This is a genomic window from Anaerolineae bacterium, assembly GCA_013178015.1.
Taxonomy (GTDB): domain Bacteria; phylum Chloroflexota; class Anaerolineae; order DRVO01; family DRVO01; genus Ch71.
On the sequence record JABLXR010000006.1, the window covers coordinates 1 to 115,343 of the forward strand.

The following is a 115,343-nucleotide window of genomic DNA, read 5'->3' on the forward strand; positions in this document are numbered from 1 at the left end:
TCTTCCAGCAGCGATTGTGCCAGTTCGTGGAGAGGGCCGCTACAGAGGCACAGAGGCACGGAGAAGGGTCTAGGAAGTAGATTCTGCCTCCTTGGAGTCAGCTTGGCATACGTCCTGATTCCCTGTAACCTGTGGCCTGTTTCCTATCTCTGGGTCCCGTGCCTCTGTGGCGTCTTTGCTTGAGTAGGTGACGATGGAACTACGCGAATACTGGCGCATATTGCGGCGCTATGCTTGGCTCATCCTAATGATGGTGGGCGCCACGGCCGCCATCACTCTGGCACTCCGGGCTTTGCGCCCGCCGCAGACGGTCTACTCTGCCTCGGTGCGCCTCACGGTGGGCGTGGTCCCCGAGGACGGCAACGGCGAGTACTACACGTACGACCGCTACTACACCTGGCTTGCCTCCGAGTACCTGGTGGACGATCTTTCCGAGGTGGTACGCAGCGCTGATTTCGCCGCCGCCGTGTCCGAGCAGCTCGCTGCTAGGGGCATCGCTGTCGGCCCGGGCGAGATCTCCGGCGCCACCGTGCCCGTCAAGCAGCACCGCATTCTCACCTTGGGTGTGAGCGGTACAGACCCGGCGCGGGTGCAGGCGGTGGCCGAGGCGGCAGCGGAGGTCCTCCGCCAGCGCAATCGCGAGTTCCTGGCTCAGTTAGGCAGTGATAATGCAGCCGTCCACGTCATTGACCCGCCTTCAGTGGGACCCGTACCGCCCTCGCTGCGAGAGCGGCTGGACCTGCCCTTGCGCCTGGCCCTGGCTTTGGCGGCGGCGGTTGCCCTCGCCTTCGTCCTGGACTACGCCGACGACTCCGTGCGCGATGTCCGCGATTTCAGCGAACTTGGCGTCCCCCTGCTTGCCTCACTGCCCAAACGCCGGAGGTAGCGTTCCATGCTGGCCAAGGTGGCTTCCTGCGCTCTCGTCGGTCTCGAAGGCGAAGTCATCGAAGTGGAAATAGACGCTTCCCTGAGGGGTCTGCCCAGCCTCAACATCGTGGGCCTGCCCGACGCCGCCGTGCAGGAGGCGCGGGAGCGGGTCCGCTCCGCCCTCCTCAACAGCGGCCTGCGCATGCCCCGAGGGCGGGTGCTTCTCAACCTGGCCCCGGCGGACCTACGCAAGGAGGGCCCTTCGTACGATCTGCCCATCGCCGTGGCCCTGCTGCTGGGCTCTCAGCAACTGCTGGCCGATATCTCGGATGCTATGTTCATCGGCGAGTTGTCTCTGGACGGTAGCCTGCGGCACGTGAACGGCATTCTGCCCATGGCTACCGTCGCCCGCGCCCGGGGCTACAAGCGCCTGTTCGTGCCCGAGGTGGACGCGCCCGAGGCTGCCCTGGCGGACGGGCTCGAGGTCTACGGACTTCCCGACCTGATGAGCTTGCTCGGGCACCTACAGGGAGAGTTACGCCTAAAGCCTACTGTGGCCAGGCCGGACCTGGACGTAGAGCAGCCCGGCCTGACTGACATGGCCGAGATTGCCGGCCAGGAGCACGCCAAGCGTGCTCTAGAGGTAGCCGCCGCCGGAGGTCACAATGTGTTAATGAGCGGGCCTCCCGGAGCCGGCAAGACCTTGCTGGCCCGCTCCGTTCCCGGCATCCTGCCGCGATTGACGCTGGATGAGGCCCTGGACGTCACCCGCATCTACAGCGTGGCCGGCCTGCTCCCCGAGGGAGAGCCCCTGGTGCGGCAGCGCCCGTTCCGCTCCCCTCACCACACCATCAGCCACGCCGGGCTGGTGGGAGGTGGGAGCGTACCCCGGCCCGGGGAGATCAGCCTGGCTCATCGAGGTGTGCTCTTCCTGGACGAGCTGCCCGAGTACGACCACCGCAGCCTCGAGACCCTGCGTCAGCCCTTGGAAGATCACCACGTCACCATTTCCCGCGCCCGTGGGGCCATCACCTTCCCCTGCAACTTCATCCTCATCGGGGCCATGAACCCGTGCCCCTGTGGCTACCGGGGCGACCCCTATCACGAGTGCACCTGCTCCTCCGGCGCCATCGCCCGCTACCAGCAGCGTCTCTCCGGCCCTCTCCTGGACCGCTTCGACCTCCACGTGGAGGTCCCTCACGTCGAATACGACAAGCTCTCCGGCCACCAGAGAGGAGAGCCCTCCAGCGCCATCCGGGAGCGGGTGGAGGCGGCCCGAGCCCGACAGCGGGAGCGTTTCGCCGGCACCCCCCTCATCACCAACTCCGAGATGGGCCCGGCCGAGGTGCGCCAGTTCTGCCCCTTGGACCGGGAGTGCTCTTCGCTCATGCGGGCGGCCATGCAGCAATTGCGCCTGAGCGCCAGGGCGTACCATCGGGTGCTCAAGCTCGCCCGCACCATCGCCGACCTGGCCGGCAGCCAGGCGATCGCCACCGTCCACCTGGCCGAGGCGCTGCAGTACCGACAGAGAGGCGGAGCCTGAGAGCTGCAGCAGTATGCAAGCTGAAGACGGATGAGGCACCGTGGTTCACCCTCCGCCACTCCCCGGCTTCACGGGGCAGAGCCGGCATCATATCCATTGGAGCCCGCTTGGCGGTGCTCAACGCGGCGTCGCGCCACAGCTGCTCCGGGGGCCCGACACTGCTCTGCAGCAAGTGTGATTCGCCACACGCCTGCAGTCTACCAGGAGTCCAATCAGAGGCCGAGCGGTCTATGCAGCGCTCTGCGGGGTGCCCTCACAAGGAAGCAGGCCTAACCATTTGCGGCGGCCTTCATGAGTCTGTCCCCTCCAACGTGGGATCGCGCCACTCCTCTTGGTACTGCCCGATCTGCCAGACCAGCTCCATCGTGCCGACCACGCGCTGCAGACTGGAATCCGGCTGCTGTCCACTCTCTATGCAGCGAAGGAAATGCTCTGTCTCCGCCTGAAAGCCGTAGGTGACACGCGTGTCGGTGCCTCCAGTCAGGTCCCGATCGGTGTAGACCATCGGCTGTCGTGCGTCATCCAGCCAAATCTCGACCACCTCAGGTGCCCGCACGTAAGCTGAGATCCGGCGACCATGGAGCTCGAAACGCTCATAGCGGGCACCGGAGGAGCGGTTGGCGGTCAGGATGCCCACTCCTGCGTTCTCAAACTCGATGAGGGCGTGGAAGCTATTCTGCCATGTGGAGTCGAACGACCGAACCACGCTGGACACTCTACTGAAGCTGCCACCGGACCAGTGCAGCCAGTCCACAGAGTGAATCACGTCGGAGACGAGCGTGCTCATGCCATAGTGCGGCGTGCGAAGGTTCTTGTGAAACTCAGCCAGACAGACATTTGTAGGGCCGCGCTCCTCTACTAGATCCCTTGCCCTGACGAGCACTGGGCAGTGCCGCCGGTTGAAGCCCACCATTGAGAGGCAGCCCGCCCTTTCGGCCGCCGCTGCCAGCGCTCGGGTCTCGGCAAGATTGGCCCCAGGCGGCTTCTCCAGGAACACATGCTTCCCTGCAGCTAGACAGTCCAGCACTATCGAGGCTACCTCCAGAGGCGAGACAACCACGTATACGGCCTCGACCCCAGATCGCTCAAGAAGATCGTGGTAGTTCGTGTACATCTGCCGGATGCCAAAGCGGTCCGCTGCCGCCTGTGCTCGGGCTCGGTCCAGGTCACATACGGCTTCCAGCGACGCCCTGCCTGAAGCTACCAGGCTGGGACAGTGAACGTCGTTGGCCATCCGGCCGGAGCCTATGATCCCCACTTTGACCATGAGAAACCTCGCCAATGATCGTGATTGCCCACCTGGCCCAACTGCCGCGCGGTAGGACCTGGGCGTGGTGCGCCAACGTCACTGCTGGAGCCCCATGCCCGAGGGCAGGATCTAGCCAACCGGATCTTCCGAGAGAGGCTCTCAGCATGGGCCCCTCGGCGATGGCCGCCGCCCATCTTAGCAGGCTACGCCCGGAAGCACCGAACCACACATGGCAGCGAACACGGCCCTGGCAACCCACCACATAGCGCCGGCAAGCATCATGAACAGCCACGGACAGAGACGTCCCGTGTGCATCGACGGCATCTAGATGCGCAGCGCTGACCATTCCTGGATGTGGCTGACCGCCCCCGGGGGGCCAAGCCGTGCGTACAGATCCTCGGTCCACAGATACGACGTTGGCCTAGCGGTGTTGACCCTGTGGAATTCATAGGGCTCCAGGAAGACGATCCTCGTTGGCCACAGAAGGCCCGCCACGTAGGGCAGGTCCGTGTACCGCAACACGCTCAGCATCTCGGTGCAGTCACCAATACCATTGGGATGGCCAGGTGCGTCTTGGGTGGCGGGAGGATCGGCCAGAACCACGGCGCTAAGGGTTCCATCCAGCAATGCCGTGTAGAGGGCCACCACGGACATGTCCCCAGCCCCGGAGATCGCGATGCGATCCGCGCGGACGCTGTCAAGCGAACGCGCCATTTCCAGGGCCCTGAGCGCGTCATAGACACGCATCGACGCGACAGTGCGCCCAATGGCAGCGCTTGCGCGCCTCACGTGCCACGCCAGGCCATCGCCCCATGACGTCTCGTCCACCCCGCGGACCGCTACCGCGAGCCAACTCCAGTCAGCTCCGAGATCCGACAGGCCAGCCGGTACCAGATGGCGCAAGTAGGGCCGGGTATCCCTGGAGATCGAATCCCGAGATCCCACGAGATGCACTAGGAGCCTATGCTCCCCAGCAGCCCCCTCCTTCGGAGCAGCCAGTATCGCGGGCAGCCGCCAGCCCTCCTCCGGGGTGAAGCCTAACCTGGCGAAGCGGTGTGAAGCGGTTTCCCACTCGAAATCCGTCGTTACCTCAAGGTGGCAAGGCGGATCAGGGAAATGGCCAAACGTCCTGGGTCTGAGGTTTTGTAGAAGCGCTTCCCGATGCGCGACCAGATCGGAGGGTGACTCTATAGCAGGAGCTGACGCGCGAGGGACGAAGATGTCATGAGCCGTAGTCGTGCGTTCATTGGGCGGCAGTACCCTATCCGGGAAGACAAGCAGGTCCTCGTGCTTCTCGAGCAACAGCGGATCCTCCACGAGATCGGGCACCAGGTGAGGGTCTACGTCTTCTCCCCGCAAGTGCCTCATGAACCACGCGTAGGTGGCCTTACGCGATACCTCATGGTAGCCATGCGGTCCTGGTGTCTCGATGAGCGCCACCCGGTCTTCTCTGCCGAGCAACTCATACACCGCCCTGATCCGCTGGAAGCACTCCTTCATGGAGTCGGTCGAGTACAGGTAGTCTCCCTCAGCCACCGAGATGAGTAAGGCTCTAGGAGCAATCAGAGCACCGATGTCGGGCAGATCCCACCGATACGTGTTGATCCATAACATGCAGTCGCAGTGATCATCAACGGTGCGGTCGATAATCTGCGTGGAGAGTGTGGCCGTCCCGCAGTTGGGAGCGACGGCCCCAACTCGCTCATCTGCGGCCCCCAGGAACCAGGTGATAGCTCCCCCTCCTGAGTTCCCCATGGCACCGATGCGGTCGGGGTCCACTTCAGAGCGGCTCTGAAGGAGATCAACCCCCCGCACCGCATTCCACATCTCTACGCCAGCCGGCGTATAGCCGCGGCTAAGCCACTGGTACTGCCCATGGCTGTAGGGCCCGTGGTGGGTGCCAAACATCTCCCAGTACTCGATTGTATCGAGGACTAATGTGACGAAACCCAGCTTGGCTAGATGCTGGCAGTGGTATTGGCTGGCGGTCTTTTGCGTGTACGAGTGGCCGTTCAGGTAGATCACTGCCGGATAAGGACTCTTGCCCGAGACAGGGAGATAGAGATTCGCCGTCACGTACAGCCCGGGAATCGACTCAAAGCACAGAACCTCGATGCGGTAGCCGGCCGAAGAGCGGTCCAGAAGCCGGACAGTCCGCACATTAAGCGGAGGGCGCTCTTCCTTCGAGGGAACAGATGGCATTCCCATCATCTCCATGTACTGCTGCCAACGACGCGGACGCTGGGCGTACCATTCCTCGGCCGTTTCCGGCATTTCCCTAACCGAGGCGTCCGAAATGCGCCTTGCCTCTCGACACAGGCATTCGCGAATGTTGTTCACCACTGCCTCCTCAATTGCAGCGACGAGAGACCTGGCAGACGCTCGAGCCGGCACGAAACCACCCATCTAGCTTCAGTGACAGGTCGGGAGGACGCACAACGGTTAGCAGGGCTGGCCCTGGTTGGGGGGCCGCCGTCAGCAACACGCCATCAGCCCTTGAGTCCTGAGAGAGTGATGCCCTGGATGAAATAGCGCTGGGAGAAGAAGAACACGATGAGGCAAGGCAACATGACAATGACCGAGTACGCCATGAGATGCTGCCACTGTGTATAGTACTCATCGCGGAAGGCGACCAGACCCAGAGCCAGGGGCCACTTCTTCGCGGTCCGCAAGTAGATGAGCGGCTCCATGAAGGAGTTCCAGTTGCCGACAAAGGAGAACACAGCGACGGCGGCCAGAGCCGGCCCCGCCAGTGGCATTATGATCCGCCACCAGATCAGGGGCGGAGTCGCCCCATCCATTGTAGCCGCTTCGTCGAACTCCTTGGGGATTCCCATGAAGAACTGCCGTAGCAGGAAGACATAGAAGGCGCTTGCGAAGAACGAAGGTACAACCAGGGGCTTGAAGGTGTTGGTCCATCCCATCCTGTGGAACAGCACGAACAGCGGGATCATGGTCACCTGCCCGGGCAGCATCATGGTGGATAGCAGAACCGCGAACAGGACGTTTCTGCCCGGCCATTCGAGTCTGGCGAAAGCAAAGGCCACGATCGCCGAAGAGATAACCACGGCGCACATCGGCACAACGGTGATGATAAGCGTGTTCACGAAATACCTGGCAGTGGGCACCATCACGAGCGCGTCTACGTAGTTCCCAAACTCCACCGGGTTGGGTATCCAAATAGGCGGGTTGGTGAAGACCTGGGCGTCTGTCTTGAGTGATGTTGACAGCATCCACAGGAAAGGAAAGAGGAAAGTCACGCCTACAGCGACCATCAGGGCATACAGGATCAGCGCCCGACCCACCACCAACGTGCGCCTAATCACAACGCGCCGTCGCCAGACCGTCGAGCTCTGCACATGGACGGGCTGAATCTCGACCGTCATTTCCCTACCTCGGATGACCAGCAGCAGTGCCGCGATCGTTGCCCATCAGGCCCGACCCGTGAGAGGAGCGGGAGACTCGTAGTACACCCACCGGCCGGAAGACCGGAAGACCACAAACGTGAAGAAGAGCACGACCAGGAACAGAACCCAAGCCATGGCCGAGGCATAGCCCATCCGCAGGTATTGGAAAGCATTGTAGTAGAGGTAGAGCACGTAGAAGAGGGTCGAGTTTGCCGGTCCACCCCTAGTCATGATGTAAGCATTGGTGAAGACTTGAAAGCTGCCGATGATACCCATTACCAGGTTGAAGAAGATTGTCGGCGTGATCAACGGCAAGGTGACATGACGAATCTTCTGCAGCCAGGCTGCCCCATCCACCATTGATGCATCGTATAGCTCGGCGGGGACACCCTGGAGTGCCGCCAAGAATATGACCATCGCCCTCCCGATCCCCCAGAAGCTCATCAGGATGAGGGCCGGTTTGGACCAATTCGGGTGCTGAAGCCAGAGAGGGCCCCTGATCCCCACTCGTTCGAGGAAGAGGTTGACTAGACCCAGGCTGGGATCGAACAGCCAAAGCCACAGCATCGAAAGAGCTACGCCAGACACCACCGAAGGCAAGTAGTAGACAGTGCGGAAGAGATTCTCGCCCGGCATTCCCTGATTGAGCAGCACCGCCACCGCCAGCGCAAGGGCGAGGGAGAGAGGGACCTGAAAGACCGAATAATACACCGTATTATAGATCGCGATAGTGTGACGATAGTCGTCCGTGAACAGCTCCACGAAGTTCCGCAGCCCGACAAACGAGGGCGGTTTGAGCACATTATAGTCCGTGAAACTGAAGTAGATAGACGCAACCATGGGACCAAGCGTGAATGCAAGAAAGCCAATAACCCACGGGGAGACCATAAGGAATCCCCAGAGACGCTGTTGGCGCATGTCAAGTCCTTCTACAGGCGGTCAGCGGTCCGACAGTGGATCCTCAGAGGATCCCCTGTCGGACCAGAGTGGACCAGTTGGAGTGAGTCTGCTATGTCCCTTCGATGTCGAGCCCGGTATCAGGCCAATCGGGATAGGGTTCCATCGCTTTGTTGACCTCGGCCTCGGCATCGGCCAGCGCCTGCTCAGGCGACTTCACACCGAGGCTGACGGATTCAAGCATGGTGGCGATGGTATCTCCCATCTGTGAGTGTATGGGCCACTTACCCTGAGGGGCACCGTAGGTCGCGATGCCTTTGAAGGTCGCGGCGGTGCCACGGAGGCGCATGTAGTCACTTTGGTCCACGGCTGACTTGCGTGGTGGTAGCTGGCCCCTGCTCTCGGCATATGCCACCAGACTATCTAGGGAAAGGTGTAGCTTCAGGAAGTCCCAAGCCGCTTCGGGATACTTGGAGTTGGGGGCAAGGGCCACCTGGTTGATGTAGGCTGTAACCACACGCCGCTCCTTCAGCGGCGGTAGAGGCAGCACCCAGTACTCCTCTTTCTCCGGCGCGTACTTGACCAACTCGCGCCAGTAGTACGAGGACACGTACCAGGCAATCACCACTTGCCCGGTGGCAAAGTAGTTGATGGGCGACTCTGCCAGTGGTGCTGCGCCTGTGGGCGCGGCAGCCCAGTTACGCTCTTTGATAAAGTTGAGGGCCCAAAGCCCGGCCTCGCTGTTGAAGGCGGCCTTGCCCCCTTTGAGTAGCGCGCCCTTGGCGCTATAGAGCACAAGGTAGTACTCAAGAGCGTAGTTGTCTGCAGTAGATCCCATCCGAACTAGCTTGCCGTCCTCAACAATGGTGAGCTCCGGCACAGCAGCCAGATAGTCATCGAAAGTCCAGTCGTCCGGAATCGTGACACCCGCTTCTTCAGTCAGGTCCCGCCGATAGCAGTAGTCACGAGGGGCAAGCACGTTGGGCAGGCCCCACATCTCGCCCTGCCATTCGCAGTAGTAGGTGCAGAAATCGAAGAAGTCCTCCGCTTCCTCCCACTCCGCAAGTCTCTCGTTGAGGGGCAGGGAAAGCTGATTCTCAGCAGCGATTGGGCTCATCTGCGCCCACATAGTGAAGATGTCCGGAAGGGCGTTGGCTGCCTTCGAGGTCAGCAGCACCTCCTGAAGGCTTCCGGAAGGCAACGGGGTGATCTCTATGTTTCCGTTAGGATACTTCTCCTTCCAGGCCGGTATTAGCACCTCGTCAATGTACGGCTGATAGTCCGGGTTGACAGCGATCTGGCCCAGTAGGTCGAACTTCTCGTCCGACGGCGCCGGGGCCGCCACTTCCGTGGCGGCAACAGCCTCCGGCGCGACCGGAGCGGCTGAGGGCGTCGGCGCACATGCTGCCAGTACGCCACTTGAGGCGATGGCCACGCCAAGTAGCCCGGAGTCCTTTAGCAGAGCTCTACGAGTGATCCTGCCCATCTCTTCAGCCTCCTGTAGGCGAATGGAGAGCGATACCCGTCCACTAGCTTGTCAGCTTCCACCTCCAGGTCGCGTGTGGTACCATACTCGTACTGTGTACTGCACTCCGTAGCCCGCTTCAACCCTTCTCCGCCGATCGGCTGCCAGGCTCGCTGCCAAGACGCTGCCATGCGCTCGCTGGAGGCGTGGAACAACCTGAGAGATACTGGGCAGGGGCAACCTACCCATCGGAGGCTCGATGCTCAAGTCCGTCTCCACTGTACTGCTTGAGGGTTACGAGGGCGACGAACACGTCCAGGAGCTTCGCTGGCGATCCCTGCTGCTCGTGGCACTGGCCTGTGCTATCTTGGCCTACGTATGGCTGTTCCAGGCCGCCACTTTCCCGGCCGGATTGTCAGGGTCAGTCCTGCCGCCTCTGGGCATGGTGGCTCCACCTCTGGTGCTGACCGCTGCCACCGCTATGGTACTGGCTCTGAGGAGGTACCACGCCATTGCCCCGGCAGTGATGGCGAGCGGACTCGTGGCGTGTCTCTTCATCTGGCAAGACCCTATGCGCTACTACCTGGCTCCCGGGGCCGTCTGCGTCATCGGCCTTCTGGGCAGCCGCCGCCTGGGGGTGCTGGCCACCCTGGCTGTCTCGTCTCTGCCTGATGCTCCCGGTCCAATGCTCACGTCCGTCTGGCTGGTCCTCTTTGCAGTGTACCTGTCAAGCGACTCCTTCTATGCTCTCATTCATGATGCCCTGATCAGAGAAGAGGCTGCCGCTGACCTTTCTCGCGAGCTACTGGAGCGCCGTGGTGAGCTTCGGCGCCTCAACGACTCGCTTCGCAACGCTTACCTTCTCCTTGAGCGCACCAATCATGAGCTTGCTGAAGCCAGGGACGAGGCCGAAGAGGCTCGGCGGCTCAAAGCGCGGTTCGCTGCTGTGGTCAGCCATGAGTTGCGAACTCCGCTCAACCTGATTCTCGGGTTCACTGAGGCCATGCACAAGATGCCGGAGCTCTACCGAGGGGCCGTGTTCACGCCAGAGCTGCGCGGCGACATCCGCGAGGTCTACCGTAGCGCCAGATACCTGCTCTCGCTGGTAGATGACGTGCTGGACCTGTCCCGTGTAGAGCAGACCGATCTGGCTTTGATGCCGCAGGAGACTGATATCACGACCCTCATCCGCGAAGCTACCTCCGCTGTGGCAGGGCTCTTCCGCGGGCGGCCCGTCCGCCTGAGGGAGGAGTTCTCCGACCCCATCCCCCCCTGCATCGTGGACCCCACGCGCATTCGACAGGTGCTCACCAACCTGCTGACCAATGCTGCGCGGTTCACCGCCGAAGGTGAAGTGTGTGTCAGCGCATGGTTCGACGGGAACTACCAGGAGATAGTGGTGTGCGTAAGCGACACCGGTCCTGGCCTGCCCGCGGAAGACAGAACGCGCGTGTTTGACGCTTTCTTCCAGGTGACTGGCTCCCTGGGACGGGAGTATGGTGGCTCCGGGCTCGGTCTCGCCATCTGCAAGACATTTGTGCAGCTTCATGGCGGCCGCATCTGGGTGGAGAGCGAAGTCGGTCAGGGCAGCCGGTTCTACTTCAGCCTTCCGCTTCGCCCGTACTGGCGCAGCCTTGAGAAGTGGAAGCTCCAAGGTTCCGCAGATCCCTTCGGGGACAGCTTGTTGGTGCTCGGCGATGCGGGAGGTCTATCAGAGACTCTCCAGCGATCTCTATCCGACCTGAACATCCACCACGTTGCCGACCCGCTTGATCTGAAGGAGGCAATTGCCCAGTGGCACCCCCGATGCGTCGTCGCTTTCGGGCAACACAGTGGACGACCGGCAGCTGAGTCCCTCGAGGGCTTGGCAGCTTGGCCGGGGCTGCCGCTTCTGCTCTGCGAGTTGCCGGATGGCAAGCCCCTTTCATCCTACCCACAGATCAGGGGAGTCCTGCGCAAACCAATCGCACAACGGGCCTTGGTGCAAGCCGTGGACGAGCTGGGCCCGGTGCGCACCCTACTGGCGGTGGATGATGAAGAGGGCATGACGAGGCTCATACAGCGGATGCTCTCGCAGGCCCGGCCACATGTCTCAGTCCTAGCCGCTCACGATGGCGATGAAGCTCTCTCTGCTCTGCGCCAGTTCCGACCTGACGCTCTGGTTCTAGATCTGGCGATGCCGGGCAGGGATGGTCTATCACTATTGGAGGCTATGGCAAGCGAGAGCCTGGCCAACATACCCGTGGTTGTCCTCACTGGCCTGGGCGAACATGGAGACGAGATAGCAGTCAGGCGTGTCGCTATCCAGTCCTTGCCTGGCCTTCGCGAGACGGAATTCATAGGCATCCTGCAGAGCCTGGCGCAGACGGCTCGGCCTTCGTATTTGGGACAAGCCGCGGCAGCTGACTTCTGCGACCCCGAGCCAGCCCAGCGCTCGCTGGCGCTTGACCCTCGTGATGGGAGGTGAACTCTGCAGGAGCAGTCGAAGATTACTGAGGAAGATGTGCGGGAGCTCCTCGGCGGGCTCTACGACAACGCCTACTTGAGCCAGCACCGCCTGTTGCCCATGCTGGTCGAGTCGCCCTCGCCCGACCCTGGATTCAGAGCTCAGCAGCTGCGCAGTCTGGTCATCGACACCGTCAACTCCCTCTGGCCGGCGGGAAGGCCATCCACAGGCGATAGAAAGCAGCGGGCCTGCCGCGCACTGGCCTATCGCTACCTCGACGGCCTGGCAAACGCTGACATTCGAAAGCGACTGGCCATCTCCGAGAGGCAGCTGTTCCGAGACCTTAGCCTTGGAGTGCACCTTCTGGCTGTGGCTCTGTCCGCCCGCGCGGGCCGGCGGCCCGAGCCCAGTGAAGAGGCGCTAGCTGCCAGCTTGAGCAGAGTTGGCCTGAGACTGGAGCGGCTGTCCCTGCAAGAGGTGTGTTCCCAGGCGCTTCCGGTGGCGGAGAAGCTGGCGACCAAGCTGGACAAGAAGCTGGTCGTCGAGGATGGTAGCAGCGGCGATTCCTTAGCTGTTGCCGATATGGCCCTGTCCCGTCAGGCTCTTATCGTGGTGCTAGCCTACGCTCTCCGCGCCGCAAGGTCAGAAGTGCTGCTCGAGCAGACCACCGGTACACAGACTGAGATCATCACCGTCCGGTTCGAAACGGATCCACAGCGCCTTGAGGACAGTGATCCAGAGGCACTGCACCTGGCCCGGCAGTTGCTCGAGCAGCAGGGCGGTTCTCTGCAAGTCTCTACCGCTGGCGAGCAGGTCATATGTCTTCACTGGCCCAAGTTCCAGTCTCCCGCCATCCTCGTGGTGGAGGACGACCCCGGCATGCTGCGCCTCTTTGGCCGTTACCTTGGCGGGCACGGGTATCGGGTGATCGGGCTCTCAGACGGCTCGAGAGCCGTCGAACTCGCCCGCGAGAACCGGGTGCGTCTGGTGATACTGGACGTAATGATGCGCGGCATGGATGGGTGGGCAGTGCTGCAGCGGCTGAAGGCCAGCCCCGACACGCAGAGTGTCCCCGTTCTAGTCTGTTCAGTGATCAACGAGCCGCACCTAGCCAGCGTGTTGGGGGCAGAGATGCTCCTGAGGAAGCCGGTAACGGGAGAGCAGCTGCTGGAGGCTGTGGCCACCATCGTGGGCATATGAGCGGAACCGTAGACTCGCAGGCTGCACATCGGCAGTTGCAGCCCAAAGGGCCGACTCGTCTTTGGCAGTATCCTGGCCCATGGTTGGGTCTCCCGAATCGCTCGACTCGCGGTCGGAGACATGGCGCCTCCTCCTGGCGCCAGGGCGTACCATCGGGTGCTCAAGCTCGCCCGCACCATCGCCGACCTGGCCGGCAGCCAGGCGATCGCCACCGTCCACCTGGCCGAGGCGCTGCAGTACCGGCAACGGGCGGTGGGGTAGGTCTGTCGCGCTATCGCTCAGCGCCCGCCCGTGGGCCGAGGACAGTCACATATGGCCGCCCCCAACCGCATCGAGCGCGATTGCATCGGCGCCTGCCGTCCCGCCGCATGCTGCACTGGGCGTGATCCCTCTGCCACTCCCCTTCTCGAGAGAGACACATGCCATTCCGTTGCGTGCGATGTCCAGGTGCGGTCTCTGTACGCGTAGCTTGCTCCTGTGATATGCTTCCTTCGAGGTCGCGTCACCTACAGATTCGGCCTGAGGCAGCCGCATGAATGAGGCTGACCCACTTATCCGCACTAAGCTCCGCCTGCCCTTCACCCGCTCGGGGCTCGTCGCCCGACCGCGGCTCCAGCGACAGATCGCTCAAGGGCTGCAAGGCCCCGTCACTCTCATCACCGCCCCTGCCGGCTTCGGCAAGACTACCCTGGTGGCATCGTGTGTTGTCGGCTCCGGAATGCCTGTAGCCTGGCTGTCTCTCGACAAGGACGACAACCGGCCGGGGCGATTCCTCAGCTACCTGGTTGCTGCTCTGCAGGAGGCCGACAGCCGAATCGGGCGGCAGGCTGCGCCGCTCTTGGCATCACGACAAGCACCGCCTGAAGCGGTGCTCACCAGTCTCATCAATGACTTGGATGCCTGCGATGGGCAGATCGCTCTCGTACTGGACGATTACCAGGCGATCAGCAGCGAGGCCGTGCACGAGCAAGTAGCTTTCCTCCTCGAGCACTGCCCTACTGCCCTGCATCTGGTGATCGCTACCCGCTCGGACCCGTTGCTTCCGCTGGCGCGTTGGCGGGTGCGCGGCCACACCCTCGAACTTCGGGCGGCCGATCTACGCTTTACCCAGTCCGAGGCAACCCTCCACCTGAACGACGTCATGGGCCTCCGCCTGGACGCGGAATCGGTGGCAGTACTGGAAGAACGCACGGAAGGGTGGATCGCTGGCCTGCAGATGGCAGCACTGTCCATGCGCGATCGCGAGGACGTCTCTGGGTTCATTCAGGGCTTCTCAGGCACCAACCGCTACATCATGGACTACTTGCTGGAAGAGGTGCTGGCCAGCCAGCCGCCCGAGGTCCAGCGCTTTCTGCTACACACCTCGATTCTGGAGCAGCTGTCCGCGCCACTTTGTGCAGCAGTCCTAATAGCTGAAGAGCAGGACGATGCGGTCGCTGACGGGCTATCAGCATTCGCCGGGCTTCCCACCTCCTCGGCCTGCCAGCAGGTCCTCGAGTACGCGGAGCGGGCGCAGCTGTTCCTGGTACCCCTGGATGATGAACGGATCTGGTATCGCTACCATCATCTGTTCGCCGACCTGCTGCGTACACAACTGCAGAAGTCTCTCGGCGCCCAGGGCATCGCCCGGCTGCACGTCCGCGCCGCCGACTGGCACGGACAGCATGGCTCGGTACTGGAAGCGATCAGTCATGCCTCCAAGGCCTGGGACGACGAGAGGGTCGAGCGCTTCATAGCGCAGCACTACATGGAACTGGTAAGCCAGGGCGAGCAGTCCTGGTTGCGTACCTGGACGGGGAAGCTGGACCGGGAACTGGTGCACAGCCGCCCCCTGCTATGCATCTATGAAGCATACAGCCACTCCTGGTTCGGCGAACTGGACGAAGCTGATCTGCTGCTGGAAGAGGCTGAGAGGCGCATTCGCTCTGAGATCTCGGCACCCGACGCGCACTCGATGGAGGTGCTCCTCGCCTATGTAAGAAGCCGCGTCACCGCCATGCGCGGAGATATCCAACGAGCCATCCAGTATTGCCTTGCGGCCCGCGCCGGCGTCCCTGCTGGCCATCTGGCCCTGCAACTGGACACCGGCATCACACTCGGATACGAATACTTCTTGGCTGGTGACTACGATAACGCCGCCCCGGTGCTAAAGGACACGGTCCGATTGGGGGTTGCGGCCGGTGCCGTCATCAACACCGTGGCCGCGGCTTGCCTTCTGGCCAGGCTGCACGCCGTCCAGGGCAGGTTGCACGAGTCGCTTGGCACCTACCAGATGGCTGCGCAAGCAATCCCTGAGGCGGGGGGCCAGCATCTCGGCGCCAGGGCCCTGATCGAGGTCGGCCTGGCAGATGTGCTTTGCGAGTGGAATGACCTGGTGGCTGCTCTGGCTCACGTGAAGCAAGGCCTGGCCCTGCTTCCCTTCTGGGACAAGGCAGACGATTGGGTCCTGGCCTACATCACTCTGGCTCGGATCAGTCTGGCCCTGGCGCGCAGGGGCGACGCGATAGAAGCCGTAGAAAGAGCAGCCCAGCTCGCGCAGGCGAGGGGCATCTTCTCCGAAGCTCGAGGCGCGGTCGAGGCCGCCCAGGCCAGGCTGTGGCTGGCCCGAGGCGAGCTGCGGCAAGCCTACCGTTGGGCAGCATCGTGGGAGGAGCGCTCCGCCACGGAGGGTGCGTTTCGGTTCGAGCACGAGGTGGCCCACATTGCCCGGGCCAGGGTGCTCATGGCGCAGAGCAGGCCCAACGCAGCCATCGGTCTGCTGCTGGATCTTGAGGAGACGGCCCGGTCAGCAGGACGGATGGGCCGAGTCATCGAGATCCTTCTCCTCAAGACACGGGCGATGTGGCACATGGGCGATTCCGAGTCTGCCCTTCAGGAATTGACCGGTTGTCTCGCTCTGGCCGAGCCCGCCGGTTACGTACGGGTCTTCCTGGACGAGGACCGACCCATGCGGACGCTGCTGTCTCAGTGGCTAGCCCGTGCCAGCCCCGGCTCGCTTCGAGACTACGCTGTCCGTCTGCTTTGCCAGTTCGACGCCGAACCACAGGCAGTGACGGCAACGCCGGCGAAGGACGCCCCAGTCGGCGACCTGGCCGAGCCACTGAGCCAGCGCGAGCTGGAGGTTCTCCGCCTGCTAGCCCTGGGCAGAACCAACAAGGAGATCGCCCGCCAGCTCGTCGTGGCGCCCGGCACAGTAAAAGCCCACACGGCCAGCATCTACCGCAAGCTGGACGTTGCCAACCGGTCCCAGGCGGTGGCCCGCGCCAGAGAGCTCGACATCCTCCCCTGAGATCCCCACACACGCCGCAGTGGCCAGACGCCACGCGCCAGCGCCCTAAACCCTCCGGGTAAACCACAGATATCCCCTTTGGCAGATGCGGGCTTCCTCGCTGCGCGCGAGACTAGGGCCGTACATCGGCAAGGAGGGCCACGGTGCCGCAATGGTATGAGATCACAGTCAGGGGCCATCTCGATCCGCGCTGGTCGGTGAGGTTCGCCGACCTGCAAGTGACGCACCTGGAGGGGAATGCAACCCGGCTGTCCGGCCTACTCCCGGATCAGGCGGCGCTCCACGGGCTACTGGAGCGCATACGCGACCTCAACCTGACCCTGATCTCCGTTACCTGCGGCGGTCCTTCTACCGAGTGGCGCGAATGATAGGCATGGAGGGAGACATGACTAGTCTAGCCGCCGGTTCCCGCACTATGGCCGTGATGATCTGCCTTATCCTACTGCTTGCCGCCACAATTGGCCTGGCCTCTTGCGCAAGCGCAACCGGAGACGTTCTCACCTACGATCTGGTGGAGCCTCTCAATGGCGTGACGTCTGCCAGGTTCAACATCGACGCAGGCAACGGCAACCTCACCATTGACTGGCTCACCGGAGGCGAGCCGCTGCTGGCAGGGGGCACCCTGCAGTACCTGGAAAGGCAAGGGCAGCCCATGCGGACTCTGGTCTCGTTTCTCGGCGAGGCTACGCTAACACTGGAGGGAGGGGATCAGGGACAGTCCTGGTTCCGCCTGCCTTGGGCAGCCTGCAACGGGGCCACCGAGTGGAACATCCACCTCAATCCCACAGTCTCGTCCGATATCACCGCCCACAGCAACGGCGGCAACGTCAGGCTGAACCTGGCCAGCATGGCTGTCACCAGAGTCACGGCCGATACCGGCGGAGGCAACATGGAAGTGATCCTGCCCGACAACGCCACCAACCTCACCGTCTCTGCCAAGACGGGCGCGGGAAACGTACTGGTCAGCCTCCCAAGCGGCCTCGCAGCACGCATCCACGCTACCACCGGACTGGGTAAGGTGATCGTGGACCCGAGCTTCAGCCAGACCGACAAACACACCTACCAATCATCCGACTACGATACCGCCGCCAACAGGGTCGAGCTCACCCTCAGCAGCGGCGCGGGCAACGTGAACGTCACCACCAACTAAGGCCTGGATCCCGATCGGTCCGGCATGACAAGGAGATGCCACCATGGCGAAAAACGTTCTCACCTACGATCTGGTGGAGCCTCTCAATGGCGCCACGTCTGCCAGGTTCAACATCGACGCAGGCGACGGCAACCTCACCATTGACTGGCTCACCGGAGGCGAGCCGCTGCTGGCAGGGGGCACCCTGCAGTACCTGGAAAGGCAAGGGCAGCCCATGCGGACTCTGGTCTCGTTTCTCGGCGAGGCTACGCTAACACTGGAGGGAGGGGATCAGGGACAGTCCTGGTTCCGCCTGCCTTGGGCAGCCTGCAACGGGGCCACCGAGTGGAACATCCACCTCAATCCCACAGTCTCGTCCGATATCACCGCCCACAGCAACGGCGGCAACGTCAGGCTGAACCTGGCCAGCATGGCTGTCACCAGAGTCACGGCCGATACCGGCGGAGGCAACATGGAAGTGATCCTGCCCGACAACGCCACCAACCTCACCGTCTCTGCCAAGACGGGCGCGGGAAACGTACTGGTCAGCCTCCCAAGCGGCCTCGCAGCACGCATCCACGCTACCACCGGACTGGGTAAGGTGATCGTGGACCCGAGCTTCAGCCAGACCGACAAACACACCTACCAATCATCCGACTACGATACCGCCGCCAACAGGGTCGAGCTCACCCTCAGCAGCGGCGCGGGCAACGTGAACGTCACCACCAGGTAGAGCGCGACCCCGCCCTGGCCGCTCGGCTGTCTGGGCCGGCCGGTGCGGGGTAGTACGCTCCTGGCCGCGGGTTGGTGCAGCCAGCCCTCGCGGGATGCCGTGCGCCGGGGCGGCGAGGTGACACTGCAGAAAGTCACATGCAGTCCGGTGGCGAGAACTCTCTCGGCAAACCCACTAGCAAGGAGATAGGTCATGGTGAATCTACTCAGAAGCCGGAACGGGATGAACATCGTCGGGCAGGGCGGCAAGATCATCCTCTTTGTTCTGCCGTCGTTGGCTATGGCCATGCTGGCTCACAGGTACCTGCCCCACATCGCGGCACTGCCCGAGAGCATCTCCTTCACCAGACCCCTCGGGTACGTGCTGCTTGTTCCTGGGCTGCTCCTCTGGGGGGCCGCAGTGGGCCAGTTGCTGGTGGGCTTCTCCGGAGGCAGGCTGGTGACCACCGGGGCTTACGGGATCGTTCGCAACCCCATCTACTCCAGCGCCACCTTCTTCATCCTCCCGGCCGTGGCGCTGTTGACGTCCACGTGGGTGTACTTCGTCGTCTCAATCTTCCTGTACGTCGGTGTCACCGTTTTCATCGGCGCCGAGGAGAAGAAACTGGAGAAGGCCTTCGGCAACGAGTACCGGCAGTACACTGCCAGGGTCGGCCGGCTGGTCCCGTTCAGGCGACCTTGACGGCGCCTATGCGCTGCCGCCTCCCCGCACAGAACACTGACAGCGAGGCCTCACACTACGCCCGGCGGCGCTACCTCGGCCTACGTCACCGTGGCGCCTACCACCCAGAGCACCTCGAGGTCGCCAGAAGGCAGGGCACCTCGCCCCGATCTGCCTGACTGAACCGGAGCGGGCGATGGCAGTCCGATCGCGTCGCCTTGGGCCGCGCGGCCCTCACGGCTCTAGGGGAAGGCCACCTACCGTGCGTAGGGGTCCGCCGCGTCCCGCAAGCCGTCACCCAGGATGTTCATGCTCAACACGGTTATGATCACCGCCAGGCCCGGGATCAGCAGCCATGGCGCCAGCACGATGGACTGGAGGTTCTGGGCCTCCTGCAGGAGGACTCCCCAACTGATGGCTGGGGGCCGCAGGCCTAGTCCCAAGAAGCTCAGAAAAGTCTCGTTGATGATCATCACTGGCACGGCTAGGGTGCTGGCCGCGATGATGTGGCTGGCGATGGCGGGCATGATGTGGCGCATGATGATGCGCGCCGAGCTGCACCCCGAAAGCCGCGCCGCCATGACGAAGTCCTCTTCTCGCAGAGCGAGGAACCGCCCCCGCACCTCGCGCCCTAACGTGGTCCACCCGATCAGACTGAGGATGATGGTGATGGCAAAGTACACCTGCTCTACCGACCACGTGCGCGGCATGGCGGCAGTCAGAGCCATCCAGATGGGAACCGGCGGCAGCGACTGCAGCATCTCGATCACGCGCTGCACAATCAGGTCGGTCAGGCCTCCAAAGTACCCGGAGACGCCACCCAAGACCATGCCCAACACGATGCTCAGGAAGACAGAGACCAATCCAATGGAGAGCGAAACCTGAGTAGCGTACATCAGGCGGGACCACTGATCCCGTCCTAGCCGATCCGTCCCCAAGAAGTGGATGCGCACGTCCGCGTGATCGCTCGCGGGGCCCACGAGATGCACATCCCAAGCGAACAGGCCCAGCACCTCGTAGGGATGACCGCGCACGAGGAAGGCGAGGGGTATCCTACGCTCTCTGTCGATCTGCCATTCCATCCGCAGCGTCTTGGGGTTGCGCTGGCCCTGCACCCCGTAGACAAAGGGACGCAGGCGACCCTGCTCGAAGAAGTGGATCGTCTGAACGGGGATGAAGAGCTCGGTAGTGATGGCCTGGTTGGGGTCCTGGGTAGCGAAAAACCCCGGCGCAGCAGCCACGACCACCACTGCCAGCAGGACCAGACCACTGAGGAGCGCCAGGCGGTGGCGCCTGAAGCGCCACCAGATTAGCTTCCAACTGGGCGCTACATAGAAGGCTTCCGCCTCTTCCGCCAGGGCCGGGGGCGCTATGACACCTGCCTCCTCCGCCCCCGCTTCGTCCGAACGGGGTACTGCCTCTCCGCGCCCCGTTCCCGTGTCCACTATCTCTCCACCCGGATACGCGGATCCGCCCAAGCCAGCAGGAGGTCGGAGATCAGAGTGCCGAGGATGGCCAGGAGACAGTAGATGAGGACTATGGCCCCTGCCAGGAACATATCCTGGTTGATGAGCGAGCGGAGCATGAGCGGCCCAATAGTGGGCAGATTCAGGACGGTGGCCACGATCAGGCTGCCGGAGAAGATCTGGGGCAGGTACCAGCCGATGCTGCTGATCAGAGGGTTGATGGCCAGCCGAACCGGATAGCGCAGCACCACCTTCCACTCGGGCAGGCCCTTGGCCCGTGCCATGGCCACGTAGGGCTTATGCAGCTCATCCAGCAGGTTGGCACGCATGATCCGCGCCAGTCGGGCCGTACCGCTGAGGCCGAGGATGATCACTGGCACCCAGATGTGCCGAAGCAGGTCTATCACCCTCTCAAGGCTCCACGGCGCGTTCACGTACTCGGGCGAGAAAAGCCCGGTCACACTGATGCCAAGATACCTGAAGGCCAGCCACATCAGTACCAGAGCGACCAGAAAGGAGGGCGTGGCCACTCCGACGTAGTTGAGGACCGCGAACAGGTAGTCACCCCAAGAGTACTGATGCGTAGCGGAGTAAATGCCGACCGGAACCGCCACTGCCCAGGTGAGCAGCAGGGTCAGCAGGGCGATGACCACCGTCAGCACCAGGCGCTCCTGAATGAGCTGCAGGTTGGAGCGCTGCCAGTCCAGGGAGACCCCCAGATCCCCGTGCATCACCCTGGTAACCCACTTCAGGTACTGCACCGCAACGGGCTGGTCCAGGCCGTAGAGTTGGCGCAAGGCGTCGATCTGCGCCCGGTCCATCGAGGTCCCAGAGGCCGCCAGCTGAGCGATGTAGCTGGTCAGGAAGTCCCCTGGCGGTGCCTGGATCACGAAGAAGGCGAACACAGAGAACAGGAAGAGCAACAACGGCAAGAGCAGCAACCGCTTGATGACATATGCAATCATACGGGCATGACTCCGAAGGGCCGGTCCACTGAGGTGGTGGCTGGGGGGCTTGCAGCCGAGCATCCGCCTGCGCGGATGCAGCAGCCCGTCGGCCTGTGCCGACGGCCGGCGCGCATGCGCCCCCCAGCCCCGCCTTCAGAGGGCCCCGCTGGGCGAAGACACGCCCTCACGCGTGCCTTCGCCCGGGCACTAAGGTCACCGCTTGAAGAAGTACTGCTCGGGACGGGTGTTGCCCGGCGTGCGGAGCGGCCAGTCGTTGCCTGCCGTCTCAGGGACGTTACGCATGTCCTTGTTGACGACCACCACCCCCTGAACCATCGGCGTTAGGCCCACCGTCCCCAGTTCCCACACGTTGTCGGCCCAGATACGGAAGAGCTCCTGAGCCAGCTCGATCTGGCGTTCGCGGCTCGACACCTTGGCCTCGTCTATGATCTCCACCAGCCGCTTGATCTCGGGCGGCGGCTCCATGCCCTCCGCACCGCCGGTCTCGTACCACTTGCGGAACAGCGGCCCGAAGGTCAAGGCGATGGTGCTGCGGGGATCCTGCTTGGGCTGCCCGGTGAAGGGGAAGCCAGTGGTGTCATCGTTCCAGATCTCGATCATTAGGTCGTTGGTGTCTCGCATCTGGAAGCCGAGGGCACGCTCGCGGATCTCCACGTGGGCGCGCACCCCCACGTCGGCCCAGTTCTGCACCACGATCTGGCCCACATCCGGCCAGTTGGCGAACGCCGGTATGACCTGGATCTCCAGGTCCAGACGCTCCCCGTTCGGCAGGAGCCGGAAGCCATCGCCATCGCGCTGGTCCAGGCCGATGCTGTCCAGGAGCTCGTTGGCTTTGTCGAGGTCTCGCTCGATGTACTTGTAGGCCCATTCATCACCCGGGTAGTAGGGGTGCCACGGTGCCGGCACGGGCTGCCGCGGCTCGCCCAGCCCCAGGAACGCCGTCTCTCTGATCTGCTCCCGGTCCATAGCGTGTGAGAGGGCGATGCGGAAGTCCTTTACCCGCAGCAACTCCCCGATGGCCGGGTTGTTGACGAAGGTCTGGTTGCACATCAGCACCGCGTCGCAGCCACCGAAGGTCGGCCAGGTGAGTACGCGGTAGCCACCCTTCTCGGCGTTCTCCACCAAGACCGGGTAGTTGGTCATGTTGATGTGCCGGCCCTGCATGTCAATCTCGCCGGCCACAGCAGCCAGGTTCAGGCCCTCTACATCGGCGAAGAAGGTGAACCGGAGATGGTCAATGTAGGGCAGCTGGTTGCCCTCCGGGTCGACCGCGAAGTAGTAGGGGTTGCGCTTCAGGGCGAAGATCTGATCCGAAACGGTGGAACCGTCCGGGACCCACGCAGCGGTGCTGGGGCGCTTGCCCCCTACGTGCGGCATGGCCTCTACCGCAAACAGCTCCACCCAGGTCTCGAAGCCGGCCGCCTTGACCTTAGCGTCCAGCTCTTCCTTTTCCACGAAATCCGGATGGAACTGCTTCAGGTAGTGGGCCGGCACGAAGGATAGGTTCATGATGGCCTTGTCGGCCCCATCCTTGTTGGCCAGTTCCAGGAGGAAGACGGTGTTGGGCCCCTGATAGACCCACTGCACCGTGTAATCGTCCAGCTTCTCCACCTTGGCCACCGAGCCATCCGCGTTTCGCATCCAGCCGGGCACGCTCGGGCTCAGCTCCTCGTTGAGTACGATGTGCTCGTACCAGAACATGATGTCGTCGGCGGTGAAGGGCTCGCCGTCGGACCATTTCATCCCCGGCCGCAGGTGCAGCTTCCAGGTGGTGAAGTCCTCGCTGGACTCCCACCCCTTGATGATGTGAGGCACGACGTCACCGCCGTCAGGGGTGAACCGCACCAGAGCATCGTAGGCCACGCGGGTATAGTTGTTGTGATCGGACGGACCCAGGAAACCACGCCTCCAGGTGCCACCGTACTGGCCGATCTCCTCCACCACTGGTTGCACTAGGGGCTCCTCTGGCAGGCGCTCGTCAACGGGAGGAAGAGCGCCCTGGTCCACCAACTCCTTGAGCATGGGAGCTTCCCGGTACCGGGCAGGCACGGCAGTGGCTGCCGTCACCGGTGCGACAGTAGGCCCCTCGGTCGCAGCCGGCGTGGCAGTTGGCGCCTCAGGTGGAGGCGCGGCCGGAGTACCCGTGGGTGCCGCGGTGGCAGCGGGACGACAGGCGGAAGCCACTGTAGCGGATGCGACCAAGCCAGCGTACCCCATGAACTGACGTCTGGTAAGCTTCCTCTCGCTCATCCTATCCCTCCGCTGTAACCCCTGGCGAGAGACCTCGCCGCAGTGTGGACGCGATGCTGGTTCCTCGAAGGTCGGCCAACGCCGCTAGATTGGTTCGTTTCCCTGTCTCACCTCCTTACCGTGCTCAGTGAAAGGGCGGCTGAAGCAACTCACCTGTCTCAGTCATATTGTACTTTGTGCGCGGGCAGTGTTCAATGGGTTTGTATTGGTGTGATGCGCCCAAATGCGAGCGCCAGGGACTGCAGGGGAGTGTGACGCCTGCCAGAGGGGATGCAGACCATGAGCCCATCGGTTCGCATTGCCCCGTCCACAAAGGAGCCAAACGTGAGGAACGCACACACTGCGCGTTTGACGGCCGCACAGCCAACGACGAGCTCGTAAGGAACGCGCCGGACAGTGGGGACCTGGCCGGCGATGACTATGGCCTCTCCCCCGACGAGCAGGGGAACCGCCTCCAGGTTTCGCCACAGCTTCCGAACCGCTGCCCGGCGGGCGAACCTACACGAGTGGATCAGAGCAGGCCCGGAACCGGTGGAATGGCCGCTCGACCCCTAACGGTGTAACCGCGACAGACTCAGTGCCGTGGCTGCGCGGCTCAGTGCACGCGGCGAGGCTGGACCGATGGACCCAGTTAGAGTCGCGTGACGTGGCGGAAGAGTGGGTTGACGAAAGGGCCACCGTGTGCTTCTTGAGCTTGTCCGGTAAGACAGCAGCAAGGAGGACACAGTGGCCGAGGAAAGGATGGGGGCAGTTGAGCGGTTGTGCAAAGGGCAGGGAGGGGAACTGGAGAGGTGAGCATGGACACACAACCACGTCTAGCTCAGTCAGCGGGCGAATCCATGAGGCTCAATCAGGAGGAGATCTCCCTCTACGTGGTGAGACGCATCGCCGCGCTCGGAATCGGTGCGGCCCTCCTTGCCTGGTGGACTCTGCTGCCCTCGGCTGCACCTGAATCGGCTGTGTTCGTCTGGGTGCCCCTGATCGCTGTCATCTGGCTCTGTGCCTACCTGGCCTCCACTCAGCGGCCACGGCTCTCGGCTCACCTTACCGTCTTGGGCGCTGTGGCCGCGGTCATCATACCGGCTGTTGTCTATGGCATTGGTGAGGCCACGTGTGGCTTCGTCATTGCCGTCCTGGTGGCCGGCTCCCTCTACGGACCGTGGGTCGGCGTCGGGGTGGCCCTGGCACTCGCAGCCATCACTCCCTCACTTAGCGCTGCCCATCCCTGGCGTCTGCCGGTCATCCTCATCCTGAGCACCGGTGCCTGCCAGTGGGTGATCCTGAGGCCCCTTGCTTCGCTTCTAGAGCGGTCGTGGCAGCGAAGCGCGAGAGCCACTGAGCTGGCAGAAGCACTAAGGGACCACCAAGGCGAGCTGAACCGCGCCCTCACCGCGCTTGACCTCACTAACCGCCTGCTTCAGCGTACCAACCACGAACTAGCAGCTGCCCGGCGGGAGGCGGAGGAGGCCCGACAACAGAGAGAGGATTTCGCCGTCAACATCAGCCACGAACTGCGCACACCCCTCAACATCATCCTCGGCTTCACCGAGATCATGCATCAGTCCCCCGAGGTGTATGGCCAGGTACACTGGCCGCCCACCCTGCGCCGGGACCTGACCGAGATCTATCGTAGCGCCCGCTACCTCTCCGACATGGTTGACGACGTGCTCGAGCTAGCCCGGATGGAGGCATCCCTGCTGCCTATCCGGCGGGAACCAACCGACCTGGCCACCCTCATCCGCGAAGCCGCCGACATCGCGGCCGCCCTATGGCGCGGACGGCCCATCGAGTTCATCGCCGACCTCGCCCCCGACTTGCCTTCTCTTTTCCTGGACCGCACACGAATCCGCCAGGTGCTCCTCAACCTCCTCGCCAACGCCAGCCGCTACACCGAGCAGGGGGCCATCAAGGTCTCTGCACACGTCCAGGACACTGACGTTCTGGTGTCGGTGGCCGACACGGGGGTGGGCATCCCGGCAGATCAGTTGGACGTCATCTTCAACGAGTTTCGCCAGGTGGACGCCTGGCGTCAGGGGGAGGCACAGGGAAAGGGCCTGGGGCTGGCGATAGCCAAGCGCTTCGTGCAGCTACACGGCGGCAGCATCTGGGCCGAGAGCGAGGTGGGCCGAGGAAGCACCTTCCACTTTACCCTGCCCCTGGAGCGCAAGGACTTCTCCCGCCTGCGTGCAGCGAACAAGGCCCCCTTGCCCACCAATCCATTCGCTAGGACGGTCATAGTCCTCGATGAGGACGAGCTATCCACGTGGCATCTGCAGCGCCACCTGGAGGGCTATCGAGTGGTGCACGCCGCCAACCCGGAGCAGCTGCCCGCCATGTGCCAGGAGATTCACCCTGACGCGGTGGTGGTCAACTCCAGGAACGCCGACAGCCGCTTGCTGGATGGCTGCAGTGCCGCGGTAGTGCGCATCGAGTGCGCCCTGCCTACCGCCGCTACCCTCCTGCAGCGGGGGCGCTTCCGCACCATTCTCAACAAGCCGGTCAGTCAGGCCGAGTTGGTCGCAGCCCTGCAGCAGGTAGTCCCGACGGGGGATGTGCTGATCGTCGACGACGATCGGGCTTTCGTACAGCTGGTGGTCCGCATCCTGGCCGCCAGCGGCGCCTCCTACCACGCTTCCTGGGCGTACTCGGCGGACGAAGGGTTGGCCAAAGCGCGCCGATCGTCCCCAGACGTTATCCTGGTAGACTTGGTCATGCCGGGCAAGAGCGGCATGGCCATGGCCGAAGCCCTGGCCGCGGACGCCGAGCTTAGCCGCATACCCCTCATCGGCGTCACAGGGGCGGCCATGATGTTGGCCGGGAAACCCGGAGACAGCAACCGCTTCGTCCTCGAGCGCCCCCGCGGCCTGCGGGATCAGGCGGTGATCGGCTTGATCAAGCAGTCGCTGGAGCTGGTGAGATCGGACTACTCGGCTGAGCTTGACAGCGCTCCAGGGCCGTCAGCAACTCCATCCGCGACACCGGCTTCTTGAGGCAAGCTGCCGCCCCCAGAGCCTGAGCCAAGCCGGGGTCGTGAAACACCGAGCAGACCACCACCGGCATGTCCCTCGTCTCCGGCTGAGTGTGCAGTGTCTGCAGGATGGTCCAGCCGTCCTGCTGCGGCATCATCAGGTCGAGAACGATCACCGCCGGCTTCATCCGCCGCGCCATCTCCACCGTCAGCCTGGGATCGGGGACGTTGACCATCCGCCAGCCCGGGCTATCCGCCAGGTAGCGCCGGTAGAGCTCAGCCGCCGCCTGGTTGTCCTCCACCACGAGCACCAGCCGCGGCTCCTCCACCTTCACCCGCAACCCCAAGGTAATGTCCTCGCCAGCTGTCTCCAGGTGCCAACCCAGGTGCTGAGACTCGGCCAGGCCGTGCAGAGGGCGAAGCAGATCATCCGGCAGGGAGGCAGCGGAACGGAATCGTACCTGGATGCAGACCTCGCCCCCATCCTCTCCGGCGCGAAGTTCCACCCCGGCACAGTCGCACACCTGCAAGGCCATGCTCAGGGCCTGTACCAGCACCTGCCGCAGTAGACCCTCGTCGGCGCTGATGGCCGGAAGGGCGGCCAGCTTCGTCCTCAGTGAAACACTGCGCCGCCTGGCCAGGATGGTGACGGCCTGCAGCACTTGGCGCAGGACCGCGCCCAGGTCCAGCCGGCGCGGGTGAGAGACAACCTGCCGCAGTTCGGCCTCCCAGGCTTCTTCTTCGCTGCGCTCGGGAGCTCGGCCGGAGCTGTAGGTGGTCAGCACCTTGGCCAGCTCCGCCTCGGCCCGGCGGAGCTCGCGATACGCCTGGCGCTCCCCAACTCCGAGCTCATCGGCCACCTGCTTGACGGTCATCTCCTCGAGGTACCGGAGCGAAAGAACGTGGTAGCTACGGGCACTGTGGTCCGTAAACGACGTGGACCTGACGGGGCGCAGGCGTTCGATGGCGCTCAGCAGGGTGCGGCGTAGGAGCTGGGCGCGCAACTCCAGGTCGGTCTGAACGGCGATGTCGGGCAGCGCGCCGGCCAGGGCCCCCTGGGCGAGAACGACGTTTTCGTAGAGGTGCTCGAGCGCATCGCGCACCTCCTGCGGTCGCACTGCCGATGGGCTTGATTCCACCGACTACCTCTGCCGGGAGCTCACCTGCACCGCTCAGTATGTCAAAACATGTCAGACTGAGGCCAACACGGCCAACGACGGCCGATGTAGAATGCAGTATAAGGTTCCCAGCCCAGTAGCAGCAACCGGCCTGCTCGAGGTGCCATCCTCATACCTGCCCGCAACGGGCGACGACGCGGCCGGTGAGAAAGGAGGGGTGCGCAACAGCCAGCATGATCCATACGGTACAGGGGTGCTTTGGTCAGATTGGGGACAGGCAGGTCCCAGACCGAGGAGGCGAACCGTGAGGGAGAACAGGCTTACGAGACGGTCGTTGTTGGCAATGTCGCTGAAGGTGGGCGCCGGCCTGGGCGCCATGGCCGCACTTGCCGCTTGCGGGGCTGCCACGCCACCTGCCCCGTCAGAGGGCGCCACCTCGGCCCCGGCGGCTGAAGCCGCCACCCAGCCGCCAGCCGCGCCCGCGGAAAGGATTGTCCTGCGCTACACTTACGATGAGACCCCCGGAGAGACAACCTGGAACGCCAAGATCAAGGCGGACTACGAGGCGGCCAACCCCGGCATCGAGGTCCGTCCGGAGCCCTCAGTCGAAGGCTGGGTGGAGAAGACCATAGCCGCTATGGTCGCCGGTACCGCTCCAGACATTCTCATCGCTTGGGGTTCCATATTCGCGAGCTTCGCCTCGCGCGGCGGCTACGAGGATATCACCGACACGGTGAAAGCGTGGCCCGACTACGATGACTTCTGGCCCAACGCCATCAACGAGCTGGGCGTCATGGACGGGAAGATCTACGCCGTCCCTTACTGCTTCGACCCCGTGACCATCTTCTACTATCACGAGAAGCTGCTGGACGAGGCCGGAGTGCCTTACCCCAACGACACCTGGACGTACGATGACTTCATGCAAAGCTGCATCGCGCTGACCAAGAAGGATGAATCGGGGAAGGTCGTGCAGTGGGGGTTCAACGGCTCCGAGACCACCTCCAGCGGAGGCCTGGGCCGCGCAATGGCAGCCGTCTGGGCCTACGGCGGCGACAAGTACAACGAGGACATGACCCGCTGCTTGCTGGCGGAGCCCGAGGCCCTGGAGGCGATCAACCTCTTTTGGAGGCTGAAATCGGAGTACCAGGCGTCGCCAACGCCCGAACAGATGGGTGGGATGTCCTACTACCAGATGTTCGCCAGCGGCCAATGCGCCATGCAGACCACCGGCCCCTGGGCGATCACCACGTACCTCGAGATGATCCAGGATCCGGAGCTCGCCAATCAGTGGGAGGTGGGACCGCCCCCGAGCGGCCCGAAGGGCAGGTTCGCTGTCGGTTCTGGCAACCTCTGGGGTCTGTGGAGTGGCGGCCAGCATAAGCCCGAGGCCCTGGCGCTGCTGCGGTTCATGACCGACCCCGACCGGGCAAAGGAAGTGGGTAGCATCGCCAACCGAGTGCCTGCACGCAAGTCGGCGGCAGACTCGTTCGGCGATCCCGACAAGAGGCCCGAGAATGAGTCCGTGTTCCCGGCTGCCTTGGAGTATGCCCTCCCCATCAAGTACCATCCCACGAAGGATGCTGAAGTGAGCGACATCATCGCCACGGCCTGGGAGGAGTTCATGATCCTAGAGAAGCGCACGCCTGAGGAAGCTTTGACCGAGGCATGCGCCAAGGTGGACAAGCTGCTTCAGGAGGGTTAGCCCCGTAGGGTAACAGCCATGCACTCCACTGCCGGTCGTGGAGTGCATGGCCGTCGTTCAGCAGAAGCACAAGACCACACGAGGAGCGGCAATGGCGACTGGAGTGCCACAGGCCCGCGCCCGCCTGGGAGTCCGGCGGCTGAAGCAGGCGCAGCAGGAGAACGCCGCTGGCTATCTGTTCATCTCCCCCTGGCTGGTCGGGTTCTTCGTGTTCACGGCCGGGCCCATGGCCATATCGCTGGGTCTCAGCCTGCTGAAGACAGACCTGCTGCGACCGTCCACTTTCGTCGGGCTCGACAACTTCGTGGCGTTGGTGGACGACGAGCTCTTCTGGAAGAGTCTGCGGAACACTGCCTACTACTCGCTCTTCAGCGTGGCCCTGGGGATGCTAGCCTCTCTGGCCCTGGCTTTCGTCATGAACGTGCGCCTCAGCGGTATCCGCCTCTTTCGGACCATCTACTACTTGCCCGCCGTGCTCCCCAGCGCTCCCGTCGCCATCCTCTGGCGCCAGATATTCAACCCGGAACGGGGGCTGGCCAACTACCTGCTCGACCTGCTGAACCTTCCGCCGCAAAAGTGGATATACAGCGAGCGGCTGGCCCTGCCCTGCCTTATCGCCATGAGCCTGTGGGGGATCGGCTCCAGCCTGATGATCTACCTGGCCGGCCTGCAGGGCATTCCCACCGACCTCTACGAGGCAGCCCAGATAGACGGCGCAGGCTGGTGGCCCAAGCTCCGACGGGTCACCCTCCCCATGCTCTCGCCCACAATCTTCTTCAACTTGATCATGAGCATCATCGGCTCCTTCATGGTCTTCACCGCCTCTTACGTCATGACTCAGGGTGGCCCGAACAACGCGACTCTCACCTACGTGCTCTACCTCTACAACAGCGCTTTCCGCTACTTCAAGTTCGGCTATGCATCGGCGCTGGCCTGGGTGCTCTTCTTTGTCGTCCTGGGCCTGACGGCACTGGTCTTCCGGTCTTCTCCCATGTGGGTCTACTACGAGAGCGAGCTGCGCTAAGGGCGGTACCGACATCGAGATGAACAGAGCGACGGAAGCAACGGTGCAGGCACCAGCATCAGTCAGACGGGCCCCGCTCATCGCTGCCTGGGGCAGCCGCCGGGTCCGCCGGGCTGCGGGCCGACTAGCGCTCTACTTGGTGCTGGCGGCCGGATCGGTAGTGTTCCTCCTGCCCTTCTACTACATGCTCAACATGGCCGTATCTACTCCCGCTAGCATTGGCAAGTACCCGCCCGACTGGATCCCGAGACCAATCATGCTATCCAACTTTCCCGAAGGTTGGGTGGCTTACTACAATTTCACCAAGTACCTCCGCAACACCCTTCTCATTACCAGCGCGACACTGGTGGGCCAATTGGTGTCCTGCACGCTGGTAGGCTACGGCTTCGCCCGCCTGCGTTTCTATGGAAGAGGGGTGTGGTTCGTCATTCTCCTCAGCACCATGATGCTACCCAGCCAGGTCACCCTCGTCCCCCAGTACGTCATCTTCGCCAAGCTGAAGTGGGTCAACACCTACAAGCCGCTCATCGTCCCGGCCTACTTCGGCAGTGCTTTCTACATCTTCCTCCTGCGGCAGTTCTTCATGACTCTGCCACGCGACCTCGATGACGCCGCTCGGATAGATGGGTGCGGCTACTTGAGCATCCTGCTCCGAGTGCTGCTGCCCCTATGCAAACCCCCGCTCATCGCTGTGGGCGTCTTCTCCTTCGTCAGCCACTGGAGCGACTTCTTCGGCCCCCTCATCTACCTCAACGACCCGGAGAAATGGACCCTCGTCCTGGGCACCACGGCTCTGGTAACCTCCTGGGGCCACACCTTCATCCACATGGGCTACGTGATGGCGGTGACCACTCTCGTGGTTGTCCCCGTCCTGGTCATATACTTCTGGGCCCAGCGGTATTTTATCGAGGGGATCACGCTTACAGGTGTGCGCGGCTAGCGCGCCACGACCAACGCTACCCACGCTTCGATCCGTGCGCCGGGTAGGAGTTCATGGATCACCAGTGCGCGCTCATCAACACTTTCTAGGAGGCAAGCGTTATGGGGGCTAGGACGGTGAAGATCGTGCTCATCGGCGCCGGCAGCGCCAGCTTCGGCCTGGGCACCCTGCGCGATATCGTGCAGAGCCCCGAGCTCACCGGGTCGCAGGTGGCCCTCGTTGATCTGAACCAGCAGGCGGTGCAGGACATCGCCCGGCTGGCCCAGATGATGAGCGACGCCGTCGGGGCCGAGCTGAGCATCATGGCGACCACCGAGCGACAGGAGGCGCTGCCCGGCGCCGATTTTGTGATTGTCTCCATCGAGCGCGACCGAGAGCGGCTCTGGCAGCTGGACTTCCAGGTGCCTGTGAGACACGGCATCAAGCAGGTATTGGGCGAGAACGGCGGCCCTGGCGGGCTCTTCCACTCGCTGCGGAACATCCCGCCGCTGCTCGCGATCGCCCGCGACATGGAACGCCTGTGCCCCCAAGCCCTGATGGTCAACTTCAGCAATCCGATGAGCCGCCTGTGCCTAGCGCTGGCACGCTACACTCACGTTTCCTTCGTTGGCCTGTGCCATGGCGTGCATAACCACCGCACCCGTCTGGGCCAGATCATGGACTACGATGCTGCCGACATGGTGCCGCTCGCCGCCGGTATCAACCACTTCACCTGGATCCTGGAGCTACACAGCGGGAGCACGGGCGAGGATCTCTACCCGCTGCTCCGTGAGCGCAGTGCTACTTACGATCCCAGCTTCCTTCCCCTCAGCCGCTACCTCTTCGAGAAGGTGGGACTGTTCCCCTCGCCCGGGTGTGACCACGCCGGGGAGTACCTGGGCTGGGCCTGGCAGTTTGTCGGCCTCAAGGGGCCAGACCTGGAAGGGAGCGAGCGCTACCGCAACCAGCTCTGGGAGCGGATCGGGCGCCTCCTCGGGGGCAAGGAAGAACTGGGCGACCTGGTGACCAGGCGTTCCGGTGAGCGAGCGGTCGACATCATCAGCGCCATGGCCTCAGGGAAGGGGGGCTATGAGTGGGCCGTCAACCTCCCCAATCGTGGCCACATCGAGAACCTCCCCGACGGCGTCATCGTGGAGGTGCCGGCCACGGTCAGCGCTGGCGGCATCCACGGAGTGCACGTGGGCGCGCTTCCAGAAGGGGCCGCGGTGCCCCTGCGCCAGCAGGCGGCAGTCCAGGATCTCGTGGTCGAGGCCGGTGTGACCGGTAGCCGGCAGGTAGCACTGCAGGCGCTGCTAGCGGACCCGGTGGTGCAGGATGCGCGCGCGGCCGAGGTTGTGCTCGACGAGCTCCTCGCCGCCCAGGCGGACTACCTGCCTCAGTTCGCCTAGGCTCCGCCGCCGGGCCTACCGATCAGCCGAGGACTGGTCCTCACCATGACCACAGGGATGATGCGCACGCCTGTGACGCCCTGGCCGCCTCAACTGCGTTGGAGGATCCGATGGTATCGCTGACCGGCTCACTGCCGAAAGTACTGACCGACCACCAAATCGCCAGCATGCACCAGGCCGCACTGGACGTGATCGAGCACGTCGGCCTGGCAGTATCCCATCCCCACTTGTTGGCCGCGCTTGCCGGCCAGAGTGGCGTAGACATCCGCGAAGGCCGCGTGTACGTGTGCGCCCCATTGGTGGACGACATCGTCACCGAGACATGCCGGCGAGCCCGGGCGAATGCCCCGTCGGACGGGCAGGGCGTTCGCATCTTCACCACCGGCCACGCCAGCCACATCTTGGATCCATACAGCAGGACGATGCGAGAGATCACCACCGCCGATCTGGAAGAGGCCGCCCGGTTGGCAGAAGCGCTCTGCGGCAGAGGAGTGCTGGGCGGGGCCCCCGGGTTCCCCTCCGACACCCCACCTCATCTCAGGCAGATTAAGCAGTTCAAGATCACCCTGGAGAACTGCCGCTCCCGCGGCCATCCCGGGCCGGACCTGATCCCCGAGGCAGAGCTTATCCGCGAGATGTGCCGCGTCGTCGGTGCCGACTTCCACACCGGCGTTCACGTCATCAGCCCCCTGAGGCTCGAGGGCAACGAACTCGACATCGCCATGCACTTCGCGGCCGACGGCCTCTCCGTGCCGGTCGGCACCATGCCCACTGCGGGCGTCACTGCGCCGATACGGCTGCCAGCGCTGTTCGTGCAGGCCATGGCAGAAGCCATTGGCGGCTGCGCCATCCTCCGGCTCGCGGGCCTGGAGCACGCCAGCTTCTGGGTGAACGCCTACCCGGCCGACATGCGCTCCCTCAATCTGGTCTACGGCAGCCCCGAGCACATCCTCTGCGACCTGATGCAGTTAGCCATCAATGGCTGGTACGGGCTCGCCACAGCCGCCAAGGGCCTGATAACCATGGCAAAGGAGCCCGACATGCAGGCCGCCACCGACGGAGCCATGCATACTGCAGCCCTCATGCTCGCCGGGGCCACCACCATCTCGGGCGCTGGCGCCCTGTCTCACGACGAGGCCTACAGCCCAGAGAAGCTGATGATTGACTGCGAGATCGTCGAGTACGTCCAGCGACTGCTGCGAGGGTTCCCGTTCGAGCTCAGCCCCGCCCTGGAGGAGGAGATCGCTCAGGGCATTGCAGCGGGCGGCTTCGCCGGACTAGAATCCACCGTCAGGTCTTACAGGGATGTCTACTGGCTGCCCAGGCTCTTCACTCACGATCTGCTTGGGCAGTGGCAGCGCGAGGGCGCCCCATCCCTCCGGGATCGGGCGCGCGCCGCCATGGAAGAGGCCGTCAGGGGGTATGACTACGCCCTGCCGGCCGAGCAACAGAGCGAGTTGGACCGCATCTACACCTGGGCCGAGGCCCATCTCATGTCTCGAGTGCAGCAGTAGCATCACAGGAGCGCGATAGTGCCAGCGAAGAAGATCGTGTGCTTAGGAGCAGGAAGCCGCTACTTCCTCGGGGCTCTGCCCGACATCCTGGTGTGCGAGCCCCTGGCGGAGAGCGAGATCACCCTCTATGACATTGATCAGGACAAGGTGCGGCTGCTACAGGCCCAAGCTACCTTGTGGGCCGATGCTGCCGGCACCGGCATGCAAGTGCGCGCCTGTGACGACCTGGCCGATGCCGTAGACGGAGCCGACTTCGCCGTCTCTTCCATCGGCGGCTCCGGCGTCTCCGGTAGGGGCATCGCCAGCACGAGCTTCCACATGCATGATATCGTCATTCCGGCTCAGTATGGCATCTACCAAATCGTGGGCGACACCGCCGGCCCGGCCGGCATGATGATGGCGCTGCGGAGCATACCGGCGTACATCACCATCTGCCGGGAGATGGAGCGTCGCTGCCCCGAAGTCATCTTCCTCCAGCACTCGAACCCGATGGCCGCCGTCTGCCGGGCCGTGAGCAAGTACACCTCCATCACTATCGTCGGCATCTGCCACGGGGTGCAGAACGGGATCAGGAGCCTGGCGCAGCTTCTGGCCACCGAGCCTGAGGAGCTTGAGGTGGTGTGGATCGGGACCAACCACTACCACTGGTTCACCAGCATCCGACACCAGGGGCGTGATGTCTACGACGCGGTGCGCCGACTCCTGGCCGAGCGAGGCGCTCCTTCCGGTGGCATCATGACTCAGAAGCTCTCTGACATCTACGGGTACCAGATCGTGTATCCCCACGATGATCACATCATCGAGTTCTACCCCTTCCTGGCCCAGGTGCGTTCCGAGGCCGAGATGCCCTACGGTCTCAGCCTGCGGCTCGGGGGTTTCACGCTGGAGGAGGCGAGGCGGGCTTTATCAGTTCAGATGAGTGATGAAGAGCATCGGTCGCAGCGCCAGGCCGATCTGGGCGACTATGCCCATGACCTGGCCGGGGTCACCCTGCCACCGGCCCCCACTAGTCCCTTACGGGGCGAGGGGCTAGGGCAGCTCATAAGCAGCATCGCCGCCGGCTCTCGCAATGTCTTCATCGTGAACGTGCCCAATCAGGGCGCAGTGATCAACCTCCCGGCCTACGCCATTCTCGAGCTCGAGGGCGTCACCGACTCCACCGGCGTGCGCCCCATCGTCGTGGGAGAGGCGCCCATGCCCCTGATGGGCCTACTGCAGAAGCGCATCGCGTGGCAGGAGATGGTGGTGGATGCGGCGGTGAAGGGGGATCGAGGCCTCGCTCTGCAGGCGCTGCTGCTCGACGAGATGGCCATTCCGCCGGAGAAGGCCGAGGCTATGCTGGACCAGTTGCTCCAGGCCTCCAGACCCATGTTGCCCGCCTTCTTCGCCTGACCGCTGGGCAGTAACACGGAGCAGAAGACGAGGTCAACAGCACCAACATGCAGACGGGCTACTACGTCCATGGATACGCCCCGGCCGAAGGCGAAAGGCTCCACGACCAGGCCGCGACCCTGGCCCAACTCCTCCACCACGACACCCTGTTCCGGCCTCCGGGGCTGGTGCTGGAGGCCGGCTGCGGCACCGGCGAGCAGACCGTGATAGTGGCGCCGCAGAACCCGGAGTGCTCCTTTGTGTCCATTGACATCAGCGGAGACTCGCTGGCGGCGGCCGAGAGGAGCGCCCGCCGGCATGGCCTCTCCAACGTGCGCTTCCAGCGCGCCGATGTGTTCCACCTCCCCTTCACCCCTGACTCATTCGACCACGTCTTCGTCTGCTTCCTCCTAGAGCACCTCGCCGACCCCACCGCGGCCCTCTACTCACTGAAGCGCGTCCTCAAGCCGGCCGGGACAATGACCGTCATCGAGGGGGATCACGGCTCCGCCTACTACTACCCCCGCAGCTCGGCAGCCCAGGCGACCATACAGTGCCTCGTTGACGTTCAGGCATCGCTGGGCGGCAATGCGCTCATCGGTCGGGAGCTATACCCTCTGCTCACGTCGGTCGGCTTTCGGGACTGCCGGGTCACTCCCAGAGTGGTGTACGCCGACGGGAGCCGACCGGAGATGGCCGAGGGGTTCACCAAGAGGACATTCACGGCGATGGTGGAAGGGATCAGGGATCAGGCCCTCAGCCGCGGCCTTATCGGCGAGGCCGAATGGGACACGGGCATCGCCGACCTCTACCGGACTGCCGAGCCGGACGGCACCTTCAGCTATACCTTCTTCAAGGCAGTGGCGCGCAAACCGTAACGCCCGCCCGGGGCCTCGTCCGGGGCATTGCCACCACGTCTGTGGCCCCGAACTCTTCGACATGGCTTGGCACCAGCAGGAAGGTGACCGCCGCTTCTTCACCCGAAGAGGTACCGCGGGACCCGCTCCAGATACTCCTCGTACCTGGCGCCGTAGGCCAACCGGCACACTTCTTCCTCCAGAAGGATCTGGTAGTGATAGGAGCCCACCAGCAGCGCCACCAGGACCAGCGGTGGCACCGCGGCCGTGGCGAGCGCCCTGCCTGTGAAGACGCCCACCAGCCCCAGCCACTGCGGATTCCTGGAACAACGGTAGAGACCCTCGGTGGCGATGCCGTCCGTGCGGGCGCGCCTGAAGTTGGCCAGCGCCAGCACCACCACGCCGTAGCCGACCACGTAGAGGGCCGCGCCCAGGTAGAAGAGGGCCGTACCCGGGCGAAGCGGCATCACCAGAGATAGCAGCACGAAGGCGATCGTCGCCGCCATGAAGCGGGCGAAAGGCCTCGCAGTCGTGTCTAGCACCGGTGTCATGCGTTGCTTGACGCCGCTCGACTGCCACTGCATCATGCCGGCATCGTGCCCACACGCAGAGCTCCCTGCCTGCGCTGCGGATGGCTGTTGGAGTCAAGTTGGACACAGGGATGACAAGAGGTACCATGAAGTGTTCGTTTGGACGGGGCCGCGCGCTGTCGCTTCTGCTGGCGTTCCTGGTCGGCGCGTTGCTCCTGCCAGCATGCAGCCCGTCAGTAGCGGCCTCGATCCAGGGGGCTCCGTGGCTCGATCCTCATCGAGGGGCGCAAGGGTTCGAGAAGCACGGCTGTGATCTCTGTCATACCGTCGTCGAGGATGACTCCACTGCCGCCATCTCGCTTGCCGACCTGCCCGAACGGCGGTTTCTCGCCGTCGGCGCGCCCAACACCCCGGAGAACGTGATCCGCTTCATCCAGGATCCCAAGAGCGTCCATCCCTCGGCCACCATGCCTAAGCTCAACGTTCCCGAGGCAGAGGCCTTGGACATCGCCGTCTACCTGTACAACCTGTCTCGCGCGGAGATCGCCCCGGCCGCGCCCACCGTCACCATCTCTCCCCAGAGCGGCCCCCCGGGCACGCAGGTATCGGTCCAGGCCACTGGCCTTCCACCCGAGACGGCCACCAGAGTGGGCGTGGCCAGGGCTGGCGGCAGCTTTGAGGCCAGCGTCATGGCGCTGACGGACGCCCGAGGTATGGCCATCGCCTCGGTAGCCGTTCCGGTGGGCGCCTTGGCAGGCGAGAAGTGGGTGGTGCAGGTGCGGAGCATGGCGGACGAGGCAGTGGAAGTCCAGTCCGCTGTATTCAGGGTCACTAGCGACCTGCCAGCCCGGCCTGTCGTTCGCCTCTCGCCCGGCTTTGGACCTCCCGGCACGGAGGTACGGGTAGAGGGCAAGGGCCTCCCGCCCGATGCCACAGTCGAGGTGGGATTCGGCAACCTCGACTCGCCGCCCACCATCGTCCGCTCGGTGCGGTCTGATGCCGAAGGTGGTTTCTCTCTCACCCTCCAGGTGCCCCAATCGGCTCGACCGGGGCAGGCGTGGGTGGCCATCGTCACCGCCACCGGCGACGTGGAGGCCGCTTCGCCCGACTTCCTGGTCACCCAGCCAGCGGGCGACACCACCATATACGTGGTCCAGGCAGGCGATACCCTGGGCAGCATTGCCCGTCGCTTCGGCATCACCGTGGCCAACATCCTGGAGGCTAACCCCGAGATCGGCGATCCCGACCGGATCAGCGTCGGACAGGCTCTGCGCCTGCCCCGAGCAGAAGCGGCCGGCGACGAACTGCTCCTGCCCGACCTGCAGCCCCTGCCGGCCGGCGAGCTGACCGTCGCGTCGGACCCCCAGAGCGGTACTCGCCAGATTCGCTACAGCACCACCATCGTCAATATCGGCCACGGCCCGCTGGCCCTCTTGGGCCAGTACAACCCCGCTGTGGGCCAGACGCAAGTGAGCCAGATCATCGAAACCGCAGACGGAGCTGCCGTCAGCAGGACGGCGGGGTACTTCGTCCATCATCCCGAGCATGGCCACTGGCACTACGAAGACTTCAACGTGGTGGAGCTCTGGTCCTACCGGGCCGACGGGTCGCTGCAGGATCTGGTGACCACGACGGGCAAGACCACCTTCTGCATATCCGACATGACTCGCATGGCGTCTCCGCCACCCGGCGCCTCGGCGGAGCCTCAGTTCACCGAATGCGGCCAGAGCCTGCAGGGAATCTCCGTCGGCTGGGAGGACACGTACGGGCCCGAGTTGCCCGGGCAGCACCTGGATATCACCGGCGTCCCTGACGGCCGATACGCCATCCGCATCGTCGTCAATCCCGACGGCCTTATCAGCGAGACCAATACAGCCAACAATGTCTCCGTCCGCCACATCGAAATCCAGGGGGACAGCATACGGCCAATCCCTGCCCCCTGAGCCCTTGCCGCGCGGGCTGCTTCGGGGCATATTTCCTCACGCCGCACCGCTCCCGGGGGCAGTGCCTCCTCCAGCGACAGTGCCGAGGGTGCCCAGCTGCGACCTTCAGCCGCCGGCCCTGGGGACGTCTCCCGGGCGATGGAGGCTGCGGCCCCTCCCGAGCGGCACAGCGGAGCGCGGCCCTGGGGCCAGCCGAACCGCGACACTGAGGCCAGTGCGCATGCAAATCTGCCAAGGGGGAGAGCATGAAGGCGTACATAATGACGGACATGGAAGGGGTGGCAGGGGTGATCAGCAGCCCGGAGTATGGCAGCCCTGAAGGGCGCTACTACCAGATCGGTCGGGAGTTGACCACTCTCGAGGTGAACGCCGCCATCGAGGGCTGTCTGGAGGCGGGCGCGACTGACATCCTGGTAGTGGACGGCCACGGGCCCGGTGCCATAGACATCCGGCTGCTTCATCCGGCCGCCCGCCTCCTCGCGGGAAGGCCTGTAGGGTACCCCTTTGGCTGCTCCGAGGAGTTCGACGTCGCCCTCAACATAGGCCAGCATGCTAAGTCCAACACCGACGGCGGCCACTTGAGCCATACCGGCTCCTTCGCGGTGGAGGAGCTGACCATCAACGGGGTGAGCCTGGGCGAGCTAGGCAAGAACATGCTCTTCGCCGCTTACTTCGGTGTGCCCACCGTCACAGTGACCGGCGACCGGGCAGTGTGTGAAGAGGCCCGAGCTCTGGTGCCCGGCATCGAAACAGCCGCGGTGAAGGAGGGGTTGAAGCGCGGTCCGGCCGCCGGCCTTACGGCGGAGGAGAACCAGCTTCACAACGGGGCCGCCATCCACCTGAGCCTGGAGGCTGCCCGCTCCAGGGTGAAGGAGGCAGCCCGACGGGGCCTGGAGCGACGGGGGGAGATAGGCCGGTTCTGGCTGGAGCCCCCTTACGAAATGGTGACCACTACCCGGCCGGCCAACGGGCGGTCGGGGCGGACCGTCGTGGTGCGTGCGAACGACCTGCTGGAGCTGCTGACCAAACCTAGTTGACCGCTCCGGCGGGCCAGGGCTTGACAGGGACGCAGGGAGAGCGAGGCCCGATCCCGGGTGCCGGCGGCGGCGTTGCCCATGGCCACAGTGCGCGTAGGTGCGGCGTTGCCCGCGACCTGCAGGAAATGCCCAATGCCGGCGATCCACCGCCGCCGCCGCAGCAGATCGGGCTTCGGATTGCGGAGTTGGTCCGGAAGGACTTCGGCCGCCTTAGCACCCCGAGCGCGCGGCCACGTGCACTGACCGTGGCCGCGCGCAGCCTGCCATTGACGCTCCTGTCGCCTCGCAGCAGAATCTCCCCATCCCCATCACCAAGGGAGAGCAGCCATGTCCAACCTGCATGCCGGCTTCGGCCGGGCTGACATTACCCCGCGACTGGGCTGTCGCCTCATGGGCTACAGCAACCGCCAGGGCGTTGCCACCGGGGTGCACGACCCTCTCCTCGCTCGTGCCCTGGTCCTGGAGCACGATGGCCAGCGCCATGCCCTCATCGCGTGTGAGCTACTCTACACCAGCGAGCCCACTACCCAGGCCGTGCGCCAGGCCGTCGAGCGCCGTCTGGGCATCCCCCCCGACAACGTCTTCATCGCCGCCATCCACACCCACTCCGGCCCCGACGACCGCGAGGCTGATAACTGGGAGCGTCCCCTGGCCGAGATCATCACCGATGCCGTGGAGGAGGCCGCTGGTCGCCTGCAGCCAGCCCGCGTAGGCGGTGGTTTCGGGGTGCTCTACAGCTACTCCATCAACCGCCGTTGGATCGACCGCCCCGTGGACCCGGCAGTCGGCGTCATCCGGGTGGACGATGCCGAGGGCCGGCCTCTCGGCTTGGTCTGCAATTTCGCTTGCCACGGCGTGGTACTGGGCTCGGACAACCTGCTCATCAGCGCCGACTGGCCAGGCCAGGCTTGCCGCTACCTCCAGGTGGGGGGCTTCGGCGAGGTCATGTACTTCCAGAGCGGCTGCGGTGAGGTGAACCCGCTGGTGGCAGGCGTCCGTGCCCGCCTGGAGAGCGGCCATCCCGTGGTCGCCATCGGCAACATCGCCTCCTGGTATGGTAACCGAGATGACCCGGAGGCCTGGAACATTGGCGACCGCAGGGGCGGGACCTTCGGGGAGGTGGACGAGCTGGCCGCCGCCTTCGCCCGCGAGGCCGCCCACGTGGCGCGTACCATCCAGACCCATGACGTGGAGAGGGTGTGGTCGCGGCGCCTCATCGTGGACGCGGCCCGCTCGCCCGATGAGCCGGTGATGCCGGTGGAGACGACCAGGCAGATGCCCTCTCTGCTGGACGACCAAGGACGCATCCTCTCCGAGGTCATGCTCTTCCGGATGGACGGCACCCTGCTGGTGGGCCAGCCGGGAGAGGTATTCTCCGAGACGGCGGCGCGGCTGCGCACTCGACTGCGCCTGATGGGCTACCATACGCCTCTGCTGGTGAGCTACGCCAATGGCTCCATCGGCTACCTACCCGAGCCGGAGGCCTTCGACGAGGGCGGTTACGAGCCCACCTCGCCTACCCTGCGGGGCGTGAGTCGCTACTACCAGCAACGCGTCTGGGAGGCAGTCCGGGCAGCGTTGTGAAGATAGGCCACGGAGGCACGGAGAGGGAGCGGGATTCGACGCCCATTGGCGTCGTCGCCCATTCCCGTAACCCTGCTGCAGTGCTCGGCGTCCTCTGCGGTTGTACCTCTCAGCCTTTGAGGCCGGTCAGGGTGATGCCCTGGACGATGTACTTCTGGCCTAGGAGGAAGATGAGGAACGTGGGCAGGAAGCCGGTGACGGCGCCGGCCATGTCCAGCCCCGCGTCTCCGCCCGAGCGGGCCACCGTGCCCAGGCCCACAGTGAGGGTCCGCATGTCGGCCTTGGAAGTGACCAGCAGCGGATACAGGAAGTCGTTCCAGTTGCCCATGAAGCGCAACACCGCCAGAGTAGCCATAGCCGGCTTGAGCTGGGGCAGCAGCACCTTGTAGTACGTCTGCCAGAGGCCAGCCCCGTCCACCGTGGCCGCATCGTCGTAGTCCCTGGGGATGCTGAGGTACTGCTGGCGCATCAGGAAGGTACCGAAGATGGAGGCGAACCAGGGCCCGATCAGGGCGGTGTAGGTGTTTACCAGCTTCAGACGGGAGAGCACCACGAACTGGGGAACGATCAGGGCGGTAGACGGCATCATCAGGATGCCAAGGAACAAGGTGAAGAGGACAGTCTTGCCCAAGAAGGTGCCTCGGGCGAAGGCGTAGCCCGCCATGGTGGAAGTGATGACTCCGCCCAGGGTGGACACCGTGGCCACGAACATACTGTTCCCCAGCCAGCGGAGGGCCATGGTCTTGCTGTACAGCGTCTGGAAGTTCTCTAGCGTAATTGGGTCCGGTATGAGGTCTATGGGGAAGGTAATGAAGCGGATGTTCTGGGTGAGCGATACGGAGAGCATGACCACGAACGGGCCCACCGTAGTAACCGCCACCAGTATCATGAAGACGTACGTGACCAGCACCGATGGTAGCCCTCGCACCGTCCTCGGGCTCAGCATGCCGGCTATCCGGTGATCTCCCCCATAGCGTGGGGAAGGGAAAGCGTCGCCTGCCAACCCGGCCTCCTAGTAGACTTCCTCGCCGAACCGCAGGTACCGGCCCTGGATGAAAGTGATGACCAGAATCATCAGGAAGAGGACTATGGATATGGTGGAGCTGTAGCCGAACCTGCCGAAGTTGAACGCCTGCTGATAGATGTGGTAGACGACCGTAGTGGTGGCGTAGACGGGCCCGCCGCCGGTCATTATGTAGATGGAGCCGAACACCTGCAGGGCGCCGATGGTGGAGATGACCACGATGAAGGCTGCTGTGGGCCTCAGCATGGGGATGGTGACGTGCCGGTGCAGCTTCCAGCCGGAGGCTCCGTCCACGTAGGCGGCGTCGTAAAGCTCGGACGGGATGCCCTGCAAGCCGGCTAACCAGATGACCATGAAGTAGCCGAAGGTCTCCCAGAGGGCGATGCCAGCCAGGCTAGGCAGGGCCTGGGTGACGCTGAGCAGAAAGGGCTGGGGCGCGATGCCCAGCAAGCCCAGCAAGTAGTTGACGGGCCCGTCCGCCCGGGGAGATAGGAACCGGCGGAAGATCAGGCTAAGCACAGCAATCGAGGTCACGTTAGGCAGGAAGTACGCTGCTCGAAAGAGCTTGACTCCGACCAACTTGCGGTTGACCAAGATAGCCACGAATAGCGAGACGGCCAGCACGGCTGGCACGTACATGAGCAGATAGGCGAAGGTGTTCGTCAGCGCTCGCCGCAGTAGCTGGTCCTGCACCAGCGTGACATAGTTGGACAATCCGACGAACTCGTTCCTGCTCAGAAGGTCGGTGTCGCGCAGGCTGATCTCGATCATCGAGATCCAAGGCACCAGGTTGAACACGGCGAACACGACCGCGTTCACCAGTATGAATGGGTACCAGGCAACGGAGTGCCTTAGGTACCTGAGCGTCCGATGCCCCTGCGTCGTCCGAGCTCCGACCGCCGGCGTTGTCCCTGCCCTCATGAATCGCGCCACCTCACGCGGGTACAGACTTGGCTGTCTGCACCTGCCTGTCTATGACCTGAGCCTCGCCCAGGTGCCCCCATCCGGTCCCGCCGCCGGACGCCGGGACGTGCCGCCATCCGAAGCAGATCCTGAGCGGCACGTCCTAGACGGCTCTTAGGGCTGACCTAACCCATCTTCTCCCGCAGAGTCTGGTTCAGTTCCGCCTCGCAGGCAGCAAGTGCCTCCTCTACCGTCGCCTGTCCTAGAACGGCAGCCTGGAAGTGAGGGGCGCAGATCACCTTGCTTTCCTGCCACAGGGTGACGGTGTCGCGGTCGCTGAACAGATAGGGGGAGAAGCGGGCTACGTGCTCCAGCACGCACGGGTCAGCCTGCCAGGCTTCCTTGGCCTTATTGCCCACCGGGGTGGTTCCGGCCAGGCTGCAGTACCACCCGATGTTCTCCGGCCGAATCATCCACTTGACCCAGATCAGAGCGGCCTCCTGGTTCTTGGAAGCCTTAGTGATGGCCCAGCCCTGCCCAGACACCAGCCCGGAAATGAGGTCGTGATCCTTGTTCATCCGCCGCGGGTGCCCGATCACGTACTGCAACTCCGGGTTCGAGTTGGTGTCCCGCCAGCAGGCAGCGTCCTCCCTCCGTGCGGTGACCTGCTCCAGGGAGAGCCAGTAGTCCGGCAAGCCCTCGGAAGCCTCCACGTTGCCGACGGCATACTCCAGGGGCACCCACCCGTTCTGGTACTCGGTCACCCACCGGGTGAGAGCATCCACTCCGGGCTGCTCGGCGATGGTGGACCGGGTACCATCCTCGGAGAAGACCGTCCCGCCGGCCTCATGGATTGTGCAGAGCCACTCTGCCCAGTCCATGGTGCTCAGGTGCTCGACGTACCAGTTCTTGGCTTTCGCCTTCTCCGCCAGGGCGTAGACGTCGTCCCATGTCTCGATGACGGTGGTCTCGGGATCGTAGCCTAACTCGGCCAGCAGGGCCCCGTTGTAGCCAAAGCCGTTGACCTCAGCATCGGTGAGGGGCATGTAGAGCTTGCCCTCGAAGGAGGCCGCGGCGATCTCCGCCTCGGTGTAGTCGGCGATGTCCTCAGGGGTGAGCAGGTCGGACAGCGGCAGAATTACGTCCTTCTCGATGTAGGCCGGCACGGTGTCGGTCGTGGCAAACCAGATATCCGGCGGTTCCCCGGCGGCAGCAGCGGCGTAGAGCTTCTCTCGGCGCGCTCCCCAGGGCTGCACATCAATGTGGGGCGTTATCCCCGGGTACTCCTCCACGAACTTCTCCATCATGGGCTTGTAGACCATGTCGGCGTCGTTCTCGGTTCGGGGGTAGGTCCAGATCTCCAAGGTGGCCTGGATCTCGGCAGCACCCCCTACCGAGGTGGCCTCGACAGTCTCAGCCCCCGGGGCGGGCCCTGCAGGCGCGGGGGTAGCCCCGGCACACGCCGCGAGGCCCGAAGAACCCGCGGCCCCCAAGCCGGCGACCAGTAATCCTCTCAGGACTTCTCGGCGACTCAGGCGCTTCATCGGTATGCCCTCCTCTCACTAGGTCACGGTGTAAGACGATAGGAAGCCGATGCCATGCAGAGACCCATGGGCAGGTTCATTGTACCGAGCCGGCCGCCGCCCATCAAGGCACGCCGGGAATCAGCTACAGATACAGGGAGACACACTGAAGCAAATGGTGGCAAGCGCCGAGGGCATGGGCGTATGAGCCGTACCCGGCGTCCACCCTAGACAAGCCACTCTGCGTCTTCCCTTGCCTCCGTGACTGCGTGCCTAGTGCCCTGCTACAATGACCCACCCGCTCGAGGAGGACGTCACCATGCCCGACTGGGCACGCTATCTGGAAGCCAACCGTCCGCGGTTCTTGCAGGACCTCTCTGAACTCCTGCGCATCCCCAGCATCTCCGCTCTGCCCGAGTACGCGCCCGACGTCCAGCGCGCCGCCGAGTGGGTGGCCGGCCACTTGCGCTCCATCGGCATAGAGGATGCTCAGGTCATGCCCACCGGTGGCCACCCCATCGTCTTCGGCTCCTGGCTAGGCGCCCCCGGCAAGCCCACTGCCCTCATCTACGGCCACTTCGACGTCCAGCCGGTGGACCCCCTGGACCAATGGACCAGTCCGCCCTTCGAGCCCACCGTCCGCGACGGCCGCCTCTACGCCCGCGGCGCCTCCGACAACAAGGGCAACTTCATGGCCGCCCTGGTGGGAGTAGAAGCGCTGCTGCAGGCCGAGGGAAGACTGCCCATCAACGTCAAGTTCCTGCTGGAAGGCCAAGAGGAGGTGGGCAGCCCGCAACTGCATGGGTTCATTCCGGCGCACCGTGACCTGCTAGCCTGCGACTTCGCCCTCAACGCCGACAGCGGCCAGTGGAGCGAGACCGAACCCTCGCTAGCCATGGGGGTGCGGGGCATCTGTCTGCTGGAGATGACGGTGCGCGGGCCCAAGAGCGACCTGCACTCGGGCGGCTTCGGCGGCGCCGTACAGAACCCGCTGCACGCCCTAGCCGAGATCATCGCCGGACTGCACGCACCGGACGGTAGCATCGCTGTGGAGGGCTTCTACGACGATGTGGCCGTGCTGACGCCCGAAGAGCGGAACGCCATCTCCTCCGTGCCCTACGACGAAGAGGAATTCAAGGCCCAGGCCGGGGTGGAGGAGCTCTGGGGCGAGGCGGGCTATACTACCCTCGAGCGCCTCTGGGTACGGCCGACCCTGGAGGTCAACGGCATGTGGGGCGGGTTCCAAGGCCAGGGCTTCAAGACCGTCCTGCCCGCCGAGGCCCACGCCAAGGTCAGCTGCCGCCTAGTACCCGACCAGGATCCGCAGCGGGCTCTGGCGGCGCTGGTGAGACACCTCCAGGCCCATGTGCCCCCCGGCGTGCAACTGGAGCTTCGTCCTCGGCCGGCCAACACTCGGCCCTACTCCGTGCCCGCCGACCACCCCGCCAACCAGGCGGTGCGCGACGTGCTGGTGGCGCTGTACGGCCGGGAGCCCTACCGCACCCGGGCGGGCGGCTCCGTGCCCGTGCTCGGGATCATGCTGGAGCACCTGGGCATCTACTCCATAGGGTTCGGGTTCGCTTTGCACGACGAGCGGGCCCACGCGCCCAATGAGTTCTTCCGGCTGTCCAGCTTCGAGCGGGGCCAGGAGGGATGGTGCCGGCTGCTGGAGCGGCTGGCGCAGTAGCACATCGAAGGCGATGCGCCGGACGGAATCGCTTGCTCAGTGGGTGGTGTGGAGCCTCCGCCCGACCCTCGCGCGCGCAAGGAGAACCCACGCTCATGGAGACGGAGAGGCTTCTGACCCGAAGCTTCGTCCCGGATGGCTGGCATGCCCCGCGGGAGTTGAGCATGCAGAAGGAAGCCTCCGAGTACCCCCTCCACGACCACCAGTGGCCCACTTCTGACGAGGCGATCCGAGGAACCACCCGGTGGTTCGCCCGTATGGATGCAGGAGGGAAGGTGTCCAGAGAAGAGATGTTCCTGCCGTTCGACGACGAGAAGATGGACGCGTACCGCAAGGAAGCCCGGGCCCGCTGGGGCACAACGTGGAAGAAGGCTGTGCTCAGGACGCCCGCTTCACCGGCTTCTAGAAGAACGTTCGGCCGGGCCTGGCCGTGTTCATGCCCGACGCCCTGAGCGTCTACCGCAAGCGCAAAACCGCCGAATCCTGACCCGAGGGATGGCCCCTCCACAAGCGCAGGAGGGGCCGTCCCCCCTAGCCCAAGCTACGGAAGGCGCAAGGCACAAAGATCCGCGCCATTCCGATGTAGATGTGGAACGTCTGGTGCTCCGTCTCCGCGGTGTCGGGGTAGCCGTAGGCCATCCACACCTCCACGGTAGCGGTGCCCCGCGCCCCGGCGGCGGGCGTGAACGTGAGCGTGCCGTTGTTATCCACGTCGGGCCAGGCGCTGAACAGACTCTTCTGACCCGTCGTCACCATGAAAGCCCAGTCTACGCCCGGCGGGGTCGAGATCTCCGTGGCCCAACCGGGGATCGTCTGGGGCCCCGCGTCCACCGGCACGTACTGATCCGGCCCGGCGGTGAAGGCCATCACCTTGGTGCCGTCCCAGCCCTGCCAGTCTCCGGTAGAACCATAGCGCCACCGGCCGCTGAAAGACCCACAGTCAGCGGCCATGGTGAACTCGATGTCGCCGGCGCTGTCCGGGGGCAGGTAGTCCGGCGCCTCTGACCAGGTGCCGGAAAGCAAGGTGCCGGTGACGGTGCCATCGATTCGGCCGCCATTGTACGTGTATGTGCCGGTGACGTGGTCGCCGGCCTGGGCGAGTACCATGGTGCCGTAGGTGGTGTCCCAGGTGCCGCTCCAGGTGCAGGTAGCATTGGCAACGATGGTTGGCTGCGACTGAGCCGTGACCGAAGGCCCCACGACGGCAAGAGCTGACGCAATTGCCACAAGAACTGCGAATCCGAGCCAGCGAGGTCGCATCTTCACCCTCCGAATGTCAGACTGGTTACCGAGGAGCCCGCCCCTCGTCAGATCCTCGACGAGTTCACGGGCTGTCCTGCTCCACCTGCCAGACTTCGCTGGCGCCGGGCGGCGCCAGCAGGTCGTTGAGCTTCAGCTTGGACTCGTCGACGCTTGCTTCATGAACCTCGTCCTGAGATGACGCCTCCTGGGCGCTCAGGCTTTCGAATTCCATCTCCATGACCGCCACGTCGAACGGGCCGACGTTGACGCCGGGACTGAGGATGCGCACTAGTGGTTGTACCGTCTTCATGAGCGCAATCGCCTCGGCTGGGCCGCCCTTCCTCAGCATGAACCCTCTTCGGTTGATGATCAAGGTCGGCCTCGTCGAGACGCTCCGCCCACCGGCGCCGAACCCGAACAGCCGGCTAAACGGCCATGGCGAGCAGCGCTTCTAGCCTCTAGGTGCCCGGGCACCAGCTCCCGCCTCGTCGCATGTCACCTCCAAGAGCTCCAGGGTCGTGCGGATGCCAGTAACCTACCCGCAGCCGTGCACGTCCACCGTTCAGCAGACCGTCTGCGGGCCGCTCTTGACGCTGTGGCCCTTGATGCGGACGGTCCAGATTCTGGCCGCCAGGGTCCCGCCCATGGCCGTCCGCTCGAACACGCTCACCGAGGAGATGCTGTTGGTTGCCGTGCCGCCGGACGGGTTGATCAGGTACAGGTCGATGTCCCCGTGCTCCTCGGCCTGCCCCCTCCGGCCACCACAACGCTGCCTGCAGGTCGCGCCGGCCGCCGCCTACGTTGATCTTGATGTCCACCACCGCGTTCTGTGTCAGGCTGACCTTCCCCCACCAGGCGTGGCCGCAGGCGGGCATCTGAAACTGCCCCACCCCGGCATCGTTGTTGAATAGAGCGTAGACGACGGGGCCCGAAAGGATCAGGGTGACAGGCGCGGCATCGGTGAAGTCCGTCGAAAGGACCATCGAGGGCTGCAGCGGCTCGCCGTTGGGACCGACGAAGTAGCCGCGGACCGCGAAGGCATACGGGGGCGAGGGACCGATCACATCCAGGTACGTCAGGAGAAACGGGCGGCTAGGGTCGGCGAAATCGCCGGCCACCGATACCCTTTCGCCCTCCCCGAAGTCCTGCACCGATCCCAGCAGCGCCCCGGCGGTGCTCACCAACTGCAGTTTCACTTCCTGCCGCGTATGGTAGGGCACGGCGTAGGCGAGAGCGGCCGGGCTATAGGCCACGTCGGCTAGCCACTGGTACGTGGTCAGAGGTCCGATACCGAATGTGCCCTCCAACAGGTCGCCGCCAACTCCGTCCGCGCTCACCCTCTGCCCCAGGATCTGGTTCAGGGTGGCGGAGCGCTCGAAGACCACCAGGAAGCCCTGCGCGCCTGCGGCGTCCACGCGGGGCGAGAGATCCTGGTCGTACGTGCCGGTGATCTTGAACACCCGGGGGGAGCCGGCGCCGTCGCCGTTGACGCGCGCCGCTATGATGTCGGTATCGGTGGGGGTGTACTCGTAGGCCCAGACAACCAGGAACTGGTCGCTGGCGGCGTTGTAGGCGATGTCAGGCCCATATCCCATCGACAAGCCCTCGCTGCCGCTCCCCAGCATCCGGCCATCCTCGCTCAAGAAGCGGTAGCGCAGGGAGTTGTCGCTATCGCTCCAGACTACCAGGCACACCCGACGGCCCGGGTTGCAGGCAGCCGCCACCTCTCCGCCCCATATCGTGTCGTCGATGCGGAAGGGCAGCCCGATGAAGGGCGCAGCGGCAGCGCTTTTCGGGAAGAGCAGCACGGCTAGCAGGACGAGGAGAAGACCCCATCTGGCGCTACGCATGGCACCCACCTCCGGGCACGACGACCCGCGTCAGTGGTGCGGGCTGGGGCCCGCTGGGCGGCCAGGGCGCGGCGTGGCGGCAAGGGCACAAGCACTGTGGAAGGAGACTGCCCTCCGTGCGGGCCGGCGTCGCGCCATAGCCGGCCGCCACGGGTCAACGCCCTTCCATGGTAGAGAGGGCATAGAAACTGGTCAAGTGACGGCATAGACTCAGCCAGAATGTTACCGAGGGGTCATCCAGAACAGGAGCGGATGACGATCGAGGAGCGCCCCAACTACCTACGGACTCAGCTCCGCCGCCACCAGCAACCCGACCGGAGGGGCAAGGGGAGGCTTCTGGGCCAGATGGAGGCGGTGACCGGGCGGCACCGAAAGAGCCCGCTGCAGCTGCTGCGAGAGAAGCCGTGTCGAAAGCAGCGGGCCAGACAGCGAGGTCCCAGCTGCAATGAGGAGGTGTGTCGGGCATTGCTGGTGGCGGCGGACAGCCTAGACTGGCCGTGTCCCGAGCGGCTCACCCCTGGACTGCAATGGCTCCCTCGCCAGCTTACCGAGTAGGGGGAGCTGGACTGCGGCCGGATGGTCCTGGACCAGCTGGAACAGATGAGTGTCTCCACAGTCAGGCGCATCCTGAGCCAGCTCCCCTGGGATTCCTGGAAGCTGCCTCGAAGGCGCCCCCGGCCCAACCCGGTGGCTGGCCAAAGGCCGGTGCACCGCATCCCCTGGGGCATGGGTCGGGCCGGCCATGTGGAGGTAGATCTGGTCCGCCACGGGGGGAGAAGCGCCCAGTGACACTACTTCCACACCGTGCAGATGGTGGATGTGGCCTCGGGATGGAGTGAGCGCCAGGTGGTGGCGTGAAGGAGCCATGCTGTCGTGGAAGTCACTTTCTAGCGCATCCTGGGACGTCTCCCTTGCGAGCTGGCCCAGGTCCACTGCGACAATGGGCCCGGGTTTCCCATCCACGACCTGCTGCGCTTCTGCAGCCAAGTTCGCCATCCCCCCAGCCTCGGCCGCAGTCGGCCCTACCGCAAGGACGACAACCCTTTCGTGGAGCAAAGCACCTTCACCCCCGTGCGGGCCCGGGTGCGGTATGCCTGCCTGGGCTGTGCTGGGCCAGGCCCTGACTCTGGCCCGGGCCTACCGGCTCTTGGGTCCCTGCCACGACCTCTTCCAGCCGGCCATGCGTCTGGGAGAGAGGACCTGCATCCGAGAGCCGGGTCAGCGCCCTCGGGTCAGACGACGCTACGACCGCGCCGCCACCCCCTTTGACCGGCTCAATGGGCTGGGGCCGCTCACACCCGAGCGCCAGGCCGAAGAGGAATCCATACGGTTCCGAGGCGCGAGATGGCAGGCTGGCGCTCGGCATGACCGAGTAGGCCAAAGCAGTCGCCAGCTGCGGCTCCATCATTATTCTGCCCAGGCGCGCCGGGGCGTCCATCTTCCGCGTACTGGGACTTGACCCTGACGTTACGTCATAGTGTACCCTGTGAGATGGAGGTGGATGGTGTACACCGTCAAGACAGTGGCAGACCTGGCGGGCGTGACCGTCCGCGCCCTGCATCACTATGACCGCATCGGCCTGCTTCAGCCGGAGTCGGTGAGTCCAGCCGGCTATCGGCTCTACTCCGACGCCGACCTGGAGCAACTACAGCAGATACTGTTCTTCCGGGAGTTGGGCTTCGGCCTCAAAGACATCCAGGCCATCCTGCACAGCCCTCGCTTCGATCGGCGGGAGGCTCTCCTGGAGCACCGCAAGCTGCTGCTGGAGAAGAAGGCCCGGCTGGAGCGGCTGATCCACTCCGTGGAGCAGACCATTGCCGCGATGGATGGAGCAGGAGCGGTGTCCAGAGAAGAGATGTTCCTGCCGTTTGACGACGAGAAGATGGACGAGTACCGCAAGGAAGCCCGGGCCCGGTGGGGCAGCGTGGTAGATGAATCCTACGAGGGGCTGGCCAAGCTCACCAGGGAGGAGCAGTCCGCCCTCTGGGCCGAGGCCCAGGCTATCACCCTGGGAATGGCAGACCTCGTGGGCCGTGACCCGGCTGACACCGAGGTACAGGCCCTGGTGGATCGCTGGTACCGGCTGATGAACCAGAACTTCTGGTCCTGCTCGGTAGAAGCCTTCCGCAACCTGGGGGAGATGTACGTCCAGGATGGCCGCTTCTCCCAGTTCTATGACCGGGTGAAGCCCGGCCTGGCGCAATTCATGAGAGACGCCATGCGGGCATACTGCGACGATACGGCCTCCCGGGCCTAGGCAGCGGCTGGGGCTGCGAACGCACCAGCCTGCGGCCGCGGGCGGGGCAACCATCGGGTGCCCCGCCCGCATGTGTGCGGCACCGCTGCTGGAGTCGGAGTAGCCCGCAGGGCCCCCCGGCGCCGGTCAGTCGGCGACTACGTCTCCCCAATCGTCCCACCGCTCGGCTGCCATCTGCGCTTCCAGCGCTTCCTGCGCGGACCGGTCGCCCACGTAGCGCTGCCACAGCTCCTCGGCCAGGGCATTGGCATCGCAACGCACTCCCTGAGCGGCGAAGTACTGGCACACCCGGGTTACGTCGCGGTCAAAGATGAAACGGGCCCTGCGGTTGCCGGTGCTGCTGGTCACCTGGGGCCAGTCAATGACAGCGATAGCGCCCTCCCAATAGAGCAGGTTGTAGGCGGAAAGGTCGCCGTGGATCACGCCGTGGTTCAGCATGATCTCCAGGTTGCGCTGTACTTCGGTGAAGAGGGGCCCGGCCTCGCCCGGCCCCAGGTCCACCTCGTTCAGCGTCGGAGCGGCTACGTCCTCGTCACCCACATAGGCCATGAGCACGGCGTTTTCGCCGGCGGCGAACGGCCGAGGAACAGCGGCCCCAGCCCGGTACAGCCGGCTCATGACGTTGTGTTCATGCATGAGCCAGGAGGTGTGGGCCACCTGCACGCCGAAGGCTGTCTTCTTGCCTAGAGCGCGCATGATGCGGTGGTCGGTCTTCTTCACCGGCCGACCGTCGGCGGTCAGGATCTCCCGACCCTCGCGGTACATCTTGTCGTTACGCAGGTTGCGGAACCTGCGAGGCCGGTAGACCTTGGCCGCCAAGAGCTCTTCGCCCGTGGAAGGATGGGCCCGGCAGCGATAGACGCTGGCCTCTTTGCCTCCCTTCACCATGGCCAGCACGTCGGTTATGTAGTCCTGTTCGAAGAAGGCCCGAAGCGAGTCCAACAGCCAGCCGGCCTCGTAGCGGGACGGCTGGTAGGTTATGTTGAACCCGCCCTCGAGGGCGCCGGGCTCCGCGATCTCCGCCAGGAGCTCCCGATCGGTCTTCCTGGGCCGGTGGCCGCCCCTCAGCTTGAGGTGCCGCCTCTCAACCTGGGCCGCGGGATCGTATAGGGCTTCGTAGTACTCGAGTTCGTCCTCATACTCGAAATGGTTCTGCAACGGGATCTCCCTCAGTAGTAGTGCGGCAGGCAGCAGTCTAGACGTGGGCCGCCCGCAAAGGGCACGGACGTCGGGAGACGGGGGCATGGCGGGGAGGCGCCGAGCGCACGCGGCCCACAGGCGAATGCCTCCGCTCCCACTCTGAAGTATGGGCGGGGTACGCCTGAGGCCGTGCTGCTTGGATGGGAAAGGCTAGAAGACGGGGCCTATCGCTCCGCGCCGCAGGCAGGCGTACCCGAAGCCACCGAGGCTGCGTGGTTTATCTGTGTCATAGCTGTACGCCTCCCTATGTGCTGCGATTGCGAGGTAGAGTGTAGCCGGACTGCCCTGGCCAGGCAAGTGTAGCCTCTCACGATCAGGAGGACGAGCCTTCTAGGGAATCCGCGCCCCCAGCATCTGGACGGAGACGTCTGGTGCCGGGGTCCCTTCGCGCATGGGCGCGCGAACTCCTCGGGGGCTTGCCCAGTTCCGGCCCCGGGAAGGAGGCGAAGCCGCGCCTTCGGCACACTGAGAGACTCCGCCAGCCTGCTAAGCCGGGACTGGCTTGCCGCGGCCCATCGCTCCACGAACGGGTGGGCACGCTGCCGTGGCCAGCTCTCCCCATCCTGTACTCGTTCAGGCAAGTGCCATTCACGCCCAGGGAATCCATTCCCGGTTGGCTTCCATCAGGTCCTCCAGCAGGGCCTTAGCCACCTCCCAGGAAGGCACCATGGGGTGTGCCAGGAGCGCCTGCAGCGCCACCCGGCGGCTTCCCTCCACGGCCGCCTGTACCGTCAGGCTCTCGTAAGCCTTCACCGCCTGAATGAGCCCTCGGATGGGCAGAGGTATCACCCCCATCCTCAACGGCCGCGGCCCGCGCGAATCCACTAGGCAGGGCACTTCCACGGAAGCGTCATCAGGCAGGCCGTCCAGCGACCCCTGGTTGAGCACCTGAACGATCTGCCGCGTGCTCCGGTTGTGGTGGATGGCCAGCATGGCGGTGTAAGCCATGTCCGAGTACCCGCCGCCGCCCCGTTGCCGCAGCAGATCGGGCTTCTCCGCCAGGCGCGGGTCGGCGTACTGGCGCAGCAGCTCGCCCTCGATCTCCCTCACCACCTCCCCGCGGGTGCGGTGCCCGGGCTCTCTGGCCTGCTCCACCAGCCGCGGCTGATGGTAGTAGTAGGCCAGGTAGCTGCAAGGTATCGCGCCCAGGGTGCGGATCAGCTCCGGGTCCAGCCGCCAGTGGTCAGCCACTGCCTCCACGGCTCGCTCGGTGACGTCCCGCCCGTCCACCCACACCCGGGTGACGTAGCCCAGGTGGTTGAGCCCCAGCCAGTCCACCGCTGCCCGCTCCGGCTCCACCCCCATCAGTTGCAGCACCGCCGCGATCCAGCCGTCGGGGCCGGAGCACAAGCCCACGAACCGCACTCGGCTGTGCTTGCCCAGCGCCTCGGCCATGATGCCGCTGGGGTTGGTGTAGTTGATGAGCCAGGCGTCGGGGCAGTACCGCTCCATGTCCTGGGCCAGGCTCAGCACCACCGGGATGGTCCGCAGCGCCTTCATCATCCCGCCGGGCCCGGTGGTCTCCTGACCCAACACCCCGTGCCTGAGGGGCACGCGCTCGTCCCGGATGCGCGCCTCCATGCCGCCCACCCGGATCACGCTGTTGACGTAGGCTGCCCCCTCCAGAGCTTCCCCCCGGTCGGCAGTAGTAGTGGTGACCTGCACCGGAAGCCCCGCCCTGGCCAGCATGCGCCGGCTCAGACCGGCCACAATCTCCAGGCGCTGCTCGTTTATGTCGAGCAGAGACAGCTCCGTCACCGGGAACTGCTCGTACTGCGCGATCAGCCCGTCCACCAGCTCGGGCGTATAGGAGCTACCGCCCCCGAATACCACCATCTTCACCGGTGTCATCTCCTCTGCTTGAGGGTGCCCGATCGGGCAGCGTCGTCGAGAGTAGGCCAGGCACCCGAGGTATCGAACAGCTCCGGCCCCGGACAAGTCTGGGCCAAATGGGCATACATCGCCTCGGTCACACTGATGCCCAGGGCGTCATAGGCCAGCAGCACCGCGCCTACCGCCGGTTCCACCGTCAGGACCACCAGGCGGGCTCGCGGCGCCACCCGGTGCACCACTTGAGCCACGGTGTCCACGAGCAGGGGGCCGCGCCCCTTGAACACCCCGCCCGAGAGCACTAGGTCGAACTCCAGGTCCTGCATGCCGAACCGGCGGATTATGGCGACGGCATACTCGGCCAGAGCTCGACCTTGCTTCTCGATGATGTCCGCGGCCACAGCGTCGCCGGCGTAGGCCGCCTCGAAGACCAGCGGGCAAAGCGAATTGATCCGGCCCCGGTCCACCTCGTGCGCGACCAAGGCCCGCAACATGGCCTCCACACTGGAGTAGCCCAGCTTCTCCAGCGCCGGAGCGGTGATGGCCGTCTCCGGCCCCCGGCCATCGTCCTGGCGCAGCATGGCCTCGATGGCCTCCCGCCCCACGTCCGACCCCCCGCCGTAGGTAGCGTAGTAGCCGAAGGCCCACTCGCGGCCATCGGGGGCAATGGCGGCGGTGTTGGTGCCGGTGCCCGCCGCGATCACCACCCCATACGGGCGCCGGGTGCCTGCCCGCAGCCCGGCGAAGGCGTCGTTCTTCACCACCAGGTCGCGGGCGATGCCGGTGGTGCGGAGGTAGTCCTCCCGGCGAGTGTGATCCTCCGGCCAGTCGGCACCGGCGAGGCATAGGGCCGCCATGGCGATGCGATCGCCGGTGACGCCGGCCTGCTGGAGCGCCTCCCTCACGGCAGCCACCACCACCGACATAGGCTTTTCTACATCGGGGCCGCTCCAGTTGCTGTTGCCCGACCGGCCTGCTCCCAAGATGCGGCCGGCGCCGTCCGCCACCAAGGCGATGGTCTTGCTGGTCCCCCCGTCCACTCCCACCACGTACACGGGGCTGCGCCTGGCGCTCAAGCCACTGTGCCTCCTCCGTTCGCTCACGCCGGTCCCTTCCAGAGCCGATCCCACAGCGGGCCGGGCGGCGTCGTTACGGCCAGGCCGGGACCACGACGCCCAGCACGGGAAAGGCCAGGCGACCGCCCTGCGACAGGCTTCGATCCGGCGTGTTGCTTCATTATAGGCGGGCGACGACCGCCCCTCAACCGGTCTTCCCGCCAGACTCCTTGGAGTGCGTCACAAGTTGGGGGCCGATGGCAGGAAGCACAGAGGGTCTCCTGCGCTATGCCCGGCGGAGCATCTTTCTGCGGAGTGAACCATCTCGGCTCGCGAACGGGCAGGCCCTCCGCTGGCGCCCTGAACGACGTACCCACCGCCTATCCTCGTGGGGGCAGGCCACCGTGCGCCCTGGACGGACGCGGCGGTCCGTCCCAACACCACGCCGTCCCGGCAGGGGCAGGCCACCGTGGGCCCAGACCCTTGGACTTGCCTCCGGCTCGGGGTACACCGGACCCTTCGTTGTCCTGTCGCCTATCTCGATCATGACGGTATAATGTCCTGTGTGGTTGAGAGAATCACGGGAAGCGCCGACGGCTGGGAGGACATGGATACCATCCTGCTGGAAGACATCGGGTTCGAGGTGGACCTGGAGGCTCTGTATAGCCGGCTGCGGCTGAAGCCGGGCAGCGGCTACGTCGATGCCGTGCGCCAACTAGCGCTCGAGGGACAGGCACTGGCCCGCCCCAAGGCGGTCTATGGCATGGCCAGCGTGGGGGCTAGAGGCGACGACTGGGTGGAGATCGAAGGCATCGGCTTCGCCAGCCGGGTGCTCCGCGTCAATCTGGACCGGGCCTATCGGGTGTTCCCTTACGTGGCCACCTGCGGCACCGAGCTGGAGGAGTGGGCCAACTCCAAGGACGACCTGCTGGAGCGCTTTTGGGCCGAGGCCCTGCAAGAGCAGGCCCTCTCCCTAGCACGCCGAGCCCTGAGTGAGGACGTCCAGGAGCGATTCCATCCCGGATCGGTCTCCCGGATGAGCCCGGGATCGCTGGACGATTGGCCCCTGGAGCAGCAGGCGCCTCTCTTCGCCCTCCTCGGCGACGTCCAGTCCGCGGTGGGGGTACGGCTGACGGAGAGCTTTCTCATGCTGCCCGCCAAGTCCGTGTCAGGCATCCTCTTTCCCACCGAGGAGAGCTTCGAGAACTGCATGCTGTGCCCGCGAGAGGGGTGTCCCGGTCGGCGGGCACCTTACACCCAGGAGTTGTACGATCGGTACAGGTTATAGGGAGTAGGTTGCAGGGAACAGGGGATAGGGAACAGGTTACAGCCAGGGGAAGTAGTGGCGAGAGTACGGCTCGTGCACGCCACGTCCCCCCGGTGCAAGTGACTTACACCCTGTGCCCTGTCACCTGTAACCTATCCCCTGCAGTTGAGGGAGTTGGACATGGCCGAGCGCGAGGAACCGCCCCTGTCGTCCCACGAGTTGCTGCAATGCCCGGTGTGTGGCGAGTTGCTGCGCGCCGAGGGCGAGCACCTCTACACCTTCTGCCACTACTGCGAGACGGCCCTCAAGCTCGCCCGAGGTCGTTCGGGGCGACCGATGGCCTCACCGGCGGCAGTCCGGCTCCCGACTGAGGAAGAAGAACTGCGGCGGGCCTACGAGCAGAGCTGGAACGAGCTGGCTTCGCTCCTGAGAGAGCGCGAGGAGCTGCGGCACCGAGCGGAGCGCGCCAAGTCGGTTCACGAGACGAGGTGGGACCGCTGGCTGGCAGGCGCCGGCACCATAGCGGCCGTCCTGTTCCTGATAGTGGCCGCGTACCGGGGCGATGAGGCCTTCATCCTGGCGGCAGTGGCGGCATACCTGCTCGGCAGGGGAGCCTTCTACGTCATACGAGGGATTGCCGAGACCCGTAAGGAGACCGTGGCGCGGCAGTATCGGCCCCAGCTGGAGGAGCTGGCCAGACGCACTCGGGAGTTGGAGGTCCACATGGAGGAACTGGAAGAGCGGCTGGCCATGGCGGCAGGATACCAGGACGAAGGCTAGCGCCGCGCCTTTCCTGCTAACCGGGGCCGATCAGGGGTGACTGCAGATGGATTATCACCACCGTCCTTGCCACCCGATCGTGCAGAGTCTGCCGACGGGGGTGGCGTAGCATCACTAGGAAACCCGTCCCCAAGAGCAGCAGCGATAGTAGCTTGGCCAAGTAGCGCAGGGTGGCGCGGCCGAATCCGATCCTCTGGCCCTGCATGTCCGTCACCAGAATGCCCACGGCAGTCTTGCCGATGGTGCCCTGGCTCTCCGAGCTCTCGAAGCCGGCGAAGTACAACCAGCTCATGGTCAGGTAGACGATCGGCAGGATCACGCTCAGGTACTCACTGGCGAAGTAGCGTTCCAGGGAGGCGGGCGCCGCCAGGAGAAAGGGCGACAGCAAGAGAGCTAGCACGAAACTGGCGAAGACGATGAGCACTACGTCTATCACCGCCGCGATCGCTCGGCGCCAGAAGCCGGCATAGATAAGGCCGAGATACGGCGACAGATAAGGGCAATACTCCAACGCACCTCCCGTCGGCTCGCAGCGATGCTCAACACCCTCAGCTCGATTGTCGGTGCCGGAGGCGCTGCAGGCAACCCTCGGCGTAACAGCTCAGAATCCGGGGGGACGGATTCCCACCAGCAGCACCGCCCAGGTCCTTCCCCGCGCTTATGCCTTCCCTCGAGGGCTGCGCGCGCCCACGGGCACCCTGCCTCCACGCGTCCACGCGAGCCCTGCCTCTATGCGCCCACCGCGCCGGGTGCACCCTCCGCTCGAGGAGTGCCCGCGCCCACGCGGGCCCTGTCCCCATGTGCCTACCGCGCCAACCAGCCCCCGTCTACTGGGATAACCGCCCCGTGCACGTAGTCCGAGGCGGAGGAGGCTAGAAAGACCACCGCCCCCTTGAGGTCATCGGGGGCACCCCAGCGACCGGCAGGCAGCCGTTCCAGGATCTGGCGGCTTCGCTCGGGATCCTCCGCCAGGGCTCGAGTCAGGTCCGTGACCATATAGCCCGGAGCGATGGCGTTGACGTTCACGCCTCGGCCAGCCCACTCGTTGGCGAGGGCCTTGGTCAGCTGTCCCACACCCCCCTTGCTGGCAGCGTAGGCCGGCGCCTGGAGGCCGCCGCTGAAGGTGAGCATGGAGGCAATGTTGATGATCTTCCCCCGGCCCTGCGGCAGCATCACCGCGGCCGCCAACTGGCACAGACGGAACACCGATGTCAGGTTGACCTCCAGCACCCTATCCCACCACTCGACGGGGAAGCTGGCGGCATCTTCCCGGTGGGTGACCCCATGGCTGTTGACCAGGATGTCTAGACCCCCCAGGTCCCTCACAGCCTGAGCGAATCCGCACTCCAGCTGCTGCCGGTCGGCAAGGTCGGCGCGGACGGCGATGAACCCTTCCTCCCGGGCCGTCTCCTCGACCCGCTCCGACCGGGAGAGGATGGCTACCGTGGCTCCCGCGTCCCGAAGCCCCTGGGCCATGCCGCGACCCAACCCACGCGCTCCTCCGGTGACCAGCGCCTTCTTTCCCGTGAGATCGAACGGGTTCACCTACCTCCCCCTGCTGTGTGCTGTCGTGACATATCCAGATAGAACCCTGATGATACACCGATTCACCACTGACGCCTTTCTGTCTTTCCCCCTCTGATCAGAGTTGGCCGACGCAGCATAAGCAGCATCGGCGTTCCATTCTCTCCGTCTGGTTGGCCCCTGTCTACCCTGTCAGCACCTCAGGAGCCGAGCAGCTCCAGCAGCTCGGTCGCATCGCGAACGGCATGGCCTTGCCAGTCGTTATTGAAGTAGGCGTATACGTCCCTCCCCTGCTTCGCCCAACCCCGGAAGGTGGCAGCCCTCTCCGCTAGTTCCTCGGTCCGGTAGTGCCCTTGGTACCGACCATCGGGCCCATGGAAGCGGACGTAGACGAAGTCCGCCGTCACTACCTCAGGCGACCAGTGCCCGCCCAGGTCATACACGCACAGAGCAGCACCGTGGTTCGACAGCTCTCGATAGACCCTCTCGTCGAGCCAACTGGGATCGCGGAACTCGAAGGCGTACCTCTGCCCTGGGGGCAACACCGCCAGGAAGCGGCGCAACCGCTCCAAGTCAAGGCGCCAGCGGGGTGGCAACTGGAAGAGGATGGGGCCGAGCCGGTCCCCCAGCAACCCGACCCGACCGATGACGTTGGCTAAGGGCTCCTCAGGATCCTTGAGCTTCTTGAAATGGGTGATGTAACGGCTGGCCTTGACGGCAAAGATGAACCCAGGAGGGACTGACCGGCGCCACTGGAGCACGGCAGCCTGGCTGGGAAGCTGGTAGAAGGTGTTGTTGATCTCTACCGTGTCGAACCGGCCGGCGTAGAAGGCGAGGTAATCCTCTGGAAGCATTCCCTCCGGGTACAGGCGGCCTACCCAGTGGGCGTAGTGCCACCCCGACGTCCCTATCCAGATCTGTCCTGATCCCGCCATGCCGTCATGCTCTCAACAACCTTTCCCGGTTGGGCTGCGCTGCACTCATCTTAGCAGGGTGAGTGGAGGATGCCAGGAGCGCCATACAGGGCACGATGGAGTACCAGCCAGGCGGCGTTACCGTTTTACACTGAGGTCGATCCATGGCACACTGCCGGTCGCGGTTGTTGTCAGATCTGTCGCCTTGCAGTCAGGAGGCTAGGATGAAGTACCGTCGGCTACTCTTGTGCGCGTTACTGCTGTTCGTCGCCCTGGTACCTTTAGCGGCCGTGGCCCAATCTCAGGAGCAGCGCCTGCCTCTCATCATGCGGAACCACGACTCGGGCGCTCCCACTCCCATCCCGCCCCCACCCACCGCTCTCGCCCCAACGGCCACCGTAACCACCATGCCGACAACGACCGAAACCGTAGCCGCCACTGCCACCACCCAGCCTACGGCGACGGTCACCGTCGCTCCCAGCATCACCGGTACTGCCTCTGCCACGGTCACGGGCACCACATCGCCCACCGCGACCGTCACCGGAACTGCCGCCGCCACGGTCACGGGTACTACATCGCCCACTGCCACGGGGACGATCACCGTGACGTCCATCCCGACTGGGACGGTCACAGCGACACCGGGCGCCTCGCCCAGCCCGACTGTCAGCCCCACCACCACGCCCGCCCCCGACGAGAACGCTCTTGCTTACTACAGCGTCAATACCATGCCTACCCCTCCTACCCCCATGGTGGTCAATCTCTACGTAGCTGACGTTCGCACCGGGATAATGAAGCGCTACACCCGCGTGACTGACTACGTGGAGCCCGACATGTGGCGGCTTGGACGTTCGTCCTGGTCCCCGGAGAGCTCTCTGGTTGCCTTTGCCTCCGACCTCGACCTGAAGGTGGACCCCGATTACGGAGGGGACTGGACCGCCTATGCCCTGGTGCCGGTGACCGGCTCAGACACGGGTAAGCTGCAGGTGTTGGTCAAGGACACCGTCACCGGCACCGATTTCATTCATCCCGCCTGGTCCCCCGACGGATCTACGGTGGCGTTCGTCTCCAACAGGGACGGCCCAGCCGACGACTTCGACATCTTCATCAAGCGGGTCGGCGAGACAGCGCTGGTCAACCTGACCAGCGACCAGGACGGAGACCAGCTCTACCCTATCTGGTCACCCGATGGGGCGCACATACTCTATCAGAACGTTCTGGGGACGACGCGCCAGGTCTATGTGATGGACGCTGATGGCAGCAACCGGCATCCGCTCCTGCCCGCAGGGGACTATCGCGACTTCGCCTGGTCATCTGATGGCTCAACCATCGCTTTCGCCACCGATCGCGACGGTGATTGGGACGTCTACACCATCGCTGCCAGCGCCTTGGACCTTTCCAGCAGCACGAACGATCTTAACGGCGCCAAGAACCTCACTGATGACAACCCCGGAGAGGACCGCTGTCCTTCCTGGTCGCCGCCGTCAGCACTGTACAGCCCCCTGCCGCGCATCGCCTTCGCGTCGCAGCGGGAGTTTGAGAATGTGACTGACATCCATCCCCAGATCTACACCGTGGACTCAGACGGGAGTCACCTCGCCCGGTTCACCTGGGACGCGAACTTCATCCACTACTGCCCGTCTTGGTCGCCCAAGTAGGGAGCAGTATCTCACCGCCGAGACCGCAGAGAGCGCTGGGGCGAAAGAGAGAGCCAAGATGGAAGGAGGAGGTTCCGGCTCTGAAGCCTTCCCTTCCCTTCTCTACCTCTGCTTTCCTCTGCGGTCTCTGCGATCTCGGCGGTGAGCCCCGCCTCTAGAGGTTCTCGATGGGGACAGGTTCGACCGGCTCCGGCAGATCGAACCCGAAGACTCGGGAGTAGAAGTAGAGCTCGGCCTCCAAGGAACGCTTGACGTTCTCCGCCCGGCGGAAGCCGTGCTGCTCTCCCTCGAAAGCGACGTAGGCGACCGGCTGTCCCTTGCTGCGTATGGCCTCCACCATCGTCTCCGCCTGGTTGGGCGGGACGACGGCGTCCTCCAGCCCCTGGAAGAAGATGGCGGGGCAGGCCAGTCGCTCCAGCGAGTAGATGGGCGAGCGCTCAAGGTACAAGTCTCGCCGCTCGGGATAGGGGCCAATGAGGCCGTCCAGATACCGGGACTCGAACTTGTGCGTTTCCTTCGCCAGCAACTCCAGGTCCGAGATACCGTAGTAGCTGGCCCCAGCGCTGAAGACATCGCAAGAGGTGAGCGCACGCAGGGTGGTGTAGCCGCCAGCGCTGCCCCCGCGGATGGCCACTCGCCCCCGGTCCACCTTCCCCTGGCCAGCCAGGTGCTCCACCGCCTTGATGCAGTCCTCGATGTCGGCCACGCCCCACTGGCCCCGCAGCGCGTCCCGATAGGCGCGGCCATAGCCGGTGCTGCCCCGGTAGTTCACGTCCACTACGGCGAAGCCGCGGCTGGTCCAGAACTGTATCAAGAGATTGAGCGTCGCTGTGGTCGTTGACGTAGGCCCGCCGTGGGTGATCACGATGAGGGGTGGTTTCTCGCCCTCCGGCCCCTGGAACTGCCGGTTCTGCGGGGCGTAGAAGAAAGCATGCGCCGTCATGCCCCCGCCGGTGGGGTAGTCTATGGCGCGAGGAGTGGAGAGGTACCCGGGGTCAACCCTAACTTCGCACGAGACGCGCACCAGATCAAACTCGCGCTCCGCAAGGCTCAACTGAACTACGGCCGGGGGATCGGCCGGCGTCCCACCCACGAAGTACACCTTGCCATCACGGGCGCGCACGTAGCTCATGGAGGTGTAGTTGCTCTCGATCTCCACCGCCCGTCCGGTCTGAGTGTCCAGGAGCGCCAGATGACAGATGCCATTCTCGACATAGGTGCAGATCACACGGGCGCCGGAGTCGAAGGCATAGGTGGAAAGGCCGAAGGCCCACTGGGCGGCGCCAAACTCGGCTTCCTTCTCCCACACCGGGCGCACCAGTCGGTCCTGCAAGCGATAGAGGTTCCACCATCCGGTGCGGTCCGAGATGAAGTACAGGGTGCCATCCGGGGACCACTCCGGCTGGAAGAACGACTCCAGTCCGGGGTGACCGGGCACGTGCTCCGGCTGCCCTAGCGACCCATCCGGCTTCACCGGAGCCACATAGAGACGGTTGTGGTCCCAGGGCATGTTGGGGTGATCCCACGCGAGCCAGGCCAGCCAAGCCCCATCTGGGCTCAGTCGAGGCGAGGAGTAGAAGTCGTGGCCCGAGGCCAGCACCTCGATCTGGCCCTCGCCATCCAGCGGCACGGCCACCAGGGTGTTGGCGGCCTCCTGGTGAGGGCCGGTGTGGTCCTCGCGCACGCAGATCAAGCGGTTGCGGCCGGCATCCACCACTCCGTCGGCGTAGCGATAGGCCCCGGCGGGGGTGATAGGACGCGGCTCCTGCCCCGGGTCCTGGCGGTAAAGCCGCTGGTCGGGGAAGTGGGAAAAGAAGGCAGCGCCCTCGTGCACGGTGTAGGCGCCGCCGCCGTACTCGTGCACTCGGGTGCGGACGTCGTAGCCTTCCGGAGTCACGTCGGCGATGGTCCCGTCGGCCGCCCGCCGGACGATCACGTTGCGGCCGCCCTCCGCCGGGCGTCCCTCCAGCCAGTAGACGTCCTCGCCGTCGAGGACGATGTCGGACAATCTGGTGCCCGCCCTCGCCGCCATGTCGGCGGTGATGGGCGACTTCCAGGATCCGTAAGGGCTGATCTGTGCGTTGGACATGGGAATCTCCCTGAGGGCCAACTGCTGGTATCAAATGTTGCGAAGGAGACTAGCGCCCTACGCGGCAGGTGTCCAGCCCTTTCCGGGGTGTCAGGGCGCGTGGTGATGCACACCGATGGGCGTGTTTGGCGGCAGGAAGTATGGTAGACTTGGGCTTGCAGACACTCACGGAGCTCACATGGCAGCCAAGCAGGCGGTTCTCGTTGAGTCTATGAGGCCTCTCTCTGGAGGGGCCAAGCACAAACGGGCCTACCAAAACGCTGTGGCTGCTGCGGCCTGTCAGGCCCAGGTTCCGAGGCTCGCGTCCCGGCGGCTCTACTCGAAGGTGTACTACTTCCACCGGGGCCGAAGCACGATCGATGCCGACAACCTCAGCAAGCCTACCCTGGATGCGCTCACGGGCCTGGCATATGAGGATGATGCTCAGATAGTACTGCGAGTAGCGGCGAAGATAGACCTTGACACAGACAACTACGAGTTCCCGGTGAACAGGTTGGGGTCACACCAGTTCGACAAGCTCCTGATGCTCCTAAGTAGCGCGGAAGCTAGAGTCGATGTGCTCTACGTCGAAGTCGGCGAGGTTGGTTCATTCCCGCTCAACCTGGGCGTTTGGTAGTGTGGGCGGAGGCACAAGTGGCGGAGTCACAGGCCCTAAGCCGGTATCTGGAGCAGGCGCGGATAGAGGAACTGGCGAAAGACCTCGAGGCCAAGGGCTATCGAGTGTCGCGCGACGTGAGGGTGGGCGACTTGGTCGCCGACCTAGTGGCCGAGCGGGGGGAGGAGCGCCTGATCATCGAGGTCAAGACGGGCGAGACGCTGCGGCAGGGTGTCGAGCAGATTCGACAGCTGGCACGGCTGGCCGCTGAACAGCCAAACACCACCTTCCGCCTGTCTGTCGCCAACCCGCCTCGAGCGAAGTCGATCGAGATCGCTAATCTAGGGGACGTGCTCTTCGGCTACCTCGTCAACCAGGCTACCCCTGAGGAGCTGGATGGGCTGTCCAGCCACACTCAGGTGGAGGGCGTAGCCGACGTGGAGGTGCTCCACACAGAGGTCTCCCTGGACGAGATCCACGTCGTCGGCAGCGCGGTGGTCAAGGTGCGGCTGCAGTACGGCTCGGATGGGGACGTTACCCGAGGGAACGGCCTAGTGGACCACGACGCCTTCCCGCTCGAATTCGACGTTACGCTCAACCACGCGTTGCAGTTGGTGCGGGTCAACCGGCTGGCCGTAGACACGTCAACCTTCTACGAGTAAGCCCGTACGAGCGGAGTCAGACTCTGACCGACCGAGGCACATCCCGTGTTGGCCGCCCCCGAAGGCCAGCGCAGACCGGCGTCGCATAGGCGGTACTAGCACCCCTCCTCTACGACGGCTCCCGCACCGCCTGGAGGATGCGGTCCGCCCGGCGGTCCAGCAGACGAGCCAGCGGTTTCAGCGTGACCAGGTAGAGGCCCGCGGAGTAGATAATGGCCACGGGCAGGGTGACCACCAGCGCCGGTCGCCCCAGCAGGTAGGGCACTACCAGTAGCAGCAACACCGGGGGAGTGCCTATGACCCAGGCCAGGAGCGTCCACAGGTTGCCCGCGTCCCGGTTCCATTGCTCCAGGTCCTGTCGCTTGGCGCCGATGATTCCGGCCAGGGTGTAGAGCGGTGCGGTGGAGAGGTTGAGCAGGAGGGCCAACACCGTCCCTGCCCCGAGGACCGTCCACGTTCGAGCCAGCCCGGCGATGATGGCCAGAAAGAGCAGAGTCTGCGCCATCGTCAGCAGCAAGGCCACCAGGTTGCCCGACACCAGCACGTAGCGGCGATCCACCGGTGACAGCATGAGAGTGGCGAACCCCTCCCGATCCACCGTTCCGAAGTAGTTGGAGGTGATCGAAGAGGTAGCCAGGTTGGCTGCCACCGCTAGGAGAGCGCCTACCAGCGCCGGCAGCGCCTGACGCCACGGGCTACCCGGGTCCGTGAAACCGTGCGTCAGCCAGACGGCGAGACCGCCGAAGGAGACGGCCACGATGGGCGCGGCCAGGAAGGTGTACCGGCTCGCACGGCCCCGACGCAGGTAGATCCAGTCCTTGAGAAACAGGGCCCAGAACTCCGGCGGCCCCGGCCAGGAGCGATTCCACCGCTGGCTGCGGACCACCTCGCCGCCCAGCCGCACGGCGGCGCCCCGCATCAGCCGCAGGACCAGGCTCCCGTGCGCCCACAGTAGGACGGCGGCCGCACCCAGCGCCAGCGCCAGCGATCCCAGCCTGGCTAGCCACCGGCCCATGGCCGGGAACGCCATCCCTGCCGCCGCCCAGGTGGTGGGCAGCCAGAAGAGGAACCGGGACGACCTCAGGGCGAGAAGGAGCACCTCGACGGCCTCGACGAAGCCCAGGTTCTCGAGGTCCGGAAGGTCGAGCAGGGGCCCAAGGAACGTGCGTAGGCTGCCGTACTCCTGCGTCAGCAACTGGATCAGGAAGTTGCCGAACACCGGGACCAGGAAGGGCAGCGAGAGCAGCGTCAGCATCACCGCCCGCAGACGGCGGTCGCCGGCGACCAGGTCGTACACGTCCTCCATCAGGCGGCCGGAGAACACGAGCACGGCGAAGAGCGGTAGCGCCGCCAGGGCAATGAGGGGCAGCGCCCCGGGCGCGTGCCACGCTAACCCCACCACCTCGCCCGCCAGGAGCAGGGCGGTCCAGAAGCCCACCAGGCTGAACAGGGACACGAGCGTGCTTCCCGCCACCAGCCCCCGGAAGCTGACCGGATGTACGAACAGGCGGGAGAGTTCGAAGCGCTCCACCAGGCTGGTGTCGTAGCTGGCCGGAAGCAGCAGCCATACAAACAGGATGCCGGCGTTGGCGAGCGTCGCCAGCTCGAAGGCGGCGCGAGGCGACAGATTGGCCAGGAGGAGACCCAACCCGACCGCCATGAAGCCGAAGGCAGGCAGGCTAAGCACCAGCAACATGAGACCGAACAGAAGCCGCCCCACCCGGGCCAGCATCTCGGCGCGGCGGCTGCGGAAAAGTGACAGCGTCAGGCGCCACTGCAGCCAGAGAAGCGTCCGTACCTCAGCCCCCACCGACGGGCTCCTTCCCAGTGAGCCACTGAAGGAGAGGCTCTTGCTGATCTTCTGGCCCCTGGGCCTGCACCGTGCGCACGAACACCTCCTCCAACGGCGCTTCCTCCGGGAGCCCGACGGCCTGGCGCAGCTCGGAAAGGCTGCCCTGCGCCGCCAGCCGGCCCCGGTTGATGATGGCCACCCGGTCGCAGAAGCGTTCCGCCAGCTCCATGACGTGGGTGGAGAAGAAGACAGTAGTGCCCCGCTGTTCCACCATGTCCCGCAGGATGCCCTTGACCACCCGGGTGGAGATGGGGTCTACGCTCTCGAAAGGCTCGTCCAGGAAGAGCACCTCGGGAGCGTGGATGAGGGCGGAGGCGATGGCGGTCTTCTTGCGCATCCCCGCCGAGTAGTCCAGGATCATCTTGCCGGCGCTGTCGCTCAGCTCCAGCGCCTCCAGGAGCGAGGGCACGCGACGGTCCAGCTCCGCCTGGGTGAGCCCATGGAGCCTACCCACCAGCTCGATGTGCTCCACTGCCGTCAGGCGTTCGTACAGGCTCATCCCCTCTGTTACCACGCCGATGCGCCGCTTGACTTCCAGCGGGTGCTCCCGCACCGAGAACCCGGCTACCTCGGCGCTTCCCGAGGAGGGAGGCAGGAGCCCCACCAGCATGTTGATGGTGGTGGACTTGCCCGCCCCGTTGGGCCCCAGGAAGCCGAAGATGACGCCCCTGGGTACCTCCAGGTCGAGGCGATCCACGGCTACCAGGCTGCCGAACCGCCTGGTGAGGCCCTCGGTTCTTAGTGCCGGCCCGTCGAGTGTCATCGCACTAGCTCTTCTGTCCCCCTGGTTCCCGGCCCATGCTAGCGTTCACGGTAGGGGCCGGCAATCGTGGCCAGTGGGAACTGGCCACAGAGACACTGAGGCACAGAGACGAGGGAGGGCGACCTGCCCGTACCGATCCCACTACTCACTCGCCCGGCTGCGGTCTGCCAGTGCCAGATCTCTTTGCTCGTTCTCTGGGCGTGCCGGCCGCGAGATGAACGCCGCCGCGCCCACGATCAGGGCACCGCCCACGACCGCCCCGGGGCCCAGAGTCTCCCTCAGCAGCATCACGCCCAGCAGCGCCCCCACCAGTGGCTCCAGGTTCAGGTAGACGCTGGCCCGCGAGGCGCTCGAATGACCCAGCCCCCAGTTGTAGAGCAGGTTGCTCAGGGCGGAACTGCCCAGGCCCAGCACCAACACCGCCAGCCACACGGTGGCCGACAGGTCCAGCCGAGGAGCTCCTTCCCAGAGCAGGGCGGCCGGCGCCAGGGCCAGGGTGCCGAAGGCCACGATGTAGCTGGTGGCGGTGATGGCGTCGTAGCGGTGCACCAGCACCTTGCTCAAAATGATGGAAGGGGCGCAGGCCACCGCCGACAGCAGCACCAGAGCGTCGCCCAGCCAGTGGTGACCATCTCCCGGCTGGCCCACGATCAGGGCCACTCCGACGGTGGAGGCCAGCACTGCCAGCCACTCGGGGAGAGCCAGCCGCTCGCCGTAGAAGGCCACCGCCGCCACCGCCAGGATGGGGGTGGCTGCTCCCATGATAAGCGAAGCGCTGGCGGCGGTGGTCAGCGTCAAGCCGGCGAACTGAAACAGGAATACCACCGGGACGGTCAGGGCCCCGGCCAACAGGAATAGGGGGACGTCCTGCCGGCGCGGCCACTTTCGCCGCACCACCGGGATGGGCAGCAGGGCCAGGGTGGCCAGAGTGAACCGGAGCAGCACCACCTGAGCCGGACCCAACTGGGCGAAGGCGATCTTGCCGAAGGGGAAGCCCACGCCCCAGAGGACTCCCGCTAGGATGAAGGCGGGCGCTGCCAGGCGATAGCGGTGCCGAAGGTCCATGGCTGGGAAGCCCGTCGCTCCTGGAGTACACTGATGGCGTTGCCAGCGGCGCAGCGCAGGCTACAAGATTGGCGCAATCCGACACGATCTGCAACCTGGTCTGGACGGCGGGAAGCACGACGGAGGAGGAGGCAATGGCGCACCAGGCGTACGAGCGACTGGCGGAGGCACTGGATCGGCTGCCCAATGGCTTTCCTCGGACGTCCTCAGGGATCGAGATCACCCTCCTGAGGCGCATCTTCACCCCCGAGCAGGCGGCGCTGGCAGCGCTGCTCACTCGCGAGATGGAACCGGTGGAAGCCATCGCCGCGCGGGCCGGCCTGGCCGTGGCCGAGGCGCGCGCGGCGCTCATGGGCATGGCCCGCCGCGGGATGGTCTGGTTCGAGCGGGAGGGCGGCGTCTCCCGGTTCCGACTGGCTCCCTTCATAGTGGGCATCTACGAGGCCCAACTGGACGTGATGGACCACGAGCTGGCCCACCTGGTGGAGGATTACCTGGCCCAGGGCGGAGCCGCAGGCATCATGGGGCCGGAGCCGGCGCTGCACCGGGTGATCCCCGCCCAGGCTGCCGTCCGGCCCGAGTGGATCCTGCCCTACGACGACGTGCGCGCCATCCTCCTGCGGGCCCGGTCCTTCCACGTGCGCGACTGCATCTGCCGGGTGCAGCAGGCCCAGCTGGGACGCACGTGCCGGTTCCCCGTCCACAGTTGCCTGTCGTTCTCCTCCCGCGAGAGCGAGCCCGGGCCGGACAGCCTCACGCAGGAGCAGGCTTTGGCCCTGCTAGACGAGATGGAGGAGGTGGGGCTGGTGCACTCGGTGAGCAACGTGGCCCAGGGCCTGGGCTACGTGTGCAACTGCTGCGGCTGCTGTTGTGGCATCCTCCGGGGCATCAACGAGTACGGCATCGCCCACTCGATAGCCCGGGCCAACTACGTCGCCGCTGTAGATCAGGATACCTGCACCGCCTGCGGCATCTGCGCCGAGCGCTGCCAGGTGGGGGCCATCCGGGAGGGGGAGGGCGCCTACGAGGTGATGGCCGAGCGGTGCATCGGTTGCGGCCTGTGCGTCACCGGGTGTCCCAGCGGAGCTGCCACCCTGAGCCGCCTGCCCGAGGCAGAGACAGTGCACCCACCCAGCGACTTCGCCGCCTGGGAGGAGGAGCGGCTGCGGAGGCGGGGAGCGGCGTCGTAGCCCACCACGGGCGCTCAGGCAGTATCGCCGACCATGGAGTACTCGCCACCGTCGCGGAGGCCTGCCCGAACGAGGGCCGCCAACACCCGGCTCGCATCCAGAACCTCGATGAGGGCTATCCGCCCATCTGCCGACATGTGCACTATGAAAGGGCCGGCCTCCAGGGCGTCATCTATGGGCAGGCTGGGGTCTATCTCTACCGACAGCACATCGGCTTCCCGCTCATACAGCACTTTCATACCGCTCCTTCCGACCCGGATAGAAGGTGATAATCACCACCGCTCCCGGCTCCCTGCGATAGACCACACGCAGAACGTGTCGCCCAGTGATGGCCTTCTGGGCGATCCACCGTTCCCCCTCCTGCGGCCAGACCGAGTCCGGGTCGAGCACCACTTGCTCAACCTCAGCCTGAGTCACCTCGAAGCCGTGGTGCCGCAACGCGTCGAACTTGAGGCTGACATGTCTGGTGAACCGGATCTCGCAAGACATGGGCCGCTTTCGATCCTGTCACCAAGTGTAGCATACCGCTGAAGGGCGTAGCGGCTGCCGCCAGCCGTCAGGCAGCTCCCCCCAACTCGTCCGGGGCAGCGCCGACACGGGGCGCTGGTCCCTCAGACGCGGATCCTACACAGCGGCGACCGGCCATCTGACAGGCTGGGTAGGTCTGGCTTGGGGCCCCCCTGCCAAGCGGACTCAGCGGAGACCGAGGTGGGCGCGCTTCACCGTGGTCTTCCCGATGATTGCAGAGCTCATCGCGCCTCCAGCAGACGCGCAATTGGGATCGGGTAGACCCCTGACTTGAGCACTCCTTCTCTCTCCGCTGCCCTCACGACGCCAGGCCAGGTTCTCGGGCGACCTGCGTCCGCCAGCACAAACCCGCCGTCGCAACCGATCGCGGCGGTGGTTGTCGCAGAGCACCCCAGCGACCTTCGCTGGCCTAGAACGGAATCTCCTCGTCGTCTACCGGCGGTCTGCCTCCCGCCGGACGCTCGTCCTCCGACAGGTCCTCCTCGTCGGCCCGCACCGCGCCACGGCCACCGGCGGGGAACCGCGCCATGTCGCCCTGAGGCCACTCCTCGCCCGCCTCGCCTCGGCCACCAAGGAACCGCACTGTGCGAGCCCGCAACTCCAGACTGCCCCGAGCGGTGCCATCCTGAGCCGTGTAGGCGGACACGTCCACATCTCCCTCGACCAGCACCAGGCGTCCCTTAGTAAGATACCGGCTGCAAGGCTCCGCCTGGTTGCCGAACACGCTCACCCGGAACCAGGTCGTCTTCTCCTGCTGCTCCCCATTGCGGTCGGTCCACCTGCGAGTGGTGGCCATGGAGAAGCCACACACGGGCGTGCCATCCGAGGTGTAACGGAGTTCCGGATCCCGGCCCAAATGACCCACGACGATACAAGTCTGGAACATGCTCCCCTCCCCAGGTGACAAGCATCTGGCCTAGAACAAATGTTCTGCCAAGTGTAGCACGGCGAGAGCGGTGAAGCAAGCGCTTCTCCCGCCTGCCGTTCCAGCGGGCCAAGGATAGCACCGAACCCCAGCCGGTCAAAGGGCGGCAAGCGGCCGGCAGGCGTGAGCCGTGGAGCGGCTCCTGCCGGCCCCACCGACCGCATACCATCCATCCCCCAACCTGCCCGTTTGGCTCTCACTCGCGCCAGCCCACCGGGCGGGACCGACGCTGCTCTTGACACCCTCCCCGAACGGGACTATCATAGGTATACCTTCACTTGGAGCTCAGGTATGCCTGAACCTAAGGACGACCCGCTGCCTGGCGGCATGGGCGAGTACCTGGAGGCGATCTTCCGCCTGGGCGGGAGTGATCGTTCCGTGCCCGTTCCCGCACTGGCGGAGCACCTGGGTGTCGCCGGTGCCTCGGCCAACGAGATGGTCCGACGCTTAGCGGAGCGAGGGTTGGCCACCTACGAGCCCTACAAGGGAGTAGTGCTGACCGAGGAAGGCCGTCTTCAGGCGGTCACCGTAGTACGCCGCCACCGGCTGTGGGAGCGTTTCCTCACCGATGTCCTTGGCATGCCCTGGGACGAAGTACACCAGGAGGCGTGCCGGTTGGAGCATGCCACCTCCCCCCAGCTCGAGGAAAGGCTCTCCCGAGCCCTGGCGGGCTCCACCTCCTGTCCTCACGGCCAAGCCGTACCGGGGCCTGACGGCACCCTGGTCGAACCAGAGGTGATCCCTCTGTCTGATCTCTCCCTCGGTCAGGAAGCCACGGTAGAGCAGGTTCCGGAGGAGAATCCCGCCTTGCTGCGCTACTTGGACGACCTGGGGCTGCGGCCCGGCCGGGAAGTGAAGCTAGTAGCAGCGGAGCCCTTCGCCGGACCACTGACCCTCGTCATGGGTGAGGAGACGCGGCTCTTGGGCCATGGCGTGGCGGAGCAGATCGGCGTGCGTGTCAAGGAGGCTCGCTTTGGATGACGTCACTACGCTCTTGAGCCTAGGCCCTGGCCAGGTCGGCACCGTCGTCGGTTGCAGCGGAGGCCGTGGTCTCATGGGCCGCTTCGCCGCCATGGGCTTCACGCCCGGATCTCGTGTGACCGTCCTCAACAACTACGGGCGGGGCCCGCTGCTGGTCCTCATCCACGGAGCCCGGGTGGCTCTCGGTCGAGGCGAGGCCAGCCGAGTGCTGGTCCGACCTGAGGGTGGTGGCCACCGTGGCTAGACCCATGACAGCCGACCGGCCGACTCGTTCGCTAGCGGGCACGCTCTCCTGCTGCGATCAGCAGCTGCGCTCGATGAACCTGCCCTCGGGGACTGACGTCGTCACCGTGGCCTTGGCCGGGCAGCCCAATGTGGGCAAGACCACGGTGTTCAACCTGCTCACCGGCCTCAACCAGCATGTAGGCAACTGGCCCGGCAAGACCGTCGAGCAGAAGATCGGCGTGTGCCACAGTGGCAACGTGCCCCTGGCCCTAGTGGACCTCCCCGGCACCTACAGCCTCACCGCCGGCTCGGAGGAAGAGCGAGTGGCGCGGGACTTCATCCTCCACGAGCGTCCCGACGTGGTGGTCCTGGTCGCCGACGCCTCCAACCTGGAACGCAACCTCTACCTGCTCTCCGAACTGCTCCTGCTACCCGTGCCCATCGTCTTGGCACTCAACATGGTGGACGTAGCGGAGGAGTACGGCATACACACTGATGCCGAAGCCCTCTCCCAGGCGCTAGGCATCCCCGTCGTGCCCATGGTGGCAAGCAGGAACCGGGGCGTGCGCGAGTTGCTGCAGGTGGTGCAAGCCCTGGCTTGTGACGGGGACAGGAATACGGGAGCCTATCCTTACCATCCCCGGCGGCCCCAACTCCGCCCTGACCACCGCGACACCCTGGCAGCGCTCCTGCGACTGATTCAGGGTCGGGTTCCAGAGCCTTACCCAGAGGAGTGGGTAGCGATCAAGCTGCTCGAAGGGGACCGGGAGGTAACCGAGCTGGCTCAGGGCTGGCTCCCACAGGGAACCTGGCAAGAGGTCCATAGCATCCTGCACCGGCACGAGGACGCCATCCTGGACATCGCCGGCGGCCGCTACCAGTGGATCGGCGAGGTCTTGGCCGGGGCCCAGATCCGCCGCGGCCTGGGACAGGTCGGCCTGACGGAGCGGCTCGACCGGTGGGCCACGCATCCTCTGTGGGGCATGGCCATCCTGGGCGCTGCAGCCGCCCTGATGTTCTTCCTGGTATACACGGTGGGCTCGCCTTTACAGGGAGTGCTAGAGGAGTACGTGGTCACCCGGCCGTCGGCGTGGCTGAGCACTCATCTGGACTGGGCTCCCGCCTGGGTAACCGGACTCCTCACCGACGGGGTGCTGGCCGGTGCCGGCACCATGGCCACCTTCGTTCCCATCCTGGCCATCTTCTTCGCCGCTCTGGGATTCTTCGAGGACACCGGGTACATGGCCCGCGCCGCCTTCGTCATGGACCGCTTCATGCACGCTATCGGGCTCCACGGGCGGTCGTTCCTGCCTTTGTTCCTTGGCTTCGGCTGCAACGTGCCCGCCATCATGGGGGCCCGCATAGCGGACTCCCCTCGGGCGCGGCTGCTAGGCATCCTGCTGGCTCCCCTAGTGCCCTGCACCGCCCGGCTGGGAGTCCTGACCACCCTTGCGGCCGCCTTCTTTGGCCCCTATGCCTTCGTCGTCACCCTGGGCCTGGTGGGCACCAACCTGGTCGTGCTGGCACTGTTGGGGGTGGTGCTGCATCGCTTGGTGCTGCGCGGGGAGCAGGCAGCCTTCATCATGGAGCTCCCCCTCTACCACCGGCCCAATGGGCGGTCTATCGCCCTGTTCGTTTGGCACCACCTGAGAGCCTTCCTGGCTCGAGCGGTCACCATCATCATGGCTGCCTCGGTGGTGGTCTGGGCTCTGTCTGCCCTGCCCGCGGGCGATATCGGCAGCAGCTACCTGGCCGCGATGGGGCAGGCACTGGAGCCGCTGGGGCGCCTCATGGGCCTCGGCTGGCGGCTCATGGTGGCCCTGCTGGCCAGCTTCGTGGCCAAGGAGAACTCCCTGGCGGTCATGGGAGTGCTCTTCGCCGGTGCCGAGACGGGTGCCGGCTTGACCGAGGTGCTGCCCACTCTGATCAGCCCCGCCTCCGCCCTGGCTTTCCTGACGGTGCAGATGCTCTTCATCCCCTGTGTGGCCACCATGGCCGCCATCCGCAAGGAGACCGGCTCCTGGGCCTGGGCTCTGTTCGACCTCTGCCTGCTTCTGGTGATCTCCTTCCTGGGGGGCGCCGTGGCGTACCAGGTGGGCTTGCTGTTGGGTTGGGGAGCCTGAGAGGCGTCCGTGCTGAGAGATAGCTTGCGGCTCATCGCTTCCGGGGAGGTGGCCAGCACCAGCGAGCTGGCCCGGCGCCTCGGAGTCACCGGCACCCTGGCGGAGCAGATGCTGGATCAGTTGGTCCGCCTCGGCTACCTTAGGGCGGCCGATCCCTCCTGCGGCCGGCGCTGCCAGGGTTGTCCCATAGCTCGCAGCTGTGGTGGGCTGCCCGAGGTATTCTCCCTCACCGAGCAGGGGAAGGCGGCCCTGGCTCACCGGGAGCCATAGAGCATAGATCGCGCCACAGTCACCGCCCGACCGCGAGCGGCTGTGCTGGGGCAAAGCGACATCCACTTCCGCGGGCCAACTACCTCCTCCAGCACGCGGTCCTGCTGCACGCGATTGTTGCCACAACACATTTGCCCCCCCAATCCTGAGCTCCGATATCTGGTTGACACCGGATGCCGATCACTGTAGACTTGTGCTCGTGAGGCCCGCCACGCCGTGCTCTCACTGCCGACCTAGCCGCTTGGTCTGGACTCGGTGCCTCGGGCTCGGCGAGCTCCTCCGCGCACCTGAAGACGCTCCTCGGTAAGTAAGGGCCTAAGCCTTTCTCCGAGAGCACACACTCCGCAGGGAGGTGAAGAGATGTCCGCGAGCAAGCTCAATCGGCGTACGTTCCTCTCCATCGGTGCATTGGCAGCCTCGTCGGCCGCGCTGGCTGCCTGCGGCGGCGGCCAGCCCGCTCCCACGGCAACACCGGCGGCACCGGCCGAACCCACCGCCACCACCCCGCCGCAGGCCACCCCCGCCCCGGCCGAGCCGACCGCCACACCGGTACCGGCTGAGCCCGTCTCCCGTTACCGCGAAGCCCCCATGCTGGCCGAGAAGGTGGCAGCCGGTGAACTTCCCCCTGTGGATGAGCGGCTGCCCGTGGAGCCCTTGGTCCAGCAGGTAGTGGAGGAGATCGGTGAGTACGGAGGCACCTGGCACCGAGCGGCCGTGAGTGCGTCCGACACGGCGCTGTTCTTCCGTCTCTATCCTGATGGACTGGTGTACTTCGACATCGAGGGCAACCTGGTTCCCGCCATCGCCAAGAGCTGGGACGTGAGCGAGGACGGAACTGAGTTCACCCTCTACCTGCGCCAAGGAATGAAGTGGTCTGACGGACACCCCTACACTGCCGATGCAGTCATGTGGTGGTACGACCACGTTTTCAACAACCAGGAGATCACGCCCACCAAGCCAGCCTGGATGCGGCCGGGTGTGGGAGGCGAGTACGGCACCGTGGAGAAGGTGGACGACTATACCCTGAGGTTCAAGTTCTCCTCTCCCTACGGCACCTTCCTGGAGTGGCTGGGCACTCAGATCTTCTACGGCGTCCCTGGGCACTACCTGGAGCAGTTCCACATCGACTTCACCGATAGGGCCGAGGTGGAGGCTAAGGCCAAGGAGAGGAACTTCGAGCAGTGGTTCCAGCTCTTCAACGACCGCAACAACCCCTACAACAACCCCGAGCGGCCGATCGTGGGCGCCTGGCAGTTCATCACTGAGCCCGACGAGACCACCCTCATCGCCGAGCGCAACCCGTACTACTGGCGCGTAGACCCGGAGGGTAACCAGCTCCCCTACATTGACCGCATTCAGTTCGAGATCGTCACCAACCCTGAGGTACTGAACTTCATGGCCATCGCGGGCGAACTGGACTGCCAGGAACGCCACATCAACCTACTCAACTACCCGCTCTTCGTGGAAGGTCAGGAGCAGGGCGACTACCGCATTTTGGAGTGGCCCGGTGACGGTGGAGCGGATGCTGGGTTGATGTTCAACCAGAACGCCGGCCAGCAGGAAGGGGCAACCGAGCATCAGGTGGCTATCGGTGACCTGCTGCGCACGCTCGAGTTCCGGCAGGCCCTCTCCATCGCCCTAGATCGGGACGAGATCTGGAACTCGGCCTTCCTGGGCTTCGGCGAGCCCCGCCAGATGGCTCCCATGCAATGGAGCAAGTACTACGAAGAGGGGATGGAAACCCCCTTTACCGAGTTCGATGCCGATCGGGCCAACCAGATGCTGGACGAGCTAGGACTAGACCAGCGCGATGGCGACGGGTACCGTCTGGGTCCCGATGGCCAACCCATTGACTTCCTCATCTCGGCAGTGGAGCTCTTTGGCCCTTGGGTGGACACCGCCCAGCTGGCCAACAACCACTGGAACGAGGTGGGCATCAAGTGCACGGTCAACGTGGAGGAGCGCACCCTCTACTACACCCGCATGCAGGCTGGTGAGCACCAGGTGGCGGTGTGGAACACCGGCGGCAACGGCAAAGTCCTCATCTATCCATGGTGGACCATGCCGTACGGCAGCTCCAGCCGCATCGGCCCTCTGTCAGGCATCTGGTACCAGACGGGCGGCGCCCAAGGCGTCGAGCCCCAGGGCGACCTCCGCAGGGTGCTGGAGGTGTTCGACGAGGCTACGGTCACCATCGATCAGGCCGCCCAGGACGAGCTGGCCAAAGAGATCTTCCGTATCAATGTGGCCAACCTGTGGACCATCGGCACCATCGGCGGGACGCCGCTCGAGCAAGGGCTGGTCATCGCCAAGAACTACTTCCGCAACGTACCCGAGAGCACGCCCGAGCGCCACGTGCACAACGAAGATTCGGTGCACACCCCGGCCAACTGCGTGCCAGCACAGTACTTCATGCGACAGGCGTAGTAGCCCAAGCCGAAGGGCTGCGTCTCACCTCTCTGGGCACCGCTGTGGCGGTGCCCAGAGCGTAGTATGGACCGCGTACACCACGGCACGGGACGGTGCCGGCATGGCCGCGCCCGCTGGCCTCGGCTCGAGCTGAGCCAAGGCCCACTGGGTCTCCACCGGCTCGCCCCCGAGGCCGGCCCGCCGGCTGCTAGCCGCCCGCGCCTGACCTCTGGGCGTGGCTGGCAACCGAGTACACGGCTGCCGGGTCTCGTTTATGTGAGAGCCAGCTGTCGTGTTACACTTCTAGCCAAGAAGGAACGGGTCATAGGCGTTGGGCTAGGGGAGACAGGCGACAAGACTGGGGAGAGTATCGGCACCCGATGCCTACCTCCGTGCTCCTGTAACCTGTCCCCTGTAATCTATAACCTACAGGAGGCAGGATGCTTCGGTTCATCACCCGTCGTCTCTTGATGATGATCCCCATGCTGCTTGCCATCTCGCTGGTCTCCTATGTAGTGATGGAGTTGCCCCCCGGCGACTATCTGACCACGTACATCATGCAGCTGCAGGCCACCGGCCAGGTAGTGCAGGAAGACCAGGCCGCCGCTCTGGCGAAGCAGTATGGGCTGGATCAACCGGCCCACATCCGCTACATCCGCTGGGTCTGGCGCATGCTGCACGGCGACTTCGGAGTGTCCCTGCAGTGGCAGCGCCCCGTCGCCACCCTCATCTGGTCCCGGCTGGGGCTGACCGCGGCGGTCACCCTGGCTACCATGCTGTTCACCTGGCTCATGGCCATCCCCATAGGGATCTACTCCGCCACGCGCCAGTACTCGCTGGGGGACTACTTTGCCACTTTTCTCGGCTTCGTCGGCCTGGGCATCCCGGATTTCCTCTTGGCCCTGGTCGCCATCTGGATCGGTTACGTCTACTTCGGCGCCAACCTCACCGGCCTCAACTCCCAGGAGTTCCAGACTGCCCCCTTGTCCATGGCCAAGGTCATTGACACCATCAAGCACCTGTGGGTCCCCATCGTGGTGCTGGGCCTCAGCGGCACCGCCGGCCTTATTCGTATCATGCGGGCCAACCTGCTGGACGAGTTGCGCAAGCCCTACGTGGTGACAGCTCGAGCCAAGGGCCTGAAAGAGGGGAAACTCCTCCGCCGCTATCCGGTGCGGGTGGCGCTCAACCCCTTCGTCAGCACCATCGGCTGGTCGCTGCCCGGCCTGGTCTCGGGCGCTACCATCGTCTCGGTGGTGCTTAACATCCCCATGAACGGACCTCTCCTGCTGAGCGCGCTGCAGTCCCAGGACATGTATCTGGCCGGTGCTTTCATCATGCTTCTGAGTGTGCTGACCATCATCGGCACCCTGCTGTCGGATATCCTCCTGGCCTGGCTCGACCCGCGCATCCGCTACGAGAGCTAGAGGGACGCCCATGGCTGACGTGGAGAGAACACAGACCAACGAGGAAATCGGGGCAGCTGAGGTAGCAGAGTCGGAGGAGCGCATCTTCGTAGCCTCTCAGTGGCAGCTCATGTGGTGGCGTTTCCGCAAGCACAGGCTGGCGCTGGTCAGCGTGGTCGTGATCGCCATCATCTACACCGTCGGGCTGTTCTGTGAGTTCCTGGCTACCTATAGCCCTGAATCCCGCGACCAGCGGTATGCCTATGCGCCACCTCAAAGACTGCGCTTTGTGGACGAGGACGGCTTCCAGCTCCGGCCGTTCGTCTACGCCCTCACCGGGGAGCGCGACCCTACCACTCGGCGGCTGGTATTCGTCGAGGACCCGGAGACCAAGCTGCCGGTGAAGTTTTTCGCCGAGGGCGAGCCCTACAGGCTGTGGGGCCTATTCCCTAGCAACATCCACCTTATGGGCGTGGAAGGGGAGGGCGCCACCCTCTACCTGCTCGGCACCGATCGCCTGGGGCGGGACCAGTTCTCCCGTCTGGTGTACGGCACCCGCCTCTCGACCTCTATCGGCCTCATCGGGGTGGCCCTCAGCTTCATCCTGGGCATCATGATCGGCGGGTTCTCAGGCTACTACGGGGGCGCGGTGGACAACATTGTCCAGCGCTCGATCGAGTTCCTGCGCGCCATCCCTACCATTCCCCTGTGGATGGGCCTGAGCGCCGCCTTGCCCCCCCACTGGTCGCCGGTGCGCATATACTTCGGCATCACCGTCATTCTCTCGCTCATCGGCTGGACGGGCCTGGCCAGAGTCGTACGCGGCCGCTTCCTTTCGCTCCGTCAGGAGGATTTCGTGATGGCGGCCGCCTTGGCGGGTGCAAGCGAGGTGCGCATCATCGTGCGCCACATGGTGCCCTCGTTCCTCAGCCACATCATCGCCTCCCTCACCCTGTCCATCCCCAGCATGATCCTGTCGGAGACGGCACTGTCGTTCCTGGGGCTGGGGCTACGTCCTCCCGCCATTAGTTGGGGAGTGCTTCTGCAAGAGGCGCAGAACCTGCGCTCGGTGGCGCTGGCGCCCTGGCTGCTGATGCCCGGGCTGGCAGTGGTGGTGACCGTGTTGGCCTTCAACTTCATGGGAGACGGCCTGCGCGACGCCGCCGACCCGTACGCCCGGTAGGGGGGCTCACCGCAGAGAGCGCAGAGACCGCAGAGAGATAGAGGGGAAGGAGAAGAGGGAGGCTCTAGCTCCGAAGCCTCCCTCTTCTCTTGCCCTTCTCTCCCTCTGTCTTTCTCTGCGCTCTCTGCGCTCTCTGCGGTGAGTCCTCCGTCAGTCGAAGGCGACGGCCTGCAGGCCGAGCCGCACTCTCCTCGTTCGCTGCCCGCTCTTCAGCTCGACCTCTACCTCGCCGCCCGACAGGCCTACCACGTGGGCCCAGGACTCCGAACCCTCGTCCACGATGGCGGTGAGGAAGCGAGCGGGCACCGGGCCCTCGCGGGAGTAGATCACCTGGGGAGCGGGCACCTTGGCCCCGTAGCCGTAGGACACCCAGCCGCCGATGGGGTCCAGGCTTCCCTCGAGTGTGGCGACCCTCAAGCCCTCAGTAAGCAGGGGGATCAGGCGCGCCCGCACCCTCTTGCCCGAGTAGAGAAAGGCGCCCGGGGAGCCGGCCCCGTCCAGCGTTCCGGGAGGAAAGTTGAAGAACAGCTCATACCGGTGCTCTCCCGTGCCGGTGAGCACGTCATCCACCAGCCACAGGCCTGGCTTTAGGTGCAGGACGCGGCGCCGGTGGAACACCGGCTCGTCCATGTAGGCGTAGCCATTGTGGGACACCTCGACTAGGTCCAGGTCGGGCCCGGTCTGGAAGCGGTGGCACCAGGTGCGCACCCCCCGCACTTGGGGGGACGTGTCCGGCACCACCCCCATCTCGTGCCCATCTACCAGGACGGTGTTGTGGGCGCGGGTGGAGGTGAAGTAGGTGCGCCACTCGATCCAGGCGGAGTTGCCGTAGATGTAGCGCCCGCAGTCTACCAGCACGTCCTCCCCCCGGATCTGTAGCTCCAGGTGGGCGGCATCAAAGTGGGAGTGGGCTCGATTCTCGCCTCGCTCCAGGTTGGTGCCGGTAACCATGAAGTAAGAGTCGTCCGGCTCCCAGCCGGAGCGAAAGACGTAGAAGCCGGGGTCAGGCATAGAGTAACACGTCTGCCGCGGTGGTGCGCCCTGTCGCCTGCCGGTGGCGAAGTAGCGGAAGTCCTCCCGCCCGGTCAGGTCAGCCATGACCCGGACGAAGGCCCGGATCTCGTTCAGGTCCTGGGGGTCGGTAGTGAGGTTCATGCCCTCGTAGAGGGACTGATCGGCCTTGCGGTCGAGAAGCGAGTTCCGGTCCGCGTCCCCCACCATGGGTAGAGAGAAGTCGGGCTTGACCAGCCGCATCAGGTACTCGGCGGCTCCCTCGAGCACGGGCAGGGCGTAAGGGGGCATGACCATGCCGTTGAGCTGCGCCAGGCGGTAAGCCTGCAGGAAGGAGCCAGCCGCTACCAGGTGATAGATGGGAGTCCGCTCCATGTGCACGCCGTGATGGTCGAACTGGTAGCGCACCTCGTGGGTGATGCGGCGGTAGCCCATCATCCTCCACTCGCGCGAGCGCCTGAACTCGGGGAACATGACGCCCAGCTGGAAGAGGGCGGTGGCCTCCATGGTGAGCCAGTTGGAGCAGCGCTTGTGGTTGCTGTAGTGAGTCATGAGGAACTCGCCGTGGTCGTGAAGCGAGCTCAGCAGGTAGAGCCACGCCTCGTCGTCCAGAGAGGGCGAACCCCGGAAGTAGACCAGGCAAGGCAGCCACGAGGTATAGATGCGGATGCCGGCCTCGATGGATCGCCAGGCATTGCCCGGGAAGCTCATGACCGGGTCCAGGTACTCCAGGTGGGGCTCCACCGGCCAGGCGTCCACGAATCCCTTGAGCTGGGCCGCGAACTCGCGGGCATACTTCTCATCCCCGGTCAGGGCGTAGGCGCGGGCCAGGGGCACCCAGAAGTTGTGTCGCGCCAAGGACCAGAGCCACTCCGGATCACGGGAGGAATCCTGGGTCTGGTTGGTGTGCCAGTCCACCTCCTCGCCCACGAAGTAGCCGAAGATGCGATGGGCGCACACTGCGTCCGCCTCGGCCACGACTTCGGCGTCCTCGAAGCGAGCGATGTCGCCCCGGTCGAACAGGTACGGGGGAGCGGTCCGGGTGCGGAAGTGGTCCACCAGGGCGGTCAGGGCGCCCTCGGGATCGCCCGCTTCCACTCGGGAGCGGACTGGGGCGAGTTCGGGGCGGGACAGGTTGAGATACGAGAGAAGGGCATCTACGTCCGGCATCGGCGTTCACCTCCAGAGATAGGTAGGCGGGCAAGCGTCCAGTGGTTGGTAACGAGCCGCCCCTGCTACGAGCCTTGAGAGTGGAACACCGAGGCCACGATGTCCCCTGCTTCCGGTAGATACAGGGCTCCGGTGGGACAGACCTGAAAGCAGTAGCCGCAGCCGATGCACTTGGCAGTCTTGGCCGCCTTGCCGTCTTTCACGTGGATGGCGTCGTACCAGCAGGCATCGGCGCAGTAGCCGCAACCATCGCAGAGCTGCTCTCGCACACCGGCCTGGCGGTAGGCCGCGCCCAACCGTCTCCGTCGCTCCTCTGCCACCTCTGCCGGCATGGTCAGCAAGCTCAGCGCCTCTCCTCGTAGGGAGGCGACGTCTGGATGCCCGGCCTGGTCCATCCACAGGCTGAAGCCTTGCATCAGGTTCTGTACCGCCCCCGGTCCCAGGCAGCAAGCCAGGCTGCCCAGCTGCACCGCATCGCTGCCGGCCATGATCAGCTTCGCCGCTGCCTCCCAGCTGAAGACTCCACCCCCGGCGTACATGGGGATGTCTATGCCCTGCAGGCGGGCCTCGGCCACAGCGTAGCAGATGATGGGTAGGGCCTGAGTGCCCCCGTACCCTCCGCCCGGCTGGGCCAGCGAGCGACGCCAGTCCAGCTCGAAGACGAAGGCCTTCCAACGGGCCGTGGGCCCCACCGCATCCGCCCCGGCGTGCCAGGCTGCCTCCATAGCCCGCAGGGGATCGGTGGACTCTAGGGGCAGCTTCACCATGACCGGCAGGTGGGTGACGCCCTTGACCATACGGGTGGTGTTGTAGATCAGGCGGTAGAAGTCATGGACGCGGTCCCCGGCCACGGCCACGCCCGGGGTGTTGAAGTGTACCTCCAGGGCATCCGCCCCAGCACGCTCCAGCTCCACCGCCTGTTCCGTCCAGTCTTTCTTCCAGTCCACTCCAGGGGTGATCGTGTCGGCGAAGTGACCCACTGAGACCCACAACTTGACCTCGGCCGGCATCTGCCGCCGAGCCTGAGCCACACCCTCGTAGTACTCCTGGTGGGAGTTGAAGGCATCTCGCATCTGCGTACCCAGAGCGTGGCTCTGGGTGGCGTGCCGCCCGGCCCGCATGTCCGCGGCGGAGGGGCTTAGCAGCGTGCCTCCCCCCGCCGCGTGGCGGTAGTTGCGCATCACCACCGCGCCGGGTCGGACAGCAGCGCTCTTGAGGACGGCGTATACGCCCTGGGTGGCAGGACTGGCGGCGATGATGAAGGGATTCGCCAAGCCCAGCCTCGGGACGGACAAGTCGGCCATCTGATGTCACCTCCCCCGAGGGGTGGCATAGGCCGCGAGCGCGCACAACCAGCGGCGTTTCGCCTGCCTTGCGAGCGCACCGGCGGCGCCCAGATGCTAGGGTCGCCCCCGATCGCTGTCAAAGGCAGGCAGGCCGCCGTTCCGCCTGGGGAGGCCGGCTCTCCGCAGTGGTCCAAAGTGCTGCCGACCCCTGCACTGGCGCGTGTTGCCGGCGAAAGCTGGAACCCCGAAGTGTGCTTCGGCCCTTCACCGGCCGCAGAGGCCCGGCGGCCCCTCACTCGGGCCTCCGTCCGCTGCCGGCCGACAGAGGTGCTGCCGCAAGCACTCCAGCACTCGCTCCCGTGCCGGGCCTGGTTCCCGGCCAACCCCCTGCAGGCACTCACAGGGCACGTGGCTCACGCCTACGTCGGAGAGGTCGGGCGCTGGCCCACACGTGCTCGACCCCGAGTCGGCCTCAGGAGTCTCAGTAGGCTCCGTAGTCGCAGTCTCGGTAGGGGTGGGGACGGGCGTGGATGTGGGTGCCACCTCATGTGTGGGCAAGGGCACTTCAGTGGCCGTCGGCGTGGCTGGGGAGAGAAAAGTCGCCGTGGGCACCGGCGAAGGCGTCAGCGTGGGCGCCGTGGTCGCGGTGGGTGTGGGTACTGCAGTGTGGGTGGGCTCCACCGAAGGCAGAGCCTGAGTGGGCGGCGGGCCAACTGGAGGCCAGGCCGTGGCGGTAGGCGCAACGATCAGCGCCTGCGTCGGCGTGGCGCTGGGGACCACTACCGGGATCAGGGTGCTGGTGGCAATCGGGATGAGCGTCGCCGTCGGCTCGGGAGTGACCGCAGGCATGGCGGGCGCCAGAGTAGGCGTCGCGGTGGCCTCAGGCGCCGGCGACAGAGGTACCGGTGTGGGAGTGGCCCCCGGCGGCTGAGGCAGCCGCGGAGCCACAGTGGCCGTCGCCGTGGCAGGCACCGCGGTACTGCCGGACGGCCGCCTAGTAGGCGTGACGCTCTCCCGGGCGGGCACCCCGGTGTCAATCGGCAGCTCGGGCTCGCGGACAAGAGTCGCGGTCACCGGGGCCACAGTGGCTGGCACTGGGCCCAGAACCACGATCTCTCGTTCCCACTCGTTGTTACCTGGATCGGCGTCTGGCTGGGGCGGGTCAGGGCTCACTTGGGCCCCCACCCAGTACCTGCCCGCCGGGAGCGCCATCCGCACCTCTAGAACTACCCTCTCTCCCGGAGCCAGCACGGCGATCCGCCAGCGCGCCGATGGCACCGCCGAGCGTCCGTCGGCACTGGTCCAGGAGGACAGCGTCAGGTCGGTAGCGTCCCGGTCGCCCAGGTTGCGCAGGCACACCTGCAGGGTGAACTCCTGCCCAGCCGTGGGCACCGCCGGGTCCACCGCCAACCCGCACAGCGCCGGATCCGGGATGGCAGAAGGGCTCGCCGGAGGAGGCAGGGACGGGACAGAGGGAGTGTCGGTCGCGGAGGGAGTGGGGGTGGGAGAAGGGGCCTCCGCCGCCGCCTGAGTGGCCCGCCCGCCGATGACCAAGGCGATGCCGGACACTCCCAGGACGTCGCTCCACAGGCCGGTGCTCACCGACAGCAGCAGTGTCGAACCCACCAGCAGAACGAGGATCGCCAGCCCCTGGGCGGCTAGACGCTTCCAGGTCTTCCGGGACGCCATCGCGGCTCCTCCACGCCCGCGACGGCCTTCGCCGTCGCGAGTCAGTCCCACGTCTTGAGACAGAGCAGTGGCTTGAGTGAGCTCCGGAAGCCCGTTGATTGGAAGCCGCGTCGAGGGGTGGCGTGTCTGTAACGGCCGGGGGTACGATAGTGTGCGTCGGGTGCCGACGGGCTCCGGAGCCCTACCGCCTGATGCATGCTATTCCTGTGCCACTTTCGCAAGCGGTCACAGTCGAGGAGGGTCTCGAACCTCAGCCCTTGCGCTCGTCATTTCCGCCCCAGCGCCCTTGTGGCTTAGTATAGTGGTCGGCAGGTGGTGCTCGGTGCGCTCTCCTGCCCCAGGTGCGGCAGGCACTGCCCACACCGGTGCGATTGGCGAGACTCTCAGGCCCGATGGAGGTCATCCATGCCCGGACCCGGAATGGAACTGATCGGCGAAGAGGAGAAGCGGGAGGCCCTGGAGGTGCTCGAGTCGGGCCACCTGTACCGCTATGGACGCGAGGACGATCCTCGGTTTCAGCGCAAGGTCTGGCAGCTGGAACGCGAAGTAGCCGAGATAGTAGGCGTTCCCTACGCTGTGGCAGTGAACTCCGGCACCAGCGCCCTCCTAACCGCCCTGGCCGCTCTCGGCGTCGGACCGGGCGACGAGGTCATCGTACCCGGCTATACCTTCGTGGCCAGCATGTCCGCGGTGGTCTACTCCCGCGCCGTGCCCATCCTGGCCGAGGTGGATCGGACCCTCAACCTAGATCCGGCCGATGTCGAGCGCAGGATCACCCCTCGCACCAAGGCCATCCTGGCGGTGCACATGCTGGGCAACCCTGCCCGGCTAGACGAGCTGCGGGCCGTGGCCGACCGCCACGGCGTGCTCCTGTTGGAGGATTGCGCCCAGGCCTTCGGCGCCTCCTACCGGGGCCGCATGGTAGGTTCCATCGGCGAGGCCGGCATCTACAGCTTCAATGTGTACAAGACCATCACCGCGGGCGATGGCGGCATGGTGGTTACTGCCAACCAGGACATCTACCGGCGTGCCTTCGCCTTCCACGACCAGGGACACAGCCCGGGGCGCGTGGGCGTAGAGATCGGGCACCGGCCTCTGATCGGGTTGGACTTCCGCATGACCGAGCTGACTGGCGCCGTGCTTCGGGCCCAGTTGCGCCGTCTGCCCGCGATCAGGAATCATCTGCGGGCCAACAAGGCTCGCTTCAAGGCCCAGCTTCAGGACATCTCCGGGCTCGAGTTTCGCGAGATTACCGACCCAGAGGGCGAGCTGGCCACCATTCTGACTCTGCTACTGCCCGATGAGCGGACCGCTCGGGCGGTGGCGTCGGAGTTGGGCACTAAGGTGGTGGCCGAGTCGGGCTGGCACGTCTACACCAACATGGAGCAGATCCTGGAGCAACGCACTGTCACCCCGGAAGGCTGTCCCTTCAACTGCCCCATCTATCGGGAGCGGGGCGGAGGAGTGACCTACCGCAAGGGCATGCTGCCGCAGACCGACGACCTGCTCGCTCGGGCCATCAACGTGAGCATCGGCGTGGTGGACGCTGGGCTCGGCTCGGCTTTCGGGGTCAAGATGGGCGACGGTCCGGAGGAAGTGGACCGCAAGGCCGAGGTTCTGCGCCGGGCACTGACCAGGCACATGGCGTAGGGGCAGGCCAACGCGCCTGCCCTGGGCGGACACGGTGCTCCGCCCCTACGAGGGGCCGTCTGTGGTACGGGCAGATCCGGAGACTGCGGGAGGCCGCACGGCCTTCTCGTAGATGCGATAGGTCTTGTATACCTTCCCGCCCAGCCGCTGGATGATGCGGTTCATCATGACGTTGTTCTCCAGGATCCAGGACATCTCACACTGCTTGTACCCCTTGGCCAAGGCAGCGTGGGCCGTGGCCACGTAGAAAGCACCGTCTATGCCCCGGTTGCGGTACTCCTCCACTACCCCCATGATTAGCAGCCGGAAGAGGCGAGGCCGCGTCCTGCGAGCCCAGAGAAACCGGACCCCATCATACAGGAAGCGCGCCATGCTCCCCCCCGGACGGGGATACGCGCGGCGAAGTGGCTCGTTCACGTCGGGGATGGCCACCGAGATGCCTACTGGCTCGCCATTGTGCTCGGCGAAGAACACCATGTCAGGGTCCAGAAAGCGACGCAGGCCCTGAGCGAGATGCTCGATCTCGGCGTCGGTCATGGGCACGAATCCCCAGTTCCGTCCCCAGGCCGAGTTGTAGACCCGCTTGGCTCGCACCAGCTCCTCCGCGAAGCTTTCCAAGCGCGCCGGTCGGATGGTGATCGAGCCCTCGCGCTTGAGCCGCTCCGCCGACTGCAGCACCTTCTGGGGCAGGTTCTCGGCGCTCTCGCCATAGATGTTGGTGGAGATCAGGTAGGCGTACAGGTCCATCGCTTTCTGGAAACCACAGCCGGTGATCAGCTCCTCGTAGTACCGAGGGTTGTAGGTCATCATGGCCACGGGCGGGGAATCGAACCCGTCCACCAGAAGGCCGCACTCGTGGTTGGTGGACATATTCATCGGCCCACGAATGGCCGTCATCCCTCTGGTGGCCACCCAGTCGGAAGCCGACTGCAGCAAGGCTGCAGCTACCTCGCGGTCATCCACCGATTCAAAGTGCCCGAAGAAGCCTACCCGCTCGTTGTGATAGGCGTTGTGCATCTCGTCCACGATGGCAGCTACCGTCCCCACCACCTGCCCGTCCAGCCGAGCCAGGAAGAGCTGAACCTCAGCGTGCTGGAAGAAGGGGTTATGGTGAGGGTCGAAGAACTGCATCCGTTCCCGGAAGAACGTAGGAGCCCAGAAGGGGTCGTCTCGGTATAGCGTCCAGGGAAAGGTGACGAACTCCTCCAATTGCCGCCTGTCATGGACTAGCTCGACCTTGGGTGTTGCCATGGCCTCAGAGCCTCCGAGAAGCTTCGGTTGGAGGGGCAAGATAGCGCAGGATAGGCCAGGTCCAGCCCCAAGGCAACTATCCATTTGACCAGAGCAGTCCGTGATGAGCCCAGACGGGCGATTGCGTGCGATAGGAGGCTGCTGGTCATCGTTCCGTGTGGCATCGCCGACGCCAGCAGCTGTTGACAGTCTTTACGCCCCCTCTACGGCATATTCACGGCGCCCTCACAGCCCCTAGCTTGACAGAGAGCGGCCGTGCCTTCAGACTCAGGGCCATCAAGCGGCTATACCCTGAGATCGCGTGCCTAAGGGAGCGACACCGAGTTCCCTAAGTGGTCTCACCTGCACGCGCCTGCTCGGCGGCCACGTCCACCAGGGGCATGGGCACCGACGGGAGCCAACAAGGAGATACACCATGACTCTGAGAAAGCCCGCCGTAGTCGTCACCTGCGCCCTGGTGGTTCTGCTTTTGCTCGCTTGCGGGCCCGCCAGCATCTTCGGAGGGGGCGATGAGGCAACGGCGACGCCCACCCAGGCGCCGCCTGCCACCGCCACGCCCGTTCCGGAGAGCCCTACCGCCACGCCGCCCGGCATCAGCCCGACCGAGCCGGCCGCCGCCGAGGCTACTGCGACCACAGCGGCTGCCGTCGCGCCCACTGCCGTCACCGAAGTGGAGGTGCCCTCCATGGCCTCCCTGGAGGGCGTGGACAGCTACTCGGCTGTCATGGACCTCCGGATCACCTCCATCGAGGACGGGACTCTTCTAATGAACGTCACGATCAATTTCGAGGTAGACCGGGTCAACAACGCCCAGCGCATGTCAATGTCCGGGATGGAGGAGTCTGGCGAAGAGACGTCTATCCACATGGTCACGATAGGGTCGGATTCCTGGATGTCGTTCGGCGAAGGCTGGATGCACACCAAGGCGGACGAGGCTGGGAGCGTGGACTCGATGGCCTCAGACTTTCTGATGATGGGCGAGGAGACCCTGAACTCCATCGAGGAGCCGCGGCTGGTGCAGCGCGGCGAGACGGTCAACGGCATGGTCACCGATCGCTATGCCTTCGACGAGACCTCCTTCAGGGGCTGGGAGGGCGAACTAGACATCTCCGAAGCCGAGGGCGAGCTGTGGATCACGCAAGACGGCAGGTATGTCGTCAAGCTCGTCATGCACGCTGAAGGGGACGTGATGGGCGAGGAAGAGGAACAGGCCGTGCTGGACATGATCTGGGAACTGCTGAGCTTGAACCAGCCCCTGAGCATTCAGCCGCCGGAGGAGTTCGCGGCCGAAGAGACCATCCCCATCATGGAGGGGGCTCTCTCCAGCAGTGGCTACTTCGTCAGCTCTGAGATGGCCATGTACGAAGTCAAGGCCACCGACGAGGAAGTGCTCCAGTGGTATGAGGACACCCTTACAGCAGCCGGATGGACTCAGGACTCCGAGGACCTGATGGAGGGCATGAGCTCGGCCAGCTACAGCAAAGATGACGAGAGTCTCAGTGTCATGGTGCTACCCTCCGAGACGGAGGGCGCCGTCAGCGTAATGGTGACCAAAGGCTAGATCAGCCTTTCCTGCAGCGCTTCCTGGCAGGGGGCGTGCCCAGGTGGGCACGCCCCTCCTCTTTTGATAGCCTCGGTCTCGAGGACTACAATGCTCGCCGAGTACACCCACCGGAGGACGTGTCCATGTACCACGACGTGGTCATCGTGGGAGGCGGCCCCGCGGGGCTGTCCGCCGCCATCTATGCCGGCCGCTACCAGAGACAACCCCTCGTCATCGCCGGTCAGGCCGTGGGCGGACAGCTGCTTCTCACCACGGACGTTGACAACTACCCAGGCTTCCCGGAAGGGGTGCACGGGGCCCAGCTCGCCCTGCTGATGCAGCAGCAGGCTGAGCGGTTTGGGGCTCAGTTCATGCTGGACGTCGTCACCGCGGTGGACTTCAGCGACCGCCCTCTGCGGCTGAGAACATCGACCGAGGAGATCGAGGCCCTGTCGGTCATCCTGGCCCCGGGCACCTCCCGGCGGAAGCTCAACGTGCCCGGGGAGCGTGAGTTTGCTGGCAGAGGAGTGTCCTACTGCGCTACCTGCGATGGCTTCTTCTTCCGAGGGAAGACCGTGGCGGTAGTGGGCGGGGGAGACTCGGCCATAGAGGAGTCCCTCGTTCTCACCCGGTGGGCCGAGAAGGTCTACATCATCCACCGCCGGGACCAGTGGCGCGCTGACCGGGTGCTGCAGGAAAGCGCCTACCACAATCCCAAGATCCATCCCATCTGGGATACCATCGTGGACGAGATCGTGGGAGAGCAGGCGGTGACGGGCGTTGCCCTCCGCCACGTGAAGACGGGAGCCCGCGATTGGCTGGAGGTGGACGGGGTGTTCATCTTCGTGGGCAGCGTGCCCAACACCGGCTTCCTCCAGGGAGCCGTGGCTACCGACCAGTACGGCTACCTGATCGCCGACATGGACGGTCGCACCGATGTGCCTGGGGTGCTGGCTGCGGGAGAAGCCGTCTCGGGCGCCTGGGCCCAGGTAGTGGTGGCGACCGGCTCCGGCGCCAATGCGGCCTACGCCGCCGAGCAGTTCCTGGCTGAGTTCGAGGGACGGCCGCAGCCCCCGCGCGAGCGCTAGATTGCGACCGCGCCGACAGCGCCAGTGCCGGAGACCCTCAAGCCTCCGGCACCTCTATGCTCGGTCGGTGTGGCTACCACCCCTTAAGGAACTGGCGCCACTCCTCATTCTGGGTAAGGTAATGCCCAAACAAGTAATCCAGGCTCGAACTGGGCTCGTAAGGCTGCCAACGAAGAGGCAGGTTCGCCTCTTCCGGCGTCCGACCCCCCTTCTTGCGGTTGCACGCCGGGCAGGCGGTCACCAGGTTCTCCCAGGAGTGCGGCCCACCACGATGCCGAGGGATGACGTGGTCTACCGTAGGTTGGGGTATCCGCTCTCCGCAATAGACGCAGCGGTAACTATCCCGGCGGAAGACCTCGCGCTTGCTCAACCGCACCCGAGGACGCGGGCGACGCACCACGTAGTTGAGACGAATCACCGAGGGCCGAGGGTAGACTGCCCTCGCCGTGCGTACCTCGCCCCGGCCGTTCTCCACCACGTTAGCCTTGCCCAATACCAGTAGTTTCATGGCCCGCCTGGTACTGCAGACGTTGAGCGGCTCGAAATTGCCGTTCAGCAACAGCACCGGCTCGCTGAAATCGTTGCTCTTCTTGACCTCCCTGGCTTTGGACACTGCCGCCACAGAACCTATGCTATCACTTTCCCCGCCCTGCTGCCACTTGACCCAGTGGACAGTGGCGACTGGGGGTTACGGCTACCGGTCGGGTTGGACGCCGACGATCGGTATGCCTATCCGCTCCCCACCCCCCACTACTCCCACTCGATCCCAAGGTCGGACACCAGGTTCCGCAGGTTCACCACACAGGCCTTCACCTTGTCCGGTGGGCCGGGCTCCCCGGCCTGGAAGTGGGGCTCAAGAGACACACCTCCCTGGTAGCCGTCTGCCTTCATGGCCTGGAACATCCCCCGGAAGTCCACCAGCCCCTGGCCCATGACCGTGCCGTGCCGCTTGCCGTCCTCCACCACGATGTCCTTCACATGCACGTGGTAGATGCGGTCCTTCACCATGTCGTAGCCGGTGGGATAGGCCTCGACCCCAGCCCACTGGGCATTGCCACCGTCCCACATCACCCCTAGGGCGGGCGAATCCACCGCGTGCACCAGGTCCCGCACCTCATCCGGGGTGCCGCCGTTACAGGAGTTCTCGTTTTCCATCGCGAGCACCAGCCCGTACTCCTGGGCCAGCTTCACCGAGTGCTGCAGTCGCTCCACCACTTCGTCGAAGACGGCTTTCGGGTCGTCCTCGCGCCAGAAAGAGAAACAGCGGGTCATGGCCACGCCAAAGACCTTCTTCAACTCCCCCAACCGCTTGAGGATGCCAAGATGCTCCTCGTAGGTGTTGGCCTGGGAGAAGAAAGCGTCCCCGGCCGGCCCCGCCTTGGGCTCGTGCAAGTAGCACTTGAGGAAAGGAGAGGCGAAGGCCACCACCTCCAGCCCCCGGTCATCCAGCAGCTTCTTTACCCGCGCCACCCCCTGGTCGTCCAGGTCGGCAAGGTTGGTCTTGTCTGTGGTGCGCAACTCCACGTACTTCAGGCCCCAGTCCTTGATCATGTCCAGGGCCTGCTCGAAGTCGTGGCTGACTTCGTCAGTGATTATGGCCAGCTTCCACATGGTATCGCTCCCTCCAGGTGCACATCTTCCTCATCCGAGCGCCGCCAGCCGGCTCAGCACCTCCCGCGCGCCCTCCATCAGCACGCCTTCGATGCCGCCCGAGTAGCCTTGCTCAGAGAAGTACACGAACGAGTTGGGTTCGTAGCCTCCCTCCGCAAACGCCTGCTGTGTGGGCAGGTAGCCGGTCTCGTACCCCACGTTGCCCAGGACCATAGTGTACCGGAAGGGCGACTCCCTTCTGAGCCATAGCCCGTATTCGGCGAAGACCTCTCCCGGCATGCCGATGAAGGCCACCGGGCCCACCCTGAGCCCCATGAGTCGTGCATCCCGCCACTCCACCGCCGTTCCGGCCGCCCGACACGCCTGCACCGCTCGGGCATACGAGAGGCGCACCTCGGCCACCCGTCGGGTTACCTCGTCCGCCGGCGCCGCCAGGGCAGCTTCCGCCTCCCGGATGATCCCCGCCGCCTCCTCCTCCGTCGCCAAGGGAGCCAATGGCAGATGCACCACCACCGGCGCCGTACCGACCGGGAGCCCTGGTTCCGGCCTGGCCCCAGCTAGTGCCGCCAGGCAGTCTTGCCGGAACGTCTCGGCGATCTCCTCGGTGCGGGACCAGGTCTCATCGCGTCCGCGGGGGTTGGTATTGCCGAAGGCGCCATTGAGAAACACACAAGGGCAGCCCAGCTCCTCCTCTAGAGCCCCCATGGCCAGGCCGGCCCACTCAGCGGAGACCAGCATGTTGCCGGGACCCAGGGCCGTAAGGTGGCAACCGTAGATCGAGATCACCCCCAGGGTCCGCTCCGAGTCGGCCTCGAGGAAGCGCAGAGTCAGGAGGGTGTCGTCGTAGACTCCGCTGGGGTTCTCCCGCAGGTTGATGGACTCCCCAGTGCCTGCGCGCCGGTTGGCGGCCACGTCGCTGCGCCCCTGGCCTACCAGCAGGGTGACCGGGCGAAGCCCTCTGAGAGCAGCTCTCCCGGCGACGATCATCTGCGCCGTGAGGTAGTCAAAGTAGCTCTCTTCCACGTCCGGGATGCCGCGCAGAGGCAGGGTGTTCGGGCCCGAGTGCGTGTGGGTGCACGCCATGAGCACCTGGTCCGGCGCCAGGCCGCAGGCCCGCGCCACCGCGCCGGCGATCCGCTCCGCCCGGTGCTGCGTCAGCCCCAGGAGGTCCAACGAGTAGACGAGCGCCCGCCGCTCCCCGTCTTCCAGCGCTACCGCCTTGGCGAAGAGCGGATCGTGGATGCCCACCGCCCGGAACTGGGGCCGGCCCAGGTAGCCCCCGAGCGGCGTGCCGATGCTGGGCGTTATCTCCGACGACGCGAAACCAGCGCGCAGGACCGCCATGGCTGCCTCCGTTGACTGACGCCGCATTATAGCGGGCAAGCGGCGCCCCCTCAACCATGCTATCCGGTCTGCCTAGATCTTGACTCGCACCCCGCTTTTCCAGCCCCCTTGAGAAACGTGTCGCCATAGGCTAGACTAGCGCGACAGATCATTGCGTTCCGACGGCCAACTGCCCAGAGAGCACGGGAGGTAAGGAGATGCGAAAGCGACTGACTCGCCGCAAGTTCCTTTACGTCAGCGGTGTAGCCGCCAGCGTCACAGTGGCCGCCTGCGCCCCTACCATGGCGCCTGAGCCGACCACGGCTCCTGCCCAAGCCACTGCCGCGCCCACTGAGGCCCCCACCACTGCCCCGGCGGAGGCCACTGCGCTACCGGCCACGCCCGCCAGCAAGTACAGCGAAGCCCCCGAACTGGCTGCCCTGGTGGCCGAAGGCAAGCTACCGCCGGTGGACGAGCGCCTGCCCAAGGAACCCCTGGTCGTCGAGGTGGTAGAGGAGATCGGCCAGTACGGCGGCGTCTGGCGCCAGCTCCATATGGGCACCACCGACCTGTGGCAGAACTACTACAAGACGGCCGAGTTCCTGGGTAAGTTCAACCCCGAAGGGGTCATCGTCCCCAACGTGGCCAAGGGCTGGGAGTTCTCCGATGACGGCAAGACCATCACCATCTACCTGCGCGAGGGCATGAAGTGGTCCGACGGGGCTCCCTTCACCACCGACGATGTCATGTTCTGGTACGAGGACATCATCCTCAACGACGAACTGACGCCCGCCAAACCTTCTCAGCTCCAGCGCGCCGGAAAGCTGGGGGTAGTGGAGAAGGTGGACGACTACACCTTCACCATCACGTGGGAGGAACCCTACGGTGCCTTCTACGACCACCTATCCACCTTCAGGATGTGGCAGCCAGCCCACTATCTGAAGCGGTTTCACGCCAAGTACGCTCGCAAGGAAGAACTGGAAGCGGCGATGAAGGAAGAGGGGTTCGACACCTGGACCGACCTCTTCGGGGCCAAGACCGCCTTCGCCAATAATCCGGGCACCCCCGACTTCATGCCCTGGAACCCCACCAACTACGTGGACGCACCGGTGCAGGTATGGGAGCGCAACCCCTACTACTACAAGGTGGACCCGGCCGGGAACCAGCTGCCCTACATCAACCGCTTGGAGCGCACCCTCCTGCCCGACGCCGAGGCTATCCTGCTCAAGGCCATCGCCGGGGAAGCCGACTTCGAGTCCCGCCGCATCGAGAACGTGCAGAACTACCCGGTGGTCAAGGAGAACGAGGAAAAGGGTGGCTACCGGGTCATCCTGGAGGACAACGCCGGTAGCAACATCGGCACCACCTTCTTCAACTACGCCCACCAGGACGAGTACCTGCGGGAGTTGTTCCTGGAGAAGGACTTCCGCGTGGCCATGTCCCACGCCCTTGACCGTCAGGAGATAGCTGACATCGTGCACAAGGGCCTCACCCCGCCCTCCCAGGTGTCCGTCGCCCAGAGCAGCATCTGGTGGGAGGAATGGTACAGCACCAACTACATCGAGTACGATCCCGACAAGACCAACGAGCTGCTTGACAGCCTGGGCCTCGATCAGCGTGACGACGAAGGGTATCGGCTGCGGCCGGACGGCCAGCGGCTGATGCTCATCAATTACATCTTCGACGAGGCCCGCACCTCCGCGGTGGAGATGGCAGAGCTGAGCAAGGACTACTGGAACGCCGTAGGGGTGAACGTGGTCAACAACCCCCTGGACCGCCAGCTATGGGAGGTACAGACTGCTGCCCTGGAGCATGACCTCTCGGCCTACATTGCCAACTTCGGCCACAAGACCCAGACCCCCATTCAGCAGTTGGTGATGTTCTGCGTGTCCGCCGGCTCCACCCACTGGGCCCGCGCCTGGGCTCTCTGGTATCAGAGTGGGGGGCGGGAGGGGGTAGAGCCCCCTGAGAAGATCAAGGAGCTCCAGTCCATCTACGAGCAGTGCATGGCCGAGACCAGTGTCGAGAGACGCAACGAGCTCATCAAGCAGGCCTGCGCCAACCACGCCGAGAACCTGTGGATGATCGGCGTCGTCAACGAGTCGGACTACGGGCGCTTCATGGTGGTGAAGAACAACCTGCGCAATGTGCCCGACCACATCCCCGGCTCCAACGCCCTAGCCTTCAACGTTTCGCAGATGTTCTTCAAGAGCTAGCACTTGGCTAGCTTGGCTACACGCTTGGGGGAGGGTCGGCACCCTCCCCCGGCTTCTAGGTCCTCTGCCCCAGCCGGCTCCACGCTTAGCCTCCGTCCCCGGGACAAGCAGGCAGCATGGGAGAGCCGCTGACGCGGCCTCAAGGAGGCGCAGGTCTGTAGGCCCCTTGAAAGATGGCCCTCCTGTGGACTACACTTATGTCGGCATCCTGGGAGCTACTGATAGGCGCTCGGCAGTCTCGCAAGCGAAGAGAAGAGAGGAGGACGACATGTCTAGCCGACTCACTCGCCGGCAGTTCCTGTACATCAGTGGCGTAGCCACTACGGCCACTCTGGCCGCCTGCGCCCCTGCACCCACGGCGCCGACCGCCACTCCAGGAGCGGTCGAGGCCACCGTCGCCCCCACCGCTGCCCCAGCGGAGGCCACTGCTCCACCGGCCACGCCCACCAGCAAGTACAGCGAAGCTCCCGAACTGGCTGCCCTGGTGGCCGAAGGCAAGCTGCCGCCGGTGGACGAGCGCCTGCCCAAGGAACCCCTGGTCGTCGAGGTGGTAGAGGAGATCGGCCAGTACGGCGGCGTCTGGCGCCAGCTCCATATGGGCGCTGCCGACCGCTGGCAGAACAGCTACAAGACCCATGAGCTGTTCGGCAAGTTCAACCCCGAAGGGGTCATCGTCCCCAACGTGGCCAAGGGCTGGGAGTTCTCCGAGGACGGCAAGACCATCACCATCTACCTGCGCGAGGGCATGAAGTGGTCCGATGGGGCTCCCTTCACCACCGACGACGTCATGTTCTGGTATGAGGACATCATCCTTAACGATGAACTCACCCCTGCCAAACCTTCCGCCCTCAAACGAGCCGGTGAGCTGGGGGTAGTGGAGAAGGTGGACGACTACACCTTCACCATCACCTGGGTGGAGCCGTACGGCGCCTTCTACGACCACCTCTCCACCTTCCGCATGTTCCAGCCCGCCCACTACCTGAAGAAGTTCCACCCCAAGTATGCGACAAAAGAGGAACTCGAGGCAGCCATGGCAGAAGAGGGGTTCGACACCTGGACCGATCTCTTCGGGGCCAAGACTGCCTTCGCCGACAACCCGGGCACCCCTGATGTGATGGCCTGGAACCCCACCAATCACGTGGACCAACCGGTGCAGATCTGGGAACGCAATCCCTACTACTACAAGGTGGACCCGGCCGGGAACCAGCTCCCCTACATCAACCGGATCGAGCGCACTCTGTTGCCCGACCCTGAGGCCATCCTGCTCAAGGCCATCGCCGGGGACGCCGACTTCGAGTCCCGCCGCATCGAGAACGTGCAGAACTACCCGGTGGTCAAGGAGAACGAGGAGAAGGGCGGTTACCGGGTCATCCTAGAGGACAACGCCGGTAGCAACCTGGCCACCTTCTTTTTCAACTATGCCCACCGGGACCAATACTTGCGGGAGCTGTTCCTGGAGAAGGACTTCCGGGTGGCCATGTCCCATGCGGTTGATCGGCAGGAGATCTCCGACATCGTCCACAAGGGTCTCTGCCCACCCTCCCAGGCCACGGTGGCCCAGAGCAGCATCTGGTGGGAGGAGCGGTTCTCGACCGCCTTCCTAGAGTACGATCCCGACAAGGCCAATGCCCTCCTAGACGGCCTGGGCCTCGATCAGCGGGACGCCGAAGGTTTTCGCCTTCGGCCCGATGGCAAGCGCCTATCGCTGATCAACTTCATCTTCGATGAGAAGCTCTTTAGCATCACCGAGACCCATGAGCTGACCAAGGAGTACTGGAAAGACGTGGGGATCGAGATCACCAACAAGCCCATGGAACGCCAGCTCTGGGTGGCCCAGACGCAGGCTCTGGAGCACGACGTCTCCTCCTACATCTTCAATGCCGGCCACAAGACGCAGACCCCGGTTCAGCTGCTCGGCCTCTTCTGCGTGGAGGCCAGTGCCACCCACTGGGCCTACGCCTGGGCTCTGTGGTACCAGAGTGGAGGTCAGGAAGGGCTCGAGCCACCGGAGGAGATCAAGCAACTGCAGTCCATCTACGAGCAGTGCTTGGGCGAGACCGACATTGACAGGCGGAACCAGCTGATCAAGGAAGCCTGTGCTAACCATGCGGACAACCTGTGGATGGTGGGCATGCTCAATGAGTCGGACTATGGTCGGTTCATGGTAGTCAAGAACAACCTGCGCAACGTGCCTGACCATATTCCTGGCTCCAACGCCCTGGCCTTCAACACCTGCCAGATGTTCTTCAAGAGCTAGTAGCTCAGGGCTCCTGGGACTCGCCGGGGGAGGGCCAAAGCCCTCCCTCAAGCTTCTCTCCCCTCGGTCCCTTCATGAGGCAGGCGACCCGGCCTGCCGGATGCGCCACACAACCACGTCTGCCAGAGTCTCAAGTAGGCCAGCTCCTCCCACGCCACGGCGCTGATACCCCCGCCTCCCAGCGTCGAGGCTGGCGCCTCCGCTCCTCCTGATGGTGAGGGATGAAGCGTTCGCATAGCGTATTGGTGACGTCGGCGCTGGTGATGGTGCCGTCGAAATCACACAGGGCAACTCGCTTCATCTCCTGACCAGCCCGCCCGTGCTTCGGCACGCCGGTGACCTGTCAATCCACCTTGACAGCGATAATGAAGCATCTAGTATGGCCCGCTGGAGAGGCTCGCCGGAAACTGCGGCCCCATCCGAGCGTGGGAGGTCGCTAATGCGTGATCGCCTGATTTCGATTCAGACCGGCGCCGGACGGGTGGTGACCGCCGGGGAATGGAGGCTGGTCCCGCTAGCCCGCTCCATCTCCTGCCGGCTTCCCGGAAGCTTGGGCGGGCTGATATGGAGCCGTCCGGTGGCGGTGGAGGTCACCGGGCCTGACGGACGGGCGCAGGTACTCCCCATCAGGGACGTGACCCGCTGGGTCCAGGTCATGATCCTATTGGGCGCGGCGGTGATTCTGCTGGCCGGATTGTCCCGGTGGGCACCCAGGAGTAGATCAACGTAAGGGAGGTACAGAAGTGAACCAACAGGCTGAAATCCCAGGTCAAGAGCTTGGCGGGCTAGGCGACGCCGCCTCCACCGTTCACGACCTGATCGGCGAGTTCCTGGACACGGCCGGCGTGACCCGGGTGTACGGGGAGCCGGTGGAGAAGGGGGAGCAGACGGTAATACCCACGGCGGAGGTGCTGGCCGTCCTCGGGTTCGGCATGGGCGGCGGCACGGGGTCTGGCTCTGAGCCGGATACGCAAGGTGCCGGGTTTGGCTCCGGAGGAGGAGGCAAGACCTTCTCCCGCCCCGTCGCCGTGGTGGTGGCCTCTCCCGGCGGTGTCCGCGTCGAGCCCGTGGTGGACGTCACCAAAGTCGCCATCGCCTTCTTCACCGCGATGGGCTTCATGCTCACCACCCTAATGGGGATGGTGGGCGCCAAGAAGATGCGGAGCCAGCTCCGAGGCGAGAGCTGAGTTCCTTTGCGGCAGGATCGTCCGGCCAGAGGCAGAAGCCGACAGTTCAGGAGCGACCCGCCTTGGCCGTGGCACGCCGGCCTGACCCGGGCCACTTCAGCCGCTTGCCGCGGCTCTCGTCCAGGAGGCATCTGCCTGCCTAGACTCCTCGTCTGGCCGGCGCTGCCGGTGATGTGGCCCTCTCCGGCTGCGCCGCCCTGACGTCTCCCGCCCCCTCACTTGCCCTGCCCGCTGCCACCTCCCTTGTGGCCACCATCCTCGTCACCTACCGCCTGAGGTCACCAATGAGGCCCAAGAGGGCACGCCTCTCGCTTCCTCCGTTGCCGTGAGCCGGGCGCGCCTGCCGTAGCAGCTGCGGCAACGCCATTCAGAACCCCTGGTTCGCCGCTGCCGACAGCGAGATCGTCGTGCGCGGCGCTGACACCATCGCCGGCAACCCGGGTCTCGTCCTGGACTTGCGCGAGCCCCCTCCACTCCCGAGCCCGTGATGCCAAGGGTCACCGGTGCGGCCGCCCGGCTCATGCGCTTCCACGACGGCACCGGGTACAGCTCTCGCGCCAGGGTCACCAGCCGCGTGGGGGAGAAGCCCATTGATTACGTCTGCAGCGATCAGGGCATGATCCTGGGCGACCTAGACCCCACCGGCCCGGTGTGGATGCCGAGCAGGGCAGCCACGGGCGGCTCATGGCCGCGGCTCGGCCGTTACTCCGGTGGAGCGAGCCAGGCGGTAGAGCCGCAGCGTGTCCCCAGTGCCCGGCGGGTGCCGTGAGTGGCCGCATGCCCGGGAGGCCCGCGCGACCGCGCCCCCGCAGGAGCCACCATGTTTGCGTGGCGGTTCCCGCGATTTGCTCCAGGAGCCGAATGCCCTTCGGCGCGACCACTCGCCCCAGCAGGGGTTAACCTATGCGGTGGGCTATGACGCTGCGCTCTCCCTCGGAGGCGCTGGACCTGCCGGATGGCTCTGTGTAGACTGGCGCTGCTACACATTGGTAGGTGGTGCAGTGGCAAGGCTGCCATCACAAGGAGGTATCAATGCCAGAGTTGAAGGACGGCTGTGTCACCCCGGCCCGAGGGCCCATAGTGCCTGAGGGCCAATCGGTTGCTTCCCCAACCCCAACCAGAGCCGCGGAGACTGCCAAGATGCTAGCGTCAGTGGGTAAGCCGGCACCGGATTTCGAGGCCACCGCTTTCGTGAGAGACTACGGGTTCAAGCCCATTCGGCTCTCAGACTACAAGGGCAGGTGGGTCGTCCTATGCTTCTACCCGGGCGACTTCACCTTCGTCTGACCCACCGAACTGGCGGCGGTCGCCGCTCGATACGGCCAGCTGCAGGAGCTGGGCGTCGAGGTGCTCGCCATGAGCACCGATAGCCGATTCGTTCACAAGATCTGGCAGCAACAGGAGCTGTCCAAGATGGTGGAAGGCGGCGTGCCCTTCCCCATGCTCTCCGATGCCGGCGGGAAGATCGGTAGCGTCTACGGCGTCTACGATGAGGCCGCCGGGGTAGACATTCGGGGCCGCTTCATCATAGACCCGGACATGGTCATTCGGGCCATGGAAGTCCTGACTCCGGAAGTGGGGCGCAACCCCGACGAACTGCTGCGCCAGATTAGGGCCTACCAACACGTCATCGCGACCGGCGAGGTCACCCCCTCGGGGTGGCAGCCCGGCCAGCCCACCCTCAGGCCCGGGCCCGATCTGGTGGGGCGGGTCTGGGAACACTGGAAGCCGTAGCGCCAGGGCCAGCCCCGAACCGGGTTCGGGGCTCACTCTCTAAGCTATCCGTTCTGGAGAAGATACTAGAGGCCCCAGCTCGGTCGAGCCGGGGCCTTGCCCATCGGGCACGTGCCGACATCCCGCCCGCCGTGTACAATAGGCTCGCCATGGGGGCTACTCAGAGATGAATTCCAGGTCGCTGCTCCAAGGCCGGGTGGCCCTGATCACCGGCGCATCCAGCGGCATCGGCAAGTGTACCGCCCTGGCTCTGGCCCAGCGGGGCGTCAACCTAGCCCTAGCAGCGCGCAGGGAAGGAGCTCTGCAAGAGGTGGCGCACCGGGCTCGAGCCTTCGGGGTAGAGGCAGAAGCCCTGCCTACGGACGTCACCTCCCGAGAGCAGGCCGAGCGGTTCGTGCAGGCAGCACTGGACCGGTGGGGCCGGGCCGACATCCTGGTCACCTGTGCTGGTGCCTACGTCCGTGCCCACGCTACCAGGCTGACCGTGGCCGATGTCGAGCGCTCCATGGCCGTCAACTTCTACGGCACCCTCTACCCTCTCCTGGCCGTGCTCCCTCACATGCTGGCCCGGAAGCAGGGACACCTCATCATGGTGACCTCTCTAGACGGCAAGAAGGGCTTGCCTCTCGACGCGCCCTACGTCGCCGCCAAGGCGGCCGTGGGTGGGTTGGCTGAGTCCATCCGTCAGGATCTGCGGGGAAGTGGGGTGGCGGTGACCGCCGTCTTCCCTGGGCGGGTAGACACGCCCCTCATCGAGTCGCTGCGGGTGCCGGCCATCTCCGCCAAGATTCCGCCCGAGAGGGTGGCAGATGCCATAGTCAGAGCTCTTCACCGGCGCCCGCCTGAGGTCATCCTGCCGCCCCAGGGACGCCTGTTGCACTGTGTGAATGTCGTGTCCCCCAGGCTGGGGGATTGGTTCGTACGGCTGTTTCACCTCGAAGGCTGGGAGACGACGCCGGGCTCGGACGCGGACCTATCGGATGGCCCCGGCAGTCCATCGGCTGTCTCTTCGGCCTCATGACCGGGAAGAGACACCAGATGCAGAACCTCCTTGAGCACACCGAGGAACTGGTTCACCCCTGGCTCCGTCAATCGCGCATCGCTCTGGTACCTGGCGCCACCACGCCCCTCTTGGAGGGAGTCCTGGACGGCCTCAATTCGGCTCTCCGTTCCCTGGGGCAGTTGGTGCAGTCACAACCGAGCCCGGACACGGACGCCATCATCACCACCGCCCCCTTCGGCGAGCCTCTCCCGTGGCGTCGAGCCCTGATCTTCTCTGCTCGCAGCCGGTACCGGCTCAACCGCCAGCCCACCATCTTCACCTTCCTCCACGCTCGCCCCGATGAGTTCAGGCGCCTCCTCGACCGAATGGCGCACTACATTGCCCAACCCGCCCCTCGGCGCGAACTGTGCGACTACCCCGGCCTCGCCCCTCAGGGACATGAGGTCTTGTTCGAGCAGGGCCGCCGCGGCGGCCCGATGCTATCGCTCCTGCGCCTGGTGCAGGCGCAGGCCAAGTGCATACGCATCGTCCTCGTCGTAGGCGACCGTCGGCCGGAGGCCGCCTATCACTTCGACCTGGCCGGAGCTCACCCGCGCAGCCCGGCCGACGACCTGGAGGCCTTCCACCGTGACATAGGCTTGCGCATCGTTACCGCCCTCAGCACCCGCGAGGTGACCAACCACGAGGTAGTCGGGCCGCCCATACCCGCTTCTCTCTGGCAGTCGCTCGACACGCCCCAAGCCATGCTGAAGGCAGGCCGGGAGTTAGGTAAGCGCAACTTCTTCACCCGCATGCTGGTCATATCCGAACTGGTGCACCTGCCCGCCCTCAACGACGCCGTGGCCAGTCAGTACAGCGAGGGGTGCTTTTCCACCTGGGACCCGCAGCTGCAAGCTCTGATCGCTACCATAACCGGCAGCGCCCGCCCGGTGGATAAGGGCGCCATCTCAACTGAAGACCTGGCCGTCATCGTGGGAGTCCGCCCGCAGGGGGTGGGTGCTCTGGTGCGCCACGTCGAAGGCAAGGCCAACCATCCTCCCTCGTCCGAGTCCCTGGAGATGATTGACCTGGACGAGCCCTTGCCCCGAATCACGCTAGGCCCGGAGTGGGGCGTGACCGCGCCTGTGCCAGTGGCCCGGTCCAAGCTTCATGGCCACCGCAGCGTCGGCGCCTACGACCCCTCCGTGGCCGAGTATGCTCCCCTGGACGAGGCTTTCCATCGCTATCCCGTGGGCTGCGCCACCGACGCTCAGGCTCAGGCCATCAAGACCGCCTTCAGCCGGGCCCAGGCCCTGCAGGACCCGGAGGACCCGCGCCAGATCGTCTTCACCATCCTGCCGGGACATGGCACCTTGCTGGTGGAGAAGTGGGTGGCCGGCAAGGAGCCGTTCCAGGTGCTCCTGGAAGCGATGGACCAGGGGCGAATCCGAATCGCCTCCCGAGTCCCCCAAGGTCGCCTGGAGTTCGTGCCCGGCCCCGAGGGACTGCTTACCGTCCAGCCCGAGGACTGAGACCCTCAGCGACGAGCGAAGGCCGGGGACGCGGTCTCTCGGGGTCGCGCCCCCGGCCCGGCAGCCCGCTACGGGGGTGTTCAGCCTCCTCTCGCCGGCACTCCGCGGCGCTCCCGCGCCGGGAACCGCGTCACTACCGTGGCGTCGATGGGCAGGACCACTGAGTCACCCTGGGCTAGGTCGGCGGGCGCCTTGGCCGCGCCCCGGGCGGCGCCGGGGAAGATGGCCAGCGGTGTACCCACTGTGGCATAGCGCCGGTCCACCAGGGCCATACCGACCTGCGTCCCTCCCACCAGGGCGGCGCTAGTGACCCGACCGATGTACATCCCTCTGCGGTTGACCACCGGCTCCCCCTGATCGCCTCCCCGGAGGGCCCGCTGACCGGGCTCATCCACCTGGAAACGCACCAGCTGGCGCGTGCTGGCGGCAGCCCGCGCCATCACCGGCTCTCGGCCAATGTAGAAGGGCTTGTGCGCCTTGAGGTAGGCTGCGAAGCCCGCCTCCTGGGGCAGTATCCCCAGGGGGCCGTTCAGCTCGTGTCCGTAGAGCGGCAGCCCGGCCTCGATGCGCGTACTGTCGCGAGCCGCCAGACCGCACGGCTTCACCTCGAACTGCTCTCCCTTGTCCAGCAGTTGGTTCCACAGCCGCACCGCGTCCTCGGGATGGACGAAGATCTCGTAGGCGATGTCTTCTCCGGTGTACCCCGTGCGGGCGACGATCAGGTCCATGCCCGCCAGGGTCACCCGAATCAGGTCCGTTCGGCGTACGCGTGCCAGCGCATCTCGCAGTCGTTGGTCCTCAGTGAGAGCCTGCAACGTAGCTAGTGAGGCCGGCCCCTGGAGAGCGATATCTACCCGCCCATCGGCGCCCGCGGCCGGGTCTTTGAGGTCTCGCAGTACGGCCCGGCCCTCCACCTCAGCGGCGGGATTTCGCCGGTCTATCAGCACTCGGCCCTCGTTGACTGCGTTCAGCCAGGCCCAATCCTTCTCGGCGTTGGCAGCGTTCACCACCATCAGGTAGCGGCCCCGCTCCAGACAGTAGAGCATGATGTCGTCTATGACGTTCCCGTCCGGATCGAGCAGGTAGGAGTAGTGAGACTGCCCCGGCTGGAGCCAGCCGGCGTAGTTGCTGCCCACCACATCCAGGAAGGCCGTCGCGTAAGGGCCGCTGACCTCGAAAATGCCCATGTGCGAGACGTCGAAGAGGCCGGCGGCCTCCCGCACGGCTCGATGCTCCTCGCCCACGCTGGTATACCAGACCGGCATATCCCACCCAGCGAAGGGGATCATCTTTCCTCCAAGCCGGCGGTGCTCCTGGTACAGCACCGTCCTGCGCGGCTCTCTCCCCTCCGACGGCTGCCAGGAGAACTCGGGCTTGTCCCCCTCGGGCAGCACCGGGCGCAGCGCCGCCTGCCCCACGAAGTAGGGCTTGGTGAGAGCGAAAAGGCCCTGGTGCCCTTCGCGGTAGAGCGCCAAGGCATCGGTTGCGGCCGGCACCGCTTTGGCTAGCGAGACAGTGCGCAGACTCGCGACCGCAGCAGCAATCTCCCCTTCGCCGGTCTGCGCCTCAACCTGCACCACCGTGACCGGCCCCTCTACCTTTCGCTGCATGTCCTCCCGGTCGAAGACGGTATACCCGTCCGAGAGGCCCTCCAGCCAGAACTTCACCTTGGCGCACCGCTCCGCGGAGACCGCCATCAGATACCGGTCCCGCCCCCGTGAATCGGGGCCCAGGAAGCAGAGATACACATCGTCCACCACCCGACCGTCGGCGTCGAGAAGCAGCGTCCGCTCCCACTGCCCCTGGGCCAAGCAAGAGACCGAGCCGGTGCAGGCCTCGCGCAGGAAGGACCGTGCCCGACGCCCCTGGACGAGCAAGAGCTGCCGGCCTTCGGGGGCGAGCCCGTCCCCTGAGGAGCACTGAGAAGACCCTGCGAGCACAGGCACATCGGTGAGAGCACGGCCTGCCAACTCAGCTACGTCGCGGCGAACCTCCTGGAGGACGTCCGCCTCGATCTTGCCCCGCGGCAGCTCGCAGGTCATGCCCGCGTAACAGAAGGGGTGGATGTTGGTCAGCACCCGGGCGATGCAATCCGCCACCCGGTCCATCTCCTCCGGTCCCATGCCGCGCTGCGTCAGCCAAGGGGTGCCCAGGCGCACTCCGCTTCCCAGCGCGGTGACGTTGTCGCCCGGGATGGTGTTCTTGTTGGCCACCAGCCCAGCCAGCTCCAGGATGCGCACGGCCGTCTCACCCCGGAGGGGCAAGCCGTCAGGCGTTTCGACCTGGCGCAAATCCACTAGGAGCAGGTGGGTGTTGGTGCCTCCGTAGGCCAGCACCAACCCGCGCTTCTCCAGCGAGCTCGCCAGCGCTCGGGCGTTCTCGGTGATGCGGAACATAAGCCGACGGAAAGGCTCGGTCTGGGCTATGTGGAAGGCCACCGCCATGGCGGCGAACTTGTTGGGGTGAGGACCGCCCTGGATGCCAGGGAACACTGCTGCGTTGATGCGCCGGCTGAGGTCGCGGTCGGCAGTGAGAATGACCGCTCCTCGAGGGCCACACAGCGTCTTGTGAGTGGTGAAAGTGATGACATCGGCATAGCCCACGGGGCTAGGATAGGCACCGGCGACGGCCATCCCCGCCGGATGGGCGATGTCGGCCATGAGGAAGGCACCACAGGCGTCGGCGATCTCGCGGAAGCGGACCCAGTCCGGGGCCCAGGGATAGGAGGTGAAGCCGGCCACAATCACGCTAGGCCGAGCCTCTATGGCCTGCTCCCGGATGCGGTCGTAGTCCAGCTGGCCGTCGTCTCCCACTCCGTAGGAGACGACCTTGTACCGGCGCCCAGAGATGTTGAACTGGCTACCGTGGGTGAGGTGGCCGCCCATGTACAGGTCCATGCCCATGAGGGTATCACCCGGGTCCATCAGGGCGTCGTAGACTGCCAAGTTAGCGACCGCACCCGAGAGGGGCTGCACGTTGGCGTACAGGTTCTGGGAGGGCACCAGGTCGTTGGCGAAAGCGTCGGCGCAGCGCCGCTGGGCTAACGACTCTAGGATGTCCACATACTCGGCACCCTTGTAGAAGCGACCGTCGCTGTAGCGCCGGTAGTAGGCCAGCTGGTGCTCCACATCCAGCAGGAGCTCCTCGTCATCCTGCATCATCCGTAACGCCGGATAGCCCTCAGCGTAGATGTTGTTGAACACGCTCCCCAAGGCCTCTCGCACCGCCAGCGGCGCCATGCTCTCCGAGGGTATGAGGATCAGACGGCCCGCCTGTCGCTCTTCTTCCATCCCAATCAGGCGCCTGATGGCCGGGTCGGTCTCCTTCAGCCCCGCCCCCAGAAACGTATCCCAGTACTCCGACATGTCTCACTCCTGACCAGACTGACGCGCAGGCAGGCGGCAAGCGACTCGGGTCACATGCCGGCCTCCGCCGATCGTCTGTTGTGCTCGATCCCTACTTGATGTCTGCCGGTCCGCCCACGGCGATGGGCACGTGTACGATGGTGGGCACGTCCGCCGCCAGGCCCCGTTCGATAGCAGGCCCGATCTCGTCCGGACTCTCGGCGCGGATGCCCAGGCAGCCGAAAGACTCGGCCATCTTCACGTAGTCTATCTGGCCCATGCGGCTACAGACCACTCCCTGCTCGCCGTAAGCCTCGCACTGCCCACTAACTACGATACCCCAGGCGCAGTCGTCGGCCAGCACCACCACGAAGGGCAGCCCTTGCGCCGAGGCTCGCTCCAGGTCGCCCAGAGTGAAGGTGAAGGAGCCATCTCCCGAGAGCAGGATGATCTTGCGGTCCGGGTACGCCAGCCGAGCGGCCATGCCTCCCGCGATACCCCACCCAATGACCCCGCTGGCGCCGCAGGTGAGCCAGTGACTGGGGTACTGACGGGCCGCCAGGACCATGTGGGCCCACTGTCCGATGTTGCCGCCGTCTATCAGGAATACCGTCTGCTCATCGAGGAAAGGCCTCAGGGCGTCCACCATGTGGCGGCCGGTCATGGGCGGCGAGGGCGGTGCGGGCTCCTCGAGCCAGGCCCGCCGGAACTCCCGGTCCCGGCGCCGCGTCTCCTCCAGCCAGGGTCGGAAAGCCCGCGTCATTCCCTGGCGCTCAACCTCCTCTGCCAGCTGCCGCAGCACGGTCCCCGGGTCGCCCAGGATGGCCAGGTCGGGCTCGACTCCCTGGCGCAGCTGATCCCCGTCTGCAGTAATGCGGATCACCCGGGTCTCGCGGTCGAAGGCGGGCGGGAGGCCGTAGCCCACCCGGTAGTCCACCTGTGCTCCCACCAGCAGGATGAGGTCAGCGTCCGGAAGGATCGAAGCGCTGCCGCTAGCCGCCCCAATCACCCCCAGGAACCAGTCCTGCGGCCGGTCCACCACGCCCCGGTCCCAGATCGGGGTGACCACGGGGAGCGCCAGGGCCGAGGCCAGAGCCGCCAGCGCCGGGCCACCCTGGACGTAGAAGAGGCCAGAGCCCGCCACCAGGACCGGCCTCTCGGAAGCTGCCAGCAGTCGGGCTGCATCTCGGACGAGATCCTCGTCTCCCGGCGACACGGCGGTGGCCAGCGCCTGGGGCTGGCGCACCCACCGCACCTGCTCCGCAGGCACCTCGGCCTCCAGAACGTCCAGGGGCACAGTAAGGTGTACCGGGCCCGGCCGGGGCGCGATGGCCCGCCCGACAGCCTCGCGCACGTACACCGGTATGTTCTCCGCCCGTTCCACCACCCGGGCGTACTTGGTGATGGACCGCACCAGCGGCAGGTGATCCATTTCCTGGAAGACGCCCATGTCCCAATGCTGGCGCGAGCTGGTGCCGCTGAGCAGCAGCATGGGCCCGCCGTCGAAGTGAGCGTTGAGCACGCCGATCAGGGCGTTGGTGTGGCCCACAGCGCTGCTCACAGCGCACACCCCCAGCCGGCGGGTCAGGCGTCCGGTCACGTCGGCTATGTAGGAAGCGGTCTGCTCGTTCCGCGTATCGGTGAGAGTCATGCCAGCCATGCTGGCCTGATGCAAAATGGGGTTCAGCCCGTTTGCCGCAGAGGACCGACATCCGGTCCACCCCGGCGTCCCCCAGGCACCTGATGAGTATCTCCGCTCCAGTCATATCGCTCCCCTTGTCCTCTCCGCTCGCTTGCCCCGACGGGGCGGGGTCCGGAAAAGCGCAACCTCCGCAGCCGGCGATTATAGCACCCCCTCTCGCCCCCTGTCGCCCCGAGGGCACATCTCAGAATGGGGCAAGCGTGGGACACAGATAGCCCGCAGTCCCGATGCGTAGGGGCGAACCTTGTGTTCGGCCTCGGCCCGCAGAGGAGGCTCACTCCTCGTCGCCCTGGCTCCGCGTCTGCGGACGCAGACTCTTCCAGTGAGGCCTGGCCACCAGGGCTCGCCCTCACTGCCGGCGTGTGCCTTGATTGCCATGCACCAGTCCAGCCGGTACTTCTTTCCGATTCAGGCCGGAGCCACTGCAGCCGATAGAGGACAACGGGAACGGTCACTGCCACAGAGGTGGCACTGTGCTCATCACGCTTATGGAGGCATCGCGACGCTTCGGAATCTCGCCCTGGCAGCTCGGCCGCCTGGTCATGGCCGACATTCTGCCGGTGGTGAGCGTGGACGGCTTTCTCATGGCCGAGGAGGACGACGTCCGCCGCTGTCTAGAAGCGCTGGGTCACACAGGCCGCCCCACGAAAGCGCCCGCCAATCCCCGCCCTTCCGGCCCCAGGAGGCCCCGTGGCCGCGCCGACTGAGCCCCTCCGCGCGGCTGGGCCCGGCTGAGACGGAGTAGAGTCATCTCCCGTCATCCCGCCTCTGCCGCAGTAGGTGCAACTCCCGCACCCTGGTACAATGAGTGCGCGGAACCACTACGGGCCTGGGCCACGTCTAGATGATGGACCGAGGCATTCTGGCGCCTGAGTCGAGCGCGAAAGGCATGGAGGAGGCAGCGGTGCGAAGACTGAGAGTAGTCGCGGTGCTGGCGGCGCTAGTGGTGGTGCCGCTTTTGGCCTGCAGCCCGGCCGAGCTGCTGGGCCGGAGCGATCTGGGTCGGTACGTCGCCGCCATGAGAGCTCCCCTGGCTGAGTTCACCACCTGGGCCCAGGACGTGCTCGCCTTCTACGGCGACGTGCTCCGGCTGCGGGAGATAGACGGCATCTGCTCCACCGGCAGGCTGAACGATCTGATCGCTCGGGGCGAAGGAAGCATCGGGCGGCTACGGGCGGTGCCGCCTCCGTCTGCCGTCTCCTCGCTCCACGACGCCGTAGCCGACGGTGGCGACAAGACTCTGGCGAACCTGCGCCAAGTACGGGAGTTGCTCTGCGAGCGACGGGATCTCGCACGAGCGCAAGAGGCTGTGGAGCAGGCTCAGAGCGCCCTGCGCGACCTGTCTTCCCTCCTCGAGTCGCTCCGGGAACGACTGCCCGACCTCTGAACGCGCTCTCCCGGAGCTGGCCGCGAGCGACACTCCCCATCGCTGTGGGCCGCCTTACGGAGACGGCGAAGGTCGTATCCTGCTATGGCGCATTGCCGCGGTCGGCCGCCGTCAGCGCGAGCTAACTGAGCTCACCGGGAACCGGAGGTCCACATGGACGAAGTTGCCGCCGCGCGTTCGATGGTCTTGATCGTCGCCGCGCTCATCATCATCCTGGCCCTGATCTGCAGCTGTACCTGTGTCACCGTGACCTTCATACTGAGCCTGGCCGCCACCTGACCGGCAGCCACACTCCTGGCGGTAGGATAGGGCTTTGCCCTCGGAACTCGTCGCTCTGCCCCACCGATCCGATCGAGGCCTTCCTTCGCCGGCACCCGTTCCTCCGGCTCTACGGCCTGGATGACGGTGAACCGGGTGGAGAGCCTGGAACCGCTACTGCCCGGCGCTCTATCCTCGCTCTATCTCATATCCCAGCCTTTCCCATGCCGGGAATCCCCCTTGCAAGGCCTTCGCATCGTATCCGCTCTCACGGAGCAGGTCCGCGGCCCTCTCGCTGCTGGAGCGGCCGGGATGGCGGAAGCCTCAATAGGTGACCACAGGCCGATCCCGCGGGATCTCCTCCAGGCGCGATGGCAGCCGATCCCGGGGGATGTGGATCGCACTCCGGATGTGCCCGTTTCGGTACGACTCCGCCGGTCGCACGTCCACCACGGTGATGTCCTCGCCCTGGTCGAGCCGGCGCCGCAACTCCTCGGGGGTGATGAGCGTCTCCACATATCCTCCTTGACCAACGAGATGTCACAGACGATGACAACGACACCGGTAGGCAGCGTATCCCTCGCCCTAGCCCCAGTCAAGCCTGCCCCAGGGTGGCCGGCGCTTCTGCCTCCCTAGCGCGGACCCTGCCCCATAGAGGCTGGATCTGTACCTGCCCTGGGCGGACACAGTGATCCGACCCTACCCCGCGCCGTCCTCGCCGGCATCCAGACGCTGCGTCTCCCGGGCCACTCAGCCCTGCAGCCGCCCTTGTGCGAAGCCGCCTTTGGCCCATAATGGGGCCACCGTTACCCCACCGGCCCGTGGTCCGGCAGGAGCAGAGCTTGACCCGACGAGAGCGAGTGCTGGCCGCCATCGAGCGTCGGCCTTTGGACCGGTTGCCCACCGACATGTGGGCCACACCTGAGGTCTCCGCCCGCCTGCAGCGGCTGTTCGGCTGCGCCGACATGATGGGCGTCTGGGACTGCCTGGACGTGGACGGCATCGTGAGCATCGGCCCGGAGTACGTAGGGCCGCCACTGCCGGACCTGGGCCCGGACCGGCGCGTGGACGAATGGGGCATGGAGTATCGCCGGCAAGACTACTTGACCGGCGCCTACTGGGAGCAGGTCGGCTACCCCCTCGCCCAGGCCCAAACCATCGCCGACGTGGACGCCTACCCCTGGCCGAGCCCGGACTGGTACGACTACTCGGTCATGCCCGACCTACCCCAGGCCCGAAGCCATCGCGCCGTCCAGTACGGCTACACCGCCATCTTCTTCTGGCACAACAAGCTCCGCGGCCTGGAGCAGTCGCTCACCGACCCCATCCTCCACCCGGAGTTCACCCGTCATCTGCTCCGGCGCATCACCGACACCTTCATGGCCCTCTACGAGCCCGGCTTCCAGGCCGCCCGTGGCCGGGTGGATGTCACCCAGGTGACCGATGACTTCGGCAGCCAGAGCGGGCTACTCATCAGCCACAGCCTGTTCACCGACTTCTACCGCCCCGAGATGGAGAGAGCCATTGCCATGGCCAGGTCCTACTCCCTCAAGGTGTTCCACCACGACGACGGCGCCATGCGGGAGATCATCCCCGACCTGATCGAGATGGGGATCGACGTCCTCAACCCCATACAGTGGCGCTGCCCCGGGATGGAGCAAGAGGGCCTGGCCCGCGACTTCGGCGACCGGCTGTGCTTCCACGGCGGCGTAGACAACCAGCAGACGCTCCCCTTCGGCAGCCCCGATGACGTGTGGGCTGAAGTGGAGCACAACCTGAAGACTCTGGGGGCGAACGGAACCGGCTACGTCGTCGCCCCGTGCCACAACATCCAGCCCAACACCCCCACCGAGAACATCCTGGCGCTCTACCAGGCGGCCCGGGCCATGGACAAGGTCCGCCCGACACAACCAGCAGCACCTTAGGAGGGAACCGTTGAGTAGCGAAGGCGTGCAGGTCACCTGGCCTTGGAGCGGCGACATCCTCAACCGGCACGACGGCGTGCAGACGCCCAAGGGCCTGCGCATCACTGTGCGCGGCACCACCCCAGCCGACACCGCCCTGTCCGTCACCTGCAACGGCCGCCCCGCCCATGAGGTCAGGAGGCGCGGCGCTCGGTTCGAGGCGGACGTCCTCCTGCACGACCACCGCTGCGACCTGACGGTACGGGCCGGAGAGGCGAGCGCGGTGGTACCTGTTCTGTGGGATCGCGACTCATTTCCCCGCTACCGGTTCTCCATAGACGACAACATCCTCTTCCTCAAGGACCTGGCCCAAGGGGACTATCCCTCTCTCTTCGACCACTGGTACTTGGCCTTCTGGCGCTCCATTCACCAGCGCTTCGGCACTAAGGTCCACGTCAACATCTACTACCAGACCGACCCCAGCGTCTGGGATGGTGAGACCTTCCGGCTTCCCCAGATGCCCGATCGGTTCATGGGCGAGTGGCAGGACAACGCCGACTGGCTGCGCCTCACCTTCCACGCCCGGCAGAACAAGCCCGACCGCCCCTACAAGGACGCCGGCTACGACGAGCTGGCCCGCGACTACGACATGGTGACCGAGCAGATCCGGCGGTTCGCCGGCGACGAGCTGACCAGCACCTTCACCACCGTCCACTGGGCCGAGGCTACCAGGGATGGCGTGCGCGCTCTCAGAGACCGGGGCGTCAAGGGGCTGATCGGCCTCTTCGATCGGCGTCACGGACGCACTCCTTACACCCGCTACTACCTGAGCGAAGAGCTGGCCGACCACGTTGCCGCCCGAGACTACTGGTGGGACCCAGACATGGACATGCTGTACGTCTCCTGCGACATGGTGGTCAACTCCTACGCCCTCGACGAAGTCCTGCCCCGGCTGGAGGCGGTGAGCTCGAGCCCACACACGTCCGAGGTGATCGAGCTCCTCATCCACGAGCAGTACTTTCGCCGGGAGCTGTCCATCTACCAGCCCGACGCACAGTACAAGGTGGTGCGGGCGGTGGAGTGGGTGAGCGAGCGGGGGTACAGGCCCGTGTTCTGGAGCGAAGGCTTCATCGGGGCGTGAGCGCTAGACCCATGCTGCCCTGTGCCTCTTTGCGCCAGACTCCCCAGTCTCACTGGACGTGGACAGGTCTCACGCAAAGACGCCAAGACGCGAAGAACAACTCCTCTTCGTCGGCGACTTGGCTTGAGGTCCATTCGGTCCTATCACGACACACCCTAGGAGGGATGCAGTGCAGGATTCCGTCACTTCGAACACAGAAAGCGTCACTTTCGACCGCACCATACCCACGGGCTTCCCGCCCATAAGCAAGGAGCATCCGGTGCCCGGCGAGCCCTCCCTGGGCTCGTGGTACACCGAGGAGGAAGTCGAGGCCCTGCTCCGCGTGATGCGGCGCTCCATGGACTGGCGGGTAGGCTTCCACCCCAGCCCAGAGGTGCCTCAGTTCGAGCAGGAGTTCGCCCGCTACTGCGGCGCCGAGTACGCCTTTGCCTGCACCTCCGCCGGTACTGCCCTCGACATGGCCATGATGGCTCTAGACCTCGAACCAGGAGACGAGGTCATTTGCCCAGTGGCCACCTACCCCGGCACTCAGACGGCCGTGATCGGCCAGGGCGGCACCCTGGTGCTGGGCGAGCTCAACCCGGTCACCTACAACCTCGACCCAGAAGACGTGGAACGCCGCATCACCAAGCGCACCCGCGCCATCCTGGTGGTCCACGATCACGGGCTCTCGGCGCCCATTGACGAGCTGGAAGAGGTCGCCCGCCGCCATCCCCACCCCAAGTACGGCCCGGCCAAGGTCATCGGCGACGCCGCTCGGGCCTGTGGCGCCGGCTACAAGGGCACCAAGGTGGGCAAGAAGGGCTGGATGACTCTCTTCAGCTTCCACACCCAGAAGCTGCTCGTCACCCTGGGCGAAGGGGGCATGGTCACCACCGATGACCCCGAGGCCTACGAGCGCATCCGGGCCCTGGGTAACTGGGGGAGCGAGAAGTACTGGGGCACCAACTACCGCATGTCCAAGCTGCAGGCCACCGTGGGCATGGTGCAACTCCGGCGGCTGGACTACATGATCGAGCGGCGTCGCGATCGGGCGCACCGACTGCTAGCCTTGCTGCGGGAGCGGGTACCCGAGATCGTGCTACCCACCGAGCCCGAGGGCTACTACCATACCTGGTACCTCATGACCTGCCTAGTGCCCAAGGAGTTCGCCGGAGCTAAGCGCGACGCCCTGCTCAAATGGATGCCGGAGAATACCGGCGTGGGTCTAGTGGTGGGCAACCAGCCCACCTACCGCTACCGGGGCCGCATCCTCCACCACATGGGCTTCAAAGACGAGGACTACCCAGTGAGCGCCGACATCGGTGACCGTATGTTCGCCCCGCCTATGCACCCCCTGCTCACCGACGCCGACCTGGAGCACATCGCCGACTCCCTGCGCGCCGGCATGGACTACCTCGCCAGAAGCAGCTAGGGACGCACGACCCGTGACCCGTGACGTTCCCGCTCGTCACGGGTCACCCCTCACTATAGTACCGGCGCGACTCGGGTTCGCGACCCCGGACCACGCGCTTGCCCTCCAGCCTCCCACCAGTGGCCGTCACCACGGTGGCTT

General features: G+C 65.2%; 94 protein-coding genes (1 of these 94 running past the window's edge). 54 read left to right on the plus strand and 40 right to left on the minus strand.

Annotated elements, in window-relative coordinates:
* The first annotated feature begins 193 nt into the window (after positions 1 to 193).
* Positions 194 to 886: a hypothetical protein gene (locus tag HPY83_02940; protein NPV06904.1), complete on the plus strand. Its 693-nt coding sequence runs from the start codon at positions 194 to 196 to the stop codon at positions 884 to 886.
* Between the two features lie 6 nt (positions 887 to 892).
* Positions 893 to 2,410 carry a YifB family Mg chelatase-like AAA ATPase gene (locus tag HPY83_02945; protein ID NPV06905.1) on the plus strand — a complete coding sequence of 506 codons (1,518 nt, stop codon included), beginning with the start codon at positions 893 to 895 and terminating at the stop codon, positions 2,408 to 2,410.
* 289 nt (positions 2,411 to 2,699) lie between these two features.
* Here the strand turns inward: HPY83_02945 and HPY83_02950 are convergent, their stop codons facing one another.
* The 5 genes from HPY83_02950 to HPY83_02970 form a co-directional block, all read right to left on the minus strand.
* Positions 2,700 to 3,677 (minus strand): Gfo/Idh/MocA family oxidoreductase, encoded by a 978-nt coding sequence (locus HPY83_02950; protein ID NPV06906.1) that lies wholly within the window; start codon positions 3,675 to 3,677, stop codon positions 2,700 to 2,702.
* 306 nt (positions 3,678 to 3,983) lie between these two features.
* Positions 3,984 to 5,999: a hypothetical protein gene (locus tag HPY83_02955; protein NPV06907.1), complete on the minus strand. Its 2,016-nt coding sequence runs from the start codon at positions 5,997 to 5,999 to the stop codon at positions 3,984 to 3,986.
* 149 nt (positions 6,000 to 6,148) lie between these two features.
* The gene (locus tag HPY83_02960; GenBank protein NPV06908.1) at positions 6,149 to 6,985 is read right to left on the minus strand and encodes a carbohydrate ABC transporter permease; all 837 of its coding nucleotides are present in this window, start codon (positions 6,983 to 6,985) and stop codon (positions 6,149 to 6,151) included.
* 105 nt (positions 6,986 to 7,090) lie between these two features.
* Positions 7,091 to 7,984, minus strand: a complete 894-nt coding sequence (locus HPY83_02965) for a sugar ABC transporter permease (protein ID NPV06909.1) — start codon at positions 7,982 to 7,984, stop codon at positions 7,091 to 7,093.
* 91 nt (positions 7,985 to 8,075) lie between these two features.
* A complete protein-coding gene (locus HPY83_02970; GenBank protein ID NPV06910.1) occupies positions 8,076 to 9,449 on the minus strand; it encodes an extracellular solute-binding protein in 1,374 nt (457 codons plus the stop codon).
* A 238-nt stretch (positions 9,450 to 9,687) separates the two neighbouring features.
* On the opposite strand from HPY83_02970, the gene HPY83_02975 reads away from it, so the two are divergent.
* The 8 genes from HPY83_02975 (at position 9,688) to HPY83_03010 (ending at position 18,906) form a co-directional block, all read left to right on the plus strand.
* The gene (locus tag HPY83_02975) at positions 9,688 to 11,895 is read left to right on the plus strand and encodes a hybrid sensor histidine kinase/response regulator (protein NPV06911.1); all 2,208 of its coding nucleotides are present in this window, start codon (positions 9,688 to 9,690) and stop codon (positions 11,893 to 11,895) included.
* A gap of 36 nt (positions 11,896 to 11,931) precedes the next feature.
* The gene (locus tag HPY83_02980) at positions 11,932 to 13,074 is read left to right on the plus strand and encodes a response regulator (protein ID NPV06912.1); all 1,143 of its coding nucleotides are present in this window, start codon (positions 11,932 to 11,934) and stop codon (positions 13,072 to 13,074) included.
* Between the two features lie 120 nt (positions 13,075 to 13,194).
* Positions 13,195 to 13,335, plus strand: coding sequence for a hypothetical protein (locus HPY83_02985; GenBank protein NPV06913.1), 141 nt, complete (start codon positions 13,195 to 13,197; stop codon positions 13,333 to 13,335).
* Between the two features lie 271 nt (positions 13,336 to 13,606).
* Complete coding sequence (locus tag HPY83_02990) at positions 13,607 to 16,363, plus strand: helix-turn-helix transcriptional regulator (protein ID NPV06914.1); 2,757 nt, start codon at positions 13,607 to 13,609, stop codon at positions 16,361 to 16,363.
* Between the two features lie 143 nt (positions 16,364 to 16,506).
* On the plus strand, positions 16,507 to 16,731 hold the full coding sequence (locus HPY83_02995; protein ID NPV06915.1) for a hypothetical protein: 225 nt from the start codon (positions 16,507 to 16,509) through the stop codon (positions 16,729 to 16,731).
* Between the two features lie 17 nt (positions 16,732 to 16,748).
* A complete protein-coding gene (locus tag HPY83_03000; protein NPV06916.1) occupies positions 16,749 to 17,513 on the plus strand; it encodes a hypothetical protein in 765 nt (254 codons plus the stop codon).
* 43 nt (positions 17,514 to 17,556) lie between these two features.
* Positions 17,557 to 18,225, plus strand: coding sequence for a hypothetical protein (locus HPY83_03005; protein ID NPV06917.1), 669 nt, complete (start codon positions 17,557 to 17,559; stop codon positions 18,223 to 18,225).
* Between the two features lie 192 nt (positions 18,226 to 18,417).
* Entirely contained in the window at positions 18,418 to 18,906 is a 489-nt protein-coding gene (locus HPY83_03010; protein ID NPV06918.1) for an isoprenylcysteine carboxylmethyltransferase family protein, read from the plus strand.
* A 236-nt stretch (positions 18,907 to 19,142) separates the two neighbouring features.
* On the opposite strand, the gene HPY83_03015 is transcribed toward HPY83_03010, so the two are convergent.
* From HPY83_03015 to HPY83_03025, 3 genes are all read right to left on the minus strand, one after another.
* Positions 19,143 to 20,258: an ABC transporter permease gene (locus tag HPY83_03015; GenBank protein NPV06919.1), complete on the minus strand. Its 1,116-nt coding sequence runs from the start codon at positions 20,256 to 20,258 to the stop codon at positions 19,143 to 19,145.
* 71 nt (positions 20,259 to 20,329) lie between these two features.
* Positions 20,330 to 21,316 (minus strand): ABC transporter permease, encoded by a 987-nt coding sequence (locus tag HPY83_03020; protein ID NPV06920.1) that lies wholly within the window; start codon positions 21,314 to 21,316, stop codon positions 20,330 to 20,332.
* A gap of 195 nt (positions 21,317 to 21,511) precedes the next feature.
* Positions 21,512 to 23,569: an ABC transporter substrate-binding protein gene (locus HPY83_03025; protein ID NPV06921.1), complete on the minus strand. Its 2,058-nt coding sequence runs from the start codon at positions 23,567 to 23,569 to the stop codon at positions 21,512 to 21,514.
* 797 nt (positions 23,570 to 24,366) lie between these two features.
* On the opposite strand from HPY83_03025, the gene HPY83_03030 reads away from it, so the two are divergent.
* Positions 24,367 to 26,559, plus strand: a complete 2,193-nt coding sequence (locus HPY83_03030) for a response regulator (GenBank protein ID NPV06922.1) — start codon at positions 24,367 to 24,369, stop codon at positions 26,557 to 26,559.
* On the opposite strand, the gene HPY83_03035 is transcribed toward HPY83_03030, so the two are convergent.
* Positions 26,462 to 27,676: a response regulator gene (locus HPY83_03035; GenBank protein NPV06923.1), complete on the minus strand. Its 1,215-nt coding sequence runs from the start codon at positions 27,674 to 27,676 to the stop codon at positions 26,462 to 26,464. The genes HPY83_03030 and HPY83_03035 overlap by 98 nt on opposite strands.
* Before the next feature lie 283 nt (positions 27,677 to 27,959).
* Between HPY83_03035 and HPY83_03040 the strand changes: the two genes are divergently transcribed.
* The 7 genes from HPY83_03040 to HPY83_03070 all read left to right on the plus strand — a co-directional run bounded on the left by HPY83_03040 (position 27,960) and on the right by HPY83_03070 (position 36,472).
* Positions 27,960 to 29,357, plus strand: coding sequence for a sugar ABC transporter substrate-binding protein (locus HPY83_03040; GenBank protein NPV06924.1), 1,398 nt, complete (start codon positions 27,960 to 27,962; stop codon positions 29,355 to 29,357).
* A gap of 91 nt (positions 29,358 to 29,448) precedes the next feature.
* The gene (locus tag HPY83_03045) at positions 29,449 to 30,381 is read left to right on the plus strand and encodes a sugar ABC transporter permease (protein NPV06925.1); all 933 of its coding nucleotides are present in this window, start codon (positions 29,449 to 29,451) and stop codon (positions 30,379 to 30,381) included.
* 19 nt (positions 30,382 to 30,400) lie between these two features.
* Entirely contained in the window at positions 30,401 to 31,321 is a 921-nt protein-coding gene (locus HPY83_03050; GenBank protein ID NPV06926.1) for a carbohydrate ABC transporter permease, read from the plus strand.
* Positions 31,322 to 31,422: 101 nt separating this feature from the next.
* A complete protein-coding gene (locus HPY83_03055; GenBank protein NPV06927.1) occupies positions 31,423 to 32,709 on the plus strand; it encodes an alpha-glucosidase/alpha-galactosidase in 1,287 nt (428 codons plus the stop codon).
* 110 nt (positions 32,710 to 32,819) lie between these two features.
* Complete coding sequence (locus HPY83_03060; protein ID NPV06928.1) at positions 32,820 to 34,223, plus strand: hypothetical protein; 1,404 nt, start codon at positions 32,820 to 32,822, stop codon at positions 34,221 to 34,223.
* 18 nt (positions 34,224 to 34,241) lie between these two features.
* Positions 34,242 to 35,615 (plus strand): hypothetical protein, encoded by a 1,374-nt coding sequence (locus tag HPY83_03065; GenBank protein ID NPV06929.1) that lies wholly within the window; start codon positions 34,242 to 34,244, stop codon positions 35,613 to 35,615.
* A gap of 47 nt (positions 35,616 to 35,662) precedes the next feature.
* Entirely contained in the window at positions 35,663 to 36,472 is an 810-nt protein-coding gene (locus HPY83_03070; GenBank protein NPV06930.1) for a methyltransferase domain-containing protein, read from the plus strand.
* 98 nt (positions 36,473 to 36,570) lie between these two features.
* On the opposite strand, the gene HPY83_03075 is transcribed toward HPY83_03070, so the two are convergent.
* Positions 36,571 to 37,035 carry a hypothetical protein gene (locus tag HPY83_03075; GenBank protein NPV06931.1) on the minus strand — a complete coding sequence of 155 codons (465 nt, stop codon included), beginning with the start codon at positions 37,033 to 37,035 and terminating at the stop codon, positions 36,571 to 36,573.
* A gap of 92 nt (positions 37,036 to 37,127) precedes the next feature.
* Here HPY83_03075 and HPY83_03080 point away from each other — a divergent pair, with 92 nt between their 5' ends.
* The 3 genes from HPY83_03080 to HPY83_03090 all read left to right on the plus strand — a co-directional run bounded on the left by HPY83_03080 (position 37,128) and on the right by HPY83_03090 (position 41,545).
* Complete coding sequence (locus HPY83_03080; protein NPV06932.1) at positions 37,128 to 38,924, plus strand: LysM peptidoglycan-binding domain-containing protein; 1,797 nt, start codon at positions 37,128 to 37,130, stop codon at positions 38,922 to 38,924.
* Positions 38,925 to 39,169: 245 nt separating this feature from the next.
* On the plus strand, positions 39,170 to 39,961 hold the full coding sequence (locus HPY83_03085; GenBank protein NPV06933.1) for an aminopeptidase: 792 nt from the start codon (positions 39,170 to 39,172) through the stop codon (positions 39,959 to 39,961).
* 327 nt (positions 39,962 to 40,288) lie between these two features.
* Positions 40,289 to 41,545, plus strand: coding sequence for a hypothetical protein (locus HPY83_03090; GenBank protein NPV06934.1), 1,257 nt, complete (start codon positions 40,289 to 40,291; stop codon positions 41,543 to 41,545).
* 109 nt (positions 41,546 to 41,654) lie between these two features.
* Here HPY83_03090 and HPY83_03095 read toward each other — a convergent pair whose 3' ends face one another.
* From HPY83_03095 to HPY83_03105, 3 genes are all read right to left on the minus strand, one after another.
* Complete coding sequence (locus HPY83_03095; GenBank protein NPV06935.1) at positions 41,655 to 42,548, minus strand: carbohydrate ABC transporter permease; 894 nt, start codon at positions 42,546 to 42,548, stop codon at positions 41,655 to 41,657.
* 9 nt (positions 42,549 to 42,557) lie between these two features.
* Entirely contained in the window at positions 42,558 to 43,490 is a 933-nt protein-coding gene (locus HPY83_03100; protein ID NPV06936.1) for a sugar ABC transporter permease, read from the minus strand.
* A gap of 167 nt (positions 43,491 to 43,657) precedes the next feature.
* The gene (locus HPY83_03105) at positions 43,658 to 45,016 is read right to left on the minus strand and encodes an extracellular solute-binding protein (protein NPV06937.1); all 1,359 of its coding nucleotides are present in this window, start codon (positions 45,014 to 45,016) and stop codon (positions 43,658 to 43,660) included.
* Positions 45,017 to 45,314: 298 nt separating this feature from the next.
* Between HPY83_03105 and HPY83_03110 the strand changes: the two genes are divergently transcribed.
* Together HPY83_03110 and HPY83_03115 are read left to right on the plus strand one after the other, a co-directional pair.
* Positions 45,315 to 46,682 (plus strand): dipeptidase, encoded by a 1,368-nt coding sequence (locus HPY83_03110; GenBank protein ID NPV06938.1) that lies wholly within the window; start codon positions 45,315 to 45,317, stop codon positions 46,680 to 46,682.
* 95 nt (positions 46,683 to 46,777) lie between these two features.
* The gene (locus HPY83_03115; protein ID NPV06939.1) at positions 46,778 to 47,134 is read left to right on the plus strand and encodes a hypothetical protein; all 357 of its coding nucleotides are present in this window, start codon (positions 46,778 to 46,780) and stop codon (positions 47,132 to 47,134) included.
* 79 nt (positions 47,135 to 47,213) lie between these two features.
* On the opposite strand, the gene HPY83_03120 is transcribed toward HPY83_03115, so the two are convergent.
* The 3 genes from HPY83_03120 to HPY83_03130 all read right to left on the minus strand — a co-directional run bounded on the left by HPY83_03120 (position 47,214) and on the right by HPY83_03130 (position 49,774).
* Positions 47,214 to 47,942: a hypothetical protein gene (locus tag HPY83_03120; protein ID NPV06940.1), complete on the minus strand. Its 729-nt coding sequence runs from the start codon at positions 47,940 to 47,942 to the stop codon at positions 47,214 to 47,216.
* Positions 47,943 to 48,006: 64 nt separating this feature from the next.
* Entirely contained in the window at positions 48,007 to 48,273 is a 267-nt protein-coding gene (locus HPY83_03125; GenBank protein NPV06941.1) for a hypothetical protein, read from the minus strand.
* 109 nt (positions 48,274 to 48,382) lie between these two features.
* The gene (locus HPY83_03130) at positions 48,383 to 49,774 is read right to left on the minus strand and encodes a hypothetical protein (GenBank protein NPV06942.1); all 1,392 of its coding nucleotides are present in this window, start codon (positions 49,772 to 49,774) and stop codon (positions 48,383 to 48,385) included.
* Positions 49,775 to 50,026: 252 nt separating this feature from the next.
* Here HPY83_03130 and HPY83_03135 point away from each other — a divergent pair, with 252 nt between their 5' ends.
* Positions 50,027 to 50,329 carry a hypothetical protein gene (locus HPY83_03135; GenBank protein NPV06943.1) on the plus strand — a complete coding sequence of 101 codons (303 nt, stop codon included), beginning with the start codon at positions 50,027 to 50,029 and terminating at the stop codon, positions 50,327 to 50,329.
* A gap of 946 nt (positions 50,330 to 51,275) precedes the next feature.
* Positions 51,276 to 52,031: a MerR family transcriptional regulator gene (locus HPY83_03140; GenBank protein NPV06944.1), complete on the plus strand. Its 756-nt coding sequence runs from the start codon at positions 51,276 to 51,278 to the stop codon at positions 52,029 to 52,031.
* A 126-nt stretch (positions 52,032 to 52,157) separates the two neighbouring features.
* Here the strand turns inward: HPY83_03140 and HPY83_03145 are convergent, their stop codons facing one another.
* The 3 genes from HPY83_03145 to HPY83_03155 form a co-directional block, all read right to left on the minus strand.
* Positions 52,158 to 53,189: a hypothetical protein gene (locus tag HPY83_03145; GenBank protein NPV06945.1), complete on the minus strand. Its 1,032-nt coding sequence runs from the start codon at positions 53,187 to 53,189 to the stop codon at positions 52,158 to 52,160.
* Positions 53,190 to 53,819: 630 nt separating this feature from the next.
* A complete protein-coding gene (locus tag HPY83_03150; protein NPV06946.1) occupies positions 53,820 to 55,082 on the minus strand; it encodes a 6-phospho-beta-glucosidase in 1,263 nt (420 codons plus the stop codon).
* Positions 55,079 to 56,137, minus strand: a complete 1,059-nt coding sequence (locus HPY83_03155) for an ATPase (protein ID NPV06947.1) — start codon at positions 56,135 to 56,137, stop codon at positions 55,079 to 55,081. The genes HPY83_03150 and HPY83_03155 overlap by 4 nt, the downstream gene beginning before the upstream one ends.
* Positions 56,138 to 56,681: 544 nt before the next feature.
* Here HPY83_03155 and HPY83_03160 point away from each other — a divergent pair.
* A complete protein-coding gene (locus HPY83_03160) occupies positions 56,682 to 57,404 on the plus strand; it encodes a vitamin B12 dependent methionine synthase (protein ID NPV06948.1) in 723 nt (240 codons plus the stop codon).
* 159 nt (positions 57,405 to 57,563) lie between these two features.
* Complete coding sequence (locus tag HPY83_03165) at positions 57,564 to 58,163, plus strand: hypothetical protein (protein NPV06949.1); 600 nt, start codon at positions 57,564 to 57,566, stop codon at positions 58,161 to 58,163.
* Between the two features lie 16 nt (positions 58,164 to 58,179).
* On the opposite strand, the gene HPY83_03170 is transcribed toward HPY83_03165, so the two are convergent.
* The 3 genes from HPY83_03170 to HPY83_03180 form a co-directional block, all read right to left on the minus strand.
* Positions 58,180 to 58,674 (minus strand): RDD family protein, encoded by a 495-nt coding sequence (locus tag HPY83_03170; GenBank protein NPV06950.1) that lies wholly within the window; start codon positions 58,672 to 58,674, stop codon positions 58,180 to 58,182.
* Between the two features lie 293 nt (positions 58,675 to 58,967).
* Positions 58,968 to 59,708: an SDR family oxidoreductase gene (locus HPY83_03175; protein NPV06951.1), complete on the minus strand. Its 741-nt coding sequence runs from the start codon at positions 59,706 to 59,708 to the stop codon at positions 58,968 to 58,970.
* A gap of 179 nt (positions 59,709 to 59,887) precedes the next feature.
* A complete protein-coding gene (locus tag HPY83_03180; GenBank protein ID NPV06952.1) occupies positions 59,888 to 60,622 on the minus strand; it encodes a DUF72 domain-containing protein in 735 nt (244 codons plus the stop codon).
* A 203-nt stretch (positions 60,623 to 60,825) separates the two neighbouring features.
* Between HPY83_03180 and HPY83_03185 the strand changes: the two genes are divergently transcribed.
* Positions 60,826 to 62,256, plus strand: coding sequence for a hypothetical protein (locus tag HPY83_03185; GenBank protein NPV06953.1), 1,431 nt, complete (start codon positions 60,826 to 60,828; stop codon positions 62,254 to 62,256).
* Between the two features lie 154 nt (positions 62,257 to 62,410).
* Here HPY83_03185 and HPY83_03190 read toward each other — a convergent pair whose 3' ends face one another.
* Positions 62,411 to 64,345 carry a S9 family peptidase gene (locus tag HPY83_03190; GenBank protein NPV06954.1) on the minus strand — a complete coding sequence of 645 codons (1,935 nt, stop codon included), beginning with the start codon at positions 64,343 to 64,345 and terminating at the stop codon, positions 62,411 to 62,413.
* Positions 64,346 to 64,523: 178 nt separating this feature from the next.
* On the opposite strand from HPY83_03190, the gene HPY83_03195 reads away from it, so the two are divergent.
* Together HPY83_03195 and HPY83_03200 are read left to right on the plus strand one after the other, a co-directional pair.
* Entirely contained in the window at positions 64,524 to 64,961 is a 438-nt protein-coding gene (locus HPY83_03195) for a RusA family crossover junction endodeoxyribonuclease (protein NPV06955.1), read from the plus strand.
* A gap of 17 nt (positions 64,962 to 64,978) precedes the next feature.
* Entirely contained in the window at positions 64,979 to 65,602 is a 624-nt protein-coding gene (locus tag HPY83_03200) for a hypothetical protein (protein ID NPV06956.1), read from the plus strand.
* 109 nt (positions 65,603 to 65,711) lie between these two features.
* Here the strand turns inward: HPY83_03200 and HPY83_03205 are convergent, their stop codons facing one another.
* From HPY83_03205 to HPY83_03215, 3 genes are all read right to left on the minus strand, one after another.
* Positions 65,712 to 67,412, minus strand: a complete 1,701-nt coding sequence (locus tag HPY83_03205) for a hypothetical protein (protein ID NPV06957.1) — start codon at positions 67,410 to 67,412, stop codon at positions 65,712 to 65,714.
* Positions 67,402 to 68,217, minus strand: coding sequence for an ABC transporter ATP-binding protein (locus HPY83_03210; protein ID NPV06958.1), 816 nt, complete (start codon positions 68,215 to 68,217; stop codon positions 67,402 to 67,404). Before HPY83_03210 ends, HPY83_03205 begins: the two co-directional genes overlap by 11 nt.
* A 141-nt stretch (positions 68,218 to 68,358) precedes the next feature.
* Positions 68,359 to 69,282 carry a DMT family transporter gene (locus HPY83_03215; GenBank protein NPV06959.1) on the minus strand — a complete coding sequence of 308 codons (924 nt, stop codon included), beginning with the start codon at positions 69,280 to 69,282 and terminating at the stop codon, positions 68,359 to 68,361.
* A 134-nt stretch (positions 69,283 to 69,416) separates the two neighbouring features.
* On the opposite strand from HPY83_03215, the gene HPY83_03220 reads away from it, so the two are divergent.
* Positions 69,417 to 70,472, plus strand: a complete 1,056-nt coding sequence (locus HPY83_03220; GenBank protein ID NPV06960.1) for a 4Fe-4S binding protein — start codon at positions 69,417 to 69,419, stop codon at positions 70,470 to 70,472.
* Positions 70,473 to 70,486: 14 nt separating this feature from the next.
* On the opposite strand, the gene HPY83_03225 is transcribed toward HPY83_03220, so the two are convergent.
* The 3 genes from HPY83_03225 to ssb all read right to left on the minus strand — a co-directional run bounded on the left by HPY83_03225 (position 70,487) and on the right by ssb (position 71,886).
* The gene (locus tag HPY83_03225) at positions 70,487 to 70,711 is read right to left on the minus strand and encodes a DUF2283 domain-containing protein (GenBank protein ID NPV06961.1); all 225 of its coding nucleotides are present in this window, start codon (positions 70,709 to 70,711) and stop codon (positions 70,487 to 70,489) included.
* A complete protein-coding gene (locus HPY83_03230) occupies positions 70,695 to 70,961 on the minus strand; it encodes a DUF4258 domain-containing protein (protein NPV06962.1) in 267 nt (88 codons plus the stop codon). Before HPY83_03230 ends, HPY83_03225 begins: the two co-directional genes overlap by 17 nt.
* 448 nt (positions 70,962 to 71,409) lie before the next feature.
* Positions 71,410 to 71,886 carry a single-stranded DNA-binding protein gene (gene ssb, locus HPY83_03235; GenBank protein NPV06963.1) on the minus strand — a complete coding sequence of 159 codons (477 nt, stop codon included), beginning with the start codon at positions 71,884 to 71,886 and terminating at the stop codon, positions 71,410 to 71,412.
* A gap of 330 nt (positions 71,887 to 72,216) precedes the next feature.
* Here ssb and HPY83_03240 point away from each other — a divergent pair, with 330 nt between their 5' ends.
* From HPY83_03240 to HPY83_03270, 7 genes are all read left to right on the plus strand, one after another.
* Positions 72,217 to 72,906 carry a metal-dependent transcriptional regulator gene (locus tag HPY83_03240; GenBank protein ID NPV06964.1) on the plus strand — a complete coding sequence of 230 codons (690 nt, stop codon included), beginning with the start codon at positions 72,217 to 72,219 and terminating at the stop codon, positions 72,904 to 72,906.
* Complete coding sequence (locus HPY83_03245; GenBank protein ID NPV06965.1) at positions 72,854 to 73,150, plus strand: ferrous iron transport protein A; 297 nt, start codon at positions 72,854 to 72,856, stop codon at positions 73,148 to 73,150. Before HPY83_03240 ends, HPY83_03245 begins: the two co-directional genes overlap by 53 nt.
* A complete protein-coding gene (gene feoB, locus HPY83_03250; GenBank protein ID NPV06966.1) occupies positions 73,143 to 75,254 on the plus strand; it encodes a ferrous iron transport protein B in 2,112 nt (703 codons plus the stop codon). The genes HPY83_03245 and feoB overlap by 8 nt, the downstream gene beginning before the upstream one ends.
* A 9-nt stretch (positions 75,255 to 75,263) precedes the next feature.
* Positions 75,264 to 75,524, plus strand: coding sequence for a hypothetical protein (locus HPY83_03255; GenBank protein ID NPV06967.1), 261 nt, complete (start codon positions 75,264 to 75,266; stop codon positions 75,522 to 75,524).
* A gap of 360 nt (positions 75,525 to 75,884) precedes the next feature.
* Positions 75,885 to 77,951: an ABC transporter substrate-binding protein gene (locus HPY83_03260; protein NPV06968.1), complete on the plus strand. Its 2,067-nt coding sequence runs from the start codon at positions 75,885 to 75,887 to the stop codon at positions 77,949 to 77,951.
* A 422-nt stretch (positions 77,952 to 78,373) separates the two neighbouring features.
* On the plus strand, positions 78,374 to 79,360 hold the full coding sequence (locus HPY83_03265; protein ID NPV06969.1) for an ABC transporter permease: 987 nt from the start codon (positions 78,374 to 78,376) through the stop codon (positions 79,358 to 79,360).
* Positions 79,361 to 79,370: 10 nt separating this feature from the next.
* Positions 79,371 to 80,522, plus strand: coding sequence for an ABC transporter permease (locus HPY83_03270; GenBank protein ID NPV06970.1), 1,152 nt, complete (start codon positions 79,371 to 79,373; stop codon positions 80,520 to 80,522).
* Between the two features lie 150 nt (positions 80,523 to 80,672).
* On the opposite strand, the gene HPY83_03275 is transcribed toward HPY83_03270, so the two are convergent.
* The 3 genes from HPY83_03275 to HPY83_03285 form a co-directional block, all read right to left on the minus strand.
* Positions 80,673 to 82,703, minus strand: coding sequence for an alginate lyase family protein (locus HPY83_03275; GenBank protein ID NPV06971.1), 2,031 nt, complete (start codon positions 82,701 to 82,703; stop codon positions 80,673 to 80,675).
* A gap of 65 nt (positions 82,704 to 82,768) precedes the next feature.
* Positions 82,769 to 84,007, minus strand: coding sequence for a 4Fe-4S binding protein (locus HPY83_03280; protein ID NPV06972.1), 1,239 nt, complete (start codon positions 84,005 to 84,007; stop codon positions 82,769 to 82,771).
* A 246-nt stretch (positions 84,008 to 84,253) separates the two neighbouring features.
* Positions 84,254 to 85,678, minus strand: a complete 1,425-nt coding sequence (locus tag HPY83_03285) for a hypothetical protein (GenBank protein NPV06973.1) — start codon at positions 85,676 to 85,678, stop codon at positions 84,254 to 84,256.
* Between the two features lie 405 nt (positions 85,679 to 86,083).
* Between HPY83_03285 and HPY83_03290 the strand changes: the two genes are divergently transcribed.
* A complete protein-coding gene (locus HPY83_03290) occupies positions 86,084 to 87,328 on the plus strand; it encodes a DegT/DnrJ/EryC1/StrS family aminotransferase (GenBank protein NPV06974.1) in 1,245 nt (414 codons plus the stop codon).
* A gap of 45 nt (positions 87,329 to 87,373) precedes the next feature.
* Here HPY83_03290 and HPY83_03295 read toward each other — a convergent pair whose 3' ends face one another.
* Positions 87,374 to 88,579: an N-acetyltransferase gene (locus HPY83_03295; protein ID NPV06975.1), complete on the minus strand. Its 1,206-nt coding sequence runs from the start codon at positions 88,577 to 88,579 to the stop codon at positions 87,374 to 87,376.
* A 415-nt stretch (positions 88,580 to 88,994) separates the two neighbouring features.
* Between HPY83_03295 and HPY83_03300 the strand changes: the two genes are divergently transcribed.
* Both HPY83_03300 and trxB read left to right on the plus strand, forming a co-directional pair.
* On the plus strand, positions 88,995 to 90,140 hold the full coding sequence (locus HPY83_03300) for a hypothetical protein (protein ID NPV06976.1): 1,146 nt from the start codon (positions 88,995 to 88,997) through the stop codon (positions 90,138 to 90,140).
* 125 nt (positions 90,141 to 90,265) lie between these two features.
* The gene (gene trxB, locus HPY83_03305; protein NPV06977.1) at positions 90,266 to 91,210 is read left to right on the plus strand and encodes a thioredoxin-disulfide reductase; all 945 of its coding nucleotides are present in this window, start codon (positions 90,266 to 90,268) and stop codon (positions 91,208 to 91,210) included.
* Positions 91,211 to 91,283: 73 nt separating this feature from the next.
* On the opposite strand, the gene HPY83_03310 is transcribed toward trxB, so the two are convergent.
* The 3 genes from HPY83_03310 to HPY83_03320 form a co-directional block, all read right to left on the minus strand.
* Positions 91,284 to 91,718, minus strand: a complete 435-nt coding sequence (locus HPY83_03310; GenBank protein ID NPV06978.1) for an HNH endonuclease — start codon at positions 91,716 to 91,718, stop codon at positions 91,284 to 91,286.
* Between the two features lie 242 nt (positions 91,719 to 91,960).
* Positions 91,961 to 92,821 carry a sugar phosphate isomerase/epimerase gene (locus HPY83_03315; GenBank protein NPV06979.1) on the minus strand — a complete coding sequence of 287 codons (861 nt, stop codon included), beginning with the start codon at positions 92,819 to 92,821 and terminating at the stop codon, positions 91,961 to 91,963.
* Positions 92,822 to 92,851: 30 nt separating this feature from the next.
* Positions 92,852 to 94,165 (minus strand): hypothetical protein, encoded by a 1,314-nt coding sequence (locus HPY83_03320; protein ID NPV06980.1) that lies wholly within the window; start codon positions 94,163 to 94,165, stop codon positions 92,852 to 92,854.
* Between the two features lie 197 nt (positions 94,166 to 94,362).
* Between HPY83_03320 and HPY83_03325 the strand changes: the two genes are divergently transcribed.
* From HPY83_03325 to HPY83_03360, 8 genes are all read left to right on the plus strand, one after another.
* Positions 94,363 to 96,360: an ABC transporter substrate-binding protein gene (locus tag HPY83_03325; GenBank protein ID NPV06981.1), complete on the plus strand. Its 1,998-nt coding sequence runs from the start codon at positions 94,363 to 94,365 to the stop codon at positions 96,358 to 96,360.
* Between the two features lie 268 nt (positions 96,361 to 96,628).
* Positions 96,629 to 98,617, plus strand: a complete 1,989-nt coding sequence (locus HPY83_03330) for an ABC transporter substrate-binding protein (GenBank protein NPV06982.1) — start codon at positions 96,629 to 96,631, stop codon at positions 98,615 to 98,617.
* Positions 98,618 to 99,056: 439 nt separating this feature from the next.
* The gene (locus HPY83_03335; protein NPV06983.1) at positions 99,057 to 99,347 is read left to right on the plus strand and encodes a hypothetical protein; all 291 of its coding nucleotides are present in this window, start codon (positions 99,057 to 99,059) and stop codon (positions 99,345 to 99,347) included.
* 13 nt (positions 99,348 to 99,360) lie between these two features.
* Positions 99,361 to 99,804, plus strand: coding sequence for a hypothetical protein (locus HPY83_03340; protein ID NPV06984.1), 444 nt, complete (start codon positions 99,361 to 99,363; stop codon positions 99,802 to 99,804).
* A gap of 487 nt (positions 99,805 to 100,291) precedes the next feature.
* A complete protein-coding gene (locus HPY83_03345) occupies positions 100,292 to 100,573 on the plus strand; it encodes a hypothetical protein (protein NPV06985.1) in 282 nt (93 codons plus the stop codon).
* Between the two features lie 263 nt (positions 100,574 to 100,836).
* Positions 100,837 to 101,538, plus strand: coding sequence for a peroxiredoxin (locus HPY83_03350; GenBank protein ID NPV06986.1), 702 nt, complete (start codon positions 100,837 to 100,839; stop codon positions 101,536 to 101,538).
* Between the two features lie 166 nt (positions 101,539 to 101,704).
* Entirely contained in the window at positions 101,705 to 102,559 is an 855-nt protein-coding gene (locus HPY83_03355) for an SDR family NAD(P)-dependent oxidoreductase (GenBank protein NPV06987.1), read from the plus strand.
* A gap of 17 nt (positions 102,560 to 102,576) precedes the next feature.
* Positions 102,577 to 104,052, plus strand: coding sequence for a hypothetical protein (locus tag HPY83_03360; GenBank protein ID NPV06988.1), 1,476 nt, complete (start codon positions 102,577 to 102,579; stop codon positions 104,050 to 104,052).
* A gap of 80 nt (positions 104,053 to 104,132) precedes the next feature.
* On the opposite strand, the gene gcvT is transcribed toward HPY83_03360, so the two are convergent.
* Together gcvT and HPY83_03370 are read right to left on the minus strand one after the other, a co-directional pair.
* The gene (gene gcvT, locus HPY83_03365; protein ID NPV06989.1) at positions 104,133 to 107,417 is read right to left on the minus strand and encodes a glycine cleavage system aminomethyltransferase GcvT; all 3,285 of its coding nucleotides are present in this window, start codon (positions 107,415 to 107,417) and stop codon (positions 104,133 to 104,135) included.
* A gap of 91 nt (positions 107,418 to 107,508) precedes the next feature.
* Positions 107,509 to 109,056, minus strand: coding sequence for a thiamine pyrophosphate-binding protein (locus tag HPY83_03370; protein ID NPV06990.1), 1,548 nt, complete (start codon positions 109,054 to 109,056; stop codon positions 107,509 to 107,511).
* A 515-nt stretch (positions 109,057 to 109,571) separates the two neighbouring features.
* On the opposite strand from HPY83_03370, the gene HPY83_03375 reads away from it, so the two are divergent.
* A complete protein-coding gene (locus HPY83_03375) occupies positions 109,572 to 109,805 on the plus strand; it encodes a hypothetical protein (GenBank protein NPV06991.1) in 234 nt (77 codons plus the stop codon).
* Positions 109,806 to 110,002: 197 nt separating this feature from the next.
* The gene (locus tag HPY83_03380) at positions 110,003 to 110,485 is read left to right on the plus strand and encodes a hypothetical protein (protein NPV06992.1); all 483 of its coding nucleotides are present in this window, start codon (positions 110,003 to 110,005) and stop codon (positions 110,483 to 110,485) included.
* Positions 110,486 to 111,067: 582 nt separating this feature from the next.
* On the opposite strand, the gene HPY83_03385 is transcribed toward HPY83_03380, so the two are convergent.
* The gene (locus HPY83_03385) at positions 111,068 to 111,259 is read right to left on the minus strand and encodes a rhodanese-like domain-containing protein (GenBank protein NPV06993.1); all 192 of its coding nucleotides are present in this window, start codon (positions 111,257 to 111,259) and stop codon (positions 111,068 to 111,070) included.
* A gap of 326 nt (positions 111,260 to 111,585) precedes the next feature.
* On the opposite strand from HPY83_03385, the gene HPY83_03390 reads away from it, so the two are divergent.
* The 3 genes from HPY83_03390 (at position 111,586) to HPY83_03400 (ending at position 115,202) form a co-directional block, all read left to right on the plus strand.
* Positions 111,586 to 112,668 (plus strand): uroporphyrinogen-III decarboxylase-like protein, encoded by a 1,083-nt coding sequence (locus HPY83_03390; protein ID NPV06994.1) that lies wholly within the window; start codon positions 111,586 to 111,588, stop codon positions 112,666 to 112,668.
* Positions 112,669 to 112,678: 10 nt separating this feature from the next.
* A complete protein-coding gene (locus tag HPY83_03395; protein ID NPV06995.1) occupies positions 112,679 to 113,788 on the plus strand; it encodes a hypothetical protein in 1,110 nt (369 codons plus the stop codon).
* A 169-nt stretch (positions 113,789 to 113,957) separates the two neighbouring features.
* Positions 113,958 to 115,202, plus strand: a complete 1,245-nt coding sequence (locus HPY83_03400; GenBank protein NPV06996.1) for a DegT/DnrJ/EryC1/StrS family aminotransferase — start codon at positions 113,958 to 113,960, stop codon at positions 115,200 to 115,202.
* Between the two features lie 43 nt (positions 115,203 to 115,245).
* Here the strand turns inward: HPY83_03400 and HPY83_03405 are convergent, their stop codons facing one another.
* A protein-coding gene (locus HPY83_03405) for a DNA-binding protein (protein NPV06997.1) crosses the window boundary here: on the minus strand, positions 115,246 to 115,343 show its 3' portion. Its footprint extends 775 nt past the window's final position; only the last 98 of its 873 coding nucleotides appear in the window; its start codon lies off the right edge, out of view; it ends in the stop codon at positions 115,246 to 115,248.

Excerpts from the sequence above, each read along its gene's own strand:
- HPY83_02940 (NPV06904.1), top strand. The coding sequence starts at position 194 with ATGGAACTACGCGAATACTGGCGCATATTGCGGCGCTATGCTTGGCTC.
- HPY83_02945 (NPV06905.1), top strand. The coding sequence starts at position 893 with ATGCTGGCCAAGGTGGCTTCCTGCGCTCTCGTCGGTCTCGAAGGCGAA.
- HPY83_02950 (NPV06906.1), bottom strand. The coding sequence starts at position 3,677 with ATGGTCAAAGTGGGGATCATAGGCTCCGGCCGGATGGCCAACGACGTT.
- HPY83_02965 (NPV06909.1), bottom strand. The coding sequence starts at position 7,984 with ATGCGCCAACAGCGTCTCTGGGGATTCCTTATGGTCTCCCCGTGGGTT.
- HPY83_02970 (NPV06910.1), bottom strand. The coding sequence starts at position 9,449 with ATGGGCAGGATCACTCGTAGAGCTCTGCTAAAGGACTCCGGGCTACTT.
- HPY83_02975 (NPV06911.1), top strand. The coding sequence starts at position 9,688 with ATGCTCAAGTCCGTCTCCACTGTACTGCTTGAGGGTTACGAGGGCGAC.
- HPY83_02985 (NPV06913.1), top strand. The coding sequence starts at position 13,195 with ATGGCGCCTCCTCCTGGCGCCAGGGCGTACCATCGGGTGCTCAAGCTC.
- HPY83_02990 (NPV06914.1), top strand. The coding sequence starts at position 13,607 with ATGAATGAGGCTGACCCACTTATCCGCACTAAGCTCCGCCTGCCCTTC.
- HPY83_03000 (NPV06916.1), top strand. The coding sequence starts at position 16,749 with ATGACTAGTCTAGCCGCCGGTTCCCGCACTATGGCCGTGATGATCTGC.
- HPY83_03005 (NPV06917.1), top strand. The coding sequence starts at position 17,557 with ATGGCGAAAAACGTTCTCACCTACGATCTGGTGGAGCCTCTCAATGGC.
- HPY83_03010 (NPV06918.1), top strand. The coding sequence starts at position 18,418 with ATGGTGAATCTACTCAGAAGCCGGAACGGGATGAACATCGTCGGGCAG.
- HPY83_03020 (NPV06920.1), bottom strand. The coding sequence starts at position 21,316 with ATGATTGCATATGTCATCAAGCGGTTGCTGCTCTTGCCGTTGTTGCTC.
- HPY83_03025 (NPV06921.1), bottom strand. The coding sequence starts at position 23,569 with ATGAGCGAGAGGAAGCTTACCAGACGTCAGTTCATGGGGTACGCTGGC.
- HPY83_03030 (NPV06922.1), top strand. The coding sequence starts at position 24,367 with ATGGACACACAACCACGTCTAGCTCAGTCAGCGGGCGAATCCATGAGG.
- HPY83_03045 (NPV06925.1), top strand. The coding sequence starts at position 29,449 with ATGGCGACTGGAGTGCCACAGGCCCGCGCCCGCCTGGGAGTCCGGCGG.
- HPY83_03050 (NPV06926.1), top strand. The coding sequence starts at position 30,401 with ATGAACAGAGCGACGGAAGCAACGGTGCAGGCACCAGCATCAGTCAGA.
- HPY83_03055 (NPV06927.1), top strand. The coding sequence starts at position 31,423 with ATGGGGGCTAGGACGGTGAAGATCGTGCTCATCGGCGCCGGCAGCGCC.
- HPY83_03060 (NPV06928.1), top strand. The coding sequence starts at position 32,820 with ATGGTATCGCTGACCGGCTCACTGCCGAAAGTACTGACCGACCACCAA.
- HPY83_03070 (NPV06930.1), top strand. The coding sequence starts at position 35,663 with ATGCAGACGGGCTACTACGTCCATGGATACGCCCCGGCCGAAGGCGAA.
- HPY83_03075 (NPV06931.1), bottom strand. The coding sequence starts at position 37,035 with ATGCAGTGGCAGTCGAGCGGCGTCAAGCAACGCATGACACCGGTGCTA.
- HPY83_03080 (NPV06932.1), top strand. The coding sequence starts at position 37,128 with ATGAAGTGTTCGTTTGGACGGGGCCGCGCGCTGTCGCTTCTGCTGGCG.
- HPY83_03085 (NPV06933.1), top strand. The coding sequence starts at position 39,170 with ATGAAGGCGTACATAATGACGGACATGGAAGGGGTGGCAGGGGTGATC.
- HPY83_03090 (NPV06934.1), top strand. The coding sequence starts at position 40,289 with ATGTCCAACCTGCATGCCGGCTTCGGCCGGGCTGACATTACCCCGCGA.
- HPY83_03100 (NPV06936.1), bottom strand. The coding sequence starts at position 43,490 with ATGAGGGCAGGGACAACGCCGGCGGTCGGAGCTCGGACGACGCAGGGG.
- HPY83_03105 (NPV06937.1), bottom strand. The coding sequence starts at position 45,016 with ATGAAGCGCCTGAGTCGCCGAGAAGTCCTGAGAGGATTACTGGTCGCC.
- HPY83_03110 (NPV06938.1), top strand. The coding sequence starts at position 45,315 with ATGCCCGACTGGGCACGCTATCTGGAAGCCAACCGTCCGCGGTTCTTG.
- HPY83_03115 (NPV06939.1), top strand. The coding sequence starts at position 46,778 with ATGGAGACGGAGAGGCTTCTGACCCGAAGCTTCGTCCCGGATGGCTGG.
- HPY83_03120 (NPV06940.1), bottom strand. The coding sequence starts at position 47,942 with ATGCGACCTCGCTGGCTCGGATTCGCAGTTCTTGTGGCAATTGCGTCA.
- HPY83_03125 (NPV06941.1), bottom strand. The coding sequence starts at position 48,273 with ATGCTGAGGAAGGGCGGCCCAGCCGAGGCGATTGCGCTCATGAAGACG.
- HPY83_03130 (NPV06942.1), bottom strand. The coding sequence starts at position 49,774 with ATGCGTAGCGCCAGATGGGGTCTTCTCCTCGTCCTGCTAGCCGTGCTG.
- HPY83_03135 (NPV06943.1), top strand. The coding sequence starts at position 50,027 with ATGACGATCGAGGAGCGCCCCAACTACCTACGGACTCAGCTCCGCCGC.
- HPY83_03140 (NPV06944.1), top strand. The coding sequence starts at position 51,276 with ATGGTGTACACCGTCAAGACAGTGGCAGACCTGGCGGGCGTGACCGTC.
- HPY83_03150 (NPV06946.1), bottom strand. The coding sequence starts at position 55,082 with ATGACACCGGTGAAGATGGTGGTATTCGGGGGCGGTAGCTCCTATACG.
- HPY83_03165 (NPV06949.1), top strand. The coding sequence starts at position 57,564 with ATGGCCGAGCGCGAGGAACCGCCCCTGTCGTCCCACGAGTTGCTGCAA.
- HPY83_03180 (NPV06952.1), bottom strand. The coding sequence starts at position 60,622 with ATGGCGGGATCAGGACAGATCTGGATAGGGACGTCGGGGTGGCACTAC.
- HPY83_03185 (NPV06953.1), top strand. The coding sequence starts at position 60,826 with ATGAAGTACCGTCGGCTACTCTTGTGCGCGTTACTGCTGTTCGTCGCC.
- HPY83_03190 (NPV06954.1), bottom strand. The coding sequence starts at position 64,345 with ATGTCCAACGCACAGATCAGCCCTTACGGATCCTGGAAGTCGCCCATC.
- HPY83_03195 (NPV06955.1), top strand. The coding sequence starts at position 64,524 with ATGGCAGCCAAGCAGGCGGTTCTCGTTGAGTCTATGAGGCCTCTCTCT.
- HPY83_03210 (NPV06958.1), bottom strand. The coding sequence starts at position 68,217 with ATGACACTCGACGGGCCGGCACTAAGAACCGAGGGCCTCACCAGGCGG.
- HPY83_03215 (NPV06959.1), bottom strand. The coding sequence starts at position 69,282 with ATGGACCTTCGGCACCGCTATCGCCTGGCAGCGCCCGCCTTCATCCTA.
- HPY83_03220 (NPV06960.1), top strand. The coding sequence starts at position 69,417 with ATGGCGCACCAGGCGTACGAGCGACTGGCGGAGGCACTGGATCGGCTG.
- HPY83_03225 (NPV06961.1), bottom strand. The coding sequence starts at position 70,711 with ATGAAAGTGCTGTATGAGCGGGAAGCCGATGTGCTGTCGGTAGAGATA.
- HPY83_03230 (NPV06962.1), bottom strand. The coding sequence starts at position 70,961 with ATGTCTTGCGAGATCCGGTTCACCAGACATGTCAGCCTCAAGTTCGAC.
- ssb (NPV06963.1), bottom strand. The coding sequence starts at position 71,886 with ATGTTCCAGACTTGTATCGTCGTGGGTCATTTGGGCCGGGATCCGGAA.
- HPY83_03240 (NPV06964.1), top strand. The coding sequence starts at position 72,217 with ATGCCTGAACCTAAGGACGACCCGCTGCCTGGCGGCATGGGCGAGTAC.
- HPY83_03245 (NPV06965.1), top strand. The coding sequence starts at position 72,854 with ATGGCGTGGCGGAGCAGATCGGCGTGCGTGTCAAGGAGGCTCGCTTTG.
- HPY83_03260 (NPV06968.1), top strand. The coding sequence starts at position 75,885 with ATGTCCGCGAGCAAGCTCAATCGGCGTACGTTCCTCTCCATCGGTGCA.
- HPY83_03265 (NPV06969.1), top strand. The coding sequence starts at position 78,374 with ATGCTTCGGTTCATCACCCGTCGTCTCTTGATGATGATCCCCATGCTG.
- HPY83_03270 (NPV06970.1), top strand. The coding sequence starts at position 79,371 with ATGGCTGACGTGGAGAGAACACAGACCAACGAGGAAATCGGGGCAGCT.
- HPY83_03275 (NPV06971.1), bottom strand. The coding sequence starts at position 82,703 with ATGCCGGACGTAGATGCCCTTCTCTCGTATCTCAACCTGTCCCGCCCC.
- HPY83_03280 (NPV06972.1), bottom strand. The coding sequence starts at position 84,007 with ATGGCCGACTTGTCCGTCCCGAGGCTGGGCTTGGCGAATCCCTTCATC.
- HPY83_03285 (NPV06973.1), bottom strand. The coding sequence starts at position 85,678 with ATGGCGTCCCGGAAGACCTGGAAGCGTCTAGCCGCCCAGGGGCTGGCG.
- HPY83_03290 (NPV06974.1), top strand. The coding sequence starts at position 86,084 with ATGCCCGGACCCGGAATGGAACTGATCGGCGAAGAGGAGAAGCGGGAG.
- HPY83_03295 (NPV06975.1), bottom strand. The coding sequence starts at position 88,579 with ATGGCAACACCCAAGGTCGAGCTAGTCCATGACAGGCGGCAATTGGAG.
- HPY83_03300 (NPV06976.1), top strand. The coding sequence starts at position 88,995 with ATGACTCTGAGAAAGCCCGCCGTAGTCGTCACCTGCGCCCTGGTGGTT.
- trxB (NPV06977.1), top strand. The coding sequence starts at position 90,266 with ATGTACCACGACGTGGTCATCGTGGGAGGCGGCCCCGCGGGGCTGTCC.
- HPY83_03310 (NPV06978.1), bottom strand. The coding sequence starts at position 91,718 with ATGAAACTACTGGTATTGGGCAAGGCTAACGTGGTGGAGAACGGCCGG.
- HPY83_03315 (NPV06979.1), bottom strand. The coding sequence starts at position 92,821 with ATGTGGAAGCTGGCCATAATCACTGACGAAGTCAGCCACGACTTCGAG.
- HPY83_03320 (NPV06980.1), bottom strand. The coding sequence starts at position 94,165 with ATGGCGGTCCTGCGCGCTGGTTTCGCGTCGTCGGAGATAACGCCCAGC.
- HPY83_03325 (NPV06981.1), top strand. The coding sequence starts at position 94,363 with ATGCGAAAGCGACTGACTCGCCGCAAGTTCCTTTACGTCAGCGGTGTA.
- HPY83_03330 (NPV06982.1), top strand. The coding sequence starts at position 96,629 with ATGTCTAGCCGACTCACTCGCCGGCAGTTCCTGTACATCAGTGGCGTA.
- HPY83_03335 (NPV06983.1), top strand. The coding sequence starts at position 99,057 with ATGCGTGATCGCCTGATTTCGATTCAGACCGGCGCCGGACGGGTGGTG.
- HPY83_03345 (NPV06985.1), top strand. The coding sequence starts at position 100,292 with ATGCCAAGGGTCACCGGTGCGGCCGCCCGGCTCATGCGCTTCCACGAC.
- HPY83_03355 (NPV06987.1), top strand. The coding sequence starts at position 101,705 with ATGAATTCCAGGTCGCTGCTCCAAGGCCGGGTGGCCCTGATCACCGGC.
- HPY83_03360 (NPV06988.1), top strand. The coding sequence starts at position 102,577 with ATGCAGAACCTCCTTGAGCACACCGAGGAACTGGTTCACCCCTGGCTC.
- gcvT (NPV06989.1), bottom strand. The coding sequence starts at position 107,417 with ATGTCGGAGTACTGGGATACGTTTCTGGGGGCGGGGCTGAAGGAGACC.
- HPY83_03370 (NPV06990.1), bottom strand. The coding sequence starts at position 109,056 with ATGGCTGGCATGACTCTCACCGATACGCGGAACGAGCAGACCGCTTCC.